Annotated in this window: 93 protein-coding genes and 2 other RNA genes (2 of these 95 only partly in view); 53 read left to right on the top strand and 42 right to left on the bottom strand. The window is 65.0% G+C overall.

The window, feature by feature from the left end; genetic code table 11:
- From thiC to J7396_RS09940, 4 genes are all read left to right on the top strand, one after another.
- A protein-coding gene (thiC, locus tag J7396_RS09955; RefSeq protein ID WP_209261379.1) for a phosphomethylpyrimidine synthase ThiC crosses the window boundary here: on the top strand, positions 1–593 show its end. It extends 1285 nt beyond the left edge of the window; 593 of the gene's 1878 nt are visible here — the last part of the coding sequence; its start codon lies beyond the left edge, outside the window; it ends in the stop codon at positions 591–593.
- Positions 594–1016: 423 nt separating this feature from the next.
- The gene (locus J7396_RS09950) at positions 1017–3356 is read left to right on the top strand and encodes a winged helix-turn-helix domain-containing protein (RefSeq protein WP_209261422.1); all 2340 of its coding nucleotides are present in this window, start codon (positions 1017–1019) and stop codon (positions 3354–3356) included.
- Between the two features lie 110 nt (positions 3357–3466).
- Positions 3467–4360, top strand: coding sequence for a helix-turn-helix transcriptional regulator (locus J7396_RS09945; protein WP_008573718.1), 894 nt, complete (start codon positions 3467–3469; stop codon positions 4358–4360).
- A gap of 48 nt (positions 4361–4408) precedes the next feature.
- Positions 4409–7252 (top strand): TonB-dependent receptor, encoded by a 2844-nt coding sequence (locus J7396_RS09940; protein ID WP_008573719.1) that lies wholly within the window; start codon positions 4409–4411, stop codon positions 7250–7252.
- Positions 7253–7667: 415 nt separating this feature from the next.
- Here the strand turns inward: J7396_RS09940 and J7396_RS09935 are convergent, their stop codons facing one another.
- Together J7396_RS09935 and ppa are read right to left on the bottom strand one after the other, a co-directional pair.
- Positions 7668–8816 carry an HDOD domain-containing protein gene (locus J7396_RS09935; RefSeq protein ID WP_029820216.1) on the bottom strand — a complete coding sequence of 383 codons (1149 nt, stop codon included), beginning with the start codon at positions 8814–8816 and terminating at the stop codon, positions 7668–7670.
- Positions 8817–8929: 113 nt separating this feature from the next.
- Positions 8930–9466: an inorganic diphosphatase gene (ppa, locus tag J7396_RS09930; RefSeq protein WP_005911986.1), complete on the bottom strand. Its 537-nt coding sequence runs from the start codon at positions 9464–9466 to the stop codon at positions 8930–8932.
- Between the two features lie 197 nt (positions 9467–9663).
- On the opposite strand from ppa, the gene J7396_RS09925 reads away from it, so the two are divergent.
- Positions 9664–10146 (top strand): hypothetical protein, encoded by a 483-nt coding sequence (locus J7396_RS09925; protein ID WP_008573723.1) that lies wholly within the window; start codon positions 9664–9666, stop codon positions 10144–10146.
- A 290-nt stretch (positions 10147–10436) separates the two neighbouring features.
- On the opposite strand, the gene J7396_RS09920 is transcribed toward J7396_RS09925, so the two are convergent.
- Complete coding sequence (locus J7396_RS09920; RefSeq protein ID WP_014090993.1) at positions 10437–12464, bottom strand: sodium-translocating pyrophosphatase; 2028 nt, start codon at positions 12462–12464, stop codon at positions 10437–10439.
- Between the two features lie 251 nt (positions 12465–12715).
- Between J7396_RS09920 and J7396_RS09915 the strand changes: the two genes are divergently transcribed.
- Positions 12716–13240: a hypothetical protein gene (locus J7396_RS09915; RefSeq protein WP_014090991.1), complete on the top strand. Its 525-nt coding sequence runs from the start codon at positions 12716–12718 to the stop codon at positions 13238–13240.
- 245 nt (positions 13241–13485) lie between these two features.
- On the opposite strand, the gene J7396_RS09910 is transcribed toward J7396_RS09915, so the two are convergent.
- A complete protein-coding gene (locus J7396_RS09910) occupies positions 13486–14742 on the bottom strand; it encodes a 6-phosphofructokinase (RefSeq protein WP_071117271.1) in 1257 nt (418 codons plus the stop codon).
- Positions 14743–14902: 160 nt separating this feature from the next.
- Here J7396_RS09910 and J7396_RS09905 point away from each other — a divergent pair, with 160 nt between their 5' ends.
- The 4 genes from J7396_RS09905 to J7396_RS09890 all read left to right on the top strand — a co-directional run bounded on the left by J7396_RS09905 (position 14903) and on the right by J7396_RS09890 (position 18959).
- Positions 14903–15466 (top strand): adenylate kinase, encoded by a 564-nt coding sequence (locus tag J7396_RS09905; protein ID WP_003483308.1) that lies wholly within the window; start codon positions 14903–14905, stop codon positions 15464–15466.
- Between the two features lie 357 nt (positions 15467–15823).
- Positions 15824–17191, top strand: a complete 1368-nt coding sequence (mpl, locus tag J7396_RS09900; protein ID WP_029820211.1) for a UDP-N-acetylmuramate:L-alanyl-gamma-D-glutamyl-meso-diaminopimelate ligase — start codon at positions 15824–15826, stop codon at positions 17189–17191.
- Positions 17191–17787: an LON peptidase substrate-binding domain-containing protein gene (locus tag J7396_RS09895; RefSeq protein WP_008577875.1), complete on the top strand. Its 597-nt coding sequence runs from the start codon at positions 17191–17193 to the stop codon at positions 17785–17787. Before mpl ends, J7396_RS09895 begins: the two co-directional genes overlap by 1 nt.
- Before the next feature lie 287 nt (positions 17788–18074).
- The gene (locus tag J7396_RS09890) at positions 18075–18959 is read left to right on the top strand and encodes a bestrophin family ion channel (RefSeq protein WP_008577877.1); all 885 of its coding nucleotides are present in this window, start codon (positions 18075–18077) and stop codon (positions 18957–18959) included.
- Positions 18960–19371: 412 nt separating this feature from the next.
- Here the strand turns inward: J7396_RS09890 and J7396_RS09885 are convergent, their stop codons facing one another.
- Positions 19372–21459: a bifunctional DedA family/phosphatase PAP2 family protein gene (locus tag J7396_RS09885; RefSeq protein ID WP_209261378.1), complete on the bottom strand. Its 2088-nt coding sequence runs from the start codon at positions 21457–21459 to the stop codon at positions 19372–19374.
- Between the two features lie 151 nt (positions 21460–21610).
- On the opposite strand from J7396_RS09885, the gene J7396_RS09880 reads away from it, so the two are divergent.
- Positions 21611–22270, top strand: coding sequence for a serine/threonine-protein kinase (locus tag J7396_RS09880; protein ID WP_008577881.1), 660 nt, complete (start codon positions 21611–21613; stop codon positions 22268–22270).
- A 142-nt stretch (positions 22271–22412) separates the two neighbouring features.
- Positions 22413–23228 carry an NAD(P)-dependent oxidoreductase gene (locus J7396_RS09875; RefSeq protein ID WP_209261377.1) on the top strand — a complete coding sequence of 272 codons (816 nt, stop codon included), beginning with the start codon at positions 22413–22415 and terminating at the stop codon, positions 23226–23228.
- 140 nt (positions 23229–23368) lie between these two features.
- Here the strand turns inward: J7396_RS09875 and J7396_RS09870 are convergent, their stop codons facing one another.
- On the bottom strand, positions 23369–24241 hold the full coding sequence (locus J7396_RS09870) for an ion transporter (protein WP_011348488.1): 873 nt from the start codon (positions 24239–24241) through the stop codon (positions 23369–23371).
- Between the two features lie 72 nt (positions 24242–24313).
- On the opposite strand from J7396_RS09870, the gene J7396_RS09865 reads away from it, so the two are divergent.
- A complete protein-coding gene (locus tag J7396_RS09865) occupies positions 24314–25540 on the top strand; it encodes an acetylornithine transaminase (RefSeq protein WP_008577885.1) in 1227 nt (408 codons plus the stop codon).
- Positions 25541–25725: 185 nt separating this feature from the next.
- Here the strand turns inward: J7396_RS09865 and J7396_RS09860 are convergent, their stop codons facing one another.
- Positions 25726–26343 (bottom strand): HAD-IA family hydrolase, encoded by a 618-nt coding sequence (locus J7396_RS09860; RefSeq protein ID WP_008577886.1) that lies wholly within the window; start codon positions 26341–26343, stop codon positions 25726–25728.
- 285 nt (positions 26344–26628) lie between these two features.
- On the opposite strand from J7396_RS09860, the gene J7396_RS09855 reads away from it, so the two are divergent.
- From J7396_RS09855 to azu, 6 genes are all read left to right on the top strand, one after another.
- Entirely contained in the window at positions 26629–28923 is a 2295-nt protein-coding gene (locus tag J7396_RS09855) for a TonB-dependent receptor (protein ID WP_029820204.1), read from the top strand.
- 69 nt (positions 28924–28992) lie between these two features.
- A complete protein-coding gene (locus J7396_RS09850; RefSeq protein WP_031424218.1) occupies positions 28993–30600 on the top strand; it encodes a flavin monoamine oxidase family protein in 1608 nt (535 codons plus the stop codon).
- On the top strand, positions 30597–31022 hold the full coding sequence (locus tag J7396_RS09845) for a cytochrome c (RefSeq protein ID WP_122272376.1): 426 nt from the start codon (positions 30597–30599) through the stop codon (positions 31020–31022). The genes J7396_RS09850 and J7396_RS09845 overlap by 4 nt, the downstream gene beginning before the upstream one ends.
- 24 nt (positions 31023–31046) lie before the next feature.
- Positions 31047–31550: a RidA family protein gene (locus J7396_RS09840; RefSeq protein WP_122272377.1), complete on the top strand. Its 504-nt coding sequence runs from the start codon at positions 31047–31049 to the stop codon at positions 31548–31550.
- Positions 31551–31580: 30 nt separating this feature from the next.
- Positions 31581–32783 (top strand): pyridoxal phosphate-dependent aminotransferase, encoded by a 1203-nt coding sequence (locus J7396_RS09835; protein ID WP_209261376.1) that lies wholly within the window; start codon positions 31581–31583, stop codon positions 32781–32783.
- A 210-nt stretch (positions 32784–32993) separates the two neighbouring features.
- Positions 32994–33443, top strand: a complete 450-nt coding sequence (azu, locus tag J7396_RS09830) for an azurin (RefSeq protein ID WP_005911961.1) — start codon at positions 32994–32996, stop codon at positions 33441–33443.
- Positions 33444–33524: 81 nt separating this feature from the next.
- Here the strand turns inward: azu and J7396_RS09825 are convergent, their stop codons facing one another.
- The 3 genes from J7396_RS09825 to hemL all read right to left on the bottom strand — a co-directional run bounded on the left by J7396_RS09825 (position 33525) and on the right by hemL (position 38430).
- Positions 33525–36296 carry a LuxR C-terminal-related transcriptional regulator gene (locus J7396_RS09825; protein ID WP_209261375.1) on the bottom strand — a complete coding sequence of 924 codons (2772 nt, stop codon included), beginning with the start codon at positions 36294–36296 and terminating at the stop codon, positions 33525–33527.
- Positions 36297–36610: 314 nt separating this feature from the next.
- Positions 36611–36686: non-coding RNA, sX9 sRNA (locus J7396_RS09820), on the bottom strand.
- A 454-nt stretch (positions 36687–37140) separates the two neighbouring features.
- The gene (hemL, locus tag J7396_RS09815) at positions 37141–38430 is read right to left on the bottom strand and encodes a glutamate-1-semialdehyde 2,1-aminomutase (protein ID WP_008573122.1); all 1290 of its coding nucleotides are present in this window, start codon (positions 38428–38430) and stop codon (positions 37141–37143) included.
- A 302-nt stretch (positions 38431–38732) separates the two neighbouring features.
- On the opposite strand from hemL, the gene J7396_RS09810 reads away from it, so the two are divergent.
- Entirely contained in the window at positions 38733–41915 is a 3183-nt protein-coding gene (locus tag J7396_RS09810) for a TonB-dependent receptor plug domain-containing protein (RefSeq protein WP_164738691.1), read from the top strand.
- Positions 41916–42772: 857 nt separating this feature from the next.
- Here the strand turns inward: J7396_RS09810 and thiE are convergent.
- Positions 42773–43396 (bottom strand): thiamine phosphate synthase, encoded by a 624-nt coding sequence (thiE, locus tag J7396_RS09805; protein ID WP_209261374.1) that lies wholly within the window; start codon positions 43394–43396, stop codon positions 42773–42775.
- 23 nt (positions 43397–43419) lie between these two features.
- On the opposite strand from thiE, the gene J7396_RS09800 reads away from it, so the two are divergent.
- Entirely contained in the window at positions 43420–43659 is a 240-nt protein-coding gene (locus J7396_RS09800) for a rubredoxin (protein WP_008575804.1), read from the top strand.
- Between the two features lie 144 nt (positions 43660–43803).
- Here J7396_RS09800 and J7396_RS09795 read toward each other — a convergent pair whose 3' ends face one another.
- The 8 genes from J7396_RS09795 to J7396_RS09760 form a co-directional block, all read right to left on the bottom strand.
- Positions 43804–44685: a SirB1 family protein gene (locus J7396_RS09795; protein WP_014090972.1), complete on the bottom strand. Its 882-nt coding sequence runs from the start codon at positions 44683–44685 to the stop codon at positions 43804–43806.
- A gap of 169 nt (positions 44686–44854) precedes the next feature.
- The gene (locus tag J7396_RS09790) at positions 44855–45304 is read right to left on the bottom strand and encodes a DUF192 domain-containing protein (protein ID WP_057681681.1); all 450 of its coding nucleotides are present in this window, start codon (positions 45302–45304) and stop codon (positions 44855–44857) included.
- A 162-nt stretch (positions 45305–45466) separates the two neighbouring features.
- Complete coding sequence (rpiA, locus tag J7396_RS09785) at positions 45467–46114, bottom strand: ribose-5-phosphate isomerase RpiA (protein ID WP_008575808.1); 648 nt, start codon at positions 46112–46114, stop codon at positions 45467–45469.
- A 96-nt stretch (positions 46115–46210) separates the two neighbouring features.
- The gene (locus tag J7396_RS09780) at positions 46211–46687 is read right to left on the bottom strand and encodes an EVE domain-containing protein (RefSeq protein WP_029820195.1); all 477 of its coding nucleotides are present in this window, start codon (positions 46685–46687) and stop codon (positions 46211–46213) included.
- Positions 46684–47274: a 5-formyltetrahydrofolate cyclo-ligase gene (locus J7396_RS09775; RefSeq protein ID WP_008575811.1), complete on the bottom strand. Its 591-nt coding sequence runs from the start codon at positions 47272–47274 to the stop codon at positions 46684–46686. Before J7396_RS09775 ends, J7396_RS09780 begins: the two co-directional genes overlap by 4 nt.
- Positions 47275–47613: 339 nt before the next feature.
- A non-coding RNA gene (ssrS, locus tag J7396_RS09770) (6S RNA) lies at positions 47614–47797 on the bottom strand.
- A 95-nt stretch (positions 47798–47892) separates the two neighbouring features.
- Positions 47893–48192: a cell division protein ZapA gene (locus J7396_RS09765; RefSeq protein WP_008575813.1), complete on the bottom strand. Its 300-nt coding sequence runs from the start codon at positions 48190–48192 to the stop codon at positions 47893–47895.
- Entirely contained in the window at positions 48189–48410 is a 222-nt protein-coding gene (locus J7396_RS09760) for a TIGR02449 family protein (RefSeq protein WP_003486122.1), read from the bottom strand. Before J7396_RS09760 ends, J7396_RS09765 begins: the two co-directional genes overlap by 4 nt.
- A gap of 234 nt (positions 48411–48644) precedes the next feature.
- Here J7396_RS09760 and J7396_RS09755 point away from each other — a divergent pair, with 234 nt between their 5' ends.
- Both J7396_RS09755 and pepP read left to right on the top strand, forming a co-directional pair.
- Positions 48645–49187: a YecA family protein gene (locus J7396_RS09755; RefSeq protein WP_011348467.1), complete on the top strand. Its 543-nt coding sequence runs from the start codon at positions 48645–48647 to the stop codon at positions 49185–49187.
- Positions 49188–49195: 8 nt separating this feature from the next.
- Positions 49196–50524 carry a Xaa-Pro aminopeptidase gene (gene pepP / locus J7396_RS09750; RefSeq protein ID WP_209261373.1) on the top strand — a complete coding sequence of 443 codons (1329 nt, stop codon included), beginning with the start codon at positions 49196–49198 and terminating at the stop codon, positions 50522–50524.
- Positions 50525–50686: 162 nt separating this feature from the next.
- On the opposite strand, the gene J7396_RS09745 is transcribed toward pepP, so the two are convergent.
- From J7396_RS09745 to rph, 8 genes are all read right to left on the bottom strand, one after another.
- Complete coding sequence (locus J7396_RS09745) at positions 50687–51085, bottom strand: XVIPCD domain-containing protein (RefSeq protein WP_008575817.1); 399 nt, start codon at positions 51083–51085, stop codon at positions 50687–50689.
- Positions 51086–51198: 113 nt separating this feature from the next.
- Positions 51199–52524 (bottom strand): Xaa-Pro dipeptidase, encoded by a 1326-nt coding sequence (pepQ, locus tag J7396_RS09740; protein ID WP_109291046.1) that lies wholly within the window; start codon positions 52522–52524, stop codon positions 51199–51201.
- Between the two features lie 204 nt (positions 52525–52728).
- Positions 52729–53076, bottom strand: a complete 348-nt coding sequence (locus tag J7396_RS09735) for a PilZ domain-containing protein (RefSeq protein WP_008575819.1) — start codon at positions 53074–53076, stop codon at positions 52729–52731.
- The gene (locus J7396_RS09730; RefSeq protein WP_209261372.1) at positions 53073–55502 is read right to left on the bottom strand and encodes a DUF1631 domain-containing protein; all 2430 of its coding nucleotides are present in this window, start codon (positions 55500–55502) and stop codon (positions 53073–53075) included. Before J7396_RS09730 ends, J7396_RS09735 begins: the two co-directional genes overlap by 4 nt.
- A gap of 291 nt (positions 55503–55793) precedes the next feature.
- Entirely contained in the window at positions 55794–56951 is a 1158-nt protein-coding gene (gene hemW, locus J7396_RS09725) for a radical SAM family heme chaperone HemW (RefSeq protein ID WP_071118640.1), read from the bottom strand.
- 15 nt (positions 56952–56966) lie between these two features.
- Positions 56967–57566: an RdgB/HAM1 family non-canonical purine NTP pyrophosphatase gene (gene rdgB / locus J7396_RS09720; RefSeq protein WP_008575822.1), complete on the bottom strand. Its 600-nt coding sequence runs from the start codon at positions 57564–57566 to the stop codon at positions 56967–56969.
- Positions 57563–57955, bottom strand: a complete 393-nt coding sequence (locus tag J7396_RS09715; protein ID WP_014090965.1) for a VOC family protein — start codon at positions 57953–57955, stop codon at positions 57563–57565. Before J7396_RS09715 ends, rdgB begins: the two co-directional genes overlap by 4 nt.
- Positions 57952–58677, bottom strand: a complete 726-nt coding sequence (gene rph / locus J7396_RS09710; RefSeq protein ID WP_008575825.1) for a ribonuclease PH — start codon at positions 58675–58677, stop codon at positions 57952–57954. The genes J7396_RS09715 and rph overlap by 4 nt, the downstream gene beginning before the upstream one ends.
- 109 nt (positions 58678–58786) lie before the next feature.
- On the opposite strand from rph, the gene J7396_RS09705 reads away from it, so the two are divergent.
- The 9 genes from J7396_RS09705 to J7396_RS09665 all read left to right on the top strand — a co-directional run bounded on the left by J7396_RS09705 (position 58787) and on the right by J7396_RS09665 (position 68812).
- A complete protein-coding gene (locus tag J7396_RS09705) occupies positions 58787–59647 on the top strand; it encodes a YicC/YloC family endoribonuclease (RefSeq protein WP_209261371.1) in 861 nt (286 codons plus the stop codon).
- 151 nt (positions 59648–59798) lie between these two features.
- Complete coding sequence (gmk, locus tag J7396_RS09700; protein WP_008575828.1) at positions 59799–60410, top strand: guanylate kinase; 612 nt, start codon at positions 59799–59801, stop codon at positions 60408–60410.
- Positions 60411–60671: 261 nt separating this feature from the next.
- A complete protein-coding gene (rpoZ, locus tag J7396_RS09695) occupies positions 60672–60971 on the top strand; it encodes a DNA-directed RNA polymerase subunit omega (protein WP_002812428.1) in 300 nt (99 codons plus the stop codon).
- Positions 60972–61098: 127 nt separating this feature from the next.
- The gene (locus tag J7396_RS09690) at positions 61099–63270 is read left to right on the top strand and encodes a bifunctional (p)ppGpp synthetase/guanosine-3',5'-bis(diphosphate) 3'-pyrophosphohydrolase (protein ID WP_008575831.1); all 2172 of its coding nucleotides are present in this window, start codon (positions 61099–61101) and stop codon (positions 63268–63270) included.
- A gap of 79 nt (positions 63271–63349) precedes the next feature.
- A complete protein-coding gene (locus tag J7396_RS09685; RefSeq protein WP_005911914.1) occupies positions 63350–63730 on the top strand; it encodes a RidA family protein in 381 nt (126 codons plus the stop codon).
- 20 nt (positions 63731–63750) lie between these two features.
- On the top strand, positions 63751–65904 hold the full coding sequence (gene recG, locus J7396_RS09680; protein ID WP_209261370.1) for an ATP-dependent DNA helicase RecG: 2154 nt from the start codon (positions 63751–63753) through the stop codon (positions 65902–65904).
- Between the two features lie 136 nt (positions 65905–66040).
- A complete protein-coding gene (locus J7396_RS09675; RefSeq protein ID WP_008575834.1) occupies positions 66041–66979 on the top strand; it encodes a nucleoside hydrolase in 939 nt (312 codons plus the stop codon).
- A 71-nt stretch (positions 66980–67050) separates the two neighbouring features.
- A complete protein-coding gene (locus tag J7396_RS09670; protein ID WP_005911911.1) occupies positions 67051–67293 on the top strand; it encodes a type B 50S ribosomal protein L31 in 243 nt (80 codons plus the stop codon).
- A 229-nt stretch (positions 67294–67522) separates the two neighbouring features.
- Positions 67523–68812 carry a citrate synthase gene (locus tag J7396_RS09665; RefSeq protein ID WP_003486167.1) on the top strand — a complete coding sequence of 430 codons (1290 nt, stop codon included), beginning with the start codon at positions 67523–67525 and terminating at the stop codon, positions 68810–68812.
- Between the two features lie 259 nt (positions 68813–69071).
- Here the strand turns inward: J7396_RS09665 and J7396_RS09660 are convergent, their stop codons facing one another.
- Both J7396_RS09660 and J7396_RS09655 read right to left on the bottom strand, forming a co-directional pair.
- Positions 69072–69722, bottom strand: a complete 651-nt coding sequence (locus J7396_RS09660; RefSeq protein WP_209261369.1) for a hypothetical protein — start codon at positions 69720–69722, stop codon at positions 69072–69074.
- A 322-nt stretch (positions 69723–70044) separates the two neighbouring features.
- Positions 70045–72552 (bottom strand): penicillin-binding protein 1A, encoded by a 2508-nt coding sequence (locus J7396_RS09655; RefSeq protein ID WP_209261368.1) that lies wholly within the window; start codon positions 72550–72552, stop codon positions 70045–70047.
- A 116-nt stretch (positions 72553–72668) separates the two neighbouring features.
- Here J7396_RS09655 and J7396_RS09650 point away from each other — a divergent pair, with 116 nt between their 5' ends.
- The 14 genes from J7396_RS09650 (at position 72669) to fhuE (ending at position 91782) form a co-directional block, all read left to right on the top strand.
- Positions 72669–73727 carry a pilus assembly protein PilM gene (locus J7396_RS09650; RefSeq protein ID WP_042773967.1) on the top strand — a complete coding sequence of 353 codons (1059 nt, stop codon included), beginning with the start codon at positions 72669–72671 and terminating at the stop codon, positions 73725–73727.
- Positions 73727–74509 (top strand): PilN domain-containing protein, encoded by a 783-nt coding sequence (locus J7396_RS09645; protein ID WP_011348457.1) that lies wholly within the window; start codon positions 73727–73729, stop codon positions 74507–74509. Before J7396_RS09650 ends, J7396_RS09645 begins: the two co-directional genes overlap by 1 nt.
- Positions 74506–75171 (top strand): type 4a pilus biogenesis protein PilO, encoded by a 666-nt coding sequence (locus J7396_RS09640; RefSeq protein WP_008575845.1) that lies wholly within the window; start codon positions 74506–74508, stop codon positions 75169–75171. Before J7396_RS09645 ends, J7396_RS09640 begins: the two co-directional genes overlap by 4 nt.
- Positions 75168–75701, top strand: a complete 534-nt coding sequence (locus tag J7396_RS09635; protein ID WP_007974439.1) for a pilus assembly protein PilP — start codon at positions 75168–75170, stop codon at positions 75699–75701. The genes J7396_RS09640 and J7396_RS09635 overlap by 4 nt, the downstream gene beginning before the upstream one ends.
- Positions 75702–75720: 19 nt before the next feature.
- Entirely contained in the window at positions 75721–77589 is a 1869-nt protein-coding gene (locus J7396_RS09630) for a type IV pilus secretin PilQ family protein (RefSeq protein ID WP_209261367.1), read from the top strand.
- Positions 77590–77744: 155 nt separating this feature from the next.
- Complete coding sequence (locus J7396_RS09625) at positions 77745–78764, top strand: MoxR family ATPase (protein WP_008575849.1); 1020 nt, start codon at positions 77745–77747, stop codon at positions 78762–78764.
- A gap of 20 nt (positions 78765–78784) precedes the next feature.
- Positions 78785–79747, top strand: coding sequence for a DUF58 domain-containing protein (locus tag J7396_RS09620; RefSeq protein ID WP_033479015.1), 963 nt, complete (start codon positions 78785–78787; stop codon positions 79745–79747).
- Positions 79748–79749: 2 nt separating this feature from the next.
- The gene (locus J7396_RS09615; protein WP_209261366.1) at positions 79750–80211 is read left to right on the top strand and encodes a DUF4381 domain-containing protein; all 462 of its coding nucleotides are present in this window, start codon (positions 79750–79752) and stop codon (positions 80209–80211) included.
- On the top strand, positions 80208–81224 hold the full coding sequence (locus J7396_RS09610; RefSeq protein ID WP_041469803.1) for a VWA domain-containing protein: 1017 nt from the start codon (positions 80208–80210) through the stop codon (positions 81222–81224). Before J7396_RS09615 ends, J7396_RS09610 begins: the two co-directional genes overlap by 4 nt.
- Entirely contained in the window at positions 81212–83029 is a 1818-nt protein-coding gene (locus J7396_RS09605; protein ID WP_209261365.1) for a VWA domain-containing protein, read from the top strand. Before J7396_RS09610 ends, J7396_RS09605 begins: the two co-directional genes overlap by 13 nt.
- The gene (locus J7396_RS09600; protein WP_209261364.1) at positions 83026–84774 is read left to right on the top strand and encodes a BatD family protein; all 1749 of its coding nucleotides are present in this window, start codon (positions 83026–83028) and stop codon (positions 84772–84774) included. The genes J7396_RS09605 and J7396_RS09600 overlap by 4 nt, the downstream gene beginning before the upstream one ends.
- Positions 84775–85388: 614 nt before the next feature.
- Entirely contained in the window at positions 85389–86669 is a 1281-nt protein-coding gene (locus J7396_RS09595) for a dicarboxylate/amino acid:cation symporter (RefSeq protein ID WP_209261363.1), read from the top strand.
- A gap of 201 nt (positions 86670–86870) precedes the next feature.
- A complete protein-coding gene (gene tkt, locus J7396_RS09590) occupies positions 86871–88871 on the top strand; it encodes a transketolase (RefSeq protein ID WP_029820177.1) in 2001 nt (666 codons plus the stop codon).
- A gap of 727 nt (positions 88872–89598) precedes the next feature.
- Positions 89599–91782: a ferric-rhodotorulic acid/ferric-coprogen receptor FhuE gene (gene fhuE, locus J7396_RS09585; RefSeq protein ID WP_209261362.1), complete on the top strand. Its 2184-nt coding sequence runs from the start codon at positions 89599–89601 to the stop codon at positions 91780–91782.
- Between the two features lie 475 nt (positions 91783–92257).
- Here fhuE and J7396_RS09580 read toward each other — a convergent pair whose 3' ends face one another.
- The 5 genes from J7396_RS09580 to J7396_RS09560 form a co-directional block, all read right to left on the bottom strand.
- A complete protein-coding gene (locus J7396_RS09580) occupies positions 92258–92977 on the bottom strand; it encodes a M23 family metallopeptidase (protein WP_209261361.1) in 720 nt (239 codons plus the stop codon).
- A gap of 2 nt (positions 92978–92979) precedes the next feature.
- The gene (locus tag J7396_RS09575; protein WP_029820174.1) at positions 92980–93909 is read right to left on the bottom strand and encodes a L,D-transpeptidase; all 930 of its coding nucleotides are present in this window, start codon (positions 93907–93909) and stop codon (positions 92980–92982) included.
- 387 nt (positions 93910–94296) lie between these two features.
- A complete protein-coding gene (locus J7396_RS09570) occupies positions 94297–97011 on the bottom strand; it encodes a TonB-dependent receptor (protein WP_209261360.1) in 2715 nt (904 codons plus the stop codon).
- Positions 97012–97132: 121 nt separating this feature from the next.
- Positions 97133–98308 carry a phosphatidylinositol-specific phospholipase C1-like protein gene (locus J7396_RS09565; protein ID WP_033479018.1) on the bottom strand — a complete coding sequence of 392 codons (1176 nt, stop codon included), beginning with the start codon at positions 98306–98308 and terminating at the stop codon, positions 97133–97135.
- A gap of 135 nt (positions 98309–98443) precedes the next feature.
- Positions 98444–100402, bottom strand: coding sequence for an acetyl-CoA hydrolase/transferase C-terminal domain-containing protein (locus J7396_RS09560; protein ID WP_209261359.1), 1959 nt, complete (start codon positions 100400–100402; stop codon positions 98444–98446).
- Positions 100403–100565: 163 nt separating this feature from the next.
- On the opposite strand from J7396_RS09560, the gene J7396_RS09555 reads away from it, so the two are divergent.
- Genes J7396_RS09555 through J7396_RS09545 form a run of 3 tightly spaced genes read left to right on the top strand, consistent with a single transcriptional unit; the run spans position 100566 to position 102800 of the window.
- Positions 100566–100931: a BlaI/MecI/CopY family transcriptional regulator gene (locus J7396_RS09555; protein ID WP_008575878.1), complete on the top strand. Its 366-nt coding sequence runs from the start codon at positions 100566–100568 to the stop codon at positions 100929–100931.
- Positions 100921–102219, top strand: coding sequence for a TonB family protein (locus J7396_RS09550; RefSeq protein ID WP_209261358.1), 1299 nt, complete (start codon positions 100921–100923; stop codon positions 102217–102219). The genes J7396_RS09555 and J7396_RS09550 overlap by 11 nt, the downstream gene beginning before the upstream one ends.
- Positions 102216–102800: a hypothetical protein gene (locus J7396_RS09545; RefSeq protein WP_209261357.1), complete on the top strand. Its 585-nt coding sequence runs from the start codon at positions 102216–102218 to the stop codon at positions 102798–102800. Before J7396_RS09550 ends, J7396_RS09545 begins: the two co-directional genes overlap by 4 nt.
- 97 nt (positions 102801–102897) lie before the next feature.
- On the opposite strand, the gene modC is transcribed toward J7396_RS09545, so the two are convergent.
- The 8 genes from modC to J7396_RS09505 all read right to left on the bottom strand — a co-directional run bounded on the left by modC (position 102898) and on the right by J7396_RS09505 (position 109100).
- Positions 102898–103512, bottom strand: coding sequence for a molybdenum ABC transporter ATP-binding protein (gene modC, locus J7396_RS09540; protein ID WP_057681677.1), 615 nt, complete (start codon positions 103510–103512; stop codon positions 102898–102900).
- Positions 103512–104198 (bottom strand): molybdate ABC transporter permease subunit, encoded by a 687-nt coding sequence (modB, locus tag J7396_RS09535; RefSeq protein ID WP_008575885.1) that lies wholly within the window; start codon positions 104196–104198, stop codon positions 103512–103514. The genes modC and modB overlap by 1 nt, the downstream gene beginning before the upstream one ends.
- Positions 104199–104214: 16 nt before the next feature.
- Entirely contained in the window at positions 104215–104991 is a 777-nt protein-coding gene (modA, locus tag J7396_RS09530) for a molybdate ABC transporter substrate-binding protein (protein ID WP_209261356.1), read from the bottom strand.
- Positions 104992–105066: 75 nt separating this feature from the next.
- Positions 105067–105891, bottom strand: coding sequence for an MBL fold metallo-hydrolase (locus tag J7396_RS09525; protein ID WP_071118027.1), 825 nt, complete (start codon positions 105889–105891; stop codon positions 105067–105069).
- Positions 105892–105904: 13 nt separating this feature from the next.
- Positions 105905–106678 carry a S1/P1 nuclease gene (locus J7396_RS09520; RefSeq protein ID WP_209261421.1) on the bottom strand — a complete coding sequence of 258 codons (774 nt, stop codon included), beginning with the start codon at positions 106676–106678 and terminating at the stop codon, positions 105905–105907.
- A gap of 258 nt (positions 106679–106936) precedes the next feature.
- Positions 106937–107551, bottom strand: coding sequence for an OmpW family outer membrane protein (locus J7396_RS09515; protein WP_209261355.1), 615 nt, complete (start codon positions 107549–107551; stop codon positions 106937–106939).
- A gap of 117 nt (positions 107552–107668) precedes the next feature.
- The gene (locus tag J7396_RS09510; protein ID WP_011348431.1) at positions 107669–108292 is read right to left on the bottom strand and encodes an OmpW family outer membrane protein; all 624 of its coding nucleotides are present in this window, start codon (positions 108290–108292) and stop codon (positions 107669–107671) included.
- A gap of 286 nt (positions 108293–108578) precedes the next feature.
- Positions 108579–109100: an SgcJ/EcaC family oxidoreductase gene (locus J7396_RS09505; protein WP_011348430.1), complete on the bottom strand. Its 522-nt coding sequence runs from the start codon at positions 109098–109100 to the stop codon at positions 108579–108581.
- A gap of 457 nt (positions 109101–109557) precedes the next feature.
- Here J7396_RS09505 and gap point away from each other — a divergent pair, with 457 nt between their 5' ends.
- From gap to J7396_RS09485, 4 genes are all read left to right on the top strand, one after another.
- Complete coding sequence (gene gap / locus J7396_RS09500; protein WP_003490161.1) at positions 109558–110559, top strand: type I glyceraldehyde-3-phosphate dehydrogenase; 1002 nt, start codon at positions 109558–109560, stop codon at positions 110557–110559.
- Between the two features lie 209 nt (positions 110560–110768).
- A complete protein-coding gene (locus J7396_RS09495) occupies positions 110769–111239 on the top strand; it encodes a hypothetical protein (RefSeq protein WP_014090934.1) in 471 nt (156 codons plus the stop codon).
- Positions 111240–111434: 195 nt separating this feature from the next.
- A complete protein-coding gene (locus J7396_RS09490) occupies positions 111435–114266 on the top strand; it encodes a DUF2339 domain-containing protein (RefSeq protein WP_209261420.1) in 2832 nt (943 codons plus the stop codon).
- Positions 114263–115343, top strand: partial view of a DUF3999 domain-containing protein gene (locus tag J7396_RS09485; protein WP_029820163.1) — the 5' portion only. The gene runs 278 nt beyond the window's last position; the window shows 1081 of its 1359 coding nt (coding positions 1–1081); its start codon is at positions 114263–114265; its stop codon lies off the right edge, out of view. The genes J7396_RS09490 and J7396_RS09485 overlap by 4 nt, the downstream gene beginning before the upstream one ends.

Genomic DNA, 115343 nt, shown 5'->3' with positions numbered 1-115343 from the left:
TGCCGATGCAATTGATCAAGGAAAACATGGACAAGCAGCTGCGCGAATGCGGCGAGGCGCCGTTCTACACCCTGGGGCCGCTGACTACCGACATCGCGCCGGGCTACGACCACATCACCAGCGCGATCGGTGCGGCGATGATCGGCTGGTTCGGCACCGCCATGCTCTGCTACGTCACTCCGAAAGAGCACCTGGGCCTGCCCAACCGGCAGGACGTGCGCGACGGCATCATGGCCTACAAGATCGCCGCGCATGCCGCCGACCTGGCCAAGGGGCATCCGGGCGCGCAGGTGCGCGACAACGCCTTGAGCAAGGCGCGTTTCGAATTCCGTTGGGACGACCAGTTCCATCTTGGCCTGGATCCGGAAAAGGCCAAGGAGTTCCATGACCAAACCCTGCCCAAGGACGCGCACAAGCTGGCGCACTTCTGTTCGATGTGCGGGCCACACTTCTGCTCGATGAAGATTACCCAGGACGTGCGTGATTACGCGGCCGAGCACGGCATAAGCGAGGCGCAAGCGCTGTCGACGGGCATGCAGGAAAAGTCCGCACAATTTGTCGCGCAGGGCGCGCAGGTCTATCGCGCCACGTGACGCGTTACATGGCAGCGTTTCATAAAACGTGATGTAGCGCCTGCTTAGGAAAAGTTCAGTTTTGTACTGAACAGATTGCAGCGCGGTCCGCAAGTGCCGCGCTATGGCAGGGTTGCAAGCGATTCCAGTAAATAAGGGTTTCAGCTGATTTAGCTGAATCGCAGATAAAAAAATCGCGCCAGAAGGCGCGAAGGGTACGTCGTAATTATTCGAATTCGTCGGCGAGAGAGAGAGAGCCTGACGCTGCCGCCTGTCTTAGGAAGCAACGGGGCATAGCGTAAAATTTGCACCAAATGGATGCATGACACAGTTGGTCGTCGTCCTTTGCTGAATTTGGCGTTTCGCGGAAGGCGCGGGGCGCTCTTTGTTGTTCTTGCATGCCGACGCGTGTTTTTGCCGATGAGTGTTCCTCCCGCTATTGCAATGCCATCGGGCCGGCTGCGTGTCGGTCAGTGCGTGGTCGACATTGCCTCGCGCGAGGTGCACGCACCTGGCGCAAAGCGTCCGCTGCGGCTGGCGCCCAAATCCCTGGCGGTGTTGCTGACCCTGGCGCGGCAGCCGGGCCAGGTGGTCACGCGCGAGCAACTGCTTGCCGAGGTTTGGCCCAATACCTTGCCGACCAACGATGTGGTGACCCAGGCGGTCACGCAGCTGCGCAAGGCGTTTGCCAGCCACGGCGTGCAGCGCTCGGAGCACATCGAGACCATCGCCAAGACCGGGTATCGCTTGATGGCGGCGGTTGTGTGGGAAGCGCAGGCACCTGCATCGGCGACGCTGCCTGGTGAAGCACTGGGTCCGGATACGCTCGAGCCGGCGCAGCCAGACCAAGGCGTGGCGTCCGTCCCCGACCAGTCCGACGCTGCCGCATCGCCCGTCCGCACCGCGCCTGGCCAGCCTGTAGCGCCCGTCGTTGCGGCGCCGGCCTCGCCACGAAACCGGCTCTCCATGGCGCTGGCAGTCGCCAGCGTGGCGTTGCTGGTCGTGCTGAGCCTTGCGGTATGGACCTCATGGCGACCTGCCCCGGCACCTGAGACCGCGCAAGCGCATGCGGTGCTGGGCAGCCCCAAACGGCCGTATCAGGTCATTACCGCGGGCGGTGGATTCGATCTCACGCCAAGCCTGTCGCCCGATGGCGCGATGGTGGCGTACGCCTCATTGACCAGCGATCGCACCGGCACCTCGATCCTGGTCAAGACCACCGACAACGCCTATCCACGGGTACTGGAGACGCCTGCGCCCGGCGTCTCCGATCGTTTGCCGGCGTGGTCGCCGGATGGCCGGGAGATCGCGTTTTCCAGGCAGGCGCCCGATGGCAGCTGCCGGGTCATGATTGCCGCAGCCACCGGGCCTGCGGCGTCGCGCGAGGTAATGCGGTGCGATGGTGCCGACATGCTGAGTTTCAGCTGGTCGCCGGATGGGCGCGCGCTGGTGTTCGGCAGCATGACCGGCACGCACGGTGCGGCCCGCATGCGTCGCCTGGATCTGACAACCGGGCAGTGGCAGACGCTGGACTATCCGGCGCAGGCAGGTGATTTCGATTACGCGCCGCGGTATTCGCCCGATGGGGATTGGATCGTGTTCCTGCGTAATCCGCAGCTCGGGGACCTGTGGCGGATTCCTGCCGAAGGCGGCGTCGCCGAACGGCTCACCCATGACAACGCCGATATCCGTGGATGGAGTTGGCTGCCCGATGGCAGCGGTTTGATCTTCGGGCGTCGCGTGGACAGCGAGGCGCGGCTGTATCGCCTCGATCTGCGGGACCACAGCTTGCACGATGTGGGCGTGGACGATGCGCAAGCACCGGACGTGGCGCATGGGCATCTGGTGTTCGTGCAACGCAAACCGCAGTTTGGCGTCTATCAGGTCATTGGCGACACGATGAACGGTGGCTACATTCGACGCCGACTGTTTCCATCCAGCGGGCGCGACGATCAGCCGATGATTGCGCCGGATGGGCGCCAGCTGATCTTTGCATCCAATCGATCCGGTGCGTACGCACTGTGGTGGGGCGATGTCAGCAAGCCCGGTTCGGTGCGCTTGATCGAAGGGCTGCGCCCGGATTCGCGCCAGGCCGCCGACTGGTCAGCCGATTCGCAACGCGTGCTGGTCAGCGGCAGCGATGCGGCCGGGCATGCGGCGCTATTCGAAGTGACCCCCAGTAGCGGCCAGGTAGTGCGACTACCCGTGCCGCAGCCGCGCCCGCTGCAGGCGATCCATCTTCCCGATCCGGACCGGCTGCTGGTCCTTGCTGCTGCCGACGACGGGCATACCTTCGCAACGCTGTACGACCGGCGCAGCAGCCCATGGCGTGCGCTGGCGACGCTGCAGGACGTCTCGCAATTGCGACTGGACCGCGTCAGCGGACAGGTCTTGCTGACCCGCCTCAGCGGGGGCGGTGTGTGGCAGGTCGCTCCATCGCTGGCCGCCGACACCTTGCATGCTGTCGATCCGCAACAGCCATCGCGCTGGCGGTATCGCAGTTGGGCGCCGGGCGTGAATGGCCAGCTGCATTACCTGTCGTCCACCGACAGTTGCGCTGCCTACGATCGCGAGTTGCGCAGCGGCCGCGGCCAGTGCCTGGATGCGGTCAAGTTCACCACCATCAACGGTTTCAGCCTGAACCAGCGCGATGGGACGCTGTATGTGTCGCTGGCCGAAGAAGATGGCAGCGCCATCGCGTATATGCCGTTGCCACAGCATTCCGTGGCGCCTATGGGTGTCATCGCTAACTTATTGTCGGTATTGAGAAAAATCGCCTCGTAAGTTCTTCGGAAAGGCTTCGTGGCAATTTCGGCGCAGTTTCGTCAAAACTTCCTGACTGACGCCACAGTTGGCAAAACACTACGCCCTCTTTTGTACAGGGGGCTGCCAACATGCAACAGGTCATCACCGCGGATCGTGGGCTTGCGCTCGCGCTCGATAACGCCAACGAGTCGACATCGACTATCTGTCTGGCGGTCTCGCGGCTCGGCAGCATCCGTACCAACGCGGCGACATTCACCTTGTGGATACAGCTACGCGGACGCGCATGGGTGGAATCCAAGGAGGGCCGCTTTCGTCTGCGTGCCGGCGACTGGATCGCCTTCGACAAGGATTCCCATCCCACCGTGCAGGCAGATCGCAGCGCGCTATGCGTGGGCGTCGGTCTGGATGGCGAGAGCCTGCAGTCGCTTGCCGAACTGACCGATGCCACGCTGTATCCCGGCCGCGCCCAGTTGTCGCGCAGCGATCTGCGCATTGCCTTGCGCCTGTGGCGCAATGCCGCCGCACAAAGCGGCAGTGCGTCCGCGCGGCCGTTGCTGTTACACCTGGCCGCGATGCAACGCGATTTTATTGCGCAGGAACAGCGTTGCCCGGGCCGCTCGCGCAGCCGTCGGCGTCAGGTGTTTGGGCGTATGCAGCGTGCACGGCTGTACCTGGAAGGCAACAGCGACCGCGTGGTGCGCATCAGCGAACTGGCGCAGCTGACCAACTTTTCCAGTTGGTACGTCTCCAAGACGTTTCAGAGTTTGTACGAAGAAAGCCCGCAGGCGCTGTCCGCACGCTTGCGTCTGGAACGTGCATCCGATTTGTTGCGCGATACCTCGATGATGATCGGCGAGGTTGCAGCCGCAAGCGGCTTCGACAATTGCTGCAGCTTCGCGCGTGCATTTCGTGCGCGCTTCGGTGTCTCCGCATCGCACTACCGCGACCAAACGGCAAATCCGCCAGATTCGGCAAAGCCACGTAACGTGACGCGCAAAGCGACGGCGTTCACGCAATCGTAATTTGCACAGGGGCGCTTAACGCGCCACTAACGAACCCTGGAGAGATTGATGAACCTTCGCACCTCCGCAGTGCGGCTGGGCCTGTTGCCCGCCGGTATTGCGATCGCGTTGACGCCGGCTTTTGCCGCCGCACAAGAGTCGACCACCACGCTTGACCGTATCGAGATCACCGGCTCGCGCATCCGCAGCGCCGACGTCGAAACGCAGCAGCCGATTTTGACCCTTGATCGTCAAGCGCTGGAAAAGCAGGGCCTGACGTCTGTTGCCGATGTGCTGCAGAACCTGACCTCCGCCGGCTCCCCGGCCATCTCGCGCGCCGACGCGCTGTCGTCCGGCGAAGACGTTGGCGGTTACTACGTCGACCTGCGCAACCTCGGCGCGCAGCGTACGTTGGTGCTGGTGAACGGTAAGCGTCTGGGTGCGTCGACCTCCGGTCTGCAGGATCTCAGCCAGATTCCGATGTCGGCAATCGAGCGTATTGAAGTGCTGAAGGACGGCGCCTCGTCCATCTACGGCTCCGACGCGATCGCCGGTGTGGTCAACGTCATCACGCGTAAGCGTTTCGACGGCGCTGAAGCCAGCGTGCAGTTCGGCCAGTTCGGCCAGGGCGACGGCGACACCACGCAGTACTCCTTCACTGTTGGCTCGCAGGGCGAGCGCGGTGGCGTGACGCTGTCTGCCGAATATTCCAAGCAGGACCCGGTATTCGCCAAGAACCGCTGGTTCAGCCGCGATGGTTCGCGCGGTCCCAACTCGACCCCCAACAGCTGGAGCCCCATCAGCCAGAACGGTTCGTGGTGCAATCCGCTGCAGGTGGACTGCGATGATCCGGACACCGCGGTGTGGCAGACGCTCAATGCCGGCGGCAACCCGAACAACCCGGCCGACTATCACCCGATCACGCCGGCCGAGTACGCCAACTCGAACCAGCAGATGATGGTGCAGACCGGCATCGAGCGGAAGTCGGTATTTGCAAACGTCAACTACGACGTTGCCGATGCCATCACCTTCAACGCCGATATTGCCTACAACGAGCGCACGACCGACGGGCAGATCGCGGGCTACCCGTATCAGTCCGGTTCCTTCGGCACTCCGCTGGAAGGCAGCAGCGCGTTCAATCCGATCGGCCAGGATGTCGACTTCCGTCGTCGTCTTTGGGAAGTGCCGCGCGCCAGCGAAAACCAGCTCAAGACCCTGCGCTTCGCGCCGACCTTGAGTGGCTACTTCGACATCGGCGGCAAGACCTGGGATTGGGATGTGGGTGCGTTGTGGAACCGCAACGAGAACACCAAGCGTAGCCGTGGCGACATGAGCCTCATCGCGTCGCGTCAGGCACTGGGCCCGTCCTTCATCAACGGCCAGGGCGTTGCGCAGTGCGGTACCGCTGCAGATCCGATCTCGCTGTCGGCCTGCCGTCCGTGGAATCCGCTGCTGCCGTACAACGTTGCAGGTCAGGGCTCGCTTGCCGACCCGGCGCTGCAGGAATTCCTGTTCCCGACCTTCACCGATACCGGTCTGACCAAGACCACCAGCTTCACCGCAAACCTGTCCGGTTCGGTGGTTGAGCTGCCGGCTGGCGATCTGGGCGTTGCGGTGGGCTACGAACACCGTAAGGAAGAAGGTCGCTTCTCTCCGGATGCGTTTGCGCAGTCGGGCGAAAGCACCGGTCTGGGTGCCAAGACCACGCAGGGCCAGTACTCGCTGGACGAGGTCTACCTCGAATTGAATGTTCCGCTCCTGAGCGATGTCGCCTTCGCCAAGGAACTGACCTTCAACGCTGCAACGCGTTACTCGGACTACAGCAACTTCGGTAACACGCTGAACTCGAAGTTCGGCCTGACCTGGCGTCCGCTGGAAGACCTGCTGGTGCGTGCGACGTATGCGGAAGGTTTCCGTGCGCCCACCATCAGCGACCTGTACGGCGGCCTGAGCAGCAGCTTCGAGGATTACATCGATCCTTGCGGCGTCGGCGCCCCCAACAGCGTCAACGGCAACGCGGCCTGCACCAACGCTGGCGTGCCGCTGGGCTACACCCAGCTCGGCCAGGGCTTCGTGCCTTGCACGACCTATCCGTGCCAGACGCCTGATGAATTCATCAGCGGCGCCAATCCGAACCTGAAGCCGGAAACCTCCACGAGCAAGACCGCCGGTCTGGTCTGGAGCCCGCGTTGGGTGCAGGGTCTGGACATCTCGCTGGATTGGTACCGCTACGAGATCAACGACATGATCATCGCCGATAGCGTCGACCGCATCCTGCGCGACTGCTATGTGCTCGGCGACGCTGAACGTTGCGCCAATGTCACACGTGCAGCCGATGGTCACATCTCGGCGATGAGCTACGGCGTGGCCAACCTCGGTCAGATGGAAACCGAAGGCTACGACCTTGGTGTGAAGTACCGCCTGCCGGAAACGGCCATCGGTTCCTTCACCTTCGACTGGCAGACCAGCTACGTCAGCAAGTACGACGAAGCCGGCCAGGACAGCGCAGGCAACGCCATCATGATTGGCCGTGTCGGCGAGCCGGGCATCTTCCGCGTGCGTTCGAACGTTGGCGTGAACTGGTCGCTGGGTGATTTCGGCGTCAACTACACCCTGCGTTACTACTCGGGCATGAAGGAAAGCTGCATCACGCTGGCCGAAGGCTATTGCGATGCGCCGGACCATATCGCCAACGGCGAGTCCGACCCGCTGCGTCACACCGGCGCCAATACCTTCCACGACCTGCAGGTCAACTGGAAGGCGCCGTGGGACGCCACGATCGCACTCGGCGCGAACAATGTGTTCGATCACCGCGGTCCGCTGCAGTACTCGGCACCGAACAGCAGCTTTGCCTACTACGGCGGCTTCGAAATCGGTCGTTTCATGTACATGAAGTACACCCAGCGCTTCTGATCCATCGACGCGCGTAGTAAATGAAAGACGGGCCGCAAGGCCCGTCTTTTTTTATGCAGTGCCCTGTTGCGATGAGGCAATGCGCATGCGGCGCGTGATTTAGATGCGAAGTCATCGCTGCGCGACTCAAGCGGTGCGGCAGTTCCGCGAAAAACGCGCGCAGGATGTGGAAGTTGCTCAGCGACTCCGCTCGCAAAGAACTGCAGTCTTTCTTCTCGGGCAGCTTCCACAGCGCTTGAGCGCATCGTCTGCCTGTAGTGCGGTGCGCTTGGGGTGAGTGCCGTGACACATCGCCCAGACCAAGGCTTGCAATGCGCGGCCCTGGCGCAACGGCCCCATGCAGGGCGGTCGAAGAAACGGCATAAAAAAACGCGGCCTTGGCCGCGCTTCTTTCGGGATGCCTCAAGCGAGTGACTTACGCCTCGGCAAGCCCCAGCAACGTATCGGCCTGTTCGCGCCAGCTCGGCAGGCGGGCGATGACGCCGACCTTGGTCAGGTACTCTTCGTCAACGCTTTCGCCGCTGGCCAATGCCGTGGCGACATGCACTGCGCCGGTGACCCAGAAGCTGCGCATGCTGGAACGCAGCGGATGGCGATGGAAGGCCACCGCTTCGATGATAGGCATCGGCAAGCCCCACAGGCCGAGCAGGTAGGCGCCGGCTTCGGTGTGACCCAGGCGTTCGTCGCCACCTTCGGCCGGCGCCTCGCGCTCGTCGCGTACGCCCGGCAGCAGCAAGCCGATGTCGGCCAGCAGTGCGGCGGTGGAACCGAGTTCTGCGCTGGTCGGCGGAAGCACCTTGGCCGCCAGGCGCGAGGAGAGCAGGGCGCGGCGCTGCATCGCGTTGCGCTCGGCGGGCGTGAGCGTCTGGACCGAAAACACTTCGCTGGCCAGCACCAGGTCGCGCAGCGTCGCCACGCCCAGGCGGGTCACCGCCGTGCGCAGGTCGGTGATGCTGCGGCCACCGGAAAAGAACGCCGAATTGCACAATTGCAGCACTTTCGCCGCGATCGCCGGGTCGCCGGCGATCAGCTTGGCGATATCGGCCGCGTCGGCACCGTCGTCCTCTTCCAGCGCATGCATCAGGCTCAGGTACAAATGCGGGGGCGAGGGCAGCTTTTCGATCCTCCCGATCGCCGCGCGCAGGCGCGGATTGCTGAGCAGCTCGCGCAGTTCCTCCAGGCTGGTGACCGCCTCGAGCAGCACTTCGGGCGCCAGCGGCATCGGCAAGAAGCGATGCGCCACGCCGATGATGCGGGCCGGCGGCGTGCGCTGACCGCCTTGCGCATCGATCAACGCAATACGAATGGTGTCCGGGCGCAGCGTGCGGATTTGCCCCAGCAAGGTGGCGGCAGTCAGGTCCGGCAGGACCGGGGCAACGATGACGGCGTCGAACGGCGACAGCGCGGCAGCTTCGATCGCCGAATTGCCATCGGCCACCTGCTGCGCCTGCCACTGGTCGCCCAGGTCGGCGACGTAGTCGACAAGGTCGGACGGAAGACTGGCTTCGTCCCCAACAAACAGAATACGCAAGACACTTCCCCAGAAGTCACCGGTGACAGACACCGGCCAAACGCTTTCGGCAATGTACCCAATCTGCCGACTGCGGTCACCGGGATCACGCCAGAAGCGTGATCCCGATCGCCCCCTACACGCAGGGCAGCATCACGATCGATGGATCAGGGTGCGTCGGAATTGTAGCGTTCCACCGACTCGGTCAGGATGCGCTTGGCCTCGGCCGCGCCGCCCCAGCCGTCCAGCTTGACCCACTTGCCCTTCTCCAAGTCCTTGTAATGCTCGAAGAAGTGGCCGATACGTTCCATCCAGTGGCTGGACACCTGGTTGATGTCTTCGATGTGCGCGTAACCGGAGAAGATCTTCTCGATCGGCACAGCCAGGATCTTTTCGTCGCTGCCGGCCTCGTCGCTCATGCGCAGCACGCCCACCGGACGGCAGCGCACCACCGAGCCCGGCACCAATGGCAAGGGCAGCACCACCAGCACGTCGGCCGGGTCGCCATCGCCGCACAGGGTGTTGGGCACGTAGCCATAGTTGCAGGGATACCGCATCGGGGTCGACAGGATGCGGTCGACGAAGATCGCCCCGCTGGCCTTGTCGACTTCGTACTTGACCGGCTCCGAATCCTTGGGGATCTCGATGACGACGTTGATTTCTTCCGGCAGATTCTTGCCAGAGGTGACCAGTTCAAGGCCCATGCGGGTAGCTCCGAGGCGTCAGCAGTGTGTGGAGCGCGATTCTACGCGTTCGGCTGTTGCGCTGCAGCGACACTGAATGGGCAATGTCCTGACCGCTGCGTGCGGCATAGCCCGCGTTCATCGCGGGTGGCTGCCTGATCGTTGCGGCCCGGCCGGAGGCGCACGCTGCAGGCTCATCCACCGCATAGGAATTGCCCATGTCCAGGCTTGCGCGTTTGCTGGTTCTCCTGCTGCTGTCCCTTACCGCCCAGTTCGCTGCCGCCGCGACGCCTCCGCCCACCTTCGTGGATGCGGTGGACTGGCCCGCCAATGGCGAGGGCTGGGAGGCGTTCATCGATCTGGAGCAGCGGCTGGACCGCGATTTCGACAATATCTGCGGCGACACCTTTTGTGGCGGCGACTTCAGCGACTACCAGCCGCTGCGCTTCCGCTGCTCGGTGCATCGCGTCACCGGGGTGGTGCGGAGCTGCATCTGGACCTTCGGCGCCAGTGAGGTCAGCGTCGACCCGCGTAGCGGTTACTTGCGGTCGGACAGCCGGGTGTGGCGCTGCACGGCACCGTTGAAGGCCGGTACCCGCCTGGATGAGATGTATCGCACGCTTGCGGTGGCCAATCCGCTGTTCAAGCCACTGCCGGGCGGCGCACCGCCGATCTATGACGGCCTGATCGGCTGCCTGTGATCGTAGGCCGGGCGGGACGGGGCTTGCCGGCACAGGCCAGCCCCTTCTGCCTGATGGCGCCATCTTCGTAGCGACGATGGGGGCCGCCAGCGGGCCCCGGCGCGATGCCGGTCCTGAGCTGGGAAGGGCAAATGCCCCGGCCCGGCGACGCCTTATTGGCCCGGTCCCTATGCCCCAGTTGCCGCTTTCCGCAGTGACGGGTTCGGACCTGCCGCGACGCGTTCGGTCGGTCGGTCGGCTGCTTCCCGACGTCATGACCGCAGGTCACGGGACCTGCGGTCATCGCAGCGTTACAGCAGGGGCACGAGCAACAAGGCCACGATGTTGATGATCTTGATCAACGGGTTGATCGCCGGCCCCGCGGTGTCCTTGTACGGGTCACCGACCGTGTCGCCGGTGATCGCAGCCTTGTGCGCCTCGCTGCCTTTCCCGCCGAAGTGGCCGTCCTCGATGTATTTCTTGGCGTTGTCCCACGCGCCGCCGCCAGTGGTCATCGAAATCGCCAGGAACAAACCAGTGACAATCGTGCCGATCAACAAGCCACCCAGTGCACGCGGGCCCAGTAGCAACCCGACAATGATCGGAACCACCACCGGCAGCAGCGAAGGCACGATCATTTCGCCAATCGCCGAGCGGGTCAGCATGTCGACGGCGCGGTCGTACTGCGGCTTGGCGGTGCCGGCCATGATGCCGGGAAGTTCGCGGAACTGGCGGCGCACCTCTTCCACCACGGCACCCGCGGCGCGGCCGACCGCTTCCATCGCCATCGCGCCGAAGAGATAGGGAATCAGCCCGCCAATCAGCAGCCCGATGATCACCGTGTGGTCGGATAGATCGAAGGCGTACACCTGGTCGGGATTGGCCGCCTGCAGGTTGTGCGTGTAGTCGGCAAACAGCACCAGCGCCGCCAGCGCCGCCGATCCGATCGCGTAGCCCTTGGTCACTGCCTTGGTGGTGTTGCCCACCGCGTCCAGCGGGTCGGTAATGTTGCGGACCTCGGGAGGGAGCTCGGCCATCTCGGCGATGCCGCCGGCGTTATCGGTAATCGGTCCATACGCATCCAGCGCAACGATCATGCCGGCCATCGACAGCATGGCCGTTGCTGCAATCGCAATGCCGTACAAGCCGCCGAAGTGAAACGCACCCCAGATTGCTGCGCAGACCGCGATCACCGGCAGCGCGGTAGATTTCATCGAAATACCGAGCCCTGCGATGATGTTGGTGCCGTGCCCCGTGGTACTGGCCGATGCAACATGCTGCACCGGGGTGTACTGCGTGCCGGTGTAGTACTCGGTAATCCACACGATCAGGCCGGTGAGCACCAGGCCGATCAGTGCGCAGGCGTACAACGCCGCGGCGCCGTGGGTGTTGTCGCGCATCAGCGATTGGGTGATGGGCCAGTAAGCCAACGCCGCCAGCACGCCCGACACGATCACGCCTTTGTAAAGCGCACCCATGATCGAACCGCCACCTTTGACCTTGACGAAGGCCGCGCCCACGATCGAAGCGATGATCGATACTCCGCCGAGCACCAACGGATAGAGCACGGCATGCGGACCAGTTTCGGCCAGCGTCAGACTGCCGAGCAGCATCGTGGCGATCACGGTGACTGCGTAGGTTTCGAACAGATCGGCGGCCATGCCGGCACAGTCGCCCACATTGTCGCCGACATTGTCCGCAATCACTGCCGGATTGCGTGGATCGTCCTCGGGAATGCCGGCCTCGACCTTGCCGACAAGATCGGCGCCCACATCTGCGCCCTTGGTGAAAATCCCGCCACCCAGGCGCGCAAAGATCGAGATCAACGACGACCCGAATGCCAAGCCCACCAAGGCATGCAGGTTCTGCTCCAGTGGCAGCCCCATGGCCTGCAGCACAGCAAAATAGCCGGCCACGCCGAGCAGCCCGAGGCCGACTACCAGCATCCCGGTGATCGCGCCGCCGCGGAACGCCACATCCATCGCCTTGCCGATGCCGTGCCGCGCCGCCTCGGCGGTGCGGACATTGGCGCGCACCGAGACGTTCATGCCGATATAGCCGGCTAACCCGGACAACACCGCACCCAGTGCAAACCCGATCGCGGTGTACCAACTCAGGAACAGCCCGACCAACACGAACAGCACTGCCCCAGCAACCGAAATGGTGAGGTATTGCCGGTTGAGATAGGCACGCGCGCCTTCCTGGATCGCGGCGGCGATCTCCTGCATGCGTGCATTGCCGCTCGGCTGCGCGACCACCCAGCGCGCCGACACGATTCCATAGACGATTGCCAAGACCGCACAACCCAGCGCAAGCCACAACCCATAGTGTTCCAGCATGACCCCTCCCAAGAGAATGGATGTCGTCCGGTCGGGACGAACCAAGGGCGATGCACACAACGAGTGGACTGACGAATACGGACTCGACGGCCGCCTGGGCCGTAATGCGCGTCGCGAATGTTCAGGTGGCCGGATCGCGACCGAGTATGCGCCGCGCCGTGCGTGGCGACCAGCGTTATGGCTTTGGCGCGTCGTTCAGTTGTGGCGTGACAGCCTGCGGCCAACGTGATTCGGTCGACCCAGGAGTGTCCATGTCCCACCATGCTGCGCAAAAATACGCCGCGATGCTCGCAACGCTGTTGCTGACCAGCCAAGCGTTTGCGGCCGATCCCACGCCCGAACTCAAGCCGCGCGCACCCGGCACCGCGCAAGCGGTCGGCGCCGTGCACACCTTGCGTCAGATCCCGGAAGCCTGCGCACGACTGGAAGGCGTGTTTACCGGAAATGCTGCACAGCCGTATACATTGTCGGTGGTCCGCAGCAGCCCCACCTGTCAACCACGCGCACGCTTCGTGGATTTCGCCAGGGCCGCACCCAGTGTCGCCTCGGGCTGGATCTTCAACGATGTGATCCGCGTGCCAAGCGCAGCCTGCCCGTCACAGCAAGCGGTCGTGCGCGTATGGCGCAAGCCGGTGGATGCCAAACCGCAGCTCGATGGACAGGGCCAGTCGCGCATCTATCTGGAAGACGCCAAGCAACAAGCCGCTGCCGGCAAGATCCCGCAGGTGCCCATGTTCGCTGCGCAAATGACGGTGGAAGGCAAGGCGTGTCAGTAAGTCGAGATTTGCTCTTCATCCGTAACGACGAACCCCGGCCAGGCCGGGGTTCGCTTTCAGTGCATGCACAGGTGGATCAGTTACTTCGACAATTGCCTAGACAACGCGCTTTCATGATCCTCTCGAAATGACACACGCCCCCAGCGCCACCTTTCGTTAGGGCGCAAGCCACGCGCGTAAGTGCCCGATTTGCTGCACCTCAGTGGAGAGTTGATCATCGCTGTGCATCCCACGCGGCTTCGATCTCACCCTTCCCAAGCCGGCAACTTCTTTGCCACCGCGACATTCTTCAAACTCACATACTTCGGCAAGCCATCGCTGCCGTAGGCCAGCGGGGCTTCGCCCTTGATCAACGGGGCGAAATAGCGGCGGGCGCGTTCGGTGATGCCGAAGCCGTCCTTGCGCAGGAAGCTGGGCGGCATCTTCTTTTCGTGATTGGCCACCTTGTGCAGGGGCGCAGGCACGATCTTCCAGCGGTATGGTGCGTCGCTGACGCGTTCGATCACCGGGATCACCGCGTTCATGCCCTTGATCGCGTACTGCACGGCGGCCTTGCCGACCGCTTGCGCCTGTTCCCAGTCCGTCTTCGATGCCAGATGGCGCGCGGAGCGCTGCAGGTAATCGGGTAGCGTCCAATGCACTTTGTAGCCGAGCTCCTGCTTGACCTGTGCGGCCAGGAACGAGGCCACGCCGCCGAGCTGTGCATGGCCGAACGAGTCGGCCGCGCCGCCGGCATCGGCGACGAACTTGCCGTGTGCGTCCTGGATGCCCTCGCTGGCCACCACCACGCACCAGCCCACCTTGTCCACCACCTGTTTCACCTTGGCCAGGAATGCAGCCTGGTCGTAGGCGCGTTCGGGCAGCAGGATGATCTGCGGGGCGTCGTCCGGGTCTTGCCCCGCCAGGCCTGCCGCTGCGGCCAGCCAGCCGGCATGGCGGCCCATCGCCTCATAGATGAAGACCTTGGTGGAGGTGTCGGCCATGGCGGCGACATCCAGTGCGGCCTCGCGTACTGAGACGGCGGTGTACTTGGCCGCCGAGCCGAAGCCGGGGCAGGTGTCGGTCACTGCCAGATCGTTGTCGATGGTCTTTGGCACGCCGATGCAGTGCAGCGGGTACCCATAGGCCTTTGCGAGCTGCGAGACCTTCCAAGCGGTGTCGGCCGAGTCGTTGCCGCCGTTGTAGAGGAACCAGCGGACGTCGTGCGCGCGCAGCACGTCGAGCAGGCGCTCGTACTTGGCGCTGTCTTCTTCCAGCGATTTGAGCTTGTAGCGGCACGAGCCGAATGCACCGCCGGGCGTCTGCGCCAGGGCGGCAATGGCGGCGGCGGACTCTTTGGAGGTGTCGATCAACTCCTCGCGCAAGGCGCCCAGGATGCCGTTGCGTGCGGCCAGCACCTTGATCTTGCGTGCGCGCGCTTCGGCGATGACGCCGGCTGCAGTGGCGTTGATGACGGCGGTGACGCCGCCGGATTGGGCATAGAGCAGGTTGCCAGTGGTCATAGGGGGACAGACTCCTCACATGGGGACATGGCGCAGGGGACAGTGCCGGGACATTCCCCGGATGCGGTAAGCTGCACGACCATACGGTCCAGCGCCGGCGAAGACGTGAGTCTAACGCCGCCCACCGCAACGCGTTTTTATTCGAAAGTGGAGTCCACTGATGCGATTGGTTCTATTGGGACCGCCCGGTTCGGGCAAGGGCACCCAGGCGACACGTCTCAAAGACACGTTTGATATTCCGCACATTTCCACCGGCGACCTGTTGCGCGCCGAAGTGGCCGCTGGCTCGCCGCTGGGGTTGAAGGCCAAGGAAGTGATGGCACGCGGGGACCTGGTGTCCGACGACATCCTGCTCGGCATGCTGGAGGCGCGCCTCGGCCAGGCCGATGTGGCCAAGGGTTTCATCCTGGACGGCTACCCGCGCAACGTGGCCCAGGCCAATGCGCTGGACGAGCTGCTCGGCAAGATCGGCCAGCCGCTGGATGCCGTGGTGCAGCTGGATGTGGCCAGCGAATTGCTGGTCGAGCGCATCGCCGGTCGTGCCAAGGCCGAAGGCCGCGAAGACGACAACCCCGAATCGGTGCGCAAGCGGCTGCAGGTCTATACCGATTCCACCGCACCGGTCATCGGCTTCTACGAGCAGCGCGGCAAGTTGGCGCGCGTGGACGGCGTGGGTTCGCTGGACGAAGTGCTGGAACGCATCAGCAAGGCGCTCGGCCGCTGAGTCGGCAATGGGCCGGGCGCAAGGCCCGGCCGTTGGCAGGCGCGGCGTCTGGTCGCGCCGCGTTCTCGCCGTGATCGCCCAGGCAATGGTGTCCAAAAGAAAAACCCCGGACGTACAAGACGCCCGGGGCAGAATAACGCCAGTAGTAGGCTTGCTCAGAGCCCCAACAGCATGAGCTCCCTGGGGATTTGGCCTCTTGGGGAGTAGGACCAAAGGGATGCTGCGACTGGCGTTCAGCATAGTGAGGGATGTGACCGGGTTCGCACATCGGGAAATTCCCGACAGTACGGTAGGAAATCCCCGACACTTGGGCGTGCGCTGGAATGGAATGTCCGGCAACTGCGGCGATCGGCGACAATGGGCGGCATGAGCAAACTCCACATTCTCGGCATCGCCGGAACTTTCATGGGCGGTGTGGCCGCCCTGGCGCGTGAGCTGGGCTGGCAGGTGGAAGGCAGCGACCAGGCCATTTATCCGCCGATGTCCACACAGCTGGAAACGCTGGGCATTGCGTTGGCGCAGGGCTATGCGCCGTCCAATATTTCGCCGGATGCGACCGACGTGGTTGTCGGTAATGCGCTTTCGCGCGGCAATCCGGCGGTGGAGGCGGTGCTGGATGCCGGCCGCCGGTACACCTCCGGCGCGCAATGGCTGGCCGAGCACGTATTGCCCGGCCGCGACACGCTGGCCGTGGCCGGCACCCACGGCAAGACCACCACCACCACCATCCTGAGCTACCTGCTGGAGGCGGCCGGGCGGGCGCCCGGGTTTCTGATCGGTGGTGTGGCCGAAGATTTCGGCGTGTCGGCACGACTGGGCCAGGGGCGCGAATTCGTGGTGGAAGCCGATGAATACGACACCGCGTTTTTCGACAAGCGCAGCAAGTTCGTGCACTACCGGCCGTTGGTGGCGATCCTCAATAACCTGGAATACGACCACGCCGACATCTTCCCGGACGTGGCGGCCATCCAGCGCCAGTTCCACCACCTGGTGCGCACGGTGCCCGCGCGCGGTCGCCTGATCGTCAACGGCGAAGACGCGCACCTGACCGAGGTGCTGGCGATGGGATGCTGGACGCCGGTGGAGCGATTCGGGTTCGATGCGTCGCTGGACTGGAGCGCGCGGTTGATCGCGGCCGATGGCAGCGCGTTTGCGGTGCTGCACCGTGGCGTGGAAATTGGCCAGGTGCAGTGGCCCCTGGTTGGGCGGCATAACGTCCTGAACGGGTTGGCGGCGCTGGCAGCAGTACAGGCGGTAGGCGTGGATCCGGCGACGGTGATGCCGGCATTGGCACAGTTCCAGAGCGTCAAGCGGCGGCTGGAAGTCATCGGTAGCGCGCGCGCGATCACCGTGTACGACGACTTTGCGCACCATCCCACCGCCATCGCGACGACGTTGCAGGGTCTGCGTGCAAAGGTCGGTGCGGCGCGTGTTGTGGTGGCAATGGAGCCGCGCAGCAATTCGATGCGGCTGGGCGCGCATGCCCAGGCGCTGGCGCCGTCGTTGCACGATGCCGATGCAGTGGTGTTTCTGCATCGGCCGGAACTGGCCTGGGACGCGGCACCGATCATTGCGAAGGTGCGCGGCGAGGCGCGCGTGGTGCAGGACGTGGATGCCTTGCTGCGCGCGCTGGGCGAAATTGCCCGGCCCGGAGACCATGTGGTGTTCATGTCCAACGGTGGCTTCGACGGTGCGCCGCGTCGTTTCCTGGCGCAGTTGTCCTGATGGTGCCGATCCCCGCCACTGCAGACACCAGCGCGTTGCCGCTGTTCCCCTTGCACAGCGTGCTGTTGCCTGGCGCGGCGATGGGCTTGCGCGTGTTTGAACGCCGCTATCTGGATCTGGTACGCGAATGCGGCCGTAACGGCACAAGCTTCGGCGTGTGCCTGATCCTGGAAGGCAACGAAGTCGGCGTGCCGGCTACGCCGGCCGCGTTCGGTACAGAAGTACGCATCGAGGATTTCGATGTGGGCGCCGACGGCGTGCTGGTGCTGCGCTTGCGTGGCACGCGGCGTTTCCACGTACAGCGCTCGCGCATTCGCGATAACGGTCTGGTGGTGGGAGATGTCGCCTGGCGCGAACCGGATCCGGACGACGAATTGCGGCCCGAGCACGGCCTGCTGTCCACGGTGCTGGAGCGCATGCTGGAGCAGGTGGGTGGCGAATTTGCATCGGTGGGACCGGGGTTGATGGATCAGGCCGCCTGGGTTGGTTGGCGGTTGGCCGAGCTGCTGCCATTGACCGAGCAGCAGCGGCTCTCGCTGTTGCAGCAGGACGATCCGCATCGGCGGCTGGACCAATTGCTGGCCTGGATGCCTTAAGAGCGGCTGCTAACACGGCTGCGCCCGCCACATGGGTACGGGCTGCGCTCCGAACTTTCATGCGCCACGTGTGCGCTGTGTTCCCGCACGCCGTGCACACCCAACGGATGGCCGCTCGCGACGCCTTCCATCACGCCAGTCGCGTGGGGCAATGGTTTCGATCGGCCCCATCACCGTGCTTGCACCGTGGCAACGGCACACTGCGCACGCTTGAGTGCGCTACCGACCGCATCCATGCACTGGATGCGCGCAATGGCGTCACTCGTTTCTTTTGATGGAGTGTGCCTTTGATTGTCGATGTAAAGCCGCGTGTGGCAGATGTGATCAGCCAGGTCTGGCGGACCCTGGCGGTATTGTTCGTATGGGATGTGTTGATCACCATCATTTACTACGTGCTGCCGTTCCGTGCGCCGGCGTTGCCGCTGACCATCTTTGGTTCTGCGCTGGCGTTGTTCCTGGGCTTTCGCGCCAATTCCACCTATCAACGCTGGTGGGAGGGGCGGGTGCTGTGGGGCCAGATGATCAATGCCTCGCGTAATCTGGTGCGCTTGAGCGTCAGTATCCTGTCCGCACCGGAAGCCGGCGATCTTGGGCGCACCATTGCGCTGCGCCAGATTGCCTACGTCAACGCGCTGCGCTGCCAACTGCGCCGGTTGCCGGTGGCGATGGCATTGTCCCCGCATGTGGATGCCGACGAAGCGGCGGCGGTGGTGGTGCGCACCAACGTGGCAAACGGGTTGCTCGATACCACCGCGCGCAGCGTCGAGCAGGCGCGTCGCGAGGGCTGGATCGACAGCATCCAGCAGGCCAGCGTCGAACGCATTCTGGTGGACATCGCCAACGCGCAAGGCGGCATGGAGCGCCTGAAAAATACGCCGCTGCCGTATCAATATCGCTTCTATCCGAACCTGTTTACGCGGCTGTTCTGCGTGCTGCTGCCAATCGGCTTGGTGGAAACGCTGCAGTACGCCACGCCGGTGGGATCGACAGTGGCCGGCCTGATGTTTCTGGCGGTGCTGAAGATCGGCGACGAGTTGGTCGACCCATTCGCCAACACTATCCACGACCTGCCGCTGGATACCATGTGCCGCACGGTGGAGATCGATGCGCTTCAGGCAATTGGTGAGCAAGCGCCGGAGCCGATGCAGCCAGTGGATGGCGTGTTGTGGTGAGGCGTCGCGCGCCAGGCCAATGCGGCCTTTGCATCGCCGAACTGCGCTGATTCGCATCTTGGCGTTCGCCTTGAGAGGCGATTGAACGGTGCAAGCAGTTGTGGAGCAGCCAACGGCGAGTTTTCCGCAGGGCCCTTGCCCGCCCACCATCGCGGGACACGCTGCCAAGCACGTCCTTGTAAGCTCTTACGCGGAATCCATGCCGCCATCGAGCCCCCACGGATGGGTTCACGGCGTGTCCCGCAAGCGGCGAGGGCGCCGCGCTCGACGAACTAAGCGTTCACCCTGAAAATTCAGCAGCCTCCAGACGGCGCCAGCACGTCACCATCGAGACAGGGCTCAACAGCTGTTGCTGACACCCCATCTCGACCCAACCACGCGATCGCCGGCCAATCGCCTGTTGCCCGATCGATCAACGGCGTTGTTGTGGCGGACCCGATGCAGCAGGATCGGACGCAGCGGTATCCGTCCCCGGCGCGGCGTTGTCTTTGTTCTCGCCACGCACTGCACTGCCCGAGGTGCTGTCGATCAGGATCACCGGCACCTGCGAGCGACGACGCTGTTCCATGCGATGGGGCAGCGGGCCGAGTGCCTCGCGCAATGCGCTCAGTGCAGGATCGACGCCGCGCAGTGGGTACCACAGCCCGATCAGGCTGAAATGGCGGCTGTAGCGCAAGGTCTGGGTGCTGCCCACCCACAGCGGTTGTGCATCCGGCTGCAGGCGCGCTGCCGCCGGCCACAGACGCAGCACATGCACGTGGCCGGGCGCGGCGTGGCGCACCATCAACAGGGCCTCGACCTGGGTATCCAGCGTGGCCGGCAGAATCGGCACTTCGTCCGGGCGGCCGCTGACGTCGAGCAGGTGCAGCGCCTGTTCCCAGCCCGCCTGCGGCTGGACCCGCCAGCCGCGCGCCTGGAGCTGGCGCTGCAGCGGGGCGAGCGGGCCGGCCAACTGGACGTCCAGCGGCCAACGCTGATCGTCGTCGAATTCGTTGCGGCGTGCCGGCAGCAGGCGCCATTGGTCTTCCCACCACGCGTTTGCGGGTAACTCCATCACTGCCGGCGGCGGCGGTTCGAACTTGGCCAGCTTGAGGTCGAGGTTGCGCGGCGCAAAATAAATTGCGCAGCTTACGAACACCCCGTAGAAGATCCACAACACCGGCTTGACCCAGAACGCGCGCGTGGCACGGCGACGGTAGGCAATGCCCAGCACCAGCAGCCAGAAGATGCCGAACAACATGCCGCCGACGACGTCGCTGAGCCAGTGCGCACCGAGGTACAAACGCGCAAAACCGATCAGCGAGACGATGGCGCCGCTGACCAGATACGGCCACACGCGGCGGCGGCCAGGCAACTCGCGCGCGATCAACAGCGCGAAAAAGCCGAAGGCGATCGTGGCCATGGTGACCGCAACCGACGGAAAGCCGAAACCGCTGCTGGCCGCAGGCGGGCGCACCACCTGCACGGTGGCGCCAAGCAGCTGCGTGAGCGCCAGGCCGAACGCCAGCGCGATGACCCAATGGGCCACGGCCATCCAGCGACGGCGCCAGGCCAGATAGCCCATCGCGGCGGCAATGGCCGGCAACAGCACCTGCCAGTCGCCCAACGAGGCCAGCGCCACCATCGGGTAGTCGGCCAACGGATTACGCAGCGCCAGCATCAGGTCGTGCACGGCCAGGTCCACGCGCAGCGGCTCGCCATGCGCCAGCACCACCATCAGCAGCACAAACCAGCCCCAGCCGAGCAGCAAGAGCATCAAGGCCATCATGGCCAGCGGCACCGATTCGCGACGGCGTGGGTCGAAGACGCCGACCGACCAATTTCCCAGGACCGGATGCCGGTGCGACCACTCCAGCAGGCGCGCCAGCAAGGCATCCAGGTGACCGGCCGACCAGCGATACGAATACAGCACCACCGCCCAGGCAAGCCCGATCACGGCCGCCAGCAAGGCAACCACCACAAATAGGCGCCCGGCCACCGCGGCCACTGCGTCGTAGGCCGTGCCCAGCACCCAGCCGGGCACCAGGAACAACAACGCCCACGACACGCAGGCCAGGCCGCTGGCGACCAGATACCGTTTGAAGGGCATGCGCGACATGCCGGCAATCGCCGGCACGAACGGGCGCACTGCCCCCACGTAGCGCGCAATCAGGATGCTTTTGAAGGCATTGCGGCGGAACAGCAGCTCGCCGCGTTCCAGCAGTTGCGGGTAACGCCGGAATGGCCAGTAGGTGTGCAGCTGATGGCCCCAGCGATGGCCGACCCAGAAGCTCAGCGCATCGCCAACGAAGGCGCCCAGGGTGGCGCACACCACCGCGTAGGGGCCGTTGATCTGCCCGAGCCCGATGAGCACGCCAATGGCGAACAGCAACGGCAACGCAGGCACGATGGCGCCCAGCACGATCACCGCATCACAAAATGCGATGCCAAAGATCACCACGCCAGCCAAGGTGGGGTGGTGTCCGATCCACTCCAGCGTGGCGTCGATCCATGAGTTCATACCTGAATTATAGGTGGGCGCGGCGGCGCCTGACCTGCATCGTCCTCACATCGGGGGATCGGCTTCACCTGAGGTTGCGGCCATGCAGCTGCCGCACGCGCGCGCGCCGCAGAGGTGCGCAGCGAGACAGACCTGCCGCCTACAATGGGGGATGACTCACGACCCTGCAGCCAATCTGCCGCTGAAGTCCGATACGTTCGGACGCATTCTGCTGATCCGCGATGGCCAACGCATGTTCGTGCGTCGCGACCTGAGCGTGGCGCCGTGGCTGTTGCGCGGCGTGGCCTGGTGGCTGGCACGCCGCGAAGCGTTGGCCTTGCGCCAGCTGGATGGCGTGCCGCGCACACCGCGGCTGCTGCATTGGGACGGGCGGCACCTGGACCGCAGCTATCTGGACGGCGCTGCGATGTACCAGCGACCGCCGCGCGGCGATCTGGCCTACTTCCGCAGCGCGCGCAGGCTGTTGCAACAGCTGCATCGCCGCGGCGTGGCCCACAACGATCTGGCCAAGGAAGCCAACTGGCTGGTGCAGGAGGACGGCAGCCCGGCGGTGATCGACTTCCAGCTGGCGGTGCGCGGCAACCCGCGCGCGCGCTGGATGCGTCTGCTTGCCCGCGAGGATCTGCGCCACCTGCTTAAACACAAGCGCATGTACTGCCCGGCCGCACTGACCCCGGTGGAACGCCGCGTGCTCAAGCGCACCTCCTGGGTTCGCGAGCTGTGGTTTGCCACCGGCAAACCGGTCTACCGCTTCGTGACCCGCCGCGTACTGCACTGGGAAGACAACGAAGGGCAGGGGCCCAAGCCCTGAGCGGCGGGGAATCGGGAGTCGGGAATAGGGAATCGGAAGAGCGCATCGCGAGAGCTGTCTGTTCGTCGGTTGCAGGACGCCCAAGGCGCTAAGCTTTTGCCATTCCCCATTCCCCATTCCCCATTCCCCATTCCCCATTCCCATGACGTTAAACGGCAAAACCCTGTTCATCACCGGTGCCTCGCGCGGAATTGGCTTGGCGATTGCGTTGCGGGCGGCGCGCGATGGGGCGAATGTGGCGATTGCGGCCAAGTCGGCGGTGGCCAATCCCAAATTGCCTGGCACCATCCATAGCGCGGCCACGGCGGTGACGGCGGCCGGTGGGCAGGCACTGGCGCTCAAGTGCGACATCCGCGACGAAGATCAGGTGCGTGCGGCAGTGGCGGCAACGGTCGATGCGTTCGGCGGGATCGACATCCTGGTCAACAACGCCAGTGCGATCTGGTTGCGCGGTACGTTGGACACGCCGATGAAGCGCTTCGATCTGATGCAGCAGGTCAACGCGCGCGGCAGTTTCCTGTGCGCGCAGGCATGCCTGCCGCATCTGCTGCAGGCGGCCAATCCGCACATCCTCACCTTGGCCCCGCCGCCGTCGTTGAACCCGGCGTGGTGGGGCGCGCACACCGGCTACACGCTGTCCAAGATGGGCATGAGTCTGGTCACCCTGGGGCTGGCCGCGGAATTCGGCCCGCAAGGCGTGGCGATCAATGCGTTGTGGCCGCGTACCGTGATCGCCACTGATGCCATCAACATGCTTGCCGGCGTGGACGCGGCGGCCTGCCGTCGGCCGGAGATCATGGCCGACGCCGCGCATGCGGTGCTGACGCGCGCCGCAGCCGGGTTCTACGGCCGGTTCCTGATCGATGACGAGGTGCTCGCCCAGGCTGGCATCACCGACTTGAGCGGCTATGCAATGGATCCATCGCGCGCGCTGTTGCCGGATCTGTTTCTGGACTGAGAGCGGCTAACCACAGGGTACGCACTTGTCGTGAGCGTGGACGGCACGGCGCAACCGCCGTGTACGCGTGGCACACGCCCTGCCGAGCAACGGCCGCGTCCGCCTGACGGCGGCGCCGTGGCGTTGGCTGCTCCAGCGCCTCAGCCGTTGCCCAGCGCCGGCAGTGGCTCGGCGCATTGCCGGCAATAACGTGCGTCGGCCGCGTGGCCTTCCAGCCCGCAGCGGGCGCAGTTGCGCGCATCGCGTTTGCCGGTATGGCCTCCTTCGCGCAATGAGCTGGCCAGTTCGGCGGTATAGATGCCGGTGGGCACGGCGATGATGCTGTAGCCGATCAGGATCAGGGCCGAGGTGACGAAGCGACCCAGCGTGGTCTGCGGCACTAGATCGCCGAAGCCCACCGTGGCCATGGTGACGATGGCCCAGTACATGCTGGTGGGGATGCTGGTAAAGCCGTGCTGCGGGCCTTCGATGATGTACATCGTGGCGCCGGCGATCACGGTGATGGTGAGCACGGTGAACAGGAACACCAACACCTTGCGACGGCTACGCCACAGCGCATCCAGCAACTGTCCGCTTTCTTCGATGTAGCGGGTGAGCTTGAGAATGCGGAACAGCCGTAGGATGCGCAGCACGCGCACCACCAACAGCGTCTGTGCGCCGGGCACGAAGAACGAGAGATAACTGGGCAGGATCGACAGCAGGTCGATCACGCCCCACACGCTGAGCGCGTAATGCAGCGGGCGCCGCACCACGGCCAGGCGCAGCGCGTATTCGAGGGTGAAGATCACCGTGAACGCCCATTCCAGCGGCACCAGCCAGTCCGCGGCATGCGAATGGATGCGCGGCACGCTGTCGATCATGATCACCACCACGCTCGCCAGGATCGCGACCACCAGCATCAGGTCGAAATTGCGCGAGGGGCGGGTGTCGTGGCGGTAGATGATGTCGAACCACTGCCGGCGCCAGCCATCGTCGGTGGCGGCAGTGAGTTGCGGATCGGAGAAGGGGCGCATGCGCGCATTGTGCCGCAGGCCGGCGAATGCGCGAGAATGCCGCTTCTCCCTCCGCTTCTGCGACCCATCCTCATGAGTACCGCTGCCGATTCGCCCCTGTCCCTCGCGCACTACTACCTGCCGGTGTATCGCCCGCGCCAGGTGGTGCTGGAGCGCGGCCAGGGCAGCCGCGTGTGGGACGATGCGGGCCGCGAGTATCTGGATCTGTCGTCGGGCATCGCGGTGAGCGGGCTCGGCCATAACGATCCCGATCTGGTGGCTGCGCTCACCGAGCAGGCCGGCAAGCTGTGGCACACCAGTAACGTGTTTTTCAGCGCGCCGCCGCTGAAACTGGCCGAAGAACTGGTGAGCGCCTCGCGTTTCGCGCACAAGGTGTTCCTGTGCAATTCCGGCACCGAGGCCAACGAGGCGGCGATCAAGCTGGTGCGCAAGTGGGCCAGCAGCCAGGGCCGTCCGGCCGACAAGCGTGTCATCGTCACCTTCCGCGGCAGTTTTCATGGCCGTACGCTGGCATCGGTCACCGCCACTGCGCAGCCCAAGTATCAGGAAGGCTACGAGCCGCTGCCGGGTGGATTTCGCTATGTGGATTTCAACGATGTCGCGGCGCTGGAAGCGGCGATGGCCGGCGGCGATGTGGCGGCGGTGATGGTCGAGCCGATCCAGGGCGAGGGCGGCGTGATGCCGGCCGCGCCGGGCTTTCTGAGCCGCGTGCGCGCGCTGTGCGACCAGCATGATGCGCTGCTGGTGCTGGACGAAATTCAATGCGGCATGGGCCGCACCGGCACGCTGTTCGCGCATTGGCAGGAGCAGGTGACGCCGGACATCGTGACCCTGGCCAAGGCCTTGGGTGGTGGTTTCCCGATCGGCGCGATGCTGGCCGGGCCCAAGGTCGCCGAAACCATGCAGTTCGGCGCGCACGGCACCACCTTCGGCGGCAACCCGCTGGCCGCGGCAGTGGCGCGCGTGGCGCTGCGCAAGCTGGCCTCGCCGCAGATTGCCGATAACGTGGTGCGGCAATCTGCAGCATTGCGCGCCGGGCTGGAAGCGCTCAATGCCGACTTTGGCCTGTTTGCGCAGATTCGTGGGCGTGGCCTGATGCTGGGCGCGGTACTGGCTCCTGCGCACGCGGGGCAGGCCGGGGCGATCCTCGACCTGGCGGCCACGCATGGCTTGCTGCTGCTGCAGGCCGGCCCGGATGTATTGCGCTTCGTGCCGGCACTCAATCTCACCGATGCCGAACTGGCCGATGGCCTGGCGCGCTTGCGTCTGGCCATTGCCGAGTATGTCGCCCAGGCGTGATGTCGGGCGGTGCTTGCGCGCCCCCTGGCCGGCCCGCAGCCGGCTGCAAGGGCATTGGAGATGCATGGTGTGTGGCATGTAGCGCGCTGACGCAGTGCCCGGTCTTTTCATTGCCCGGATGGGATGGCTGTCTTCCGCCGTACCCTCACCCCCAACTCCTCTCCCGACGGGAGAGGGGCTTGGTTTCATGCAAGTCCGTATCGCTTCAGCACTCGCCGCAGTGCACGCGCATCGCGTACGGTGTCGGCGTGCAGACCGGCCGCGCGTGCGCCACGCACGTTGACGAACAGGTCGTCGACAAACAACGTGCGTTCGGCGCGTTGCTCAAGTTGCGCAAGCGCGCGCTGATAGACCGGCACATCCGGTTTGCGGCCGCCCAGTGCACCGCTGCACAGCACGCGGCCCCGCAACAACGGAAATAGCGACGGCACGATCCGCTCGATCGCTTCTGCCATCAACGGGCCATTATTGGTGAGCACCGCCACCGCCGTGGTCGTCGACACCGCCAGCACCTGTGTCACCACCGACGGGTCGGCGCGGCAGGCGGCCACGCGCGCATCGATCCAGGTAGTGCGATCGATTGGCTGCCCCAGCCCTTCGCTCAACTGCGCCAGATACGCCTGCGTGTCGATCTCACCCGCATCGTAGGCGCGCTCCAGACCCTGCACGAACAGCACCTCCTGCACGCGCTGCGGTGAGCAACGCGCCGCTGCTGCAAGCGCGGCCAGGCGCCGTGGCCGCGCGTAGTGCGCGAGCACGCCGTCGAAATCCAGCAACAGCAGCGATGGTGGTGCGGGCGACATATGCGTGCTCGTACGGCGGCTGCGCAGCGTTGTCGATTCGGCGCGGCATGGCAAGCGCGCAAGAGCTGCAATGCAGGGCATTCGCGCAGGTAGGTGGCTGCGCTACCTATTCAGAGTTTTGAATTCGGTAGCGACCTACCCGCCTGCGCCGAGCCCACCCGCCGCACCCAGGTTAGGCAGCAATCGCGCTGGTTATGGTCACTGCACGCCGCATCCGCGGTATCAGCCGGTCTCGGGGGAGCGCCCGGTCACTCAGCACGCCACACGTCTCCAGGGGTTGATTGCATGCCAAAGTGCTCGAACACCGATCGATTGGCGGCCTCGGTCGCCGACATCCTCGCCACCACCCGCCCGCGCCGCGCGCTGGCATCAATGACCTTGCTGCTGGCCGGCGCGCAGAGCTTGCCTGCGCTGGCGCAAGACGCACGCACGCTGGATGCGGTCAGCGTGGTGGGCACCGGCTCCACCCGCACCACCGCGTCCATCTCGGCGGACGAGATCCAGGCGCAGGTGCCAGGGGTGGCGCCGCAGCAGCTGTTGGCCAGCCTGCCCGGCGTGAACGTGCAGACCACCGACCCGTTCGGGCTGTATGAATTCGGTGATTCGATGACCATCCGCGGGTTTTCCGCCAACCAGATCGGCGTGACCTTGGACGGCATTCCGATCGAAACCTTCGACACCCGCGAAGGCGGGCCGATTACGCGCTACGTCTCCAGCGAAAACCTGCTCGATGTGACGGTGTCCGCCGGTTCGGGCGATGTCACCCAGCCTTCCTACCATGCACTGGGCGGTGCGATCCGCTACACCAGCCTGCCACCAAAGGGCGGCGACAGCTGGAGCGGCAATCTCACCCAGACGATTGGTTCGGACGATCTGGTGCGCAGCTTCGTGCGCCTGGATACGCCGGACTGGTGGAAAGGCGGCCCCAGCGCGTATCTGTCCGCCTCGCGCACGCAAGGCGGGGTGTGGGACATGGAGCCGGCCACGCAGAAGAGCGATCACTTCGAAGCCAAGATTCGCCAGGCCTGGGACGCTGGCAGCCTGACGCTGGGATGGATCTACAACAACCGCAAGGACTACGACGTGCAGTCGTACAACTCCGACGGTTCGGTGGCGTGGGACCTGCATGAGCGCATCACCGGCAACCCGGAAGTGGATGCCGAGCATTACAGCGAATGGCAGAACGGGCGACGCGACTCGCTGCTCAGCCTGCACGGCAATTTCCTGTTCAACGATGCAATCGGCTTCACCTTTACCGGCTATTACGAGAACAAGCATGGGTATGGCGTCGGCGGCACTCCGCCGAGCACGGCGACAGGCCTGTACAACGATGCCATCGCCGGCACGCCGGGGCGCACCGACATCGCCATCAACGACCCGCAGATCGTCGATGCCAACGGCACTGTCACCCACGTCGGTGCGATGACGCGGCGCGAAGAAATCATGGGGGGCGATCGCTATGGCCTCACCACAGCGGTGTCATGGGAGACCGAGCACAACAAACTCGAAGTCGGTGCGTGGTACGAGCACTACGATTTCGACCAGGTGCGCCCGCTGTACAACCTGGACCCAGCCACCGGCGCGCTGCTCAAGGGCGCGCTGCCGATCGTCATCTACTACGACAACCAGTTCTCCACCGAGGTGAAGCAGCTCTACATCAAGGACACGCTGCGCCTGCTCGACGACCGCTTGACGATGGAGTTCGGTGCCAAGGGGCTGGATGTCAAACGCGACTACAACGGCATCGCCAATCTGGATGATTTCAATGTCGGCGTGCGCCGCGATGTCACCATCAAGAACAGCGACTGGTTCCAGCCCCAGGTCGGCGCCAGCTTCCAGCTTGCCGAGGGCGTGCAGGTGTTCGCCAACTATGCGGAAAACTTCAGCTCGGCGCCGCGGCTGGCGCTGACCTCCGGTGCGTTCAACCCGGATATCGCACCGGAAGAGTCCACCAACATCGATATCGGCATCCGCGCCGAATCCACGCAGTGGAGCGGCTACATCGCCGCCTACAGGATCGATTACGAGAACCGCATCATCGCGCTGACCGACCCGGACCCGCTGGTGGTGGCGCCCACCGTCTACGCCAACGTCGGCGACGTGCAGACGTACGGGGCCGAAATGTCCGGCATGTGGAAGCCGGCGCCAGGCTGGCGGCTGGGCGCATCGCTGACCTGGAACAACTCCGAGTTCCAGGACAACTATTTCGGCCCGGTCAGCGGCAACCTGGTGCAGGTGGAAGGCAACGAGGTGCCGGATGCGCCGAAGGTGATGTTCAGCGTCAACGGCGGTTGGGAAGGCACGCATTTGTTTGCCAACCTCGATGCCAAATACACCGGCAAGCGCTACGGCGATACGCTCAATACCGATCGGGTAGATGCCACCTTCATCGTCAACGGCAGCGTCGGGTATCAGGGCGAAGACGGCGGGTTCCTTGCCGGTGGCCGGCTGCAGTTGTCGGTCTACAACCTGTTCGACAAGGACGATGCGATCGGGGCGGTATTTCCCAACGAAAGCTCGGGCTCGTATCAGTTGATCGCACCACGGCAGCTGTTCGCCAGCCTGGCCTACACATTCTGAAGTGCAGCCGCGGCCGGCAGGGTTGCCGGTCGCGTGCGTTAGTCCACGACATGCAGGGGACGTGCGTTGATGCAAGGCAATCACACGGGAGCGATGACGCGGCGGCAATTGCTGGCGCGCATCGGTATGACCGCCGGCGGCGCGATGATGTATCAGGCGATGAGCAGCCTGGGCATGGCGGCCGAATCCAGTTTCAAAGGCCCACTGCAACTGGATGGCGACCCCAAGGGGGCATCGGTCTTGATCCTCGGTGCCGGGCTGGCCGGCATGAGCGCGGCGTTCGAGTTGCGCAAGGCCGGTTACCGCGTGCAACTGCTCGAATACAACGACCGCCCCGGCGGGCGTAACTGGACCCTGCGCGGCGGCGACCGCTATGCCGAGTTGGGCGGGGCCAGGCAGCATTGCCAGTTCGACGAGGGTTTGTATCTCAATCCCGGGCCGTGGCGCATTCCGCATCACCACAAGGCGGTGCTGAGTTACTGCAAGCAGTTCGGCGTGGCGCTGGAAGCGTTCAATCAGGTCAATTACAACGCGCTGCTGCACAGCCAGAACGGCTTCGGCGGCAAACCGCAGCGCTTTCGTGCCATCGACGCCGACTACAAGGGCCATGTGTCCGAGTTGCTGGCCAAGTGCACGCAGCAACGCGCCCTGGACACGGCCGTCAGCCGCGAGGATCAGGAGCTGCTGCTGGAATCGCTGCGTACCTGGGGCGCGCTCGACCAGAAGTTCGGGTATGTCAAAGGCAAGGACAGCAGCGAGCGGCGCGGGTTTGCGCGCTATCCCGGCGGTGGCTTGTCGGGCAGGCCGGAATTCTCCGATCCTTTCAGCGTGCAGGACGTGCTGCGCTCGCGCCTGTGGACCACACTGGCAGCCGGCAACAACTATGAAATGCAGACCACCATGTTCCAGCCGGTGGGAGGCATGGACCAGATCGGCAAGGCGTTCGCGCGTCAACTGGGCAATGCCATCACCTATAACGCCAAGGTCACCAAGATCGACCAGGACGGCAGCGGCGTGCGCGTGTCCTGGCAGGATGCGGCGCGTGGCGGAGAAGAACGCCTCGCCACTGCGGATTGGTGCATCTGCACCATTCCGTTGTCGGTGCTCAGCCGCATACCGGTCAACGCCAGCGATGCGATGACCACGGCGATCGGCAAGGTGCCGTATGCGGCCTCGGTGAAAGTGGGGCTGCAATTCAAGCGCCGTTTCTGGGAAGAAGACGAAGCGATCTACGGCGGCATCAGTTACACCGATCTGCCGATCACCTTGATCAGCTACCCCAGCACCAACTACCACAGCCCTGGCAAAGGCGTGCTGCTCGGCGCCTATGTGTGGGGGCTGGATGCCTACCAGTTCACCGCGATGTCCCCGGAGCAGCGCGTGCGTAAAGCAGTGGAATACGGCACCCAGCTGCATCCGCAGTATCCGCGCGAATTCGAAAACGGCATTGCGGTCGGCTGGCACCGCGTGCCGTTCACGCATGGCTGCTTCGGCATGTGGAGCGAGCAGGCGCGCGCCGAGCATTACCAACCGCTGTGCCAGATCGACGGACGGCTGGCACTGGCCGGCGAGCACGTGTCGTACATTCCGGCCTGGCAGGAGGGTGCCATTCTGTCGGCGCACGATGTCGTTGGCCGCCTGCATCGCAAGGTCATTGCCCAGGGAGGGCGCGCATGAGTCTGCTGCCAAGAGCGTGCGGCGCCACTGTTGCGCTCGCCATTCTCGCCTTGTTGCTGCCGCCCAACGTGCGCGATGCGCAGGCGCAGAGTTCCGATGCCACCCAGCTGTTTCCGCAGCAAGGCTTCGCCAAGGCCTCCGGTCAGGACGTTTACCAGGCGATCTGCCAGGGCTGCCATATGCCGGCCGGGCGTGGCGCGCAAGGTGCCGGCGACTATCCTGCGCTTGCCGGCAACCCCAAGCTGGCCGCCGGCCCGTACGTGACCATGATGGTGCTCGACGGCCACGCGGGGATGCCGGGTTTCGCCGACATGCTCGACGACCGCCAGGTGGCCGAAGTGGTGAGCTATGTGCGCACGCACTTCGGTAACGACTATGCCGAGCGCGTGACCATCGACGACGTCAGATTACTCCGCCGCTGATCTTCTCTCCTACAAGGAATTGCCATGCTCCGTTCCATCACCACCGTTCTCACCGCCGCAGTGCTGTGGTCTGCCAGTCTCGGTGCCGCACACGCGGCCGAGGTGATCCGCCACAAGATTCCCAACAGCGATTTTCCCATCGCTGCCGCGGTGGAAATTCCCGCCGGCAAGGCCACGGTGTATGTCAGCGGCAAGGTGCCGGCGGTGATCGATACCAGTGCGCCGAAGGATTCGGCGGCCGCCTATGGCGACACCAAGGCGCAGACGGTGAGCGTGTTGAACCAGATCAAGCAGCAGCTGGCCACGTTGGGGTTGGGCATGGGCGATGTGGTGAAGATGCAGGTGTTTCTGGTCGGCGATCCGGCAATGGGCGGCAAGATGGATTTCAACGGCTTCATGGAAGGCTATCGCCAGTTTTTCGGCACCAAGGAGCAACCCAACCTGCCGGCGCGCTCGGCATTCCAGATCGCAGCGCTGGGTAACCCGCTGTATCGGGTCGAGATCGAAGTGGTTGCCGTGCGTCCCTGAATCCGCGTTGTCATCCTGCTGGAGGTTGTCATGAACACTGCTCTTTCGCGCCGCGCTTTTCTACGCGACTCCGCGTTGTTTGCCGGCGCCGCCGGTGCCGGCAGCTTGCCGCTGCTGGCCAGCGCCGTCGAACGCTCCACTGCCATCGCGCCCGCACCGGCAACGGCGCTGGCACCGGTGATGATCGACTCCAATGAATTTCCGGATGGACCGTCGGCTGCCGCAGTAAAGGCCATCGCGCAGATCGCCCCGCAAGGCGGGCGGTATTTGCGGCAGGTACAGATGGAATTGATGACCACCCTGGCTGCCGAGCTCGCGCTGCCCGTCGATCACCTGATGGCGTATGCCGGGTCCACCGAACCGCTCGACTACACGATGCTGGCATTCACTTCGCCCAGTGCCGCGTTGGTCACGGCCGACCCCACCTACGAATCCGGTTGGCGTGCGGCAACCCGCAATGGCGCGCGCCTGATCAAGGTGCCGCTGCGCAAGGACTTTTCGCACGATGTACAGGCCATGTGCGCGGCGGACGCCAACGCGGGCGTGATCTACATCTGCAACCCCAACAATCCCACCGGTTCGGTCACCGCACGCAAGGATCTGGACTACGCTTTGGCGCACAAGCCCAAAGGCAGCGTGTTGGTGGTGGATGAGGCGTATATCCACTTCGCGAAAAACACGCGCAGCATGGTCGACATGGTGGCCGCAGGCGAAGACGTGGTGGTGTTGCGCACCTTCTCCAAACTCTATGGCATGGCCGGCATCCGCCTGGGCTATGCGGCCGCGCGTCCGGACCTGCTGGCCAAGCTGAAGTTCTACAGCGTCAACAGCTTGCCGGTCACCGCCGCCGCTGCCGGGCTGGCCAGCCTGCGTGATCCTGCACTGGTGCCGCAACGGCGCGCACGTACGGCCGCGACGCGCACGGATGTGATGGAGTTTCTCGCCAGGCAGGGCTATGCATGCACTGCCTCGGAGAGCAACTGCTTCATGGTGGATGTAAAGCGGCCTGCCGCCGGTTTCAAGGACGACATGGCCACCCATGGCGTGTTCATCGGCCGCAGCTGGCCGGTGTGGCCAACCTGGTCGCGGATCACTGTGGGCACCGATGCGGAGATGGCGCGTTTCAAGCAGGCGTTCGTACAAGTGATCGCCGGTAAGCGCGGCCCGTTGCCGGTGCCGGCCATCGCGTCCGCAGCAGCAGATCCGATGGATGCGTTTTTCCGTTACGCGTGAAGCACGCATGCGGCCGAAGGTCTGCTTGCAATCAGCAGGGCGCCTGGCATCGTTGGTCGATGCGCGAGCGCATGCAGTGGGCTCGCGCGTGATGCCCTGTTGATTGCGACTCCGCGTTACTCTGGCACTATCAGCACCTCTGACCACGTCGCTGTTGCAACGGTGCGCCGCGTGCGATGTGCTGCACCTTCCCAACGCAGGAGTGTTCTCTTGAAGCTGTTTTCCACGATTGCTGTGTGTGCGCTGGCGCTGATGGCGCCGACGGCATGGGCACGGACGTGCGCGGTGACCATCACCGGCAACGATCAGATGAAGTTCGACCAGAGCGCGATCAAGCTAGCGCCCGAGTGCACGCAGGTGGAGCTTACGCTCAAGCATTCCGGCAAGATGGCTGCCACCGTGATGGGGCACAACTGGGTGTTGACCAAGTCTGCCGATTTCCAGGCGGTGGCCAATGCCGGCGTACGTTCGACCATCGCCGACAGCTATCTGCCCAAGGCCGACGCACGCGTGATTGCGCACACCAAGGTCATTGGCGGCGGCGACAGCACCACGGTGAGTTTTCCCACCAGCAAACTGAGCAAGGGCGCCGACTACACGTTCTTCTGCTCGTTCCCCGGCCATTGGGCGATGATGAAGGGCACGCTGACGTTCGGGTGATGCGTGCGGGCGGCCAACGCTGTCAGGCCTGGCCGCCACACGTGCAAACCTGCGTTGAACGCAAGATGCATGCGACCTGGCTCAGCCAGGTCGCAGCGGCTGATCTGCATGCGGGCCGCTTCCACGCAACAACCCGCGCTGCAATGCTTGCGCTAGCGCGCTTTCGCGGCTGCGCGCGTCGAGCTTGCGGTACAGGTTTTTCAGATGGAATTTGACCGTGTTTTCCGACAGGTGCAGGCAGCGTGCGATCTGCTTGTTGGAATAGCCACGCGCCAGTTGCGCCAGCACTTCCAGTTCGCGCTCGCTGAAGATGTCACCGGCCGGGTCGTCGTCGCCGCTAAGGCGTTCGAGCAAGGCCTGGATGGTCAAGGCACGCGTGGTGCCGCCCACGGTCTGCGGGTCGTGCTGGCGTAGCGAGCGCAGCATCGCCTTGGCCGGTAAGCCCAGTTCCACGATCGCCTGCCAGCTTTGCGTGAGCGCGACATGGTCCAATGCGCTGTACAGATACGGCAGGGCGGCAACCAGTTCGCCACGTTGCTGCAGTACCAGCGCGATGCGTCCACGGGCGCGCGCCAGATGGCAGACATTGTCGTTGGCCAGGCAGGCTTGCTCGATCTGTCCGAGGATGCTCAGCGCGGCGCTGCTGCGCCCGGCCAGACGATGCCAGCGGGCCAGTGCGAAGCCCATCGCCGCGCGATCGTGCCAGCGGTGTGGCGAGCGCAAGGTATGCGCCAGGCCGGATTCGCCGCCGGTACGTGCGATCAGCACATCGATGGCGGCGTTGCCTGGATGTTCCAGCAACAGCATCAGCCGCCATGCTGCAGCCAGTTCCGACAAGCGCGCCAATTTGCGTCCGTGTGCGATCTGTTCGATATGCTCCAGCAACAGCAACGCGCTGCGTCCGCTATGGTCGCGCACGCGTTCCAGCCCCAGCGCAGTGCCGTATCCGGCGGCCAGCACGTCCACGCCGCCATCGTGTTGCTCCAGCAATTCCAGCGCCGGATGCAGCAGGTCGGCTGCGTCGTCGTGATGGCCGCGTTCGTAGTGCAACTGCGCAAGCAGGCATTGAGCGGCGGCTTCCAGCACCCGTTCCGGCTGCGGGGTACGTGCGCACCAGCTCAGTGCCTGCTGATAGCAGGCTTCCGCATCGCTGAGCCGGCCGCGATAGAACAGGCTCTGCCCCAGCGACAACATGGCCTGGCTGGCACCGACCTCGCTGCCGCCACGTTGCATGGTGTCGCGCGCGTTGCGCGCGTAGCGCTCGGCAACCGCGAACGCGCCCTGTGCAATCGCGGTGGTGGCGCAGATGCAGAGCAACATGCCGCGGCCCAGATGGTCGTCTTCGTCCAGTGCGCCGGCCTGGGCGGCAATCTGGGTCAGGCCATGCGGATTGCCGCAGATTTCATCCAGACGGTCGCGCAGCAGCGCCACGACCACGGTGTAGTCGCGCTGCAGCGGCTCGCGTAACGCAGCCGGAAAGTCGCGGAAGCGCTCCAGCAACAGGCGTGCGTGGGCGAATTCGCCCAGCTTGATGTGCAGGTGCGCCTGGGTGAGATTGAGCGCGGGTGTGTCGCGGATGGTGCGGTGGTCGAAATGGCGCAGCAGTGCGCGTACTTCATGCGTGCCGTGAGTCAACAGCAGCTGCCAGGTGCCGGCGCGTGCGATGTAGCTGGCGGCAAGATCGCCGCAGCCGCCGCGCCAAGCATGCCGCACCGCTTCGGCAAGCTGCTGATGATCGCCGAACCAGCGCGCTGCGCGTTGATGCAGCTGCACGCTCAGGCCTGGATGTTCGCGGTCGAGCAGTTGCTGCAAAAAGTCGGCAAACAGCGGGTGGTAGCGGAACCATTCGCGCTCGCCATCCAGCGGCACCAGCAGACCATGGAAATGCTCCAGCCGCGCCAGCAAGCGGCCGCTGTCCTGGCGTTGGCGCACCGCGTCGGCGAGCGCGGCGTTGAAGCGTTCCAGCGGGCTGGTGCGCAACAGGAGTTCGCGGGTGTCTGGGTCCAGATCGTTGACCACCTGTTCGGCCAGGTACGCGGCAATCTGCGCGCTGCGCCCGGAGAAACGTACGGTGACTTCCTGCCGACGCTGGGTATCGCCTTCCAACCACAGCCGTGCCAGTTGCAGCGCCACCGGCCAGCCTTCTGTGTAGCGCCGCAGTTCGTCCGCCACCGGTGCGGTCACGTGCGGGCCCAGCAACGCCTGCGCTTCGGTGTCGTCGAGCGCCAGCTGCGTGCTGCCGATGCGGCTGAGCTGCGCGTGCAGATCCAGCCGCGCCAGGGGTAGATTGGGTACGCGGCGGGTCGCGAGTGCCAGATGCAAACGCCCGCCACTGTGTTCGATCAGGCGTAGCACCAGTTCATCGACAGGGCTGCTGCCGAGTCGGTCGTAGTCGTCGAGAATCACGCTGATGCGCCGGGGCGCTGCGCGTAGCGCGCGAATCAGCAATGCCGCCGCGTCGCGCGGGTCGTGATCGCGGTTGTGCAGCACGGCCGCGCACAGCGCGTGGTCGGCGCCTGCGTTCTGCAGCGCATACGCAAGATGGCCGAGAAAACGCCCGGCGTCGGCATCTTCTTCGTCCAGCGACAGCCATGCCACCGCGCTCTGCTCGCGCGTACTCAGGTGCGCATGCCACTGCGCCAGCAGCGTGGTCTTGCCGAATCCGGGCGGGGCGAGCAATAGCGTCAGCGGACGTGCCTGCGCCTGATCCAGCGCAGCCAGCAGTGCGCCACGCACCACCGCGCTGGGGGGCGGCAACGCAGGCTCCAGCTTGCCGGCAAGCAGCCAATCGGGATTCACGGGGTCGCGCGACGGTGTCGGGCGCGGGGTGAGCAGCGCAACAGGCTTGAGCATGAGGCGAGGGCGGCCGTATCGAGCGTCGACAGCGTGCCGACTCGACACGCTGCAGATCGGGGTGAAACAGCGGCAATGCAGCGTCATCGCCGGTTTTGGCGACGCACGTGCAGCGGCTGCTTCGAGGGTCCCCACCCATGCCCGTCCCTGAGCACCTTTTTCAGAAAGGTATGACAGCCACACGACAAAAGCAAAGCGTATTGCGCCGAGTCGAGGAGGCATTGCGGCCGAAGCGCCGGCCCGTGCGCACGGTCAAGGAACGCTAGAGGTCGCCTGCTCGTGGCCGCGGTGGTGAGAGAGCAGCGACTAAGAGCGGCTAACAAGACGTAGCGAGCAGCTGTCAGGTGGGCGCGGACGGCGCGCAGGAACCGGATTGTACGAGTGGTACATGAGGATTCCGAGCACCGGCCGCGCCCACCTGGCGGCTGCGCAGTAGTTTTGTTAGCCGCTCTAAGAGCAATTGCCAAAGCGACTACGCTCGCTACCACACAGCCGCGGCCGATGCGCGATGCGGCGTGGACCACGCACCGCGGTCCTGCGCCCCGCCCAGGCCCGGCTGACGACTCCCCGCTGGGTTGTGGCAGCCGCTCCTGTGCAAAGACAGCGCCATCCACAGTTCGCTGCGAGCATGGCGCGCAGTCTGGCAACGCGCACCGCCGTGCAGTCGCCGTTGCTACGAACGAAACCGGCTGCACGCACGCACAGGCTCACCAGGAACCCGGTGATGCCTACCTCGCCAATGTCCTGCGCCACTGCCAGTGCGGCACGATCACGCCGCACCGCAAAGCAGCAAACCAGCGACGCCTCCGCGCTCACCGATTCCCAATTCCCAATTCCCGGCCAATCAGCGCGCCACTTCCGCAAACGCCTCGCGCGCTGCCGCCAGGGTGGCTTCGATCACCGCCTGGTCGTGCGCACTGGACATGAAGCCGGCTTCGTACGCCGAGGGCGCCAGGTACACACCCCGCTGCAGCATCGCGTGGAAGAAGCGGTTGAAGCTGGTGATGTCGCACGCCGTGGCCTGTGCGTAGCTTTCCACGATGTCGTCGGTGAAGAACAGCCCGAACATGCCGCCGACCTGATTGGTGGTGACAGCAATGCCGGCCGCGCGTGCGGCATCTTCCAGGCCTTCGCACAGCAGGCTGGTGGCCTCGCTCAGGCGCGTGTGGAAGCCCGGCTCCTGCACCAGCTCCAGCATCGCCAGGCCGGCGGCCATCGCTACCGGGTTGCCCGACAAGGTGCCGGCCTGGTAGATCGGCCCGGCCGGAGCAACCTGCTCCATCAAGTCGCGGCGGCCGCCGTACGCGCCCACCGGCATGCCGCCGCCGATGATCTTGCCGAAGGTGGTCAGGTCCGGGGTCACGCCGTAATGTGCCTGCGCACCACCGAGCGCGACGCGGAAGCCGGTCATCACTTCGTCGAAGATCAGCAACGCGCCGTGCCGCGTGCACAGCGTGCGCAGATGCTGCAGATAGCCGGCCTGCGGCGGAATGCAGTTGGCGTTGCCGACCACCGGCTCGATGATCACCGCCGCCACCTCCGCACCGATCTCGTCGAACAGCGCGGTGGCGCCTTCGAAGTCGTTGAAGCTCAGCGTGGCGGTCAGCTCGCTCAGCCCTGCGGGTACGCCGGGCGAGGTCGGTACGCCCAGGGTCAGCATGCCGCTGCCGGCCTTGACCAGAAACGAATCGCCGTGGCCGTGATAGCAGCCTTCGAACTTGATGATGCGATTGCGCCCGGTTGCGCCACGCGCCAGGCGTACTGCCGACAGCGTGGCTTCGGTGCCGGAGTTGACCATGCGCACCATCTCGCAGGAGGGCACCAGCCGGGTAATGGTCTGTGCCATCGTCACTTCGGCTGCGCACGGCGCACCGAACGACAGCCCGTTGCCGATCGCCCGCTCGACCGCTTCGCGCACGGCCGGATGGTTGTGCCCGGCAATCATCGGCCCCCACGAGCCCACGTAGTCGATGTAGCGGTTGTCGTCGACATCGAACAGATACGGGCCATCAGCGCGCGCCACGAAGAACGGCTCGCCGCCGACCGACTTGAACGCCCGCACCGGCGAGTTGACGCCGCCGGGTAGCAAGGTCTGCGCCTGGGCGAACAGGGCGTGGGAGCGGGAATGGTTCATGCGCAAATCCTTGAGGAATACCGATTGGGGGCATCGACGCCCGGCGGCGGGCATCGCGTGCGCCATTGTCAGGCCTGCGGCCCTGCGCGCCTACCCGTCGGACACCCGCCTACCCGTCGAAGTGGGCGGATGGGGGAACTTGGCTGCCTATGATCGAACGCGACGTGATCGACAGTTTGGAATGAGCTGATGGCGCGCAGTCATTGGCATCGCGCTGCAGATGTTCAGAAAGTGTGATTTCGGTAGCCATTGGCACCGTTCGTTTGTCGCCTTGCCGACAGTTCAAGACCTGGGGAGAGAGCATGAACCGTAGTATCCAGAAGCGTGCCTTGGCATTGGCATTGGTCGTGGCCATGGGCAGCGTCCACGCGCAGTCCACCACCGGCAGCATCGTCGGCAGCGTGGGGCAGGGCAGTGGCACGAGCGTGCTGGTGGAAAACAACAGCGGCTTCAGCCGCGAGGTGGCGGTGGACGCACGCGGCCGCTACACCGCCGGCAATCTGCCGCTGGGCACCTACAAGGTGACGGTCAAGCGCGATGGCGCAGTGGTGGAGACGCGCGAGAACGTCGCCATCACCGTCGGGGCCAATACAGACGTGTCCTTCGCTGCCAGCGCAGCCGCGGGGAGCGGCGTGCAGACGCTGGACAGCGTCACCGTCAGCGCCGCCAGCCTCACCACCATCGACGTCAGCAGCGTGGATACGCGCACCGTGGTCACCGCCGAACAGTTGCAGCAACTGCCGCTGGGCCGTACCGCCGAAGCGATCGCGCTGCTGGCACCGGGGGTGGTGGTCAACAGCGGCGGCTTCGACAATGGCCCGCTCGGCGGCTCGCTCCCCAGCTTCGGCGGCTCGGCCGCCAGCGAAAACGCGTACTACCTCAACGGCTTCAACACCACCACCATCAGCAACAACCTGGGCGGCCTGACCCTGCCGTACGGCGCCATCGACCAGCAGGAAATCTTTACCGGAGGCTACGGCGCGCAGTACGGCCGCGCCAACGGCGGCGTGATCAACCAGATCGGCAAGCGTGGCACCAATGAGTGGAAGTTCGGCGCTGCAGTGATCTGGGAGCCGAACGGCCTCAAGGCCAATCAGCGCGACATCTATTGGCGCCCGGACAGCCAGGGCAGCACCATCAACAACGCCGCCTACCGCTATGCGCGTGCGGCCAATGGCCTGTACCAGCCCGCCAGCGAGGCCGAGGCCAACCAGACCACCTACAGCGCCTATGTCGGCGGGCCGATCATCCAGGACAAGCTGTTCTTCTTCCTGGCCGCCGAGCAGGTGAACTCCGACGGCGTGCGCGTGGGCACCAATCGCGACACCGACAACGGCCGCACCGGCGGCCTCACCGACTACGACTACACCCAGAAACGCTGGTACGCCAAGGTGGACTGGAACATCACCGACAACCACCTGATCGAGGTGACCGGTGCCAGCGACGTCGCCGAAACCAATGGCTCGATCTATCGCTACGACTATGTTGCGCGTCAGCGTGGCGCCTACTTCACCGACGAATCCACCTGGAAAACCGGGCCGACGCTGTTCACCGGCAAGTACACCGGCTATCTGAGCGACAACCTCACCGTGACCGCCCTGTACGGCAAGATGAGAACGCCGGACGAACTGACGCCGTTCAACTACGACGCGGCTGGCGGTCCGGTGATCAACAGCGCCGCATTGCAGAACCCTGCCTACACCGGCGGCACACCGCGCATCGGCAACCAGCTGGTCACCTCGGTCAGCTCGCCGGACCGCGAGTACAAAAAAGACAACCAGCGCCTGAATCTGGAATGGCGCATCGGCCACCACACGCTCAACTTCGGTCTCGATAACCAGAAGTCAGAAGGCATCGATGTCGGCTCGATCCTCTCTGGCCCCGGGTTTGCCTGGACCTACGGACAGACCAATGACCCGTACGGGCTGGCCACCGGCGGCCTGGTCAGCCAGTCGGCCAACGAAGCCGGCGGCATCGGTGCGCCGAGCCCGGGTTTGGTGGATCCGGTCAATGGATCCAGTGGCTACTACGTGGTGCGCAACATCAACACCAGCCTGTATTCGTACGAGGCCAAGCAACGCGCCTACTACATCGAAGACAAGTGGCAGGTCACCGACAATCTGCTGCTGAGCCTGGGCCTGCGCAAGGACGAGTTCACCAACTACACCCCGTTCGGTGATCCCTACATCGAAATCGACAACGCGTGGGCGCCGCGCCTGGGCTTCAGCTGGGACGTCAATGGCGATTCCAGCTTGAAGGTGTTCGGTAACCTTGGCCGTTACTACCTCGGTCTGCCGCTATCGGCGGTGAGTCTGTTCACCCCGGCCACGACTACCGATACCTACTTCACCTACAGCGGCATCAATGCCGACGGCACGCCGATCCTGGCGCAGCAGCTGGGTTCGGCGGTGTCGGCCAATTCGCGCTTCGGTCGCATCGCCGATGTACGCACCGCGGTGGCCAAGGACATCGAAGGCGAAAACCAGGACGAACTCATCCTCGGATTTACCAAGCAACTCGATAGCGGCTGGGTGCTGGGCGTGCGCGGCACGCATCGCCGTCTCAATGCCGGCATCGACGACCAGAACTACGACGTCTCCAACACCGCGTTGATCGATGCGGCAGCGGCGCAAGGCGTGACCATCGATTTCTCCAAGGTGGCGGGCGCATCGTTGATCAATCCGGGCCAGACCAATACCTGGGGGGTGATCGGCACCGATGGCCAGTTCCACGAAATATCGGTGAGCCGCGAGGCGGCAGGTTTCCCGAAGTTCAAGCGCAATTATTCGGCGGTGGAGTTCAATCTGGAGCGTCCGTTCGACGGCAAGTGGTATGCCAAGGTCAATTACGTCTGGTCGCATAGCTACGGCACCACCGAGGGCCAGGTGCGTTCGGATCTGTGGCGCACCGGCGGCGCGCTGGGCAGCTATCAGGGCCAGGCCTCGGTCTCGACCACGCAAAGCTGGGACCACCCTGCGTTGATGGAACACTTCAATGGCGATCAATCCAACGATCATCGCCATCAGCTCAAGCTGTTCGGCTTCTACCAATTCACTCCGCAATGGGGCGCATCGGCCAATTTCAGCCTGATTTCCGGTGCTCCGCACAACTGCCTGGGCAACTACTACGGGACCGAATATAGCGGCCGCGATCCGGCCGGCTACGGCGGCAGTGCAATTACCGGCGGCCCGTATCACTACTGCTACAACCCGGAGACCGGCACCGGCGTGGCATCGCCTCCCGGCTCGCAGGGGCGTTTGGGCTGGATCGCGCAGCTGGACATGGGCGTGACCTACAAGCCGGCATTTGCAGATGGCAAGCTGGCGTTGCGCTTGGACGTATTCAACATCACCAACGAGCAGACCGCGACCAACATCTACCCGTTCTCGCAATTGCCCGACAACACCACCAACCCGCTATGGGACCAGGTCGTCGCCTATCAGGCGCCGCGCTCGGGTCGGGTGACGTTGAGCTACGACTTTTAATTGCGCCACGCGATAGCGGCAGTCCCGGCAGCGACGCGTGATGGCACGCGTCGCTGTTTTTTTTGGGATGGCGCTCAAGTCGACATCATTCTGATGAGCGGGAACACGCCGCCTGAGCGACGACTTGGCTGAGCGCAGTGCACTTGATCTCGGCGTTCGGCTAGCAGGGGTACGTCATGATCGCGTGTCTGCATCGCTTTCAATAAAACTGCCAGCAAACCGTCTGGCGAAGGCACCGCGCACGCGATGTTCGAGGCAACGCGATGCAGTGAAATACATGTCGCGGTCTTGAAGTGGATTGGACGGTTTGTATGGCCAAGCCTGGGAGCCTTAGATCTGCTTCTTGGCTGCAGGGCCCTTGCCCGCCTACCATCGCCGGACACGCTGCAAGTACGTCCCTGTAAGCTCTTACGCGGCATCCATGCTGCGTAAGGTCCGGCGACGGTAGGCGGGCAAGGGCCTGTCGCGTTGGTTGGTGTGCATGTGGGAGCAGCGCTCGAGGCGCTTTCCACATCGGTCAATCACCCGCTTCTCTTGTCATTCTCTCGTCGTGCCTGGCAAGTGCCATCACGAAGCAATCGGCAGCAGCGTGGCCGCGCACGCAACGACCCGCTCGGTTGGCCGCCAGCCAACCTTCTGGTGCGGTGTCCTCGCCGCTTGCGGGACCGTTGGCGGCATGGATGCCGCCATCGAGCCTCCAAGGACGGATTGACGGCGTGTCCCGCGAGCGGCGGGGGCACCGCACATCCGGCGCACCTGGCTTTTGAAACCGGCGATGCAGCGAAACAAACTCTCGCTATCTTGAAGCGCATTAGAAGGCTTTGACAAAGAGCGTCATAGCCCGAAAGCCCGCCGCACTAACACCCAAACCCTGCGCGATACTCCTGCACCGCTGAGACCGGATCCGGCGCCGCGTACACGCCACTGACCACCGCAATGAGATCGGCGCCGGCAGTCACCAGCGCAGGCACCTGCGCAGGCGCAATGCCACCGATCGCGACGCGCGGCAGGTTGAGTTCGGCGGCCTGCTGCAGCAACGCAGGCGTTGCGCGCCGGGTGGTCTGCTTGGTGGTGGTCGGGAAAAATGCACCGAAGGCCACATAACTGGCGCCCGCTTCCGCTGCGGCGCGCGCGCGCTCGATATCGTCGTAGCACGACACCCCGATGATGGCCTGCTCGCCCAGCAGTGCGCGCGCTGCCGCCACGTCGCCATCGTCTTCGCCAAGATGGACGCCTTGCGCACCGACCTGCGCCGCCAGCTGCGCATCGTCGTTGATGATCAACGGCACGCCATGGGCCGCGCATGCCTCGCGCAAGGCGCCGGCCTGGCGCAGCCGCAACGCCGCATCCGCCTGCTTGTTGCGGTATTGCAGCCAGGTGATCGACCCCAGCAACGGCGCCGTGCGCAGCAGCAGGCGCTGCGTGTTGGGCTCGTCGGGGGTGATCAGATAGACGCCGCGAACGTCGAGACGGTTGGGCATGGCAACGCTTCCGAAAGCGGTGGATGGGATGGGACAATGCAGGCCCACTGTTGCATGACCGCGATTATCCGATGAGCGAGACATCCACGACCACCTACCGCACCTGGATGTGCGTCGTCTGCGGGTTTCTCTACCACGAGGCCGACGGCATCCCCGAAGAAGGCATCGCCCCGGGTACCCGCTGGCAGGACGTCCCCGACACCTGGACCTGCCCCGATTGCGGCGTGACCAAGGAGGACTTCGAGATGGTGGAGATCGACTGAGCGCCGCCAACGGCGTGCAATCAGGCAGTGTCGGCAACCACGATGCTGCTGCAATGCGGGCCGGCCAGTGCGCGCGTTGCCGAGAACCACGCGGCGGTGGCCTATCCGGGCAGACTGGCCTAGCCAGCCGGCGCGTCTACCCGCTCAATGCGCCCGCGCGCGCTGGCTATTCAATTCCACCAGGTGTTCGTGCAGATGGGCCGCGTCCTGCGCGCCCGGGTTGAGCACCAGGTAGCGCGATAGATCGTGGCGTGCGCCGTTGCGGTGGCCCAGATGCAGATAGGCCATGCCGCGGTCGCGCAGGGCCTCGGGTTGGTCGGGCACCAGCTTCAGGATGCGGTCGGCGCTGCGGGCAGCGCGGTCCCAGTGCTCGGCATCGGCATAGACGCCGTGCAGGTTGCGCAGGATGCGGATCAAGATCGCGCGGTGCGGGGCGGGGTCGAGAATCTGCGCGAGCGCGCGGTCGTCGGGAATTTCGCCGCCCAGATGCGGGCGGGCACGTTCGCGCAGCTCATCCACGCCCAGCGGACGGCCGCCGTTGAACGGGTCCATCACCAGCACGCCGTCATCCACCGGCAGACGCACCAGGAAATGGCCGGGAAACGACACCCCCGCCAACGGGATGCCCAGCCGGCGCGCCACTTCGATCTGCACCATCGCCAGTGAAATCGGATTGCCCAGCCGGCGCTCGAACACCTGGTTGAGGTAGCTGTTACGCGGGTCGTAATACTCGTCGTGATTGCCCGAATAGCCCAGCTCGTCGAACAGGTAGCGATTGACCGCCGCCATCTTCAGCGGCCATAGATCGATTGCGTCCACTTCGCGGCGCAGATGCTCGACGTGGCTTTGCACCAGCGTGTCGTACAGCTCGGCATCCAGCTGCGGATACTCGTCGCGCGCGATCAGCAGCGCGGTGGACATCAACGGCACCGCATCGTCGTCCAGGCTGGCGAGCGCGGTCCAATGGGGAAGTGGGAGCATGTCGACCATGCTGCCAAGAGTGTCGGCAAGCGGCGCAGGGTTCAAGTCCGGTACTTCCTGACAGGGACGCGGGGCGCATGAACGCGTAACGCTGACAGGCGGCCCTGCGTCCGACGGCCGCAAACGCCGTTCGGAAAGATGACGCGCAGGTCTCACCCGTCGGCGGGCCCCATGTGCCTGGCTGGCATGGCCCCCAGTACCTGCTTGCAGCCGCTTATTCGGGCGTCGGGATGTCCGGGCTGAAGCGCAGCGTGGCCCCATCCTTCAGGCCGAGCTTGGCGGCCTGGCCGGCATTCAGCTCCAGCACGTAACGCGCGGGCTGCCTGCTGGGGTACGGCGGACAGGCGTCGCCGGCCGAACATGGCGGCACATCGCGCTGCTGGGAGACCAGCCGGCGCTGTTCATCGAAATACAGGATATCCAGCGCGATCTTGGTGTTCTTCATCCAGTACGCCATCGGCTCCTGGCGGTCGTGGATGAACAGCATGCCGTGGTCTTGGTCCATGGCATCGCGAAACATCAGCCCCTTGGCGCGATCGGCATCGTTCTGCGCCAGTTCCACCTTGTAGCGCGTGCCTGCCAGTTCCACCCAGCTGTCGCCGCTGCTGGCGCAGCCGCCGAGCAGCATCAGAAGCGCAAGGATTAGAAGACCAGAACAACGCATGCGGCATACCAACTGGCGAGGATGCCGCACCATCTGCCAAGCGGCCGCGTGCGTCAAGCGGCTGCGGTGCGTCGTGCGGTTGCTGCAAGCGGGATATGTGCGACCCGCCATCGCTTCGCAATGCGGGCCGTCACTGCGCATGCGAAGGCCCGCGCGCGATCTTCAGATCACCTGTGGTGGCTCGCCGCCCACGATCACCACATCGGCCGGGCGCCGCGCGAACAAACCCACGCAGACCACGCCGGGAATCTGGTTCAAGCTGCGCTCCAGGCCCACCGGGTCGGTAATCTGCAGGTGATGCACGTCCAGCACCACGTTGCCGTTGTCGGTGACCACGCCATCGCGCCACACCGGCTGGCCGCCGGTGAGCGCCAGGATCTGCCGGGCGACCAGGCTGCGCGCCATCGGAATCACTTCCACCGGCAGCGGGAACTTGCCCAGCACCGGTACCTGCTTGCTGGGGTCGACGATGCAGATGAAGCGCTCGCTGGCCTCGGCAATGATCTTCTCGCGCGTCAGCGCTGCGCCGCCGCCCTTGATCAGACAACGGTTCGGGTCGCACTCGTCGGCGCCGTCCACGTACAGCGACAGATTGCCGGTGTGATTGAGGTCCAGCACCTCGATGCCATGCTGGCGCAGGCGCGCGGTGCTCTGTTCGGAGCTGGACACTGCGCCCTTGATGCGATGGCCGATGCGGCCCAGCGCGTCGATGAAGTAAGCCACCGTCGAGCCGGTGCCCACTCCGACGATCATGCCGTCTTCCACGTAATCGATCGCTTTTTCGGCGGCCAGGCGTTTTGCTTCGGACATGGGTAAGAGCTCGGGATTAGTGATTGGGGATTTGGGATTCGTAAAAGCCGGTCACGCGGGGTGGCAATGGGCGAATCCCAACTGCCGGATCCCCAATCACGGCGTTTCCATCGCCAGCAGCAACTTCCACTGCGCGGCGGTCACTGGCAGGATCGACAGGCGGTTACCGCGTGCGATCAGCGCAAAGCCTTCGCCCAGCGCATCGGCCTGTTGCTTGATTTCATCCAGCGAAATCGTGCGGGCGAGTTTGCGCTCGAACGCCACGTCCACCAGCATCCAGCGCGGGTCCTCGCGGGTGGATTTTGGGTCGTGGTAGTCGGAAGACGGGTCGAACTGGGTGTCGTCCGGATACGCCGCGCTCGCCACCTTGGCGATGCCGACGATGCCGGGCACCTTGCAGTTGGAATGGTAGAAAAACACGCCATCGCCCACCTGCATGCCATCGCGCATGAAGTTGCGCGCCTGGTAGTTACGCACGCCGTTCCAGGGCTCGGTGCCGACACGTTCCAGATCATCGATGGAGAACGTGTCAGGCTCGGACTTCATCAACCAGTAGCGCTTGCGGGCAGTCATTCGGAAACGGTGTCGTCTTTCAGGAAGGTGGCGCGTTCGGTGCAGATGGCGTCGACCGCCACATCCCATGCTTCGGAAGGCAGGGCGGGCACCTGCTGCGCAGCGAAGCCAGCACCGACCAGCCAGGGAGGCGGCGCCTGGCGATGCCGGAACGCGAAGCTGCGATCATACCAGCCGCCTCCCATTCCCAGCCGACGGCACGCCGCATCGAAGCCGGTCAGCGGCGTCACCACCAGTGCCATCTCCTCCGGTGCCAACGTGTCGGCGCGTGCCACATCCGGCTCCGGAATGCCGTAGCGATTGCTCACCAGCGGCTGGCCCGGCCGCCACGGCGCAAAGCGCAGCACGCGCCCGTCCAGCACCGGCAGGCAGTAGCGCACTCCCGCCGGCAAGGTCAGCTGCCAGCGGTGCAGCGCAATTTCGCCGTCCATTGCCCAATAGCCCGCCACGGCACCCTGTTGCGGCGCGAACGGCAGCGCCAGCAAACGCTGTGCCAACGCATCGGCTGCGGCCAGGCGCTGCGCTGCCGGCAGGCTGCGGCGGTGTGCGCGCAACTGCTGGCGCAACGCATCTCGGTCCTCGGTCATCGGTGTCTCGCAGCGCAATCGGTGTTGCATTGTCGAATGCGCACACGCGCCTGCCTAGCATGGCGTGCCATGCGGCCCGCAGTTGCGCCTGCGCTGTGGGCGTGCCGATAGAGCCTTACGGTGTGCGCACTACCCGGACATATGCCCTGCATCTGCATCTGCATCTGCATCTGCATCTGCATGGGCGATGCAGCGTGCGCATTGCCGCGCGCGGCAACGCCACCGACACGGCACCAGCATCGCGAGCGCAACAGATCCGCAGGGCCGCTTCAACTGCCGCATGTCAGACCGTCAGACGCACAAAAAAGAAACGACGCCCGAAGGCGCCGTTTCAGATTTGCATTCTCCGCCGTGACGATGCGGGCGAAACGACCTTGAACCCGGGGTTCAAGTGGGGACGTTGTGAGGCCATCGGGCTTCCCGCTACAAGGCGGACTTGCACACCCGGCTTCGTCGCGCCCCCGTGGTCGTAATTAAGGGACAAGGCGAATGTTTTGCACGCTGTCGTTTACAGCAGAGAACGCAGGTGAATTATAGACCTCTGTGCCGCGATGGCTAGCCCACTCGTCGGTCGGCGGGCTTGAGGATTCATATTTGCGATGGCAGTGCGAATTCCACTCAGCGCGGTGTGTCGGCAACGCTGTCGAGCCGGCGATTCAAGGTGTCCAGCGTCGTTGCCAATTCACGATCGTAGAGCGCCTGTTGTTCGCGCAGTTGCTGCAACTCGTGCGCCAAGTTGAGCGCAGCCAGCACTGCCACACGGTCCACTGCTGCCATGCGATTGCTGCCGCGGATCTCACGCATGCGTAGATCCAGCAGCCGCGCGGCGGCGGTGAGACTTTCGCGCTCGTCTGCCGTCACGCCCACCGTGTATTCACGATCCAGAATACGCACGCTGACCGGTTCGTTGTTGCTCACGTGTGCTGCTCCAATGACTTCAGGCGGGCGATCATTGCTTCCACCCGCGAGCGCGCCTGCTCGTTCTTGGTCAACAGTTGGGAGCGCTCGCCGATGAGCTGCTCCTGTTGGTGACGCAGGCTGCGGTTCTCGTCGGTGAGCCGTTGGGTACGCTCCACCAACGCCTCCACGCGGGCAGCGAGTGCGCGGATCTGGGCGAGGGCGGCAGCGTTGTCCATGCGCTCACGATAGGGGCGCGTGCGCGGGGTGGTCAAGCGCCCACGCTGCCCCAATCCCTGGCGTCGGTCCAAGCCCTGCAAGGCCTGGCACCGATCCAGGCAGGCCGGCATTGCAGGAGGGGAACGCGCTCTGAAACGCGCAGGTCGCGGCCCACGCAGGCCGCCTTGGTACACTGGGAAGTCATATCGCCGGCCGTGCGCCGGCACCTTTCGCTCTTCAGCCTGGATGACCCGATGGATCTGCCCGACGTAACCGCTGTGCAACACGAAAGCCGTCAGCTCGCGCTGGCGTCCTCTGCGGCGGAGTTGCATGGTGGACTGTGCGGGTGGCTCTCCGGCGGCGGTGCCGACAGCGCCGACTGGCTGGCGCGCATTCTGGCCGACAGCGGTCAGGTGGCGCCCCAGCAGGGTGGGGCGCTGGATCAGCTGCGGCAGGCCACCGTGGCGCAACTGGAAGACCGCGATTTCGCCTTCGAGCTGCTGCTGGTCGAAGACGGCGCCCCGTTGCCGGCGCGCACCGATGCATTGTTCGACTGGTGCCGCGCCTTCCTGGGCGGCTTCGGCCTGGCTGCGCAGCAGCGTCCGGCACTGAGCGAAGAAGGCGAGGAAGCGCTGCAGGATCTGGCGCGCCTGGCGCAGGCCTCCAGCGAGGACTTCGACGCGGCCGACGAGGACGACACCGCATTGGCCGAGATCGAAGAATTCGTACGCGTGGCGGTGCTGTTGCTGCATGGCGACTGCGTGATGGGGCCGCGCTTTCGCCAGCGTCTGAACTGATTGCCGGCATGAAGAAGCTCACCGGGATTGGCGCGGCCGAGTACGCGCGCCGGCGCAAGCAGCTGATGCAGATGGCGGGCGAGCAGGCGATTTTGATCTTGCCGGCCGCGCCTGAGCGCGTGCGCAGCCACGACACGCATTACCCGTATCGACAGGATTCGGATTTCTGGTATCTGAGCGGGTTTCCGGAGCCCGAGGCGGTGCTGGTGCTGGTGCCCGGCCGCAAGCATGGCGAAGCGATTCTGTTCTGCCGCGAACGCGATGCCGAACGCGAAGCCTGGGATGGCCCGCGCGAGGGCCAGGAAGGTGCGGTGGAACGCTACGGCATGGACGATGCGTACCCCATCGACGATGTCGACGAGATCCTGCCCGGCCTGCTGGAAGGGCGTAGCCGCGTGTACTACCACTTCGGGCGCGATGTCGATTTCGATCTCAAATTGATCGGCTGGCTCAAGCGCGTGCGCGAGCAGGTGCGCCACGGGGCGCAGCCGCCACACGAATTCCTCGAGCTCGGGCATCTGTTGCACGAGCAGCGCCTGTTCAAATCACGCGACGAAATCGCGCTGATGCAGCAGGCTGCCGACATCAGCGTGCGCGCGCACCGTGCAGCGATGCGGATGGCGCGGCCGGGTGTGCACGAATACGAACTGCAGGCCGAGGTCGAGCGCGAATTCCGCGCTGCCGACGCATGGCCGGCATACGGCAGCATCGTCGGCACCGGCAGCAACGCCTGCGTGCTGCACTACCGTGCCAACAATGCGCGCAGCCGCGATGGCGAGCTGGTGCTGATTGATGCCGGTGCCGAATATCGTGGCTATGCGGCCGATATCACCCGCACCTTTCCGGTCAACGGCCGCTTCACGCCAGCGCAGCGTGCATTGTACGATCTGGTCGGTGCTGCGCAGGCGGCTGCGCTTGCACAGGCGCGCCCCGGCGTGGCGTACGAAGCCGGGCATCTGGCGGCGGTGGAAACCTTGACCGAAGGCCTGCTGCGCCTGGGCCTGCTCAAGGGAAAACTTGAGCGCAACATCGCCGATGGACACTACAAACGCTTTTATCGGCACAAGACCGGCCACTGGCTGGGCCTGGATGTGCACGATGTGGGCGACTACCGGCTGGCCGGCGATTCGCGGCTGCTCGAGCCCGGCATGGTGTTCACCATCGAACCGGGGCTCTACGTGTCGGCCGACGACACTTCGGTAGAGGCCAAGTGGCGCGGCATCGGCATTCGCACCGAAGACAATGTGCTGATCACTGCCGATGGCCACCGTGTGCTGACCGATGCGCTGGCGCGCAGTGCCGACGAGATCGAAGCGGAGATGGCCGGCGGCGCATGAGCGCCGGCGTGCACGACATTGACAAGGACCGACACGCTGCAGCTGGCGTCATGACGCAGACGTTGCCGCAGCGCAATTGCCGCAGCAGTGCCATGGCGGACGCCGGTTCGGGGCATCGGCCGCGCGCGCCGGGCGGCTGCGCAGGCGTGGGTTGGCTGGCGGTTATTGGCCCAGCTGCGGCGCCTGCGTGCGTTCGGGCTGTTGCACGGGCGCGCTCTGCCCGCCGAGCTGACGGGCGCGCTCGAACGATTGCTCTTCCGGCGTGCCCAGCGCCTGTTCGGTTTTCATGTGCGCGCGCAGATGCGCCGGGTTGGCCGGGTCGCCTTGCACCACGAATACGTTTTCGCCGCCGTGCACGCCGCGATCGTTCGCTTCGCTCATCAGCACATGATCCACGCGCACGAGCCCACCTTCCTTGGCCAGTGGCAGCAAGGCGGCGGTGAGGCGTGCGCTGGTCTGGTCGGGGACGCGGCCGTGCGCAGCGTCGATCGCATGCACGCCGCGTTCGATCTGTTGATACATCGGGTGGTCCGGGTGCGAACTCTGGCGTGGGTCGTTCATGGCGATGTTCCGTAGGGTGATGCCCAAACGTTGCGGAGCGTGATCGGGCGGTGGATGGCGCGGCTGAGAGCCCACTTCAGCGCAACCGTAGTGCCGTCAGTTGCGCCTGGTGCTCATGCGGAGGCAAAGACCGGGCGGGTCAGATTTTCCGCGCTGCCGTCGGTGCACGCCACCTCATCTTCGATGCGAATGCCGCCGTAGGGCTTGAAGGCTTCCACGCGCTGCCAGTTGACGCTGGCGGCGTGGCCGTTCTTCTTCACTTCGTCCAGCAGCATGTCGATGAAGTACACGCCGGGCTCGATCGTCACCACCATGCCGGGTTCCAGCACGCGGGTCAGGCGCAGATACGGGTGGCCGGCCGGGCGTTCGATGCGGCCGCCGCGGTCGCTTGCGGCAAAACCGGCCACATCGTGCACTTGCAGGCCGATCAGATGGCCCAGGCCGTGCGGGAAGAACGCGGCGCTGACGCCGGTGGCCAAAGCCGCTTCCGGCGAGACGGTCAGCACGCCGAACTCCTTGAGGATGCCCATCAACGCCAGATGCGCCTCGATGTGCAACTGCTTGTAGTCCACGCCGGCGCGCACGTTCTGGCCCATGCGCAGCTGGGAGGCGTCCACCGCGTCGATCAGTGCCTGAAAGTCGCTGCCGGGGTCGGCGGCGTAGGTGCGGGTGATGTCGCTGGCGTAGCCGTATGCGGAGGCGCCGGCGTCGATCAGGAAGCTACGCAGCGGTTGCGGCGGCTGCTGGCCCAGTTCGGTGTAGTGCAGCACCGCGCCGTGTTCGTTGAGCGCGATGATGTTGCCGTACGGCAAGTCATTGGCGTCCTGGCCCACTGCCGCGCAATACGCCATGTGGATGCCGAATTCGCTTTGGCCGGCGCGGAACGCGGCTTCCGCAGCGCGATGGCCGCGCACCGCCAGTTGCTGTGCGATGCGCAGCAATGCCAGCTCGTAGGGTGTCTTGAACGCGCGCTGGTATTCCAGGTAATCGAGCACCGGCTGCGGGTTGTTCGGCACGTATGCACCGAGCGTGCTTTGCGGCTCGCCGAGGATCGCGCAGCGCTCAGCGTGCTTGGGTAGCAGCGCCAGCGCCTGCTCCGGAGTGCGGATGATGTGGATGTCGCAGTGGTCGACCCACCAGCCGCTGGGCGCGTCGGGCACCACATGCCAGTAGTCGAACGGCTGATAGAAGATCACCGTCGGGCGCTTGCCCGGCGTGTAGACCAGCCAGCTGTTGGGGACCCGTGTCAGCGGTACCCAGGCCTTGAACTGCGGGTTCACCGCGTAGGGGTAATCGCGGTCGTCGAACAGCTGGTAATGCGTGCTGCCGCTGGGAACCACCAGATGCTCGAAGCCGCCGCGTTGCAGCGCTTCGTCGGCGCGCGCGGTGAGGGTGCGCAGGTGGTCGGAGTACAGGCTGCTCAAGGAGGGTTGGGGCATGCGGGGCTCGATCGGCAATGCAAAGGCGATGCGCAGTTTGCCGCAATCCCTGCAACGGCGCTGTGTCTGATACGGCCGACAACCAGGGCGCAATCGTCCGTGGACGACCGCCGACGCGAAGGAGCAACAGGCGACGTATGGGCCTGCAGCGGCAGGCAGCGGCAGCGCCCGCTTGGCCATTGCGTGGCCGTGTGTCGGCCGCGCTTACCCGGCCAGATGTTCTTCGGCGATCCAGGCGCGCAGGCGTTGCCGGTGCGGCTCGGACATGGTCAGGAAGCGGAAGCCCGCCCAGGCCTGCCCGGGTGCGTGTGCGGCTTCGGACCACAGCAGATGCACGCCGACATCGATCTCGGTCGCGCGGCCAACCCGTTCGGGCAGCGAAAAGCGCAATTGGTACAGGGCGTCGTCGTGCAGCGGCACCGAGGCCAACAACAGCATGCCGGTTTCGGACACATTGCCGACCCGGCCGATCTGCGCCTCGCTGAGCATGTCGATGACCGGCAGCAGGTCGGTCGGCTGGCGGCGCGGTGCGCGGCGGGTGTCCTGGATCATGGCTGGGTCTCGGAAACAGGCGACTGGCCGGCCAGGCTGCGCAGCGTGCGCACGGTGGCATGCCAGGCGCGATCGATCAGACGCGATTTCTCTTCCACCACCAAACGTGCCTGCCCACCGGCCATCAGCCGTGCCAGGCTGTCCAGCGAGTGCTCGCCAACCTTCTGCCCGCGCTGATTCACGAACAGCGCGTTGCCGGTCATCGGGCTGTACCAGGACAGGCGTTGCCGGCGCAGGTCGCCTTGCTGGTTGACCACGAATTCGAACCAGGTGCCGAACGGCAAGCTGCGCACCTGCAGGTAGCACTCCTCTTCGGCGGGCGTGCGCGGCGTAGCCGCCTGCTTGCGCGCAGCGTTGTCGCCCTGGTCGCCAAGCCGCGCGCGTGCCTTGAGCTTGGCGGCAAGCTCGGTGCGCGAGGTCACCTCGTCCTCGCCACCGGGCGTGGACAACCGCCGTGCGATCGCCGCTGCTTCGTCGTGGTGATACCCCACCTGCAGCAACGCGGTTTCCACGTCGGTGCCCAGCGCGATGTCGGTGGGTTGGCCCTTGCTGCGGCAGGTGACCTCGCCAATGCGTGCGGTCAGCGCTTGGCGCTCGTCCCATTCGGGCGACTGCTCGCCCTGCCGCAGCAATGTCAGCGTGAGCACGTCCGACCAGGCCTGGCGCAGCAGCGATTGCACAAAGCGCGGCGGCGCGCTTTGTTCGCACAGCTGCTCGATGCGCGCTTGGGCCTGCTGCTTGGCAGATTCCAGCCGCTCCTTTCCGCGCGCAGCATCCACATGCCGCCGCTCGGCCACCTCGGCCTTGCGCGCGAGGGTGCGCAGATGCGTCTGGATGTCGTCGTTGGCCGCGGCGAAAACAGCCTCGTCGCCTTGATAGTCGTTGACGATCTTGTCGACCGCGCTGCCCAGCTTGTGCAGCAGTTGCGGGTCGGCATCGTCCTCGCCCAGCCACACGGCCCCGGACTCGGCGACGGTGTTGAGCAGTTCGCGCACCGGGTGCTGGTCGCGCACGAAAAAATGCGCGTCGGCCAACGCTGCGCGCACCACCGGCACCTGCAACTTGGCAAGCAGCGCCTGGGCGGGAGCTTGCTCGCGCACTTCGCGCTGCATTTGCGCATAGAGCAGGCCGAGCAGGTCGAAGGTGTCGTTGTCCTGCGGCGATAGCGCGGCATCGGGGCCGTGCTGACGGCGCAGCACTTCCAGCACCTGCCGCTGCACTGCATCGATGCCGGATGCATGTGGCGTTGCTGCCGCCTGCGTGGCCAGCACGCCTTGCAGGCTGGCCAAGGCATCGCCAAGCGCTGCCTTGGGCACCGCAGCGGCGGCACTGTGCTGCGATGCCTGGGCCACAGCGGCGAGCGAGGTGGGAGAGGGCGCCATGACCTCGTGATGGGCGGGCGCCCCCGCGCCTGCGTGGCTTGCGTGCACCGCTGCCTGCGACTGCCGTGCCGACGCCATCAAGCCGCCCAGCGCCTGGACTGCGTCGTTGAGCGCCGGCGACAGCGCCTGCGCAGGTGCGGCGATTGCCATGGCTGGTGGCGCGGCAGCGGGATCCAGCAAGGCGCTCTGCCACGCCGTCGGTGCGGCTTGGCCCGCCCAGCCGGTGGCCGGTCGCGGTGTGCGCGGGCCCGCACCGGGCGTGCTCATTGCGGCAGCGTCCTTCGACCCATGCGCCGCTGCCGGTGGCGCACGCCGCGACTGCACCTGCGTGGGTTTGACCAGATACGGGTGATAGATCAGCCCCGGCAGGATGCCTTCCTGGGCCAGCGCGCCGTTGGCACTTTCGAACAGGTCGCCCAGGCGGTCCATCACCTGGCGCTCGAACACCTTGTACAGCGTCAGCTGCCCATCCAGGTTCAGCCCCAGCGTCTGACCGCACTGGCGCACGATGCGGCACAGCGCGTAGGGACCCATCGGCAATTCTTCCAGCTCGAATTCGGCCACCGCGCCGAGCACCGCCAGGCGCTGCGCCAGCAGGTGCAGGGCATCGGCACGCCGCGACGTTTCGCGCCGTGCGATGTCGCTCAATACGATGTCGCGGTCGATATCGGTGTCTTCGACCAGGGTCAGCATCTGTGTTTGCGCAGGCACATCGGTCAATGGTGTCAGCACCGGGCGCTCACGCAGGCTTGCCAGCGCGTGCGCCAGTTCCTGCAGGAATGCCTGCGGAAACCGGTCGATGTGGTCGCGCAGGCCGCGCATCTGTGCGTAGGTTTCGGCCTGGATCTGGCTATTGCGTGCATGCTCGGCCTGATGCAACAGCTCGCGTTCCAGCTCGACGACGGTCAGCCGCAGCGGCCCGCTCAACGCCTGCACGCACTGCGCGTGCAGCATGCCGAGCAGTCGCCGGCCGCGCGCGGACACCGGCGCATCGGCAATCGGGCCGCTAACTGCAGGTTGCATGGGAGACACGTGCATGGACATCCGGGGGAGGTGGGCTCGGTTCGAAGCGTGAGCTATGTAGCATGTTTTTTCGCTGACCGCGCGGCATCGGCGCGCGCCGGCGCATGCGGCCTGCGGTGTGCCAGCCGGTGGTCATGCGGGTATGCGGCAGCTCGGACGGCCGATCCATCGGTACTGCCAACGCGCCCAGGCCCGCTCACACCTCGCGCACGGGTCAGCCAGGCGTGATGGCGTACTGGACGCAGGCGATACATGCCGATGCCAGGCGCCCGGCCGCGCCGACCTGGCAGTGAACGCAGCTCTTCGCTGCGCTCAGACCAGGAACAGCTCGACCACGTCATTGGTAAAGCGCCTTCCCAACTCGGTCGGCACCATGCGCCCGTCTTGCCGCCTCATCCAGCCCTGCGCCACTGCGCGCGCCAGCGGCGCGTCGATGACGCAGGCCGCAAGGCCCGTCGAAGCCTCGAAGTCGCTGAGCCGGAAGCCCTCATGCAGGCGCAGCAGGTTGAGCATGTATTCGAACGGCAGCCGTTCGCCCGGCACGATTTCATCGCCGCCGATGGATGCGGCGGTGCCGGCACTGGCCAGATAGCTCTGCGGATGCTTGTGCTTCCAGCGCCGCAGCACGTGCCCTTGGGCACCGGAGCTGATCTTGCCGTGCGCGCCCGCGCCAATGCCCAGGTAGTCGCCGAAGCGCCAGTAATTGAGATTGTGCGCGCACTGTCGCCCGGGCTTGGCGTACGCGCTGACTTCGTATTGGGCGTAGCCGGCGTCGGCCAGCAGGCGTTGGCAGTGCTCCTGGATATCCCAGGCGGCATCGTCGTCGGGAATGCCCTTGGGCGGCCGCGCGAAGAACACCGTGTTCGGCTCCAGCGTGAGCTGGTAATGCGACAGGTGCGTCGGCTGCAGCGCGAAGGCGCGCTCCAGATCGTGCTCGGCCTGCATCAGCGTCTGCTCGGGCAGCGCGTACATCAGGTCGATATTGAAATTATCGTAGCCGGCGTCTTGCGCCAGTTTGATCGCGCGCTCGGCTTCGGCGCTGTCGTGAATGCGGCCAAGTCGCTGCAGTGCCAGGTCGTCGAAGGTCTGCACGCCGAAGCTCAGGCGGTTGACGCCCGCAGCGCGGTAGTGTTCGAAACGGCCGTGTTCTGCGGTACCGGGATTGGTTTCCAGGGTGATTTCGAGATTCGGGGCAAAACGCAGCCGCGCCGCCGCGGCCTGCAGGAAGCGGTCGATCGCCTGCGGCGGAAACAGGCTGGGCGTGCCGCCGCCGAAGAACACCGAATGCACCACGCGGCCCCACACCAGCGGTAGATCCGCATCCAGGTCGCGGATCAGCGCATCCACGTATTCTTCGAACGGCAGCACGCCCTTGGCCGCGTGCGAGTTGAAATCGCAGTACGGGCATTTGCGCACGCACCAGGGCAGGTGCACGTAGAGCGACAGCGGCGGCGGAATCAGCTGGGGCATTGCGCGAGGCGTGCCTTACAGCGCCATCGCATGCAGCTTGTGCTGCAGCGTGGCCAGGGCGACCGCACGATGGCTGAGACGGTTCTTCAACGCGGTGTCCATCTCCGCGGCGGTCAGGCCATACACCGGGTCCAGGAACACCGGGTTGTAGCCGAAGCCGCCAGCGCCGCGCGGTTCGGTGGTGATCACCCCTTCCCAGCTGCCTTCGGCAATCAGCGGCTGCGGATCTTCCGGATGCCGCAGCAACACGATCACCGCATAAAACCGCGCGCTGCGGCGATCGGTCGGAACCTCGCGCATCGCATCGAGCAACTTGGCGTTGTTGGCCTGCGCATCGGTTGGGCTGCCGGCATAGCGCGCGCTGTACAGACCGGGCGCGCCATCCAATGCATCCACGATCAGCCCCGAGTCATCGGCCAGGGCCGGCAAACCGGTCACCGCGCTGGCATGGCGCGCCTTGATCAGCGCGTTCTCGACGAAGGTCAGGCCGGTTTCCGGGACATCTTCCACGCCCAGGTCGCCTTGCGCGACGATGCGCAGCGGCAGGCCGGCGAGCATGGCACGCAGTTCTTCCAGCTTGCCGGCGTTGCCGCTGGCCAGGACCAGTTGTTTCATTGCTTGGGCTCCAGCAGATCCCACTTGGTACCGTACAGATCGCGAAACACCACGACCGTGCCGTACGGCTCTTCGCGCGGGGTTTCCAGAAATTCCACGCCGAACGCCTGCATGGCCGCGTGGTCGCGCCAGAAGTTATCGGTGTAGAGGAAATGATCCACCCGCCCACCGGTCTGGTCGCCGATGCGCGCGCGTTGCGTGGCGTTGGCAGGCTGCGCCAGCAGCAGGGCGGCATCGTCTGCACCGCCCGGGCCGATCACGACCCAGCGCTTGCCGTCATCGAGCGGGCGATCCTGCAGCACGTGGAAACCCAGCGCGCCGGCGTACCAGGCAATGGCCGCATCGTAATCGGCAACCAGCAAGGTGGTCAGGGCGATGCGACGGCTCATCCGGCCAGCGCAGCACGTTGCAGTGCGAACAACTCGCCCATGCCTTTTTCGGCCAGGGCAAGCAGCGCGTTGAGTTCGTCGCGACGGAAAGCATGGCCTTCGGCGGTGCCCTGCAGCTCGATGAAGCCGCCGCCGTCGTTCATCACCACATTCATGTCGGTATCGCAGTCGCTGTCTTCCGGGTAATCCAGATCCAGCACCGGTTCACCACGATAGATGCCGACCGACACCGCAGCCACCGCGCCGATCAGCGGGTGTTTCTTGATGTCGCCGCGCTTGATCAGCAGGTTCACCGCATCGGCCAACGCCACGTATGCGCCGGTGATGGCCGCGGTGCGGGTGCCGCCATCGGCCTGCAGCACGTCGCAGTCCAGGGTGATGGTGCGTTCGCCGAGTGCATTGCGATCCACGCAGGCGCGCAGTGCACGGCCGATCAGGCGCTGGATTTCCAGCGTGCGTCCGCCCTGCTTGCCGCGTGCAGCCTCGCGGTCGGAACGGGTGTGGGTAGAGCGCGGCAACATGCCGTATTCGGCGGTGACCCAGCCTTCGCCCTTGCCGCGCAGGAAGCCCGGCACGCGGTTTTCCACGCTGGCGGTGCACAGCACGCGGGTGTCGCCGAAGCTGACCAGCACCGAGCCTTCGGCATGGCGGGTGAAGGCGCGTTCGATGCGCACCGGGCGCAGCTGGTCGGCCGTGCGGCCGCTGGGACGGGAAAAGGTCATGCGATGAGTCCGGAAGTCGGGAGGTGGGTCTGGCGCCACTGCGCAGCGTGCAGGCAGCCGGCGAGGGCGGCTAGGGTACCATTCGCGCTTTGACGGCACGGGATTGACGATGATCCGAAGCATGACGGCGTTCGCTGGCAGCGAACGCATCACACCCTGGGGCACGCTCGGTTGCGAGCTGCGCTCGGTCAACCACCGCTTTCTGGAAGTGGGTGTGCGTCTGCCCGAGGAATTGCGTGCGCTGGAACCGTTGCTACGCGAGCGGGTGGCGGCGAAAAACAGCCGTGGCAAGCTGGATCTGACGCTGCGCCTGCGCGCGCCCGACAACGCGCAGACGCTGTCGGTCAACGAATCGCTGCTACAGCAATTGGGTGCGCTGGCCACGCGGCTGGATGGTCTGTTCCCCAAATTGCAGGTCGGCTTCACCGACCTGCTGCAGCTGCCCGGCGTCCTGCAGGTGCAGGACGTGGACGCCCCCGCGTTGCAGGCACAGGCGCTGGCGTTGCTGGAGGAGGTGGTGGGTAGCTTCGTGATCGCGCGCGAGCGCGAGGGCGCCAAGCTGGCCGAGGCGATCAGCGAGCGGGTAGATGCCATCGAACGCATCGCCGCCGAGGTGCGCGTCCTGATTCCGGTGATTCGCGAAGGTCAGCGCGCCAAGCTGGCCGCGCGCCTGGCCGACCTGCCGCATCCGGTCGACCCGGGCCGTGCCGAGCAGGAGCTGGTGCTGTGGCTGCAGAAGCTGGATGTGGACGAGGAGCTGGACCGCCTGTCCAGCCACATCGCCGAGATCCGTCGCGTGCTCAGGCAGCGCGAACCGGTCGGTCGCCGCCTGGACTTCCTGCTGCAGGAATTCAACCGCGAAGCCAATACGCTGGGCTCCAAGTCGGTGGACAGCCGCACCTCCAATGCCGCCGTGGATCTGAAGGTGTTGATCGACCAGATCCGCGAGCAGGTGCAGAACATCGAGTAGCCGGGATTGGTGATTGGGGATTCGGGATTGGTCGACGGCAACCTCGCGTTTCAGCGGGCTGCGGCCAATCCCGGTAGCATGTCGACCCCGGTGGCACCGGTCCGCAGTCCGTTCGCGAATCCCGACTCCCCAATCCCGAATCCCTGATCCTATGCGCGGCACTCTCTATATCGTTGCGGCCCCCTCCGGCGCCGGCAAGAGCAGCATCGTCAACGCCACCCTGGCACGCGACCCGAAGATCGCCCTGTCGATCTCGTTCACCTCGCGCGCGCCGCGGCCGGGCGAACGGCATGCCGAGCACTACCATTTCGTCTCCGCCGACGAGTTCCAGGGCATGATCGAGGCGGGCGATTTCTTCGAATATGCGCTGGTGCATGGCGACTGGAAGGGCACCGCGCGGCAGTCGGTGGAGCCGCAGCTGGCCGCCGGCCACGACGTCCTGCTGGAGATCGACTGGCAGGGCGCGCGTCAGGTGCGCCAGAAGGTGCCCGATGCGGTCAGCGTGTTCATCCTGCCGCCGTCGCGCCAGGCGCTGGACGAGCGCATGCGCAAGCGCGGGCAGGACAGCGAGGACGTGATGGCGCAACGCCTGGCCGCCGCCCGTGAAGAGATGCTGCATTTCGAAGAGTTCGATTACGTGATCATCAACGAGACCTTCGACATCGCCGTGGCGGAGATGTGCGCCATCTTCACCGCCAGCCGGCTGCGTCGGCAGGCGCAACAGCAGCGGCACGCCGGATTGATTCAGGCGCTGCTGGAGTAAGCGCCGCTGGCACGGCGGGGGCTGGTCACCGGACGGGCGCCGCCGCGCGACGGCATCCACTTCGCGTAGACGGCGGTTCTGACACGCGCCGGCTGCACCAGCGACTGCTCAGCAAGGTTTCCTGATCGCTCCAAGCGGCTCAAACCGCTGATTCCAAAGGAAACTGAATGGGTGGCGGTTGCTGCGGCGCCGGCCGGAGCGTACACTCCGCCTCCTTTCCCTCATTCGATGCGCGGCCGTTGCTGGTCGCCGGGAGCCCGCATGGCCCGCATTACCGTAGAAGATTGCCTGGAAGTCGTGAACAACCGTTTTGAGCTGGTCATGATGGCCTCCAAGCGCGCCCGTCAGCTCGCCAACGGCGTGCAGCCGCTGATCGAGAATGCCGATGCCAGCGACAAGCCCACCGTGATGGCACTGCGCGAGATCGCCGCACGCCGGATCGACAACGCGCTGATCGATGAAGTCGAGAAGGCCGAACGCGAACGCGCCGAGCGCGAAGCGCTGGAATGGGCCGCCGCCGAAGTGGTCGCCGACGAAGACATGTCCAAGAACGACGATTGATCCCAGCATCGCTGCGATCGATCAGAACAGCCCGCCTCGATGCGGGCTGTTTTCGTTTTCGGTCCCGGCAATACGCCTGCGTGTGCAAATGTTTGCCGAGACTGCACGGCTGGCATAGTCTTCCGGCATGAACCCAGGCCCCACTGCCCAGGCGACCGTCGTGACGTCTCCGTCTTCCGACCAGGCCATCCCCGACTACGTCCTGCATCTCGAGCGCGCGGCCAGCTACCTGCCCAAGGAGCAGCTGCCGATCCTGCGCCGTGCCTGGGAAGTGGGCGCCAGCGCGCATGCCGGGCAGACCCGCAAGTCGGGCGAGCCCTACATCACCCACCCGGTGGCGGTGGCTGGCGTGCTGGCCGAGCTGGGCTTGGACATGGAATCGCTGATTGCCGCAATCCTGCACGACACCATTGAAGATACGCCGCTGACGCGCGAAGAACTGGCGTCGGAGTTCGGCGAGGCGGTGGCCGAACTGGTCGATGGCGTCACCAAGCTGGACAAGCTCAAGTTCCGCGACCGCCAGGAAGCGGCGGCGGAAAGTTTCCGCAAGATGCTGCTGGCGATGTCGCGCGACCTGCGCGTGATCATGATCAAGCTGGCCGACCGCCTGCACAACATGCGCACGCTCGGCGCACAGAGCACCGAGGCGCGCGGCCGCATCGCGCGCGAGACGCTGGAGATCTACGCACCCATCGCGCAGCGGCTGGGCATGAGCCTGATCAAGTCCGAATTGCAGAACCTGGGCTTCCGCGCGTTGTATCCGTGGCGCCACGCCATCATCGAAAAGCACATCCGCAGCCAGCCGGTGGTGCGGCGCGAATCGATGGCGCAGGTGGAAGTGCAGCTGTCCCAGCGGCTGGCCAAGGAAGGGCTGGAGCATCGGCTGGTCAGCCGCATCAAGACGCCCTGGAGCATCTATTCCAAGATGCACGAAGAGAACAAGTCCTTCGACCAGGTGATGGACGTGTTCGGCTTTCGCCTGGTGGTGCGCACGGTGGCCGATTGCTATCACGCGCTGGGCGCGGTGCATGCCAGCTTCAAGCCGCTGGACGGGCGCTTCCGCGATTTCATCGCAATCCCCAAGGCCAATGGCTACCAGTCGCTGCACACCGTATTGTTCGGACCATACGGCTCGCCGATCGAAGTGCAGATCCGCACCGAAGAGATGGACCTGATCGCCGAACGCGGCGTAGCGGCGCACTGGACCTACAAGGTCGGCTCGGCCTCGCCCAACAGCGCGCAGAGTCGTGCACACGACTGGATCGTGGAACTGATCGATTCGCAGCGCGCCGCTGGCTCGTCGCTGGAATTCCTGGACAACGTCAAGGTCGACCTGTTCCCGGACGAGGTCTATCTGTTCACGCCCAAGGGCAAGATCCTGGCGTTGCCGCGCAATTCCACCGCGCTGGATTTTGCCTACGCGGTGCATACCGACGTGGGTAATCGCGCCGTGGCCTCGCGCGTGGACAAGAAGCTGGTGCCGTTGCGCACCAAGCTGGTCAGCGGGCAGGCGGTGGAGATCATCACCGCACGCTCGGCCACGCCCAAACCGCAGTGGCTGGAATTTGTGGTCAGCAGCAAGGCGCGCACCGCCATCCGGCATCAGCTCAAGCAACTCGAGCACGAAGATGCCGTGCAGTTGGGCCACCGCATGCTGGACCGCGCGCTGGAGGCAATGGACTCTTCGCTGGAACGGCTGCCCAAGGGTCGCCTGGACGCCTTCCTTGCCGAGCACCGCTACCCGCGTCTGGAAGCGCTGCTGGCCGATGTGGCGCTTGGCAACTGGATGCCCAATCAGGCCGCGCAGGCGTTGATGGCTTACGCAGAACTGCGTGGCGGTGGCCTGTCCAAGCATTCGCACGAGAAGATCCTGATCGACGGCAGCGAGCGCGGCGTGATCAGTTTCGCCAATTGCTGCCAGCCGATTCCCGGCGACGAAATCATGGGCTATCACACCGCAGGCAAGGGCATCGTGGTGCACCGCCTGGACTGCCCGAACCTGGCGGAATTGCGCAAATCGCCCGAACGGTGGGTGCCGATCGACTGGGACTCCAACGTGACCGGCGACTACGACACCGCGCTGGTGGTCGAAGTGGAAAACCGCACCGGCGTGCTGGCGCAGCTGGCGGCAGCCATCGCGCAGAGTCAGTCCAATATCGAGCGCGTGGACTATCTGGACCGCGACTTCAACGCAGCCGTGCTGCGCTTCAACATCCAGGTGCGCGACCGCCGCCACCTGGCCGAGGTGATGCGCCGGCTACGGCGTCTGCACGTGGTGCAGAGCGTCGGACGCCAGTAGCGCCTGGCGCACTCGCGCAACAGTCGAGCAAATCCGCACAAAGGCCTAAACTGCGGCAACCCTTTGCAGTGGAGTGTCCATGTCCCAGATCATCCATACCGATCAGGCGCCCGCCGCCATCGGCCCGTATTCGCAGGCCGTGCGTGCCGGCAACACCGTGTATTTCTCCGGGCAGATCCCGCTGGACCCGGCCACCGGCGAGATCGTGCCGGGCGACATCGGTGCGCAAGCACGCCGTGCATTCGACAACCTCAAGGCGGTGGCCGAAGCGGCCGGCGGCTCGCTCGACAAGATCGTGCGTCTGGGTCTGTATCTGACCGACCTGGGGCAGTTCGCTGCAGTCAACGCGGTGATGCAGGAGTATTTCCAGGCACCGTTCCCGGCGCGTTCGACCATCGAAGTCTCCGGTCTGCCCAAGGGCGCCGGCTTCGAAGTCGATGCAGTAATGGTGATCGAGTGATCCTGCGCCGCTGATCGGCCGTGTCGCGCACGCGCGTCGTCACACCGAGCCTGGCCGTCGCCGGCCAGGCTCGGCTGTCCAGCCTGCCCGGTGTCGGCCCGAAAGTGGCCGGCAAGTTCGCTGCGCGCGGCATCCTGAGCGTGCAGGACCTGTGGCTGCATCTGCCGCTGCGTTACGAAGACCGCACGCGCTTGACCACCATCGCGCAGCTGCAAGGTGGCGTGCCGGCGCAGGTCGAAGGACGCGTGGAGGCTGTGGAGCGCGGCTTCCGCTTCCGGCCGGTGCTGCGCGTGGCAGTGTCCGACGCCTCGCACGGGACGCTGGTGCTGCGCTTCTTTCATTTTCGTGCGGCGCAGGTCGCGCAGTTCGGCGTCGGTACGCGGCTGCGGGTGTTCGGCACACCCAAGCCCGGCCAGCACGGCTGGGAGATCGTGCACCCCAGTTACCGCGTGCTCGCGCCGGACGAAGATGCCGGGTTGGGCGACAGTCTGGATCCGGTGTATCCGGTGCTCGAAGGCGTTGGCCCGGCGACGTTGCGCAAGCTCATCGGCCAGGCGCTGGAGCGTCTGCCGCCCGAAAGTGCGCTGGAATTGTTGCCACCGCACTGGCTGCAGGACGAGCGATTGCCCTCATTGCGCGCGGCTTTGCTCACCATGCATCGCCCGCCGGTTGGCACTGATCCACAGCAACTGCTCGCCGGAGGCCACCCGGCCCAGCAGCGCCTGGCAATCGAGGAATTGCTGGCGCACCAGCTCAGCCTGCGCCGGCAACGCATCGCGTTGCAGCGTCTGCACGCGCCCAGCCTGCCCGGCAACGGCACGTTGGTGCAGCAATTGTGCAAGGCGCTGCCGTTCCAGCTGACCGGCGCGCAACAACGCGTGTTCGAACAGATTGCGCATGACCTTGCACAACCCTCACCGATGCTGCGGCTGGTACAGGGCGATGTCGGCAGCGGCAAGACCGTGGTCGCGGCGCTGGCGGCCATGTTGGCGGTGGAGCAGGGCAAGCAGGTCGCACTTGCCGCGCCCACCGAATTGCTGGCCGAGCAGCACCTCACCAATCTGCGCGGCTGGTTGGAACCGTTGGGCATCCGCATCGTCTGGCTGGCAGGCAAGGTCACCGGCAAGGCGCGCGCTGCAGTGATGGCCGAGGTCGCCTCCGGTCAGGCGCAGGTCGTGGTCGGCACGCATGCGTTGATGCAGAAGGCGGTGGTCTTCCACGACCTGGCGTTGGCCATTATCGACGAGCAACACCGCTTCGGCGTGCATCAGCGCCTTGCGTTGCGCGACAAGGGAGCGGCGGCGGGCAGCGTGCCGCATCAACTGGTGATGACCGCCACGCCCATTCCGCGCACGTTGGCGATGTCGGCTTACGCAGATCTGGATGTTTCGGCCATCGACGAATTGCCGCCCGGCCGCACGCCGGTGCAGACGATCGTGCTGAGCGCGGAGCGCCGGCCCGAATTGGTCGAACGCATTCGCGCCGCCTGCGCCGAAGGACGGCAGGCATATTGGGTGTGCACCCTGATCGAAGAAAGCGAAGAACCCGAGAAAGGCGCGCAAGGCCAGCAAGGCGGTCCGCCGCGCATCGAAGCGCAGGCCGCCGAAGTCACCTTCGAGGCCTTGTCGGCGCAGTTGCCGGGCGTGCGGGTGGCGCTGGTGCACGGCCGCATGAAGCCGGCCGAAAAGCAGAAGGCCATGCTGGATTTCAAGCAGGGCCGCAGCGACCTGCTGGTGGCCACCACCGTGATCGAAGTCGGCGTGGACGTGCCTAACGCCTCGTTGATGATCATCGAAAATGCCGAGCGGCTGGGCCTGGCCCAATTGCATCAGTTGCGCGGTCGGGTCGGGCGTGGCGCAGCCGCCTCAAGTTGCGTGCTGCTGTACCAGGCGCCGTTGTCGATGATGGCGCGCCAGCGTCTGGAAACCATGCGCCAGACCAACGATGGTTTCGTGATCGCGGAGAAGGATCTGGAATTACGTGGCCCGGGCGAATTGCTGGGCACCCGGCAAACCGGCCTGGCCAGTTTCCGCATCGCCGATCTGGCCCGCGACGCCGGGCTGTTGCCGCGCGTGCAGGTACTGGCCGAGCGGCTGCTGGACGAGGCGCCGGAAATCGCCGACCGCGTGGTCGAACGCTGGATCGGCGGCGCGGTGCGGTATGCGGCCGCTTGAGCGGCCGGGAGTCGGGAATCGGGATTAGGGAATCGTCAAAGCGGGATTGCTGCGACACGGGCGTCGTTGATTCGCGTGGCCGGCCGATCCTTGCGAAGATGCGGCAACGAATCCCGAATGCCCAATCCCGAATCCCATGACTGACAAGATACCGCTGCTGATCGACACCGACCCTGGCGTGGACGACGCCTTGGCGCTGCTGATGGCCTTCAACGACACACGCCACGAGGTGGTCGGCCTGACCATCGCCGCCGGCAACGTGGGCCTGGAGCACACCGTGCGCAACGCCTTGAAGGTCTGCGAGATCGCTGGCCGTACCGATGTGCCGGTCTACGCCGGCTGCCCGCAGCCGTTGCTGCACCCGTCGGTGGATGCGGCGCACGTGCACGGTCTCGACGGATTCGGCGATGTGGGCCTGGCACCGGCCAAGCGCACGGCCGAGGCCGAACACGCCGCGCTCGCCATCCTGCGTCTGTCGCACGAACACGCCGGCAAGCTGCTGCTGGTGGCGCTCGGTCCACTGACCAATCTCGCCCTGGCGCTCACCCTGGACCCGACCCTGCCGCAGCGCGTGGCGCGGCTGGTGGTGATGGGCGGGGCGTTGACCGGGCACGGCAATATCACCGCTGCGGCCGAGTTCAATATCGGGTTCGACCCGGAAGCGGCGCATATCGTGTTCGGCGGTTTTCCGCAGTTCGACGTGGCCGACTGGGAAGCCACCATCGCGCACGGCCTGCTGCACCGGGATGTGGAGCAATGGCTGGCGGCCGATTCTGGCCGCGCCCGGTTCTACGAGGAAATCTCGCGCAAGACCCGGCTATGGTCCGAAGACAGCCGCGGCGAGTACTGGTATGCCGCCGACGCGCTGGCGATGGCGTTCGCACTGCACCCGGAAGGCGCGCAGCGGCTGGAGCAGCGCCCGGTCCATATCGAACTGTCCGGTGCGCATACCCGTGGCATGACCCTGGTGGACTGGAACCGGCAAGGCGGGGCGCCCGACAATGCCAATCTGCTGCTGGCCTATGACATCCAGCAGTTCTACGCGCTGGTCGGGGCCGCCCTGGCGGCGAACTGAGGCGACCTTGCGCCGGCTGCCTGGGCGCAGCTATAATGCCCGGCTTATCCAGGCAGCCCGGCGCCAAGTCCATGAAAGATAACGTTCATCCCAACTACAAAGACGTCGTCTTTCACGACGTGACGTCCGATTTCAAGATTCTGACCCGTTCCACCATGACCTCGAAAGAGACCGTGAAGTGGGAAGACGGCCAGGAATATCCGCTGATCAAGGTGGAAATTTCCTCGTCCTCGCACCCGTTCTATACCGGCAAGCACAAGGTGATCGACACCGGCGGCCGGATCGACAAGTTCCAGAAGCGCTACGCGCGCTGAACTTGCAGGACGGGCTGTACCGGCAGCGGCCGCGCATTGCGCGGCCGTTGTTCTTTGGGGCGCTGAACGCTTCGCCTGTATGCCTGGCGCGATGCGTCTACGACTTCTGTCCAAGCGACGGCCAAAATGCTGCTGTGCGATAATGGTCTGATCCGGGGCGATGCCTTGGACTTCCATCACGTGCCTGCCCATGTGGGATCAGGCGCCTTCCACTGAAGGAGCGTACACAGTGTCCGATCTTGATCAGGTCACGCTCAACGCCGGCGACAAGTCGGTCGTTCTGCCGGTTCTCAAGCCCACGCTTGGCAATGATTGCGTCGATATCTCAAAGCTGACCAAAGAAACCGGTCTGTTCACCTACGACTCGGGCTTCACCGCCACCGCCAGCTGCAAGTCGGCCATCACCTACATCGATGGCGACAATGGCGTGTTGCTGTATCGCGGTTACCCGATCGAGCAGCTGGCCGAAAAGTCCAGCTTCCTTGAGGTCTCGTACCTGCTGATGAACGGCGAACTGCCGACGGCGGACGAATTCAAGAAGTTCGACCACGAAGTGACGCATCACACGATGATGCACGAGTCGCTGAAGAACTTCCTCGGCGGTTTCCGTCACGACGCGCACCCGATGGCCATGCTGGCCGGCTCGGTCGCCTCGCTGTCGGCGTTCTACCACGACACCCTGGACCTCAACGATCCGGAGCAGCGCCGTCAGGCCGCCATCCGTTTGATCGCCAAGGTGCCAACCCTGGCGGCTGCGGCGTACCGTTATTCGATCGGCTGGCCGATCCGCTACCCACGCAATAACCTCAACTACGTCGACCGCTTCCTGCACATGATGTTCGAAGTGCCGAGCGAGCCGCTGGAGATCAATCCGGTCGTTGCCAAGGCCCTGGATCTGCTGTTCATCCTGCACGCCGACCACGAACAGAATGCGTCGACCTCGACCGTGCGTCTGGTCGGCTCGACCGGTGCCAATCCGTACGCCTCGGTCGCCGCCGGTATCACCGCGCTGTGGGGCCCGGCACACGGTGGCGCAAACGAAGCCGTGCTGAAGATGCTCGAAGAGATCGGCACCGCCGACAACGTCGAATCGGCCGTGGCCAAGGCCAAGGACAAGAATTCCTCGTTCCGTCTGATGGGCTTCGGCCACCGCGTCTACAAGAACTTCGACCCGCGCGCCAAGATCATCCGCGAGATGACCCACAAGGTGCTGGGCGAGCTGGGCGTCAACGACCCGCTGCTGGAAGTGGCGCTGAAGCTGGAAGAGGCTGCGCTGAAGGACGACTATTTCGTGCAGCGCAAGCTTTACCCGAACGTCGACTTCTACTCGGGCATCATCTACAAGGCGCTCAATATCCCGGTGGAAATGTTCACCGTGATGTTCGCCATCGCACGCACCGCAGGTTGGGTGTCGCATTGGCTGGAGCAGCAGGTCGACCCGGAAATGAAGATCGGCCGTCCGCGCCAGATCTATACCGGTTACGACAAGCGCGATTACACCGACAGCGCCAAGCGCTGATCGGTCCACGCGTACCTGCGTAAACGAACGCCCCGCAGTGCGGGGCGTTTGCATTTGGATGGTTGCGCGGCGGTCGCCTTCCAGCGCAGCATGCTGCTGTCGTGGCGATTGGTAACCGGCGACCAGCGGCGCATGGCACGACGGTTCGTCCGGCTGTGGCTGGGCCGAATAAACGACCGCTGCGCAGCGGCGTCGTGACGCCGGTTTAAAGAAGTACAGAGCTCGCCCGCGTAGGCAGGCTCCGCGTCATATGGCCGACTCAGCGCAGCAGCGGTGAGCCGTTGGAGCCGTCGCCGTCTGTCAACAACTGTCGCACCTGCGCAGCCGACGCACGCGGCATCGGCTTTTCGTCCAGCTGCGATAGCGGCGCCTGCCGCAGCGCGTCGTAGGGAAGCACGGTGAGATCGAAGGTGAGGTCTTCGGCGCTGAACAGCCACACCGGAAACTCGCCGTTGCGCTCGCGATCCAGGCGCAGCCGGCGCGTGCGCGACTCGGCCGGAATGCGGTGTTCTTCCAGAAACCGCTGTACGGCATCGGCATCGTCGCTGTGCAACTGCAGGTGCACCGGTGCATTGGCGTCGGCGGTGCCGTCCAGCACCGGGCCGGTCAGCCGTGGCTGGAAGGGGCTGAGAAACTCAAGCGCCCGCAACGCGGCTTCGCGACGTTGGCGCAGACGCGCACCGTGCGCAGGTCCGGCGAACAGGCGTTGGTACTCGCGCAACGCATCTTCGATCTCGCGATTGCGTGGCAGCGACGCATCGTCATGAATGCCGAGCCGGCTGGCAGCCTTGAGCTTGGCTTGATGGAAATCACGGATGCCGCCTTCGGCCATCAGGCGTGCGGCTTCGTGCGCCAGACGATGGCGACGTTCCCGGGTTCGTGTATCGGCGTGCGCGCGTGCGTGATGCATGACCGGGCTCCCCTAATGAACCTGATCTGGACTCTACAACAGCTGCATGAAGACATGGCGAATGCGTCATGTCATTGCAAAGGAACGATCACGCAGCGGTGACCGGGCGATGGTCCAGGTGCGGGTATGCACGGGCAAGGCGCAATGCGCGTGCGATATCCGTGGCGGGCAGGTGAGCGCTGCGCCGACCCGGCAACGATGCCGCCAGCGATCCATCAGGCCGGCAATGGCTGGCGCTTATCCAACGGGGGCCAACAAATTGGGGAACCGAACAGCCACGCCGCTTTCGATTCCCCAATCCCGATTCCCCAATCCCGGCTCCTCAGAAAATGTCGAACGCCTTTTCGTCCTGCTGTTCCTGCAGGCCGTAGTCGTAATCCTGCAGGCGGTCCAGATCTTCGTTCTTGACCCATTCGACGGCGCCATTGATGGTGGCCTGGGTCATGCCATCGGGCGGATCGTTGGCGGCGATCGGCTTGTCCTTGAGCGCTACGCGCATGTAGTCGATCCAGATCGGCAGCGCCGCCTTGCCGCCGTATTCGCGATAGCCGAGCGAGCGGAAGTCGTCGCGGCCCACCCATACGGTGGTGACGTAGGGGCCGCCAAAACCGGAGAACCACGCGTCGCGGTGCTCGTTGGTGGAGCCGGTCTTGCCGCCCACGTCCTCGCGGCCGAGGACTTTGGCCGCGGTGCCGGTGCCGCGCTGGACCACGTCGCGCATCATCGACACCAGCTGGTAGGCGGTGCGCTCGTCGATCGCGCGCGGCGCGATCTTGGTCTGCGCGGTTGCCGCAGGGGCGGTCTGCGCCGGCGTCGGCGCGGCAGGCGGTGTTTCCGGCGCCTGCGCGCCGAAGTTGAAGCCATCGACGACCTGGCTCACGGGCGCCACATTGCCGCCTTGCAGGGCGCAGGTGCGGCAGGCTACGGCCGGCACTTCTTTGAAGATGACATTGCCTTCGCGGTCTTTGACCTCATCCACGATCCAGGTGTCCACCCGTGAGCCGCCATTGGCGAACACCGCATAGCCGCGTGCCACAGACAGCGGCGTCAGCGAAGCGGTGCCCAGCGACATCGACAGGTTCGGCGGCAATTCGGCCTCCTGGAAACCGAATTGACTGATGTATTTGCGTGCGAAATCGACGCTGATCGCGTCCAGCAGGCGCACCGACACCAGGTTGCGCGACTGCACCAGCGCTTCGCGCAGGCGCATCGGCCCGCGGAAGCCGCCTCCATCGTTCTGCGGCGACCAGGTCTTGCCGCGCCGGTCGCGGAACACCACCGGCGCGTCCAGCACGATCGAGGCCGGGTTGAAGCCCTTTTCGAATGCGGCTGCGTAGACGAACGGTTTGAAGCTCGACCCTGGCTGGCGGCGTGCCTGGGTGGCGCGGTTGAACTTGTTCCCCGCAAAGCTGAAGCCGCCCACCAGCGCACGCAGGGCGCCGCTATTGGCGTCCAGCGAAACCAATGCCGCCTGGCCGCGCGGCAACTGGTCGATGATCCACTCGCCGTCCTTTTCGCCAGCGCGAATGCGGGTCAGGTCGCCGCGGGTCAGCAGCTTGGCCGGGGTCTTGCCGGTCCAGCGGCTGGCACTGGCGGGCAGGGTCAGTTCGGTCTTGTCGCTCAGCACGACCGTGACCCCGCCATCGGGATTGGTGCGCGCCACGATCACCGCACGCAGTCCGCCCTGGGTGAACGCGCCTGCCAGGTGCTTGGCCAGTGCAGGCGCGTCCGCATCGGCGGGCACGTCGAAGTGCTGCTCGACGCCATGCCAGCCATGGCGATGATCGTAGACCCGCAAGCCGTCGGCGACTGCCACATCCGCACCAGTCTGCAGGGTCGCATCGATGGTCGTGGTGACGTGATAGCCCTTGTTGAGCACATCGCCGCCGTACTTGGCGATCATTTCCTGACGTACCAGCTCGGCCACGTAAGGTGCATACACCTCCACCGGCGGCTCATGCGGCTTGGCGTGCATCGGCACGGCCTTGGCGGCGTCGGCCTCGGCCTGGCTGACAAAGCCCAGGTCGGCCATGCGCTGCAGCACGTAATAGTCGCGACGCTCCTGCGCACGCTCAGGGTTGCTGATCGGGTTGCCGCTGGACGGGAACTTGGGGATGCCGGCCAGCGAGGCCATCTCGTCCAGGCTCAATTCGCTCATCTTCTTGCCGTAGTAGTACTCGGCAGCGGCCCCGACGCCGTAGGCGCGGTTGCCGAAGAAACTCTTGTTGAGATACAGCTCGAAGATCTCGTCCTTGCTCAGCTCACTTTCGATCTTGCGCGCCAGCAGGATCTCCGCCAGCTTGCGGGTGTAGCTGTACTCCGAACTCAGGAAGAACTGCCGCGCCACCTGCTGGGTAATGGTCGAACCACCCGGCACGCGCTTGGCATCGGTGGTTGTCAGCAGCCACACCGCGCGGGCAATGCCCTTGTAGTCCACGCCGCCGTGCTCGTAGAAGCGCGCGTCCTCGGTGGCCAGGAAGGCCTGCTTCAGGCGCAGCGGCACGTCCTTCATCTGGATGGGATAACGCCGGGTCTCGCCATAAACCGCCATGAGGCGGCCATCGCTGGAATAGACGTACATCGGCTCCTGCAGCTCGACCTGCTTGAGCGATTGAACGTCCGGCAACTTCGAGGAAATGGCGTAATACAGGCCGCCGGCAGCAATTGCGCCAAGCAGTGCGAGCACGACGATCGTGGCCAGGATCCAGCCCAGCCAACGGCGAATACGGGGCATGTAAGAGAGATTCCGATTGCAGATTTCTTGGTCACAGAGTATAGATGACGCCGAGTTTGGCTGGGGCCGAACTCTGGGGATCGCAGAAGACAGCACTGGGGTCGCGTCGCCGGGTCATTGCCTAGCGCGTGAAGGGCTTGTCAACTGTTAAAATTTGATTATTAATACGAGGGCGCACATGCGTCCAAGTGCCCGTCGGCAGGGGAGTTACCGTGGGGCTTTTACCCAAGAGTCAGTCGCCACTGATTGGTGTCGACATTAGTTCTACTGCCGTGAAGCTCTTGCAGCTATCGCGCAGCGGGAACCGTTTTCGCGTGGAACATTACGCGGTGGAACCATTGCCGCCGAATGCGGTCGTGGAAAAGAACATCGTCGAAGTGGAGGCGGTGGGCGAAGCCATTCGGCGCGCCATCAACCGTTCCGGCAGCAAGGCCAAAAACGCGGCCGCTGCTGTCGCCGGGTCGGCGGTGATCACCAAGTTGATCCCGATGCCGGCCGATCTGGACGATAGCGACCTGGAAGCCCAGGTCGAACTGGAAGCCACCAATTACATTCCGTACCCGATCGAGGAAGTCAATCTCGATTTCGAGGTGCTGGGCCCGATGCCCAGCAGCCCGGACATGGTGCAGGTGCTGCTGGCCGCCTCGCGTTCGGAGAATGTGGAACTGCGCCAGTCGGCGCTGGAACTCGGCGGTTTGACCGCCAAGGTCATGGACGTGGAGGCCTTCGCGGTCGAAAACGCCTTCGCGCTGGTTGCCAGCGAATTGCCGGTGGCTGCCGATGCGGTGGTGGCGCTGGTGGACATCGGCGCCACCATGACCACGCTGAGCGTGCTGCGCTCCGGTCGCAGCCTGTATAGCCGCGAACAGGTGTTCGGCGGCAAGCAGCTCACCGACGAAGTGATGCGCCGTTACGGGCTGACCTATGAAGAGGCTGGCCTTGCCAAGCGTCAGGGCGGCCTGCCGGAAAGTTACGAGGTCGAGGTGCTGGAGCCGTTCAAGGAAGCCACGGTGCAGCAGATCAGCCGTCTGCTGCAGTTCTTCTATGCGGGCAGTGAGTTCAACCGCGTCGACTGCATCGTGCTGGCCGGCGGTTGCGCCGCGCTGGCGCGCCTGCCGGAGATGGTGGAAGAGCAGCTCGGCGTGACCACGGTCGTTGCAAATCCGCTTGCCCAGATGACGCTTGGTCCGAAGGTTCAGGCCCATGCGCTGGCGCTGGATGCGCCTGCATTGATGATCGCCACCGGCCTGGCCCTGAGGAGCTTCGACTGATGGCAAGAATCAATCTATTGCCCTGGCGCGCGGAGCGCCGAAAGGCACGCGAGCGCGAGTTCTATTCGATGCTGGGCTTCGCCGCATTGGGCGGCGTGCTGTTGTCGGCGTTGATCTGGTTCTATTACGACGCGCAGATCAGCGGCCAGACCGAGCGCAATGCGTTTCTGACCACCGAGATCGACAAGGTCAAGGCGCAGAACGAAGAGATCAAGGAACTCGACAAGAAGAAGGACCGCCTGCTTGCCCGCAAGAAGGTGATCGAGGAACTGCAAGCCAACCGCTCGCAGATGGTGCACCTGTTCGATTCGCTGGTGCGCACCATTCCCGATGGCGTGGCGCTGACCAACATCAAGCAGGATGGCGACATCCTCACGCTGGAAGGTCGCTCGCAATCGAATGCGCGGGTCAGTGCATACATGCGCAACCTGGAAAGCTCGGGCTGGATGACCAATCCGGACCTGTCGATCATCGAGGCCAAGAGTCAGGACAAGGCCGGTCAACCTGCCGCGTCGTCGATGGACACCAAGACGCTGCCGTACGTGTTCACGCTCAAGGTCAAGCTGGCCAACCCGAACGAGGCTGACAAGAACGGCACCGCGCCGGGCGCAGCGGATCCGGCTGCGCCGGGCACCGCAGCACCGGGTGCTGCGCCTGCTGGTGCGACGCCTGCTGCTCCGGCAGCGGCGCCTGCACCCGCAACGCCGCCGGCCGCTGCTCCTGCACCGACGCAGGCAGCACCGGCGCCAGCCAATCGGCCGCAGGAGGGGGCGGCGTCATGAGTAAGAAATCATTCAAGCTCAGCGATCTGGATTTCAACAACATCGGTGGTTGGCCGCAGCAGGCGCGCATCGTGTTCTGCGTGGTGGTCGGCTTGTTCATCATGGTGCTGGCCTGGTTCCTGTTGATCAGCAGCAAGCGCGATGAACTGGAAGGCCTGGAAAGCACCGAATCCCAGCTGCGCACCGAGTTCGAGACCCAACAGGGCCGCGCGGTGAACCTGGAGCCGCTCAAGCAGCAGCTCGCGCAGATGGAACAAGTGCTGCAGCAGATGCTGCGTCAGCTGCCCAGCAAGACCGAAATGCCAGATTTGATCATCGACATTTCGCAGACCGCGTTGTCCAGCGGCCTGTCCAACGAGCTGTTCCAGCCTGGTCCGGAATCGCCGAAGGAGTTTTACGCCGAAAAGCCGATCGCTCTGCGCATGGTGGGCAGCTACCACCAGTTCGGTGCCTTCGTCAGCGGTGTGGCCTCGCTGCCGCGCGTGGTGATCCTGACCATGCACGACATCAACCTCAAGCCCAAGGATCCCAAGGCCGGCATCGGCCCGCGCGGTGCGCTGGAGCTGTCCGGAACGGTCAAGACCTATCGTTATCTGGACGACGAGGAAATGGCCGAGCAGGAAAAGGCTGCGGCCAACGCTGCGAAGAAGGGCGGCCAATGACCATGAAATTGCTCAAGATTCTGTCCTGTGTGGCGTTAATTGCAGTATTGCCGGCGTGCACGCGCGGTGTGACCAGCACACCGGGCGATGCGCCGAATCTGGAAGCCTGGGTTGCCGAGGTGCGCGCGCGTCCTGCGCCGCCGCTGGAGCCATTGCCGGTGATGCAGCAGTTCGAGACCTTCGAATATGCAGCGCAGGCGATGCGCGACCCGTTCAGCGATGCCTGGGTCAGCGCGGAAGGTGGCAACGGCACGCGTCCGGATCCGAACCGGCGCAAGGAACCGTTGGAAGCCTTTCCGCTCGACGCCCTCGACATGGTGGGGACCATTGGCGGCGGTTCGGGCCTGATCGCATTGGTGATGGCGCCTGACAAGGTGACCTACCGGGTGCGGCCGGGTGTGTATCTGGGACAGAGCGATGGCCGGGTGACCGGGGTCTACGAAGACCGCATCGAGCTGATTGAACTTGTGCCGGACGGTGCGGGTGGATGGCTTGAACGGCCGGCCGCACTCGCATTGGATGATCAATAAAGTGATAGGGGATAGCACGATGACGTTTTCCAATGCCCAGCGGCTGCGTCCGGTACGACGCCACGCGATCTTCCAGGCCTGCGCGTTGGGGTTCGCGCTGGCACTGGCGAGCGGCAGCGCGTTCGCCGCAGCGGCGCTGACTCAGCCCGCGCAGGATCCGGCCAAGGTCGCTCCGGCGAGCCTGGCGGTGTCCAAAATCGATTTCAAGCGCGGCGAAGACGGCGCTGGCCGTCTGATCCTGCAGTTCGACGGCCAGGGCGCCAGCCCTGACCTGCGGACCCAGGGCGACAACGTGCTGGTGGACATCAGCAATGCCAAGCTACCCGCCGAGCTGCAACGCCCGCTCAATGTCACCGACTTCGCCACGCCGGTGCAGCGCGTTGAAGTGAAGCCGTCCGGCTCCGGTTCGCAGCTGGTGCTGTCGACCAAGGGTGCCTTCGAGTCGCTGGCCTATCAGACCGGCAACGAATACGTGGTGGAAATCACCCCGCGCAAGGGTCAGCCGGCGGTTGGCGGTGTGAGCCCGGCGGCGGTCACGCAGGCTGCCGCGCAGATCGCTGCGCGCGGCTACAGCGGCCGCCCGGTGACGTTCAACTTCCAGGACGTGCCGGTGCGCACCGTGCTGCAGCTGATCGCCGAGGAGTCCAACCTCAATATCGTCGCTTCCGACACCGTGCAGGGCAACGTCACGCTGCGCCTGATGAACGTGCCGTGGGACCAGGCGCTGGACATCGTGCTGCGTGCCAAGGGCCTGGACAAGCGCCGCGATGGTGGCGTGGTGTGGGTCGCCCCGCAACCAGAGCTGGCCAAGTTCGAGCAGGACAAGGAAGACGCCCGCATCGCGATCGAGAACCGCGAGGACTTGATCACCGATTATGTGCAGATCAATTACCACAACGCTGCGGTGATCTTCAAAGCGCTGACGGAGGCCAAGGGGATTGGTGGCGGGCAAGGTGGCCAGGGCGGCGGTGGAGCAGGCCAGCAAGACAACGGCTTCCTGTCACCACGCGGACGCCTGGTTGCCGATGAGCGCACCAACACCTTGATGATTAGCGATATTCCCAAGAAAGTCGCGCAGATGCGCGAGCTGATTTCGCATATCGACCGTCCCGTCGATCAGGTGCTGATCGAAGGTCGCATTGTGATTGCGACGGATACATTCGCACGCGATTTGGGTGCCAAATTCGGCCTGGGTGGAACTCATACTTACGGTGACAATGTTGCAACCATCGGTAGTGGTGCAACTGGTGGTGGGGTTGCTGCAGGACGCGGTCTCAATGTGAATCTGCCCACCGGCGCGTTTACGAGCGGCGCCACTGCTCCAAGTCTTGCGTACACGCTTCTTGGTTCGAATTTCAATCTTGATCTTGAATTGTCTGCACTTCAGCAAGAAGGGCGTGGTGAGGTGATTTCCAATCCTCGCATCGTGACGTCCAATCAGCGCGAAGGTGTAATCAAGCAAGGTCGCGAAATTGGGTATGTAACCGTTACTGGTGGCCAGGCGGCGACCCCGAATGTGCAATTCAAGGAAGTGCTTTTGGAGCTGAAAGTAACACCAACGATCACCAACGATAACCGCGTTTTTTTGAATATGAACGTCAAAAAGGATGAGGTTGATCAGTTGATTGAACTGCCTCTTTACGGCACTGTCCCGTCGATCAATCGCCGCGAGATCAACACGGCTGTGCTTGTGGATGATGGTCAGACGGTGGTTATCGGTGGCGTTTACGAATTTACTGATCGTGCCAGTGTCAACAAAGTTCCGTTCCTCGGTGATGTGCCCTTCCTGGGCAATCTGTTCAAGAGCAGAGGCCGCCAGAAAAGCAAGGCAGAGTTGCTTGTCTTCATCACGCCAAAGGTTCTGCGAGTGGCTTCAGCCGTGCGCTGATGCCGCACACGCATCTTGACTGCAGGAAGGCCAAGTATGTCTGCATGCCTGGCCTTTCTCATTTTGCCAGCCAGCCAGCATGAACTCGATCACTCACTGAACATCCCAACGCCGCCAATTGAACCAATCGCGTTCGAATCGGTCACACTGGACCTATGAACGCACCGCCACTGCTCCCCCCCGAAGCCGTTGCCGCGCCCGCCGAGGACCGGCTGCACCGTCAATTCACCTCGCTGCGCGAATCGCTTGCGCAGCGCATCGTTGGCCAGGCAGCGCTCGTGGAGCGGCTGTTGATTGCCTTGCTGGCCGATGGCCATCTGCTGGTCGAGGGCGCGCCCGGGTTGGCCAAGACCACTGCCATCCGTGCGCTGGCTTCGCGGCTGGAAGCGGATTTTGCGCGGGTGCAGTTCACCCCGGACCTGCTGCCTGCCGATCTGACCGGTACCGAAATCTGGCGGCCGCAGGACAGCCGGTTCGAGTTCATGCCCGGGCCGATCTTCCACCCGATCCTGCTGGCCGACGAAATCAACCGCGCACCAGCCAAGGTGCAATCCGCGCTGCTGGAGGCGATGGGCGAGCGGCAGGTGACGGTCGGCCGGCATACCTATGCGCTGCCGCAGTTGTTCCTGGTGATGGCAACGCAGAATCCGATCGAGCAGGAGGGCACGTTCCCGCTGCCCGAAGCGCAGTTGGATCGCTTCCTGATGCATGTGCGCATCGGCTATCCCCAGGCCGACGCCGAGGCGGAAATCCTGCGCCTGGCACGCGAGTCCGCCCGCGACACGCTGGAAAAGCACGAAACCGTACCGGACAAGATTCCATTGGAAGATGTCTTCGCCGCGCGCCGTGTGGTGCTTGACGTGCATCTGGCACCGCAGCTGGAACGCTATCTGATCGAAATCGTGCTGGCCTCGCGCGATGCCAAGCGTTACGACCCGGCATTGGCGCGGCGGATCGCCTGGGGCGCCAGCCCGCGTGGCTCGATCGCACTGGAACGGTGCGCGCGCGCACGGGCGTGGCTGGCCGGGCGCGACTACGTGACGCCGGACGATATCCGCGCCATTGCCCCGGACGTACTGCGACATCGCGTCCTACCCAGCTACGAGGCCACCGCCGAGGGTTGGGACGGCGAACGCCTGATCGCTGCATTGCTCGAAAAGATTCCGCTGCCCTGATCGGGCAGCGTCGCTGAGGTATGCCGCACTCTCGCCAAACACCGATGTCTTCGATGCCGTTCTCGTCCCCTGCAGCCGCCCCCTCGCCAGTCGCTGGCGATGGAGTGCGCCCAGCGCTTGCAGAACTGATTGCGCTGCGCGGTACTGCAATCCATCGCGGTCAACCGGGACGTGGCCGGCACGGGGTGGTGGGGCCGGTGCCGGCCGCCACGCGCGGGCGCGGCATGGAATATGCCGAGTCGCGTGAGTACGTGGCTGGCGATGATGCGCGGCATATCGATTGGCGCGTGACCGCGCGAACCGGGCGAGCGCACACCAAATTGTTTCAGGCTGAGCGCGAGCGTTTGAGCCTGATCGTGGCCGATACCTCGCCTGCGCTCTTCTTCGGTACGCGCGTGCGCTACAAATCGGTGCAGGCCGCACGCGCCGGCGCGGTCGCCGCATGGCTGGCGCAGCGCCAGGGCGATCGCATTGCAGCCTTGCGCGGCACCGCGAGCGAGGCGCCGATTGCGCCGCGGTCCGGTCAGCGTGGTGTGCTGCCGGTGTTGGATGCCTTGGCGCGTTGGTATGCCCAGCCGCCGTCCGGCGATGCGGGGCTGGAGGTGGCGCTGGATCATGCGGCGCGCCTGTTGCGCCCCGGCGCGCGCCTGACCGTGCTGGCCGATGCGCGCAGCGCCGGCCGGATTTCTGCCACGCGCTGGTCGGGCTTGGCCTTGCATCACGAGGTGGTGGTGATCGTGCTGGTCGATCCGCTGGAACTGGCGCCACCGGCACGTGCAGTCACCTTCGACGTGCGTGGCGAGCGCATCGCGATCGATCTGTCGACCCAGGCCGGACGTGCACGCTGGCAGGCCGAATTCGTCGCGCCGCTGGAGCATTTGGGGTCGCTCCTGCAGGCACGCGGCGTGCGCTTGCATCGCCTGTCCACCGACGATGCCAGCGATGCGTGGTTGGGCGGCAGCCCTGCCGCGCGGAGTCGCTGACGATGTCCCCGCCGTCGCTGCCGCTGCGTGATGTGCACCTGCCGCCGTCGCCGTCGTGGTGGCCGCTGGCACCGGGCTGGTGGCTGGTGATCGCGGTTGTCGTGCTGGTGGTGGGGAGCGCATGGGTCTGGTGGTGGCGCCGGCGTCAGCGCCAGCGCCGCTGGCTGGCTGCGTTCGATGCGGAACTAGCGCGCGCCACCACGCCTGCGCAGCGCTTGGCGGCCGTGTCGGTGCTGCTGCGACGTGCGGCGCGGCGCGTCGACCCGCAGGCCGACCGCTTGCAGGGCGAGGCGTGGTTGCAGTTTCTGGATGGGCGCAAGCGCAAGGACCAGGTGTTTTCGCAGGGGCCGGGCCGGGCTGTGCTGGAAGGCGGCTTTCAGCGCGCACCCACCGTCAGCGATCTACCTGCGGTAGAAGCGTTGGCGCGGCAGCGCTTTGTGGCGTTGATGCGGGGCCGGCGATGAACTGGTTGCAGTGGTCGCAATGGCAGGATGCGTTGGCGCACTGCGCCTGGCCGTGGGCGTGGTGGCTGATGCCCTTGCCGTTGCTGATGTGGTTCTGGCCGCAACGCCGCGCCGATGCGGCCGCACTCCGCGTGCCATATGCGGAGCAATTGCAGGCGGTGGCGCAGGCCAAAAGCGCGCCGGTGCTGCGGATGCCGCGTTGGCTGGCGTGGCTGGCCTGGTTTTTGTTGTGTGCCGCGCTGGCACGTCCGCAGCAATTGGGCGAGGTGATTCAACCCCCGCGCGAGGCGCGCCAGATGATGTTGGCGGTGGATCTTTCGGGCAGCATGAGCGAGCCCGACATGGTGCTTGGTGGCAAGGTGGTGGACCGGCTCACCGCCGCCAAGGCCGTGCTGTCGGACTTTCTGGATCGGCGCGACGGCGACCGCGTCGGTCTGCTGGTGTTTGGCCAACGCGCGTATGCGCTGACACCGTTGACCGCGGATCTGACCTCCGTGCGCGATCAGTTGAGCGACAGCGTGGTGGGCTTGGCCGGGCGCGAAACCGCGATTGGCGATGCGATCGCCTTGTCGGTCAAGCGCCTGCGCGAACAGAAGCAGGGCCAGCGCGTGGTGGTGTTGCTCACCGATGGCGTCAATACCGCTGGCGTACTCAATCCCCTGAAGGCCGCGGAACTGGCCAAGGCCGAAGGCGTGCGCGTGCATACCATTGCCTTCGGCGGCAGTGGCGGCTATTCCTTGTTCGGGGTACCGATTCCGGCCGGTGGCAACGACGACATCGACGAAGACGGGCTGCGCAAGATCGCCCAGCAGACCGGCGGGCGCTTCTTCCGCGCCCGCGATACCGAGGAGCTTGCCGGCATCTATGCCGAGCTGGATCGGCTGGAACCGGTCAAGGGACTGGGGCCTTCGGTGCAGCCGCGCGTCGAGCGTTACTACTGGCCATTGGGCGCGGCAATCGTCGTTGCCCTGTTGGCCTATATGCTGCCGCGGAGGTGGCAATGGACGCGCTGACCGAGCTGGCGGGGTGGCTGCAGTCGTTACATCTGTTGCGCCCGACGCTGTTGTGGGCGCTGTTGGCGATCGTACCGGCGGCTGCGCTGTGGCACTGGCGTCGCCGCGATGCCGACGTCTGGCGGCAAAGCGTGGATGCGCATCTGTTGCCGAAGCTGTTGGTCTCCGGCGGTCGGCGCGGATGGCTGGGATTCGTGCTGGCTGCGCTGACCTATGCGTTGGCCGTGATTGCGATGAGCGGGCCGAGCTGGCGGCAGACCGAGCGTCCGGTGTTTCAGTCGAGCATGCCGCTGGTGGTGGTGCTGGACCTGTCGTCCAGTGCCAACGCAACCGACCTGCCGCCTTCGCGCCTGCTGCAGGCGCGCGCCAAGCTGGCGACGCTGCTGCGCAAACGAGCCGGGGGCGAGGTGGCATTGCTGGTGTATGCAGGCGAGAGCTTCACGGTTGCGCCATTGACCGAAGACAGTGCCAACGTGGCCTTGTTTCTGGATGCGCTGTCGCCGTCGGTCATGCCGGTCGATGGCAAGCGTGCCGACCGGGCGATCGATGCGGCCGCGCAGTTGTTGCAGCAGGCCGGCTTCAAGCAAGGCGAGATCCTGCTCGTCAGCGATAGCGCAGATCGCTCCGCCGAAAGTTCGGCCCGGGTGGCACGTTCGCGCGGTTTCAGTGTCTCTGCGCTCGGTGTGGGCGGCGAGCGCGGTGCGGCGTATCGCACGGCCAGCGGTGAAATTGCACAGGCCAAGCTCGACGAGGGCAGTCTGCGCACCCTGGCTGCGCAGGGGGGCGGGCGCTATGCGCGCATTGCGCCGGACGATGCAGACCTGCGGGCGTTGGGCGTGCTCGATCCATCGCAACAGCCGTTGGCCGATGAAACCGCCGAGTCCGATGGCGGCAAGAGCTGGCTCGACGAAGGCTATTGGCTGGTGCTGCCGGTGATGCTGCTGTCCCTGCTGGCGTTTCGTCGCCGCGCGGTGGTGGCCGTGCTGGCGATGGTGTGCGTGCTGCCGCTGGCGCAGCCCGCGCACGCGGCCGATGGCACCTTGTGGCAGCGTGCCGATCAGGTGCAACAACAGCGCCTGGATGCCGGGGTGCAGGCGTATCGCAAGGGCGATTTCGCAGCGGCGCAGAAGGCCTTCGAAGCGGTACCGACCGATGAGGGGCTGTACAACCTCGGTAACGCGCTGGCGCGACAAGGCCAGTACGACGCGGCGATCGCGGCCTACGACCGTGCGCTCAAGCAACATCCGAATCAGCAGGACGCCATCGCCAATCGCGCGGCGGTCGATGCGGCGCGCAAGCGCCAGCAGCAGACCAACAAGGATGGCAAGGGGCAGTCCAAGGACCAGAAGCCATCCGGCCAGGATGGGAAGGGGCAACAGCAGGCGGGCCAGAATCAGCAGGACAAGCAATCCGGCCAGGATGGGCAGAATCAGCACGACAGCAAGAACCAACCCTCTGAGGCGCAGCCGCCACAGGACGGCAGGCCACAAGATGCGCAGGCCAAGAACGGGCAGGGCGAGCAACGCAAGCAGGACACGCCGCCGCAATCTGCCGATGCCAAGGCGCAGCAGCAGGCCGATGAGGCACAGCGTCGCAAGATGCAGCAGGCCATGGCGCAGGCGGGCAACAAGCAGGCCGATGCCAGCGGCAAGCAGGAGGCCGCCGTCGCCGGCGAGACGCCGGAACAACGCGAGCAACGTCAGGCGGTGGACGCATGGCTGCGGCGGGTGCCGGACGATCCGGGCAGCCTGCTGCGTACCAAATTCAGGCTGGAATACGAACGCAGGCAACGGGACGGACGATGATCGGCAGACAGCATTTACGTCGCGCGGCAATCGGCATGCTGGCCAGCGTGGCACTGTTGGCGTGCGCGCCTGTGGGTGCGGTCACGCGCGCGTGGCTGGATCGCGACAGCGTCAATGTCGGCGATGTGGCGATGTTGAATATCGAAACCGACCAACGCGGCGTCGACCCGGATTACACGCCGCTGCGCAGCGATTTTTCGCTGGGCGCCAAGAGCGCCAATCAGCAGATGCAGGTGACCAATGGGTCGGTGACGGTGCGTGCCTTGTTCGGCGTGGTACTGACGCCACGCAGGAGCGGCGAACTCATCGTGCCGGCGATACGCGTGGGCAATGAACGCACCGAACCGCTGCGCCTGCAGGTGGTTGGCGCGGCGAACGATCCCGCGAGCAGCTCCGGCAACGCTGCCGGCGCGCCGAGTGCGGCGCAGGGCAATGAAGAAGCCTTCGTCCAAACCCAGGTGGACGACCCGCAACCCTACGTGCAGCAAAGCGTGGGCGTGGTGGTGCGGTTGTACTTCGCCACCCAACTGGCATCGGGCGAATTGGATCTTGAGGCACCCGATGGGGCATCGATGCAGCGCGTCGGCGACGACGTCAGCTCGGTCAAGGTCGTCAATGGACGCCAATACAATGTGGTGGAGCGGCGCTACCTGCTGGTGCCCGAGCGCAGCGGTCGCCTGCTACTGCCGCCGGCACGTTTCAACGGGCGTTCGGTAGGCGGGTTTTTCGACGATTACTTCGGGCGTGGCAACGGTGAGTTGAGTGCGCGCAGTGCGAGCATTCCGCTGCAGGTGCGCGCGCAACCGGCCAATGCGCCGCAGCCGTGGCTGCCGTTGCGCAGCCTGCAGTTGCGCTACACGACCACGCCTCAGCGGGCGAGAGCCGGTGAGGCGGCCCAATTCGTGGTGGAAGCCAGTGCGCGCGGCGCGACCCAGGCGCAGTTTCCCGAATTGCCCACGCCCAGCGTGCCCGACGCGCAGGTATTCGCCGAGCCGCCGCAATTCGAGGAGCGCTTTGTGGACGGCTCGCCGCAACTGCGACTGACCCGGCGCTATTCGATCGTGCCCAACCGCGCCGGTCCGTTGGTGGTGCCCGGGCTGCAGATGGCATGGTGGGATGTGGGGGCAGGCGCAGCCAAGACCGCGTCACTGCCCGACCTGACGCTCGATGTGGCGGCAGGTAGCGGTGCGTTTGCGACGCCTGCGCCGGCATCGGCGCCGACTCCGGCACCCGATCAATCGGCGCCGATACCCGATCGCACGCTCACCCTGCAAGCACCATCTCCCGCGCGAACGCCGTGGGGATGGATCGCGGCGGCGATCGGATTTGCGCTTTTGTGGATCGCTACGCTGGTATGGGCGTTATTGCGTCGGCGCGGTGCTCCGCGCGGTGCATCAGGCGGCAATGAGGGCAACGGCAGCAACATGCCAGCCCAGGGCAGACGTGCGACCCACGGCGTTGCCGAGTTGCGCCGCGCGCTCGACACCGGCGGCATGGACGAGGTGGCGGCGGTGCTCTGCGGTATGGCCGGCGTTGCCGATATCGATGCAGTGATGGCGGCATTGGCCGACCCGGCGCAGCGTGCAGCCGTGGCGCGCATGCAGCGCGCACGCTGGGGCGGCGACGGCGATGTGACCGGCGCGCGCGCTGCCTTGCGCGAAGCGTTCGCCAAGGGGCCGCGCTGGCGGCATGCAAGTGCGGCCGAACCGGAGGTGCTGGCGCCGCTGTATCCGCCTGCGCCTTGACTGACGGGTTGCTTTGGTGGCGTCCTGGAACGACTGACATATTGGCCGCGCAGTTGCAGCCGGTGTGACGAAGGGTCTGCAACAACGGTACTTCGATTGCTGGTGGGGATCTGCACACCTAACAGTGGCGCGTTAGATTTTGTTGGCCGCCATTACTTGCTCTGAGCGGCGACATTGCCTTCCAGCGCGGATAACGCGTCGACTTTGGATGCGCGTGATCTGCAAACTATGGGGCACAGAGCAAGGAGCGTTGGCGCTGGGTTAGCCGCAGTGCCCTTGCCCGCCCCCTCGCCGGACACGCTGCAAGTACGTCCTTGTAAGCTCGGTGGCGGCATCCATGCCGCCAAGGGTCCCGCGAGCGGCGTGGGCAGGCACCGCGCACTCGACAGGCGGGCTTTCGCTTTCAGCCATCTGATTTCATCTGAACGCCGCGACGGCTCGAAATGCAGGCCGTCCTGCTTTGCGCCTAAACAGCAACTCCTACCGCCAACTGCAAAACGCCTGCCTCACCCGACAGCGAGAAGCTCGCCTACCCGCACAAGGCATATAGCAGCATCCGGGTAGGCATGGCGTTTGTTAAGCTCCGGTCTTTGTGTCCACCAAGGCCTGACCAGATGACAGCATCCCCAGCCACGTGCCGCCCGGGCCTGCCCCTGCATTGGAAGATGGGAATTGGCTTTGCCGTTGGCTTGTTGTTGGGCCTGGCTGTCTATTACCTGGCCGGCAGCGACGCTGAGTGGGTGCGCCTGGCGACCAAGTACGTCACCACGCCGTTTTCGCAGGTCTTCCTCAATCTGATCTTCATGCTGATCGTGCCGCTGCTGTTCTCGGCGCTGGTCATGGGCATTTCCGAAATGGGCGACATCCGCGCGCTCGGGCGGGTGGGGTGGCGCACCCTGGGCTATACCGTGGTGCTGTCCGGTGTGGCGGTGTTGCTGGGGCTGGTGCTGGTCAACGTGCTCAAGCCCGGTGGGGGCGTTGACCCGCAACTGGCCAATCAGCTGATCCAGGAAAACGCCGAGCGCACCCGCGAGATCATTTCCAGCTCCGGCACGCAGCCGCAGGGCATGGACATGCTGCTGTCGATCGTGCCCAGCAACGTGATTGCCGCCGCGTCGAGCAATGGCGCGATTCTGTCGCTGATGTTTTTTGCGGTGATGTTCGGGGTGGGCATGGTGCTGACCGAAGACGAAAAGGTCGCCACGTTGCGGCGCGGCATCGAGGGGGTCTTCGAGATTTCGATGACCTTGATCGGGCTGGTGATCCGCCTGGCGCCGTATGCGGTGGCGTGTTTCATGTTCAACCTGGCCGCGCTGTTCGGCTTCGATCTGCTGATTCGTCTGGGCGCCTACGTGGGCGTAGTGGTGTTGGCGCTGGGCCTGCACATGGTGGTCAGTTACGGCATTGCGGTGAAATTCGCCGGACGCTCGCCGCTGGGCTTTTTCCGCCAGACCCAGGAAGCGACGGTGATGGCGTTCTCGACCGCGTCCAGCAACGCAACCCTGCCGACGGCGCTACGCGTGGCCGACGAGATGGGCCTGCCGCCGCGCGTGTCGCGTTTCGTGCTGACCGTGGGCGCCACCGCCAACCAGAACGGCACCGCACTCTTCGAAGGCGTCACGGTGATCTTCCTGGCGCAGTTCTTCAACGTGGACCTGAGCCTGGGCCAGCAGTTCATGGTGATGCTGGTCTGCATCCTGGGCGGGATCGGCACGGCCGGCGTGCCGTCCGGCTCGCTGCCGGTGGTGGCGCTGATCTGCGCGATGGTCGGGGTCAACCCGGTGGGTATCGGCATGATCCTGGGCGTCAACCACTTCCTGGACATGTGCCGCACGGCGCTGAACGTGACCGGGGATCTGGCGCTGACGACCTTGGTGGCCAAGGGCGAGGAATAGGGAATCGTGAGTCGGGAATGGGTAAAGCGGGCTGGTGCGAGGGTGAGGCGCGAGGCGGGGTGGCGCGAAGCTGAGTCCATCGACCAACTCGCAACGCTGCATCCGATTCCCCATTCCCGACTCCCGATTCCCGTAACGCTGTGTATGGGAGAATAGGGGCCTCCGCTTCCAGCGGTGTTCCCTCCGCTTCCATAGACGCCCATGACCCAGCCCACCCGCCGCCAGCTGGCCAACGCCATCCGTTTTCTTGCCGCAGACGCGGTCGAAGCCGCCAAGTCCGGTCATCCCGGCATGCCGATGGGCATGGCCGATATCGCCGAAGTGCTGTGGAACGACTTCTACCGGCACAACCCGAACAACCCGCAGTGGTTCAACCGCGACCGCTTCGTGCTCTCCAACGGCCACGGTTCGATGCTGCAGTACGCGCTGTTGCACCTGTCCGGTTACGACCTGCCGATCGAGCAGCTCAAGCAGTTCCGCCAGTTGCACAGCAAGACCGCCGGCCACCCCGAGCGCAGCGAAACTCCCGGCGTGGAAACCACCACTGGCCCGCTCGGGCAGGGGTTCGCCAATGCGGTGGGCTTTGCGCTGGCCGAGAAGTTGTTGGCGCAGCGCTACAACCGCCCGGAGCTGGAAATCGTCGATCACCGCACCTGGGTATTCATGGGCGACGGCTGCCTGATGGAGGGCATTTCGCACGAAGCCGCCTCGCTGGCCGGTACCTGGGGCCTGGGCAAGCTGGTGGCGTTCTGGGACAACAACCAGATTTCCATCGACGGCAATACGGCCGGCTGGTTCAGCGACGACACCCCGGCGCGTTTCGAGGCCTATGGCTGGCACGTGATCCGCGATGTGGACGGGCATGACGCCGACAAGATCAAGGCCGCCATCGAGGCGGCGCTGGAAAACACCGACAAGCCCACGCTGATCTGCTGCCGTACCAAGATCGGCTTCGGTGCGCCGACCAAGGCCGGCAAGGAATCCTCGCATGGCGCGCCGCTGGGCAAGGACGAACTGGAAGGCGCACGCAAGGCGTTGGAATGGCCGTACGGCCCGTTCGAAATTCCCGAAGAGATCTACGCCGGCTGGCGTGCCGGCGGTACCGGTACCTTGCGTCAGGCCGAATGGGAGCAGCTGTTCGACAAGTATGCCAAGCAGTACGCCAGCGAAGCCGACGAGCTGACCCGTCGCTCGCACGGCGAGTTGCCGGCCGACTTCATCGCCAAGGCCGATGCCTACATCGCCAAGGCGCAGGAAGAGGGCCAGACCATTGCCTCGCGCAAGGCTTCGCAGCTGGCGATCGAAGCGTTTGCGCCGCTGCTGCCGGAGTTGATCGGTGGTTCGGCCGACCTGGCGCATTCCAACCTGACCTTGTGGAAGGCCAGCAAGTCGGTCGCCACCGACGACCCGGATGCCAACTACGTGTACTACGGCGTGCGCGAGTTCGGCATGACCGCCATTGCCAACGGTCTGGCGCTGCATGGCGGGTTCATTCCCTTCGACGCCACCTTCCTGGTGTTCAGCGACTACGCACGCAACGGCGTGCGCATGAGCGCGTTGAACCCGGCGCATGCGATTCACGTGTACACGCACGACTCGATCGGCCTGGGCGAAGACGGCCCGACCCATCAGCCGGTGGAACACCTGGCCTCGCTGCGCTACATCCCCAACAACGACGTGTGGCGCCCGGGCGATGCGGTGGAATCGGCAGTGAGCTGGAAGGCGGCCATTACCCGCAAGGACGGCCCGAGCTGCCTGATCTTCAGCCGTCAGAACCTGCAGCATCAGCCGCGCAGCGCCGAGCAGATCAAGTTGATCGAACGCGGTGGTTACGTGCTGGCCGATGCCCAAGGCGGTACGCCGGACGTGATCCTGATCGCCACCGGCTCGGAAGTGGGCCTGGCGGTGGAAGCCAAGCAGACGCTGGATGCGGCCGGCCTCAAGACGCGCGTGGTGTCGATGCCGTCGACCGATGTGTTCGACCGCCAGGATGCGGCGTATCGCGAGTCGGTGTTGCCGAACGCCGTGCGCAAGCGCGTGGCGGTGGAAGCGGGCGTGACCGGCTTCTGGCGCAAGTACGTGGGCCTGGATGGCGATGTGGTCGGCATGGATACCTTCGGCGCCTCGGCACCGGCCGATCAGCTGTATGCGTACTTCAAGATCACTGCCGAGCACGTGGTGGCCGCAGCGAAGGCGCTGTAGTGCGCTGATATGAGTCACAAAGACGCCGGCGAAAGCCGGCGTCTTTGTTTGTGGCGGATGTCACAACGCGCCGCGTTTCGCGCACTCGCGGTGCGATGTCTCCATTTCGAGTGCTGCGTGGCCGGCGGAGGGGGGCGCCCGCACTTCTGGCAACGCTGCATGTCGCGAGAATTTGCGCAATTCGATGCGAGCGCTTCCTGCAGCGGTGGATCGGAGCGCTGCAGTCTTAGGGACGATCGCCATCGCAACAGTACGCAAGCGGCGGCATGTGTCATTGCGGCAACCGTGGCGGCCGACGGGTTGCCAGATGCATGTGTAACCGCAATGGCTGCGCGGGAGGGCCTGCACAGAGTGGCGCCAACGCGCGAGGCGATGCCCGCCACGTATGACGGCTGATGGCAGAAGCGGGACAGCTGCGGTGCGTGGATCTGGCGCCGGTGAGCCGATGCGTACGCGGCGGCTCTTGCACGTCATGGTCTCCCACGCGTGATATCGCGACCCGGCAGGCCGTGGAGCCGTGGAGCCGTGGAGCCAGGGAGCCAGGGAGCCGGCGTTTGCCTTGTGGCGGTCGATACCAACGAGGTGTTCTGCGGGCTATTTAAAATGTGAATCATTCCCATTAAAATGATGCGCTGCCGATGGTATGGCGCACCGTTCCTCCCCCTTGTTGCCGGCGCTGCGCCTATGCGGTGCGTGCGGCCCGATCCATCTGCGTTGGAGTCACCCGATGATCCGTAGTACCGAAATGCGTCTTATTTCTGTGGGCGCACGCCGCCACGCCCTGCCCCGCGCACTGTTCGCTGCGCTGTGTACGCTGGCCGCCGGCCAGGTCTTGGCAGAAGCGCCCACCGCCGATGCAGACGTCACCACACTGGACCGGATGACCGTGCAGGGTGAGCAGGCCAAGGGCTATACGGTGGAGAAAACCTCTGCCGGGACGCGGATGAACCTGGCGCTGCGCGAGATTCCGCAGTCGGTCACCGTGATCACCCGCGAGCGCATGGACGACCAGAATCTGCAGAGCATCACCGACGTGCTCAACAACGTCACCGGTATCTCGGCTTCGCAGAATGACAGCGAACGGTTGGACTTCTATGCGCGCGGCTTCTATATCGATAACTACCAATTCGATGGCATCCCGGCCTACATGGAGCAGGCGTGGAGCTACGGCGATTCGGCACTGGACGTAGCGCTGTACGACCGGGTGGAAGTGGTGCGCGGCGCAACCGGTTTATTGACCGGCTCGGGTAATCCGTCGGCCTCGATCAATCTGGTACGCAAGCATGCGCTCAGCCGCGACTTCACCGGCACCGTGTCGGTAGGCGGCGGGGACTTCAACAAGACCCGCAGCGTGGCCGATCTCACCGTGCCGCTGAGTCCCGAAGGCACCGTGCGCGCACGCGTGGTGGGCGTGTATCAGGACGGCGAATCGGACATGGATCGCTACAGCCTGCGCAAGAAGATCGGCTCGGCCATCATCGATGCCGACCTCACCGACAGCACGCTGTTGAGCGTGGGCTATGAGTACCAGAAAAAGGAATCGGACGATGTCACCTGGGGCGGCTTCCCGCTGTTCCACAGCGATGGCACGCGTACCGACTACAAGCGCTCGTTCAATCCGGCGGCCGACTGGACGTTCTGGGACACGTGCCTGCAGCGCACCTTCGCCAGCCTGCAACAGAGCTTCGACAACGGCTGGACCCTCAAGGCCAATGTGAGCCACGAAAAGACCGAAGCGACGAACCACCTGTTCTATCCGTTCTACACCATCTTCGGCTTCGACCGCACCACCGGCGGTGGGGTGGTGCCGTATTCGGGCAACTACCAGACCGAGCGCAAGGCCGACGGCGCCGACGTGTATGCCCAGGGCCCGTTCCAGCTGTTCGGCCGCGAACATCAACTGGTCGCCGGCGCCAGCTACAACCGGCGCGAGTACGTCAATAACGGTACCTTCGACTTCCCCGCACCCCTGGACAGCTACCTGGGCTGGAATGGCGCGTATCCGGAGCCCAACTGGAGCCCGCGCACGGTGCAGAGCGATGGCACCATCAAGCAGAAGGCCGCCTACGTGGCCGCACGCTTCTCGCTGGCCGATCCACTGACGTTGCTGGTGGGCGCGCGCTATACCGATTGGCAGATTGACGGCCGTAACGCCGATGCGACGCAGGGGCTGGTGCCGTTCTCCGACACCCAGACCGAAGTCACTCCATACGCCGGGCTGGTCTACGACATCGACGATGTCTGGTCGACCTATGTCAGCTACACCGAGATCTTCAACCCGCAGACCTTGCGCGATGCCAATGGCGGCTACCTGGATCCGTTGAGCGGCAAGGGCTACGAAGCCGGCGTCAAGGCGGCCTGGTTCGACGACCAGCTCAATGCCTCGCTGGCCCTGTTCCGCATCGAGCAGGACAATCTGGGTGTGGCGACGAGCACGCTGGTGCCGGGCAGCAGCGATTTTGCTTACGTCGCTGCCAATGGTGTGGTCAGCGAAGGCTTCGATTTCGAACTCTCCGGCCGCCTGACTCAGGGCTGGAACGCGACCTTGGGCGCCTCGCATTACACCGCACGCGACGACAGCGGTGCCTCGATCAACACGCAACTGCCGCGCACCACCATCAAGCTGTTCAGTAGCTACACCCCACAGGGCGCGTGGAGCGATCTGACCGTGGGCGGTGGCGTCAACTGGCAGAACCGTTCGTACTATGTGGACCCGGTGTATGGCACCTTCCAGCAGAGCCCGTACGCAGTGGTCAACGCGTTTGCGCGCTATCGCCTGTCGCCGCAGTTTTCGGTGCAGCTCAATATCGACAACCTGCTCGACAAGCGTTATTACGCGCAGTTCAACAATGGCTATGGTGCGTGGGGCGCATCGCGCAACGGCATGCTGACCTTCAACTACACGTTCTGATCTGAAGCGACATCGGGCGTCTGCAACGCTCGCTGCGATTACGCCATGGCACGGGCATCTTGCGAAAGATGCTTGTGCTTTTTGGTGTTCCGAGTTTCAGCAGATTGCAGGGAATTGCACTGCCGAACAGGGCCTCTGTCAGCCGCGCTGATTGCGCGATCAGGGCGCGCGGTGCATCGAGACCTCGATTGTCGTGAGGCAGCGTGTCGCGTCATCGAGTCAACATGCATGCGATGCACTAGACATCAGCGCCACACGTGCGCTGCGAAGTCCGCAATGCAAGGGGTTCGCTGTGCATGACTGCCGATCGGCGTAGCGCGCTGCGCCGATGTACCTGCTGCTTATTGCAAAAGCGGCTGCAGATACGGTGCCATGACCTCTGCCAACCAGTCGATGAAGGCGCGCAGGCGTTGCGGCAGATGGCGGCGCTATGCGAAAAACGCAGGCCGTAGCGAGACACACTTGGGCGACCATCTCACTGCAGGGGCTGGTCCCCGTGCAACACCGGATAGGGATTGAGCGCCTCGCCCTTCCACCATTGTTTTTCCGGCCCCAACCGATGGATCTCGAAGTGCAGATGCGGTGCGGCAGGATTGGCGTTGCCAGTGCTGCCGACATAGCCGATGACCTGGCCTCGCTTGATCGATTGTTTCTCCGCCAGGCCGTCGGCGTAGCGCTCCAGGTGCGCATAGTAATAGCAGTATTTGCCGCCAGGCTCGAACTGGTAAATCGTCAGGCCCCCACGCTCGCTGGTGAACAGTTTCTCCACCGTGCCGTCGGCAACTGCCACAACCGGTGTGCCGGTAGGAGCGAGGATGTCGATGGCATCGTGCACGCGGCCTTCGCTGCGCGCATCGGTGAAGGTGTCCTGCAACTGGCTGGCGCCGATGCCCTGTACCGGAATCAGCAAGTCGCTGCCCGGTGCCGCAGCGGCAGGCGGCTGCGCTGGCGTTGTTGCGGCAGGCATGCCGGCGGGCGCGGGATCGGACAGTGGTGCTGAGGCAGCCATCGGTGCCGCCGTGGCGGCCGCTGCAGGGGCTGCCATCGGCGCAGCACTCGCTGAGCTGCGATCTGTTGCGATGGGTGCAGCGCTGGATGACGGTTCTACTTTCGCTTCCGGCGCGGTGCGTTCCAGCCACCAATAGCCGGCCGCGCCCAGCACGACGCCCACCACCAAGGTCAACAGCAGTTTCATGTCTATTCCTGCATCACCACCGGCACCGACGGGCCCACCACGCTGGCGAGGTTGACCACGTCCCAGTTGGTCAGACGCACACAGCCATGCGATTCGGTCTTGCCGACATGGCCGGGCTCGGGCGTGCCATGCAAGCCGTAATGCGGTTTGGACAGATCGATCCAGACACGGCCGACCGGATTGTTTGGGCCCGCTGGCAAGGTGGCCTTCTGATCGCCCTTTTTCGCGTCCCAGAACAGTTTGGGGTTGTACTTGAACACCGGGTCGCGCGAGATGCCGAGAATTTTCCAACGGCCGATGGGCAACGGGTCGTGCTTGCTGCCGGAAGACACCGGGAATTGCGCATAGACCTTGCCGTCGGCGTCCAATAGCCGCAGCGTCGAATCGGACTTATCCACCACTAGCTTGGCTGGCTTGGCCAGGGGCGGCACCCCGTCGATGTTGGGTACCTGAATCACGCTGCCGGCCTTGCTCAGATCCACGCCAGGGTTGAGTTGGGCCAGCAGCGCGGGGTCTGCGTGGAAACGTTCGCCCAGCGCTTCGTCGACGGAGGCATAGCCAAGCGCAGTCAGCTTGGCCTGCTCGGCAGGCCCTTTGGGAATGGGTTGGAACGGGCCGGCGACATCGGCGTCGGTAAGCGTGTACTGCACCAGGGCCGGTGTGGTGTCGGCCTGCAGGGCTTGCCAGGTCGCGTCATCCAGCTCGCCTGTGGCCTTGATGTTGTGGGCGGCCTGGAACCCTGACACTGCGCGCTTTTGATTGGAACCGCGCTCGCCGTCGATCTGGCCCGGCGAAAAATGCGCGCGATCCAGCAACACCTGCGCGTGCAGGTCCGAGCGCGCACCGGTAGGAACAACCTTGGCCGCGGGAGCTGCGGCCGATGCAGGCGCAGCGGCAGGCGCGGGCTGTTGCGCCTGCGCCAGCGCAGACAAGGAAGTACCCAATGCAAGGGCAAGCAAGCAGGCGCGAGCGTAGGGGCGTGGTGGCATGTGCAGGTCCGAAAGAGGCATGCGCGCACCTTGCCGCAGCCGCCTGCGTTTTCTGCGTGAAATCGCTGCACCGGTACTGACTGGGCAAGCGGTGCGATGCGGCATTGCGGTGGACATTGCGCGCTGCGCAATCGACTGACGCAGCACACCGTTGTGACGGAGCCTCACTGCCGATACCGATACCGATACCGATACCGCGGCGCGATGATGCGGCTGCGCAATCGCGGATCCAGCAATGGCACTGCGACAGCCGCTGGATAGCAGGTGGCAATCGCCGCAGCGGCGTACTTTCCGTTGAAAGATCACCGCTGCAGCGTGCCGGCCTATGGATCAGTACGTGTAGCCCAAGGTCAGCATGTAGGTACGTCCGGTTTGCACATAGGCACCGTCGGCGCCGGGATCGTAGGCCATGTAGCGCTTGGACTTGCCCTGCGTTTCGTAGAACGTGGCGGCATTGAGCAGGTTCTTTGCCGACACGCCGACATCGATATGGTGCGGCAAGTGATAGGTCGCATTGAAATCCAGCGACTTCACCGGCTGCAGGTAGTAATTGAGACGGTCGGTGGTGAGCCCCAGCAGTTGCAGGCCGGTGTAGTTGTAGCTCAGGTCCGTGCGCAGGTGCGTGTCGTCGTAGAACAGATCCAGGTTGTAGATGCGTTCCGGTGCGCGCGGCAGCCAGGTCTTTTCCGGCTGGTCGCTGCGTTTGCTATCTGCCTGGCTGTGCTGCAGCGTAAGGTTGGCGGTGACGCCGAAGTTGCTCCAGAGGCCGGGCAACTGTTGCAGGCGCTTGCTCGCCGCCAACTCCAGCCCATAGAGCTTTGCGGTGCCGCCATTTTGCGGCATGGTCACCGGCACGCCATTTTCGAAGGTGGTGCCGGTTGGCACCAGGCCGCCCAGGGTGCTGTCGTTGTTGGTGGCCGATTGCGAGGTATAGATGAACCCATTGATGCGCTTGTAGTACGTCGAGGCGCTGAGCACGCCGCCCTGATGATCGTAGAACTCGGCAGACAGGTCGGCGTTGTCGGCGGTGCTCGCCTGCAGGTTGGGGTTGGGCTTGGAGATGCCGACCACTTTTTGGGTGTCGTCGATCGAATACACCGTCTCGCCGGAAATCAGTCCGAATGCCGGGCGACTGAAACTGCGGCGCAACGACGCGCGATATACGGTGAGATCGTCCGGCCGATAGTTGACGCTGATGCCTGGCAAGACCTTGCCGTAGGTACTGCCGCTGCCGACGAAACTGCCGGTGCTGCCATCGCCGCTGGATTGCCAGGAGTCGGCCGAATACTGGGTCAGTTCGTAACGCACGCCGGGCAGTATGCTCACCTTGCCAAGATGCAGCGCGGCCATCGCATAGCCCGAATAGATCGCTTCGGTGCTGGAGGTGGTGTTGGCGTTGTAGTCGTTGGCGGTATAGATGCCTGCGCCGTTCGGGTCGTCGATGTACTTGTAAGGCAGCGCCTGCGCGCGCATCCAGCCGCGATCGAGCAGCTTGAACGGCCCTGCATAGTGACCATCGAATGCGTTGTACGTGATGCGGCCGGGAATCGCGCTCAGCGGCGGGCCGCCGGCGGTGGGAAACGCGTAATTGGGGCCGCCAAAGTACGGGCCGTTGGTGACGAAGTTGCCATCCTTGTGGAAGAACGGGTGGTCATAGGCGTCGCGCTCGGAGTGATCGGCCGACAGGCCAAGTTTGACGCTGTCCAGCACAGCGCCATCGACCTGGTACGCAATGTCGGTATGCGCGTTGAAGCGGTTATCGTGGCTGCCGGCGTCGTGGCCCTGCACCTTCCACAACAGCGAAGAATCCAGGTTGTAGAAGAAGTCCTTCAACGCCGGCGAGCTTGGGCCGATGCTCGGGTAGGTGGGGTCGCTGAGGTCGAAGGCGAAGCTGCCCGGGGTGAACCCATACAGACTGGCCGACACATAATCCGGCCGGCTGCGCGTGCCGCGGCCGAACGAGGTGCCGTAGTCCAGGTGCAGCCGGTCGAGCGTGGTCTGCCCGCCCAGTTGCACCGTGGCCAGCGTCTCGTCGATATCGTGGGTGTTGAAGTACCCGCCGCGCACCGCCGTGGGCTGGTTGCGATAGGTCTCCAGGCGCGCACTGGACTGGTCCTGCGTGCCGGTGACGCCGTAACTGCCGTAGATGGCACGTGCATACAGCGCGCTGGTGTCGCCCTGCCAATCCAGCGACAGGTTGCCGCCATAGCGTTCGATCTGGCTGGCGTAGAGGCTGTACTTGTAGCGGGTGCTGATCAGCGGGCCGACATCGCGCAAATCGGTGGCGGCGGCGAGCGCAGGGTCGGCGGGCACGTATTTGCTGTTGGGTGCAGGGGCCTGCGCCATGTTGTTGTTCTTGCCGTAATAGGCCGATGCGTAGATGCCGAACGCATCGCCTTCCCCGAACTTCCAAGCCAGCTCCTGCTGGAACGTGCCGCCGCTGTCCTTGCCACCCAGGTGGTGGGCTAGTGCGTTGAACTGACCTTGCGCGGTGCTCTTGGCATAGAGGTCTTGGTCGAAATCAAATGCATTGGGGGTGCGCATATCGATCGCGCCGCCGATCGAATCGCCGGGCATGTCGGGCGTCGGCGATTTGGAGACCTGCACCGACTGGATGCCGAATGGCGCCAGCATGTTCAAGGAAATGGCGCGCGTCGAGGAGTCGGTTTCCGGCATGCCAAAGCCGTTGAGCGTGTATGCGTTATAGCTGGCGTCCATGCCGCGGATGCTGACGTAGGCGTTCTCGCCGGTGGTGGCCTGGCCAAGATGCATGTCGCTGTAGGCCGATAATCCCGGCATGTGCGCTACCACATCGGCAATGCCGCCGGAGGGAATCGCATCGATCTGCTGCTTGCTCATCACGCTGTTGACGCTATTGGACAGGCGCTGTTCGCTGAGCGAGCCCGGCGCCGCGGCCTGGGTGGCTTGCACGTTGACCGAGTCCAACGTGGTGGTGGTCATCTCTGCAGCGCACGCCAGCGATGGCGCGCAAAGCGCCGCGGCAATGGCGCAGGTCAAGCGATGGAGGGGGCGGGAAAACTGCATCTTGATGCTCGCGTGATGGGGAGGGGAGGCTCGCGCCCGGGCAGCGGGCACGGCCATGGATCGCCGACGCTTCCATTGCGACAGGGCTGATGCGTAGGGCCGCTTGTGCGCGTTGCTGCCCTCAGTGGTGCAGGTCGATGCCGTCGCAACCCGGGTCCGGTCGCTGCGGATTGCAACGCGCCACCGCGCCGCCATCGAAGCGCACTACGTAGCCGTTATCGGCCGGCTCGTTGATCGGGAAGTCGGTACTGAGCAATTGCGCGCCGCTGGCCAGCATGGCGTCGCGCCGGGCGGTGTCGTTGTGCTGGGCTTCCTTCAAATCCGCATCGGTGCGTGTACGTACCAGATAGCCCGCCTTGACCAGCTTTTTGATGTCATCGGCAGGGCCGTCGTTGCGTTCGACGAAGGCCGCATCGTCTTCGCCTGGCACCGCATTGGTGAAACACACCCGGCCACGCAGCGATGGGTGGCCGGGCAGATAGCTGGCACCGGCAACGCGTTGGTCGAGCAGAAATACCACCTTGCCGCGCGCCTGGGCCAACGACGGCCAGCCATGCGCGAGCACGCCTGCGTTGAGCGTAGGCGCGCGGCCCCGCACCTGATCGGGGCTGATGTATTCACCGGGCTGGAAGACCGAACGCAGTTCGGCATCCAGTGCATCCATCGCCTTTGCATCGAAGGGTTCGGGTTGTACGGTGGGAAACGTCAACTGGATCGGCGCCTGCTTGGTTTCGAGCAGGATGAAGATGGGCACGTGGCCCGGGTGCTGCTTCGACCAGGTGCGGATTTCCTGCAGGCAGGCAATCAACGGTTGGCAGTTGCTGCGCTGGTCCAGATCCTGCACATGCATGACCTTGAAGCCGGGCCTGTCCATCACTCCGGTGGGCGCGCTTGCCGGTGCGGTCGGCAGACCGGCCTTGGCGATCTGCGCAACGATGGCCGGATGTGCGTAGCGCCCGCCCTGTGCATCGGCGAAGACGTCCAGTTCAAGTTGGCGCACGCCATCGTCAAGTTGCTGCGTCAAGGCGGGATGGCGGTAATCCAGCGCGGCAAACAGTGTCGGGTCCAGTTGCTTCAATAACGCCGCTTCGCTGGGCGCAAAGCCGGCGTGGTAGCTGTTGTGGCTGCCGATGTACTGCAGGTCGGTCAGGCGCGGTGCGGCTTGCGCGACAAGACTGCTCAGCAACAGCACGGCGAAGATGGCGGTGCGCTGCGTCTTGCTTCGCTTTGGGCGCACCAACTTCGTTTTGCGATCGAACCCTGACGTGACAGCAGTAAACACGCGAAAAAGATGCATGCAGCACAGCCGGAAAGCGACGAGGTCGCCATCATCACGGCCCAGTTTGACGCATATCTTTCCGCTGTGTGTCCGTGATGCGTCAGTGCTTGCCGCGGTGCGTTCGAGCCGGTGGCAAATCGCGGCACTGTTTCTTCATGGCGCGGCGGTCTGTCGCAAGGCATGGGTCAGCAGCCGCGCCTGCAGGCGATCACCAAGGCTGTTTGGCGCATCCAGTGCCATGCGTTGCAGGCAGGCAACATCATCGGCACCGGGCGCTTGGCGCGTGAGCAGTGCGCGGGTCACCGTGGCGATCTTTCCGCCAGTGCTGGCAGTTGCCCCCTTGAGCCAGCCCAATGCGGGCAGCAGACGCTGTTCGATCTTCGTGAAGTCGCTGCCGAGCGGGTAATCGGGCAGGCTGCCGTCGCGCTGAAATGGCGCCAGTGCCTGTTCCAGTACCCGTGGTGTGTTGCGCTGCGCGCGTACCGGCAGTGCCGGCGCTGTACGCAACTTGCGCGACCGTTCCGCCTGGGCAAGCAATTCACCCTGGAAGCGGGCATCGCAGATGGCGGCCATTTCCAGCACGCAGTCCTGGTCGGTCTTGTGGCGTAGATCGGCGATGCCGTATTCGGTGATGTAGAGGTCGCGCAGATGGCGTGGAATGGTGGTGTGCCCGTAGTTCCAGCGCAGGTTGCTGGCGGTGTGTGCGCCAGCCTCGCGGGTGGCGCGCAGCATCAAGGCGCTACGTGCCTGCGGCAGTGCATGCGCCATCGCCACGAAGTTGTACTGCCCGCCGACCCCGGACACGATGCGGCCATCTTCCAGCCCGTCGGAGACTGCCGCGCCCAGCGCGGTCGCCATCATGCAGGAGTTGAAGAAGCGTGCATCCTTGCGTTTCAAGCGGTTTAGCGTCTCGTTGCCGCCGTAGAGCTGATTGATCTCGCTGATGCGGCGCATGCCGATCGCCGCGCGTGTCGGGGCATCCAGATCGCGCAGCCATTGATAGAACGCGGGCGAGCCGAGATAGAACGCGCCATGCAGGAACTCGCCTTCGGCGGCAAGACGTGCGTGATCGGCTATGTCGGCGCTGCCATCGGCAATGCGCTGCATCAGCGGCAGATCGTCGTGCACCTTGCGACGGATCACGCCGCTGTCCACCAATTGCTTGAAGCCTTCGTTGAGCATCTCGCTGCAACCGTACAAGCCGACGGCAAACGGCTCCAGGCCGCCGCTGGCCTGCACGGCCGGGTGGTGTTCCAGTGCCGGATCCAGCGCATGCAGCACACGGCGATAGGTCGCGTTATCGGTATGCCGCAGCACCAGTGCATGGCTCAGTGCATCGGCCAGCGTGCCGATGCCAATCTGCAAGGTGCCGCCATCGCGCACCAGGGCACTGGCATACAAGCCGATGGCGTAGTCGACGCTTCTCACCGCTTGCCGCGGCAAGCCGAACAGCTGCGGGAACGGGCCTGGCAAATCGATGATCAGATCGAAGAATGCGGCATCTACCGCTGCGGTGCCTCCCATCCACGGCAACAGCGGATCGACTTCCGCCACCAGCATCGGGCGCGGCAAGCCGAGTGCCTGCACCGCGTCCAGCGTGTCCTGGGTGATGTCGTTGTTGCACGACAACGACAGCCGCGTGCTGCCCGGTTCGCGCGCCACTTTCTGCACGATCAGGTTGGGCGCGCGTTGCGCCACCGCTGCAGCGGCATGCGTGTAGTTGAGGCTCGTGTAGTCGGCCTGGGCCTGGGTGGAATGCAAGAGCCCGCCGGATTGCATGTAGAACTCTTCCACCTGCACATGCGCGGGCAAGGCATCGCGCAGCATGGCGTCGACATAGGCAAGGCGAGGGAAATCCTCGCCAAAGTGGCGCGCGATGAACGGTGCGGCAAAGCGCGCCTGGAGTCCGGTACCCGGCCTGGGGGGATTGAGCGAGAGCGCCGTGTAAATCGCCAGTGGCCGCGACGGCGTGTCCTTGAGCTGTGCGTAGAGCGCGTTCAACAGACGGTGCGGCTTGCCGATGCCCAGCGGCGCGCCCACGCGCAGCGGGCCGTCGATGCGTTGCAGGATCCGCTCCACGGCGGCGCTCAGGTCGGTGAGGTGCTCGGTCATCCACGCAGAGTAGCCGAGCCGGTCGCGTGCTGCCTGCATCCCGATACTCGTGCGCCATGCTTGGCCGCCATCAATGCGGGCAGGCGTCGGGAGCCCGTTCGATCACTGCTTGACAAGCAAGCTGTTTACGCGCGTAATCGATAAAAATTACGGATGTAATCGCATGCCGATCAGCGACGCCGAAGCGGTGGTGATGCAAGTGCTCTGGGATGGTGCGCCGCGCACCGCAGAAGAAGTGATCGCCGCGTTGGCGCACACCGGCTGGGCCGAGCCCACCATCAAGACCTTGCTGAATCGGCTGCTCACCAAGGGCGCCGTTGCGGCAGAAAAACACGGCCGCAGGTATCACTACGCGCCGCTGCTGGCGCGCGAACAGTGGGTGCAGCAGCAGAGCGAAGGATTGCTGCAGCGGCTGTTCGGCGGGCGCGTTGCACCGCTGGTGGCGCACTTCAGCGAACGCGGGCAACTCAGTGCCTCGGACATCGCAGAATTGAAGCGTCTGCTCAAGGAGTTGGACGATGCACCTTGAGCTGCCATTGCTGTTGCGCGTCACCTTGTATAGCAGTGCCGCATTGGTGGCCTGTCTGGTGCTGCGGCGCGCACTGCGTGGCTGGCTGGGCGCAACAGCGGCGTATGCGATCTGGCTCGCCGTGCCACTTGCCGTATTGGCAGCTGCAATACCAGGGCCGCCGCTCGCGTCAGCGTTGCCGAAGATGCCGGCGATGGTCGCGATGCCGCTCAACCTGCAGGAGGGCGATCACGCATGGGCGGGGACCTTGATGGCCACCTGGCTGGCCGGTGCGGTCGCGATGACCGTAGCGCTCTGGTGGCGACAGCGGCGATTCGTACGCAGCTTGGGCGCGTTGCATGCGCTCAAGGGCGAAGTATGGGCGGCAACGCACGATGTAGGCCTGCCGGTATCGTTGGGATTCTGGCGCCCACGCATCGTGCTGCCGATGGATTTCGATACGCGCTACAGCGCCGCCGAACGCACCTTGATCCTGACGCATGAGCGCCTGCATCTGCGGCGCGGTGATCTGTATGCCAATCTGCTGGCCGCGCTGTTGCTGTGCATCGGCTGGTGGAATCCGTTGATGCATCTGGCATGGCGCGCGTTCCGGCTGGATCAGGAACTGGCGTGCGACGCAGAGGTGCTGACGCGCTATCCGGGCAAGCGCCGCAGTTACGCCACCGCGATGCTCAAGACCCACTGTGGTGCCAGCTGGACGCCGACGGCCTGCCGTTGGAATGCGCCGCATGCGCTTACCCAACGCGTGGCAGCCTTGCTGAAGCCTGCGGTGGAGGCGCCCCGCGCGCGATGGAACCTGCGCGTGGTGGTGGCACTAGCGGTGATGGTCAGTGGCGCCTGCTGGGCATTCCAGCCTGCGCGATTGCATGGCATGCGTGTGCCTGGCAATACGCTGGATTTTGGCACCATGCAGCCGCCCAGGTATCCGCCTGACGCCGTCGCTGCAGGCCTGGCGGGATTTGTCGAACTGCAGATCGCAGTGAGCCCGACTGGCACACCCGACCATATCGCCATCGTGCGCAGCACGCCGGCAGGCGTGTTCGATCAGACCGTGCTCGACGCAGCACGCCACTGGCGCTTCACACCTGCGCTGGAGGATGGCAAGGCGGTCGCGTCCGAGGTGCGCGTGCCGGTGAAATTCGAACTGGATCCACCAGATGCGGCATCGGCAGTTGCAGATATCCATTCCGGTACCGAAGCTGCTGCAGGCCCACACGCTGCCGACCGGTCCGAACGTGTGGCCAGCTGCGCACCTGCGGGATGCGCCTCACGCGGGGCGTTGCAATGAACCGCTGCCTGATCGGTAGCCTCGCCCTGATGCTGGCCATGAGTAGTTGCGCCACGCGCCAACTGGCCGAGCAGCAACGCAGCAAGCGCGAGGATTCGGTGGATCAACGCATGCTGCCTCCACAGCCGGACGGCGGCGGCGCTGCGGGCGTCCAATCCTATACGCTGGCACCAACGCAACGCTTTCGCATGCCACGCGCGGCGCGCAGCGACGCCCCGGTGCTGCCCCCCGATTCGCCACGCCAGAGCCTGGCGCCCACCACCGTCTGCGCGCATCTCATTCTGAGCGCAGAGGGCACGGTGCAGCGCGTGGATCCAATGTCCGACCGCGACGAATGCGCCGCCGGGCTGCTGCCGGACAACGCCGATCTCATGCAAGCGGTGCGCGCCGCCGCGCTGCGATGGCAGTTTGTTCCGGCGGCGATGTGCACGTATCCATCAGGCGCTGCGCAACCGTCAGTGCCAGACGATTGCACTGGCGCCGCCCAGATCGAGCCGGTACCGGTGACGTTGTCGTTCGCGTTCACCTTCGAGGTGCGGCAAGGCAAGGTGAGCGTGCGGACCGGGAAGGTGGTCCGATAGCTGCTGCAGCCGTTGCGCAGCATGTCCAGTCACCAACAACGCGGCGCCCTCTCATAACGCGTCAACCGCTAACGCCCTATCACCGCCCACACCGCCTTCAATCCAGCACATGCACGCTGTCGGCAATGCGCTGCACTTCATCGGGGTTGTGGCTGACGTAGAGCATTGGCAGGCGAATCTCGTCGCGCACGCGCTGCAGGTAGGGAATCAATTCTTCGCGGCGCGCCTGATCCAGGGCCGACAGCGGTTCGTCGAATAGCAGAATCGCCGGTTGCGCCAACAACGCGCGGCCAATCGCCACGCGCTGCGCTTCGCCGCCAGAGAGGTTGCGCGGCCGGCGTTGCAGCAGCGGTGCGATGCCGAGCAAGGCCACCACATCGTCGAAGCCGAACGGTGCCTTGCCGCGCGCATGCCGGCCGTAGCGCAGGTTGCGCCGCACATCCAGATGCGGAAACAGCCGCGCATCCTGGAACACATAACCAATCCGGCGCTGATGCGTCGGCAGGTCGATGCCTTGCCCGGCGTCGTACAGGCAGCGCCCATCGATGCGGATATGCCCGGCCTGCGGACGCACCAAGCCGGCAATTGCATTGAGCACCGTGGTCTTGCCCGCGCCGGAGGGCCCCACCAGCGCCACGACACGCGCATCGTCGTGGATGCGGATGCGGCGTTCGAAGGCGCCGCGCTGCAGCTGCAGGTCGATATCCAGCATCACGCGTCCTCGCGCGGATGCGGCCGGCGCACCAGCCATTCGGACAGCAGCAGCGCCGCCAGCGAGATCGCCAGCGCCACGCCGGCCAGCCGCCAGATGCCCGATTCCATCCCCGGGACCTGCATCAGCCCGTAGATGGCCGACGACAAGGTCTGCGTTTCGCCAGGGATATTGGACACGAAGGTGATGGTGGCGCCGAACTCGCCAAGCGCCTTGGCGAACGCGAGCACCATGCCGGCGACCAGGCCCGGCCAGGCCAGCGGCAAGGTGATGCTGAAGAACACCCGCCACGGCCCGGCCCCCAGCGTGGCGGCGGCCGCTTCCAGGCGACGATCGGTGGCTTCGATGGATAGACGGATCGCGCGCACCATCAGCGGAAATCCCATGACCGCGCACGCCAACGCCGCGCCGGTCCAGCGGAAGGCGAACTGGATACCGAGATGTTCCAGCAACCAGCTGCCCACCGGCCCCTGTGTGCCCAACACCACCAGCAGCGCATAGCCGGTGATCACTGGCGGCATCACCAGGGGCAGATGCAGCAGCGCGTCCAGCAGGGCCTTGCCGGGGAAGCGGCGCCGCGCCAGCAGCCAGCCGCAAGCAATGCCCGGCGGCAGGCTGGCGAGCGCTGCCACGATCGCAACCTTGAGACTCAAGCCGATCGCGGTCAGCTCTTCCGGGGTGAACATCGACAAACGGTGTGCCTCAATCCTTCAGCGAGAAACCACGGCGCGCAAAGATCGCCTTGGCCGGCTTGCTTCCCAGCCAGCTGACGAATGCGGCGGTGGCGGGGTTATTGCTGTTTTTCAATGCAGCAACCGGATACACGATGGGGTCATGGCTGTCGTCGGGGAAGGTGGCGATGACGCGCACCTTGGCATCGGCGCGCGCGTCCGAGCCATACACGATGCCCAGCGGCGCTTCGCCACGCGAGACCAGCATCAAAGCCGCACGCACGCTTTCCGATTCGGCAAGCCGGTTGCCGACGCTGTCCCATTGGCCGAGCTTGCGCAGCGCGGCGGCTGCGTACTTGCCGGCCGGCACACTGGCGGTCTGGCCTACGGCCAGGCGTCCGCCCTGCCCAAGCGCCTTGGCAATGGCGCCGGGGGTGCGCAGGTCAACGTGCAGCTTGCTGTTCGCCGGCGCGATCAATACCAGTGTGTTGCCGAGCAGGTTGTGCCGCTGCGCCGGCAGCACCAGCCCACGCTGCTGTAGATAGTCCATCCACTCCAGGTCGGCCGAAAAGAACACGTCCGCCGGCGCGCCCTGTTCGATCTGGCGTGCAAGCGCAGAACTCGCTGCATACGACACGCGCACCGGCGTGCCGGTGGCTTTTTCGTACGCGGCCGCAGCTTCGTCCATCGATTCTTTCAGGCTCGCGGCCGCAAACACCGTCACCGGTGCGGTCTGCGCACTCGCCAGCAGGGGCAACGCCAGCATCAGCACGCACAACGCGCGCTGCCAGAAACCGATCATGCGCATCGAAGGCTCCTCACCAGGACAGGGCCCCGATCATAGCGGCTACGCGATGCGTACCGCGTGGCGAGCCTGCACGCGCTACAGGACCACTCCGGCGCAACGCCCGGCCTGAAGATTGGTTTGCAGGGCCGGGCGGATCAACTTGGGCTCTGGCAAGGTGGCATCGCGCGCCTGCCGCTGCGCCACGAAGGTCTCTACATCCACGCCGTCGCGCACATGGATATTGCTGCGCCGCTGCGCGCCGATACTGGTCTGATGCGCCACCGCGCGCCCGCCCGGGCCATAGTCGTGGCAGACGAACACGCGGGTGCTTTCCGGCAGCGCATACAGGCGCTGGATCGAGGCAAACAGCTGGCGTGCATCGCCGCCGGGAAAATCGCAACGCGCCGTGCCCGCATCCGGCATGAACAACGAGTCGCCAGGAAACAACGCATCGCCGATCAGATACGCAATGCTGTCGCTGGTGTGGCCGGGCACCGCGATGACGCGTGCTTCGATATCGCCAAGCTTGAAGCGCTCGTCGTCGGCAAACAGATGATCGAATTGCGAGCCATCGGCGCGGAAGTCGGCCGGCAATGCGTACTGCGCGGCAAGGGTGCGTTGCACTTGGCAAATACCCTCGCCGATACCGATACGCGCCTGCGGCCAATGCTGCTTCAGCCACTGCGCTGCAGACAGGTGATCGGCATGCGCGTGAGTTTCCAGCAGCCATTGCACCTGCCATCCGTGTTGCTCGATGGCCGCAAGGATGGCCTGCGCCGCCTGGCTGCCGACGCTGCCGCTATCGGCCGCGTAGTCCAGCGCCGGGTCGATCACTGCCGCCGCACCGGTGGCCGCATCGGCGACCACGTAGGTGAAGGTGTTGCTGTCGGCATGAAAGAAGGCAAGCACCTGGGGCTGCATCGGCGTCTCCACGTCAGGGGCCGGCCAGCGCCGCGTTGAGGATGGCGGCAAGCCGGTCACCCGCGATGCGCAGCTGGGTTTCGGCGATCGGGCGATAGGTGGCGATGTAGGTGGCGGGCAACACGTGCGCGCTCGGGTAGACGCCCCGCGTGATGGCGATCTTGCACGAAGCCTGCGCCCATGCCGCAGCCGGCGGCGGCAGCGCCGCAGACCCGGCAGTGGCGGCCGGCAATGCCAGCAAGCGTTGCAGGTACGCATCGTCGCTCAGATGGCGGTCGTTGAGCATGCCGCTGTCCCACAGCGCATGCAGGTTGCTGCCCTTGCCGTCGATCTGCAGCTGGAAGTCGTTACCGCCCTTGTCGTGCGCATAGCCGGCGTGCATGGGCTGATGGATGTCGCCGACGAAATGCACCACGAACTTCAAGGCCTGGCGGCGTACGTCCAACGGCTGGGTGCGATCTGCGAGCAGGGCGGCTTGCTGGTCGAGCGCAGCGATCACGCAGTTGCCGTCCGGGCAGTCGCGCGGTGGCGAGTACGTGCAGTCGTGTTCGCCCAGGTTGACGTAGTGCCACGGCCCGGAGCGCTTGCCCAGGTCAGGGTCGTGCTCGCGCAGCTCATCGGCCCAGGTGGCCACGCCGTGCAGGGTCGGGTCCGGCTCGCCGGCCAGCAATTGCGCCACTTGCGTGCGTGCCTGCGGGCTAAGCTCGGTTTCGGCGATGCGCGCCACCAGGCGGTGGCCTTGCGGGCCCCAGGCCAGGGCGGTGCTTGGGTGGATTGTGGCGGCCATTGCCGTTGCAACAACGAATGCAGAGAGGGAACGTGTTTTCATCCGGCGATTGTACGCATCGGTCCGGGACGGTTTGATGGCCCTCCCGGAGCTGCGACAGCCACGCCTCAGCATGGTGCCGGCACGTGCCTGGAGCGCGCCCGGATGGAGCAAACAGTTGCACGCAAGCGGCAACTGCAGCATCCACGTGGGGGTATGCCGCAGCCGGCGCTGGCCGCGCCCATCTGGCGATGAACGCAGTCGTGTTGCTAGGCGCTCTTAGTAATACACCAGGTACGACACGCCGAAGGTCAACGGATCGATCCGTGCCTTGCCCAGCCGCCCGCCGTTGAGGTCGACGTTGCTGCGCGAATCGGTCCAGCGCGCATCCACGCGCAGGCCGCTACGGTCGTTGAAGATGAAGTCCACGCCGACATGCGCAGTGGCGCCGACCGAATCGTCGAAACGCAGATCGCCGCTGGTAACCGTCGGCTCGGTGTCTTCGCCCAGGAACGTGGTGTAGTTGATGCCTATGCCCACGAACGGCGACACCGTGCCGTAGCCATTGATGTGGTACTGCAGCAGCACGCTCGGTGGCACCGTCCAATAGCTGCCCACCTTGCCGATGCCCTGCAGCTCGAGGTCGTGCTTGCCCGCAACTGCCGCATGCACTTCGATACCCAGGTTGTTGCGCAGGAAGTATTCGTAGGTGAACGACAGTGCCGGCGCGCCCTTGATCTCGGCTTGGGTGCCGCCGAAGGTGCCGCTATTGGACTTGGGCGAGACATAGCCGGCACCGTAACCGGTCGTCCAATGACCGGCCGACTGTGCAAGGGCGGGTGCGGCCGAGGCGGCCAGTGCGATGGCGAGGGCGGTGCGAGTCAGCGTGTTCATGGAATCCCCGGTAGGTCGGACAGGCGGGCGACGTGACCGACCTGTCCGCAACTCCGGCGGTGATGCACGTCCCTGGACGGCAAGTGTGCCAGAGATGCGCCGCCCACGCCGCGGGGATCAGAACCGGTGCACGTAGGCCAGGCCGTAGACCAGCGGGTCGATATTGACCGTGCCGATACGGTTGCCGTCCAGGCGCGCTCGGGTATCGATATCGATCCAGCGCAGGTTGACGCGCAGCGCGCCGCGGTCGCTGAGCTTGTAGTCCACGCCTGCATGCAGTGCCAGGCCCCAGGAATCGTCCAGCTCCAGCTTGCTGCCGGCCAGCGCGCCGCGGGTGTCGGTGTCGAAGAAGCGCGTGTAGTTGATACCGGCGCCAACGAACGGCGATAGCGTGCCCTGGGCGTTGAAGTGGTACTGCAGCGAGATCACCGGCGGCAGATGCTTGGTGCTGCCCACCCGGCCCAGGCCGCCAATCGCAATGTCGTGCTCGAACGGCAGCGCAGCCAGCACCTCGATGCCCAGGTTGTCTGCGACGAAATATTCGGCGGTAAACGTGGGTTTGATGTCTTTGCCCACATCCACGTCGAGGGTGCCGCCGACCAGGCTGCCATTGTCGGATTTGGGAGCGACCTGGTGGGCACCGACGGCAACGGTCCAGTCGCCTTTGGATTGCGCCAGTGCGGGGAGGCTGACGCAAGAAGCGGCCAGAGCGGCGAACAGAAGGGTAGAGCGCATACGCATGAGAAGTCTCGTGGGGTGCAATGGACGTGGGAAGTCTTCGCGCTTGGCGTCGCCGCTGCCTTGATCCTGATCAATTTGGCCGTGCGCCCAGGTGTGCGAGCCTGCAATGGCTGTTGCCACACCCTGCGCGGAAGACGGCGTTGCGCGCCGTGCTGGGGCTCGCAGCGCGCATCGCACGCGTGGCATCGTGCGATGCGCTTGGCACAGCTGTCGGCGGCGGGAGGGACGCCGACGGTTGCGTGCGCAGTGGCGTCGACAGCGATCGATCGCCGGTGCGATGTACCGCTTACTTGACCTTGGCGACCTTGGCGACCTTGGGTGCATCCACTTCCGGCATCGCCGAGCTGTGGTGGTTGATGATCAGCCACTTGCCGTCGCGCTTTTCGTATACGAAGGTGTAGCGGGCCTGCACGTTGCTCTTGTTGCCGTGCTTGTCGGTTAGCGTGAAGGTGTACACGCCGGCATCCACGGCGCTGTCGTCATCGAGCACGCGCACGGTGCGGTAATTGACCACGCCCTGCGGCTTCTTGGTCAGGAACATCGCGAAGTAGTTTTCGATCTGCTCGCGCGAGGCGCGCACTTCGTTGGAGACCGTCGGCAGCAGCACGCCGTCCGGTGCGTACAGGTCGGCCACCTTGTGCGGGTTGCCCGTGGCCAACGCCGCGTTCCAGGTGTCAAACAGCGCAGCGACTTCGCGTTCTTCGCCGCCGGCCGGCAGCTTGGCCTTGTCGGTGTAATGCATCACGCCGCCAGCCAGCGCCGGGGTGGCAGCCAGAGCCAGAACCAGAGAGAAGAGGGTGCGACGCATGGGAAATCTCCGTGTGATTGATGGGGGGTGCCTCAGCGGGCAGGGCCAGTATCGAAATCCACGGGGTGCCGAAATTCTGCTGTTCGGCATAGCATTGAATATGCTCTTCAGCGTATCCGATTATTCCTTAAGTGATTGAAATGTTTGGGCGTGTGACCGTTTTATCGTGCCCAATGCATGTCGCTTGATGCGACCGGCATGGGTGCATCCGGACGCCGTCGGTCATCGATGCCGTGGCGCGCGGATCGGCCGCTCACGCGCGTTCCCGCAGGGACCGAGCGCAGTTGCGGCCCGGTGGCTCACCAGGCGACGCACAGAGCACTGGCGAACCGCCAACCAATCCCGAATGCCCATTCCCAATCCCGGCCCACAACAACACGGCTGCAGACAGTGACGCTGCTAGAATGACAGCCCCTTTCCATCCGCCGCGCTGTCGCGGTCGCAGGAGCTAGTGAACATGGCAATCAAGGTTGGCATCAACGGATTCGGTCGCATCGGACGCAACGTGCTGCGCTCTGCGGTGCAGAACTTCGCCAATGACATCGAGATCGTGGCCATCAATGACCTGCTCGAGCCCGACTACCTGGCCTACATGCTGCAGTACGACTCGGTGCATGGCCGCTTCAAGGCCGACGTCTCGGTCGACGGCAATACGCTGATCGTCAACGGCAAGAAGATCCGCCTGACCCAGGAGCGCGACCCGGCCAACCTCAAGTGGGATGCCGTCGGCGCCGACGTGGTGATCGAGTCCACCGGCCTGTTCCTGACCAAGGAAACCGCTCAGAAGCACATCGATGCAGGCGCCAAGAAAGTGATCCTGTCGGCGCCGTCCAAGGACGACACCCCGATGTTCGTCTATGGCGTCAACGACAAGACCTACAAAGGCGAAGCGATCATCTCCAACGCCTCGTGCACCACCAACTGCCTGGCGCCGCTCGCCAAGGTGATCAACGACAAGTGGGGCATCAAGCGCGGCCTGATGACCACCGTGCATGCGGCCACTGCGACGCAGAAGACCGTGGACGGCCCGTCCAACAAGGATTGGCGCGGCGGCCGCGGCATCCTGGAGAACATCATTCCGTCCTCCACCGGCGCGGCCAAGGCCGTGGGCGTGGTGATCCCCGAGCTCAACAAGAAGCTCACCGGCATGAGCTTTCGCGTGCCGACCTCCGACGTTTCGGTGGTCGACCTCACTGTCGAACTGGAAAAGCCGGCGACCTACGCCGAAATCTGCGCCGAAGTGAAGGCACAGAGCGAAGGCGCACTGAAGGGTGTGCTGGGGTATACCGAAGACAAGGTCGTGGCCACCGATTTCCGCGGCGAAACCTGCACCTCGGTGTTCGACGCCGACGCTGGCATCGCGCTGGACTCCACCTTCGTCAAGCTGGTGTCCTGGTACGACAACGAGTGGGGCTACTCCAACAAGTGCCTGGAGATGGTGCGCGTTGTCGCCAAGTAAGTTTCTGGCGCAGTGATGAAACAGGCCCCGGCATGCCGGGGCTTTTTCATTTGTAAGCGATGGATGTTGCGTTTCTTGCACTGCAACGCCTTCGGCGGCTGACCGGAAGTGGACTTTGCTGGACTCACGTGCGCTAATTTGCACGCACGGCGGCCGTTCCCGTGTCGTGTACGAAGGATCGGGGAACTCCATGGATCGAGAGAAGAGTGATGAATAAGTTTTTGGCAAGCGCCCTGGCGCTGAGCGTGGTAGTTGCGTGTTCCGTGCCGTCGACCAGCTGGGCTGCAAAAAAGCAGACCGGGACGCCGGCCTGGATGAATGCCGATGGTGAGGTGATCAAGTCGTCCGATGTCGAGGCGGGCTACGGCGAGACCGTCAAGGGCATCAACGATTACGAGGGCGAGATCACCGGCAAGCCGGCGCCTGGCAGCAAGTTCACCCAATTGAAAATCGGTATGCCGATGAAGCAGGTCACCGACCTGATTGGTCAGCCGGATGACCAGGGTGCTTACGTGACCGGCAAGGCATTTATCCCGTTTTTCTTCGGTGGCGACCGCTACCGTTATGAAATGGCCTACAAGGGCCAGGGACGCCTGGTGTTCGCGGGCAAGTCGATGGGGACCGGCGGCAACCTGATCTGGATCATCCATAACAAGAACGACAGCGGTTACCGCGAATAATCGTTCAAAGCGCCCGGTTTTCCGGGCGTTTTCTTGTGTGAAGCATCCACGCAAGCACGCGTGCGACTGCAGCTTGCCGACGCTCCATCCGTCGTCTGAGCGAGAGGCTGGCTGCCCAGCCGTAGCCCGAGGCTGTATGGTGCGCGCATTCGGCTGGACGCCGGCTCGGGGATTGCTGCGTTGGAAACGATAATCGTGTTGGTGGCCCTGGTGCTGCTCGCCGTGCCGGTGGGTGTGGTGATCGCGCTGGTGTGGATGGCTGGGCTGCGGAGACGGGTGGCGGCGCTGGAGCAGCGGCTTGCGCAGTGGCAGCGCAGTGGTGCCGGGCCTGCGGATGCGCCAGCGCAAGCACCCGCGGACGCGCAGGGCAGGGCATGGGAACGACCGGGCGAGGCGTCCGCTGTCGGCACTGGTCCGGGCTCCATTGCCGACGGCGATCTACCTGGGTACCGCACCTCCGATGCAGCGCGTCAGGCCGTTGGCTGGCAGGCGCCGGGCGCGGACCACGACGCGGTTGGCGTGTCTGCCTCGGCGGTGCCGCCACCGTTGCCGGCGCAGGCACCCGCAGAGGCGATGGCGCACAGTGCGATCGCGGGGTCGGAACGTCCCAGCCCGCAAGCTCAGGCGACGCGCGCCGAGCCGGCGCAGCCGCAATCCGCACAATCGCAACCACCCCAGCCTCCGGCCGCGCCCAGCGCCATCGCGCGCGCGGCCAGCGCCTTGAAGCGTTGGTTCACCCAGGGCAATGTGCCGGTCAAGGTCGGCATGCTGGTGTTGTTGGCCGGCGTTGCGTCGCTGTTGAAGTACGCCAGCGACCAGGGCTGGATGCGCATGCCGATCGAGCTGCGCTTGGCCGGCATCAGCGTCCTGGCATTGGCCGGTCTGATCTTCGGTTGGAAACAGCGCGCGCAGCGGCCGGGCTTTGCGTTGGCGTTGCAGGGCGGCGCCATCGGCGGCTTGTTGTTGACGGTGTTCGCGGCCTTCAAGTTGTACGGCTTGCTCGATGCCGGAACGGCACTGGGCATCAGCGTGGTGCTGATCGCAGGCATGTGCGTGCTGGCGGTGCTGCAGGATTCGCGCACGTTGGCGGTGCTGGGCGTGCTGGCCGGTTTTCTTGCGCCGATCTGGCTGTCTACCGGCAGCGGCAATCATGTCGCGCTGTTTTCGTACTACGCCGTACTCAACGCCGGCATCGTGGCGATTGCATGGACACGCCCGTGGCGCGTGCTGAACCTGCTGGGGTTTGCTTTCACCTTCGGCATCGGCACCGTGTGGGGGGCGCTGCAGTACTCCCCGGCCAAATTCGCCACGACCGAGCCGTTCCTGTTGCTGTTTTTCGCCATGTACGTGGCGATTCCGGTCCTGCATGCGCGCCGCGGCGACGGCAGTGCCGGCAGGCTCATCGATGGCAGCCTGTTGTTCGGAACGCCGCTCGTCGCCTTCGCGTTGCAGGCGCGCCTGCTTGAAGGCGATCGGCTGCCATTGGCGTTGTGCGCGGTGGCGGTGGCAGCGTTGTACGCGGGCCTGGGCAGCTGGCTGCTGCGCCGCGCGTCCACGCGCGTGCTGGGCCAGGCGCACGCGATGCTGGCGGTCGGGTTCGCAACCCTGGCCGTACCGCTGGCGCTGTCGGCACGTGCCACTGCGAGCGTGTTTGCGCTGGAAGGCGTGGGGTTGCTGTGGCTGGGGCTTGGCCAACAACGGCGGGTCTCGCAGGTCAGCGGTGTCGCGCTGCAGGTGTTTGCGGCGGTGGGTGTCGCGTTCGGCGTGGATGCCTGGCGCTACGATGCGGTCGCGGTGGCCAACGCAACCTGCATGAGTACCGTGCTGCTGGCGCTTGCCGGCTGGGCCAGTGCCTGGTTCCTGCGCGATGCCGGGCATCGGCGGCGTGCGCTGTTGGCATATCTGTGGGGACTGGGCTGGTGGACGCTGTGCGGCGTGCACGAGATCGTGCGTTTTGCCGATCTGCGCAGCGAGCCGGATCTGCTGCTGGGCTTGGTCGCACTCAGTGTATGGCTGGCGGCCGAAGTGCATCGCCGCCGTCCTGCAGCGGCGCTGGTATGGACGGTGATGTCTGGTCTGGCGCTGGCGGCGCCATTGGCGCTGTGGCAGGGCGCAGCGCACACCCAGCCATTCGCGCATTGGGGCGCGCTGGCATGGGGTGTGTTTGCGGTGGCGGGCGCGCGTGCGCTGTGGTGCTTGCGCACGCAGCAGGGCGCTGGCGCGATGGCGGCGCAGTTCATCTGGTGGCTGCTGTGGCCGTTGGTCATCTCGTTGGGCGCGGCCTGGCTGGCCGACGCGTTCTTGCTGTCCAATGGCTGGCGTTGCGCCTTGCTGGCGGCACCGTGGTTGTTGGTGGCGACGCTGGGGCTGTTGCGTTGGCCATGGCTGGCCTGGCCGCAGGGAACCGGCTTCGACCCTGCACGCAACGCGTTGCTGAGTTGCGTGTTCGCGGTACTGGGACTCGGCTGGCTGCTCGCATTGCTGGATCCGGTGAGCGCCGCCCCGTTGCCATGGTTGCCGTTGCTCAATCCCGCCGAGCTGGCGCAATTGGCGGTCCTGGCCTTGCTTGCGCGCTGGGCCTGGTCGGCAGCTGCGCCGACAGTGCTGCAACGTTGGCGGGTGACCGCGCTGGGTGTGCTGGGTTGGGCGTTGATCACCGGCAGCACCTTGCACAGCGTGCACCACTGGGGCGGTGTGCCGTGGGATTCGGCGCTGATCGGCGCCACCTTGTCGCAGACCAGCCTCACCATTGTCTGGAGCGTACTTGGCGTGCTGGGCTGGGTGATCGGCTCGCGTCGTGGTCAACACGGGCTGTGGCTGAGCGGCGCGCTGCTGATGGGGCTGGTCCTGGCGAAGTTGGTGTTGGTCGACCGCCAGCATCTGGGCAATCTTCTCGGCATCGGCTCGTTCATGGCCTATGGCCTGTTGTGCACCGTGGTGGGCTATCTGGCGCCGGCGCCGCCGCGTGCGGTCGCGACCGAAGGTCATGCTGTCCAAGAGAACGGCGTCGAAAAGGATCAGGCATGAACACGATGCGATGGGCACTGCTGCTGATACTGATGCCGCTGCTGGCGCAGGCCGCCGATGTGCGGCAGGACTACCGCCAGCAGTGGCCGCTGCAGGTCACCGGCGCGGATGTCGGCCTCTATCAGGTGAGCTTGGATGCGGCGGTGTATCGCACCGCGCACGACGCGGCGCTGCGCGATGTCACGGTGATCGATGCGCGTGGACAAGAGCTGCCCACCGCCTGGCTGCCGATGGATGCAGCACCGGCGGCTGCGGTACGCCGTCAGCGCCTGCCCCTGTTTGCGCTGCCGGCCGGTGCCGCGCCGGCCAACGGCGACCTGCAGTTGATTGCCGAGCGCGACGCCAGTGGTGCGGTGCGCCGCCTGGAAGGTCGCTTTGCGACCGGGGCTGTCGCTGCGGGCCGCGGTGTCAGCTGGCTGATCGATGCCAGCGCGCTGCGCGATCGCCCGCGTGCGCTGGTGCTGGATTGGGAGGGCGACATGCCGGTGCAGGCCCAGGTGCGTGTGGAAGGCAGCGACGATCTGCGCGACTGGCGCGTGCTCGTCTCCAGCGCCACGGTCATGGCGCTGGACAATCAGGCGCAGCGACTGCAGCAGCGTCGTATCGCCCTGGACGATGGGGCGCGTTACTTGCGCCTGGTCACCGCATCGGGCGAGCTGCCAGCATTACGCGTGGTCGAGGCGGAGCTGGATGGCGTCGCCATGTCCACACCGCCGCAGTGGCTGGACTTGCCAGGCACCGCAAGAGATGCGGCGCTGGTGTATGCCTTGCCCGGTCGCTTTCCGATCAGCCAACTGGATGTCGGCGGCAGTCAGGCCGAGGCGGTCGAGTGGATCGTGGCAAGTCGCGATAGCGACGATGCGCCGTGGCTGCAACGTGCCGGCCCCTGGTTGGCGTATCGACTGGGCCAGGGCACGGCAGCCGCGTCGCCGCCGCAACTGCTGACTGCCCCCGTGCGCGATCGCCAATGGCGGTTGGTCGCCGCCCAGGGGCGCAGCACCGCCGTGCCGACGCTGCGCGTCGGGTACCAACCGGAGCGGTTGATGTTTCTCGCCCAGGGCCAGCCGCCATATGCGC

It is taken from the genome of Xanthomonas sp. A1809 (assembly GCF_017746015.1).
GTDB classification, from domain to species: domain Bacteria; phylum Pseudomonadota; class Gammaproteobacteria; order Xanthomonadales; family Xanthomonadaceae; genus Xanthomonas; species Xanthomonas euvesicatoria.
Note: the sequence above shows the minus strand (reverse complement) of the source record. Positions and strands in the feature narration are given on the sequence as shown.

Bases quoted from the DNA above. Each gene is read 5' to 3' on its own strand.
- J7396_RS09690 (WP_008575831.1), top strand. From the start codon at position 61,099: ATGAACCCAGGCCCCACTGCCCAGGCGACCGTCGTGACGTCTCCGTCT.
- J7396_RS09760 (WP_003486122.1), bottom strand. From the start codon at position 48,410: ATGGACAACGCTGCCGCCCTCGCCCAGATCCGCGCACTCGCTGCCCGC.
- J7396_RS09810 (WP_164738691.1), top strand. From the start codon at position 38,733: ATGAACCGTAGTATCCAGAAGCGTGCCTTGGCATTGGCATTGGTCGTG.
- J7396_RS09885 (WP_209261378.1), bottom strand. From the start codon at position 21,459: ATGAACTCATGGATCGACGCCACGCTGGAGTGGATCGGACACCACCCC.
- fhuE (WP_209261362.1), top strand. From the start codon at position 89,599: ATGATCCGTAGTACCGAAATGCGTCTTATTTCTGTGGGCGCACGCCGC.
- J7396_RS09780 (WP_029820195.1), bottom strand. From the start codon at position 46,687: ATGACTGCCCGCAAGCGCTACTGGTTGATGAAGTCCGAGCCTGACACG.
- thiE (WP_209261374.1), bottom strand. From the start codon at position 43,396: ATGCCCAACCGTCTCGACGTTCGCGGCGTCTATCTGATCACCCCCGAC.
- J7396_RS09790 (WP_057681681.1), bottom strand. From the start codon at position 45,304: ATGCGTTGTTCTGGTCTTCTAATCCTTGCGCTTCTGATGCTGCTCGGC.
- J7396_RS09835 (WP_209261376.1), top strand. From the start codon at position 31,581: ATGAACACTGCTCTTTCGCGCCGCGCTTTTCTACGCGACTCCGCGTTG.
- J7396_RS09870 (WP_011348488.1), bottom strand. From the start codon at position 24,241: ATGCGCCCCTTCTCCGATCCGCAACTCACTGCCGCCACCGACGATGGC.
- J7396_RS09525 (WP_071118027.1), bottom strand. From the start codon at position 105,891: ATGCAGCCCCAGGTGCTTGCCTTCTTTCATGCCGACAGCAACACCTTC.
- J7396_RS09660 (WP_209261369.1), bottom strand. From the start codon at position 69,722: ATGCATCACGCACGCGCGCACGCCGATACACGAACCCGGGAACGTCGC.
- J7396_RS09880 (WP_008577881.1), top strand. From the start codon at position 21,611: ATGACTCACGACCCTGCAGCCAATCTGCCGCTGAAGTCCGATACGTTC.
- J7396_RS09495 (WP_014090934.1), top strand. From the start codon at position 110,769: ATGAATAAGTTTTTGGCAAGCGCCCTGGCGCTGAGCGTGGTAGTTGCG.
- ppa (WP_005911986.1), bottom strand. From the start codon at position 9,466: ATGGGCCTTGAACTGGTCACCTCTGGCAAGAATCTGCCGGAAGAAATC.
- J7396_RS09715 (WP_014090965.1), bottom strand. From the start codon at position 57,955: ATGAGCCGTCGCATCGCCCTGACCACCTTGCTGGTTGCCGATTACGAT.
- J7396_RS09950 (WP_209261422.1), top strand. From the start codon at position 1,017: ATGCCATCGGGCCGGCTGCGTGTCGGTCAGTGCGTGGTCGACATTGCC.
- J7396_RS09865 (WP_008577885.1), top strand. From the start codon at position 24,314: ATGAGTACCGCTGCCGATTCGCCCCTGTCCCTCGCGCACTACTACCTG.
- J7396_RS09705 (WP_209261371.1), top strand. From the start codon at position 58,787: ATGATCCGAAGCATGACGGCGTTCGCTGGCAGCGAACGCATCACACCC.
- modA (WP_209261356.1), bottom strand. From the start codon at position 104,991: ATGCGCATGATCGGTTTCTGGCAGCGCGCGTTGTGCGTGCTGATGCTG.
- J7396_RS09580 (WP_209261361.1), bottom strand. From the start codon at position 92,977: ATGAAACTGCTGTTGACCTTGGTGGTGGGCGTCGTGCTGGGCGCGGCC.
- J7396_RS09940 (WP_008573719.1), top strand. From the start codon at position 4,409: ATGAACCTTCGCACCTCCGCAGTGCGGCTGGGCCTGTTGCCCGCCGGT.
- J7396_RS09610 (WP_041469803.1), top strand. From the start codon at position 80,208: ATGAACTGGTTGCAGTGGTCGCAATGGCAGGATGCGTTGGCGCACTGC.
- J7396_RS09565 (WP_033479018.1), bottom strand. From the start codon at position 98,308: ATGCATCTTTTTCGCGTGTTTACTGCTGTCACGTCAGGGTTCGATCGC.
- J7396_RS09625 (WP_008575849.1), top strand. From the start codon at position 77,745: ATGAACGCACCGCCACTGCTCCCCCCCGAAGCCGTTGCCGCGCCCGCC.
- J7396_RS09735 (WP_008575819.1), bottom strand. From the start codon at position 53,076: ATGATCCAGGACACCCGCCGCGCACCGCGCCGCCAGCCGACCGACCTG.
- J7396_RS09860 (WP_008577886.1), bottom strand. From the start codon at position 26,343: ATGTCGCCCGCACCACCATCGCTGCTGTTGCTGGATTTCGACGGCGTG.
- J7396_RS09755 (WP_011348467.1), top strand. From the start codon at position 48,645: ATGGATCTGCCCGACGTAACCGCTGTGCAACACGAAAGCCGTCAGCTC.
- J7396_RS09905 (WP_003483308.1), top strand. From the start codon at position 14,903: ATGCGATTGGTTCTATTGGGACCGCCCGGTTCGGGCAAGGGCACCCAG.
- modB (WP_008575885.1), bottom strand. From the start codon at position 104,198: ATGTTCACCCCGGAAGAGCTGACCGCGATCGGCTTGAGTCTCAAGGTT.
- J7396_RS09595 (WP_209261363.1), top strand. From the start codon at position 85,389: ATGACAGCATCCCCAGCCACGTGCCGCCCGGGCCTGCCCCTGCATTGG.
- pepP (WP_209261373.1), top strand. From the start codon at position 49,196: ATGAAGAAGCTCACCGGGATTGGCGCGGCCGAGTACGCGCGCCGGCGC.
- J7396_RS09555 (WP_008575878.1), top strand. From the start codon at position 100,566: ATGCCGATCAGCGACGCCGAAGCGGTGGTGATGCAAGTGCTCTGGGAT.
- J7396_RS09685 (WP_005911914.1), top strand. From the start codon at position 63,350: ATGTCCCAGATCATCCATACCGATCAGGCGCCCGCCGCCATCGGCCCG.
- mpl (WP_029820211.1), top strand. From the start codon at position 15,824: ATGGGCGGCATGAGCAAACTCCACATTCTCGGCATCGCCGGAACTTTC.
- rdgB (WP_008575822.1), bottom strand. From the start codon at position 57,566: ATGAAACAACTGGTCCTGGCCAGCGGCAACGCCGGCAAGCTGGAAGAA.
- J7396_RS09910 (WP_071117271.1), bottom strand. From the start codon at position 14,742: ATGACCACTGGCAACCTGCTCTATGCCCAATCCGGCGGCGTCACCGCC.
- J7396_RS09945 (WP_008573718.1), top strand. From the start codon at position 3,467: ATGCAACAGGTCATCACCGCGGATCGTGGGCTTGCGCTCGCGCTCGAT.
- J7396_RS09615 (WP_209261366.1), top strand. From the start codon at position 79,750: ATGTCCCCGCCGTCGCTGCCGCTGCGTGATGTGCACCTGCCGCCGTCG.
- J7396_RS09925 (WP_008573723.1), top strand. From the start codon at position 9,664: ATGTCCAGGCTTGCGCGTTTGCTGGTTCTCCTGCTGCTGTCCCTTACC.
- J7396_RS09895 (WP_008577875.1), top strand. From the start codon at position 17,191: ATGGTGCCGATCCCCGCCACTGCAGACACCAGCGCGTTGCCGCTGTTC.
- J7396_RS09640 (WP_008575845.1), top strand. From the start codon at position 74,506: ATGAGTAAGAAATCATTCAAGCTCAGCGATCTGGATTTCAACAACATC.
- J7396_RS09560 (WP_209261359.1), bottom strand. From the start codon at position 100,402: ATGACCGAGCACCTCACCGACCTGAGCGCCGCCGTGGAGCGGATCCTG.
- J7396_RS09605 (WP_209261365.1), top strand. From the start codon at position 81,212: ATGGACGCGCTGACCGAGCTGGCGGGGTGGCTGCAGTCGTTACATCTG.
- J7396_RS09520 (WP_209261421.1), bottom strand. From the start codon at position 106,678: ATGGCCGCCACAATCCACCCAAGCACCGCCCTGGCCTGGGGCCCGCAA.
- J7396_RS09645 (WP_011348457.1), top strand. From the start codon at position 73,727: ATGGCAAGAATCAATCTATTGCCCTGGCGCGCGGAGCGCCGAAAGGCA.
- J7396_RS09915 (WP_014090991.1), top strand. From the start codon at position 12,716: ATGTCCCACCATGCTGCGCAAAAATACGCCGCGATGCTCGCAACGCTG.
- J7396_RS09845 (WP_122272376.1), top strand. From the start codon at position 30,597: ATGAGTCTGCTGCCAAGAGCGTGCGGCGCCACTGTTGCGCTCGCCATT.
- J7396_RS09620 (WP_033479015.1), top strand. From the start codon at position 78,785: ATGCCGCACTCTCGCCAAACACCGATGTCTTCGATGCCGTTCTCGTCC.
- J7396_RS09505 (WP_011348430.1), bottom strand. From the start codon at position 109,100: ATGCGTCGCACCCTCTTCTCTCTGGTTCTGGCTCTGGCTGCCACCCCG.
- J7396_RS09920 (WP_014090993.1), bottom strand. From the start codon at position 12,464: ATGCTGGAACACTATGGGTTGTGGCTTGCGCTGGGTTGTGCGGTCTTG.
- rpoZ (WP_002812428.1), top strand. From the start codon at position 60,672: ATGGCCCGCATTACCGTAGAAGATTGCCTGGAAGTCGTGAACAACCGT.
- J7396_RS09875 (WP_209261377.1), top strand. From the start codon at position 22,413: ATGACGTTAAACGGCAAAACCCTGTTCATCACCGGTGCCTCGCGCGGA.
- J7396_RS09635 (WP_007974439.1), top strand. From the start codon at position 75,168: ATGACCATGAAATTGCTCAAGATTCTGTCCTGTGTGGCGTTAATTGCA.
- J7396_RS09570 (WP_209261360.1), bottom strand. From the start codon at position 97,011: ATGCAGTTTTCCCGCCCCCTCCATCGCTTGACCTGCGCCATTGCCGCG.
- J7396_RS09600 (WP_209261364.1), top strand. From the start codon at position 83,026: ATGATCGGCAGACAGCATTTACGTCGCGCGGCAATCGGCATGCTGGCC.
- J7396_RS09730 (WP_209261372.1), bottom strand. From the start codon at position 55,502: ATGTCCATGCACGTGTCTCCCATGCAACCTGCAGTTAGCGGCCCGATT.
- J7396_RS09775 (WP_008575811.1), bottom strand. From the start codon at position 47,274: ATGACCGAGGACCGAGATGCGTTGCGCCAGCAGTTGCGCGCACACCGC.
- J7396_RS09550 (WP_209261358.1), top strand. From the start codon at position 100,921: ATGCACCTTGAGCTGCCATTGCTGTTGCGCGTCACCTTGTATAGCAGT.
- rpiA (WP_008575808.1), bottom strand. From the start codon at position 46,114: ATGTCCGAAGCAAAACGCCTGGCCGCCGAAAAAGCGATCGATTACGTG.
- gap (WP_003490161.1), top strand. From the start codon at position 109,558: ATGGCAATCAAGGTTGGCATCAACGGATTCGGTCGCATCGGACGCAAC.
- pepQ (WP_109291046.1), bottom strand. From the start codon at position 52,524: ATGCCCCAACCCTCCTTGAGCAGCCTGTACTCCGACCACCTGCGCACC.
- J7396_RS09855 (WP_029820204.1), top strand. From the start codon at position 26,629: ATGCCAAAGTGCTCGAACACCGATCGATTGGCGGCCTCGGTCGCCGAC.
- J7396_RS09670 (WP_005911911.1), top strand. From the start codon at position 67,051: ATGAAAGATAACGTTCATCCCAACTACAAAGACGTCGTCTTTCACGAC.
- J7396_RS09510 (WP_011348431.1), bottom strand. From the start codon at position 108,292: ATGCGTATGCGCTCTACCCTTCTGTTCGCCGCTCTGGCCGCTTCTTGC.
- J7396_RS09675 (WP_008575834.1), top strand. From the start codon at position 66,041: ATGACTGACAAGATACCGCTGCTGATCGACACCGACCCTGGCGTGGAC.
- hemW (WP_071118640.1), bottom strand. From the start codon at position 56,951: ATGCCCCAGCTGATTCCGCCGCCGCTGTCGCTCTACGTGCACCTGCCC.
- J7396_RS09840 (WP_122272377.1), top strand. From the start codon at position 31,047: ATGCTCCGTTCCATCACCACCGTTCTCACCGCCGCAGTGCTGTGGTCT.
- modC (WP_057681677.1), bottom strand. From the start codon at position 103,512: ATGCTGGATATCGACCTGCAGCTGCAGCGCGGCGCCTTCGAACGCCGC.
- J7396_RS09515 (WP_209261355.1), bottom strand. From the start codon at position 107,551: ATGAACACGCTGACTCGCACCGCCCTCGCCATCGCACTGGCCGCCTCG.
- J7396_RS09825 (WP_209261375.1), bottom strand. From the start codon at position 36,296: ATGCTCAAGCCTGTTGCGCTGCTCACCCCGCGCCCGACACCGTCGCGC.
- J7396_RS09545 (WP_209261357.1), top strand. From the start codon at position 102,216: ATGAACCGCTGCCTGATCGGTAGCCTCGCCCTGATGCTGGCCATGAGT.
- J7396_RS09630 (WP_209261367.1), top strand. From the start codon at position 75,721: ATGACGTTTTCCAATGCCCAGCGGCTGCGTCCGGTACGACGCCACGCG.
- hemL (WP_008573122.1), bottom strand. From the start codon at position 38,430: ATGAACCATTCCCGCTCCCACGCCCTGTTCGCCCAGGCGCAGACCTTG.
- J7396_RS09850 (WP_031424218.1), top strand. From the start codon at position 28,993: ATGCAAGGCAATCACACGGGAGCGATGACGCGGCGGCAATTGCTGGCG.
- J7396_RS09745 (WP_008575817.1), bottom strand. From the start codon at position 51,085: ATGAACGACCCACGCCAGAGTTCGCACCCGGACCACCCGATGTATCAA.
- rph (WP_008575825.1), bottom strand. From the start codon at position 58,677: ATGACCTTTTCCCGTCCCAGCGGCCGCACGGCCGACCAGCTGCGCCCG.
- gmk (WP_008575828.1), top strand. From the start codon at position 59,799: ATGCGCGGCACTCTCTATATCGTTGCGGCCCCCTCCGGCGCCGGCAAG.
- tkt (WP_029820177.1), top strand. From the start codon at position 86,871: ATGACCCAGCCCACCCGCCGCCAGCTGGCCAACGCCATCCGTTTTCTT.
- J7396_RS09800 (WP_008575804.1), top strand. From the start codon at position 43,420: ATGGGATGGGACAATGCAGGCCCACTGTTGCATGACCGCGATTATCCG.